The sequence below is a fragment of the Candidatus Villigracilis saccharophilus genome (assembly GCF_016711665.1).
In genome coordinates, this window is record NZ_JADJSO010000005.1 from 1 (window position 1) to 115,343 (window position 115,343).

Here is a 115,343-nt window from a genome sequence, read left to right on the forward strand (position 1 = left end):
GAAACTTCGCCGTAAGAGCCGGTAATTTCACAGGCGTACCCGGCAGATCTGTCCTTGCAGGTTTGCGCTGTCATAACCGCCGGACATTCGCTTAACATATCTATCTCAAGTTTATATAATTTATTGTCGGCGAAGACTTGCGCGGCTGTCATTGCTAAAGTATCGCGGAAGTTGGATTGGCGATCAGGTTGGTTAGCATCTTCGACGATTTCATCCCATGCGGTTCAGGATACAACCGACAATTCAAAATGCGCCGTCCAACGCGGCGACTAGTTTTTCAGAAAGCGGATGTCCAGCCGCCACAGCCAACCACGGCGTAATTTTCCCATCACATATCGCCACCCGCGGCGTCGCTGATCGCTGAGGTGAACGTACCGCTGTCCTTGTCACCTCCGAATTAACGCGCGATCAGCTGTTCATTCTCGACACCGTTCGAGAGGCAAAGCATGGGAGGAAGTTTATCGGCAAAGGGTTTCATCCCGTAATGCGGCAGCGGCTGTCAAAGCTTCAGCACAAATAACGCAGCATCAAAGGGACCAAATTTCTAGGCCTCCTCCGAGTGAAGATACCATTACGAAAGAGCGTGGGAAACGATAAAGGCGTCCTTCGTGTTTCGTCTTTTTCATCAATGGTCACTCGAGACGCGACGCTCACGCCTTAATTCGTCCACGATCTTTTGCTGTTCAACAAAATAACATTATGATTTGGCGAGATAAGAGGACCTGTAAAAATACGTCCCGATGGCGCCGGCGCCAAAGACAAGTACATTTAAACGTTCGGTTGGTTTTAAGTTGGGTATGGATGAGTACAGAAACTGCCTCTGAAAGAGATTTATTCTTTAGTGTGAAATTACCTGTTTACGCTCGGCCTAATCCGTATCTTTCCAATGGGCAGTCATTAATCCCGATCGATCGCCCGGCGATGCGAATGCGATAATCAATCAATCAGCGCGAAGGCGGTGTTTACCGTTGAAAGCGCGTACCGGAGTTATTACGACTGCGGAGCAGCAATAACCGCATGCATGAACCGATTAAAGAGGACGCCGTGCCGACACGGTCAAATAGCGCGAAGGTTCACACAAAGCAGGCTTTGAAATACCTGTCCTGCCCACGCAGGAATAATTCCCAATCGCCTTCCCATCACCGCCAACGGGGTCATAGCGGCGTGCTGGATTGGGGATGGGTGAATTTTGGCGAACTTCATGCGCTGTAAGCCCTGAAAATCCTATTATCACGTTCAAGCCAGAGCCGGATCAAACTCAACCCAGGTACGTTAATTGTGATGCGATAATTTCGGAGGTCTCTTATGTCCTAAAAACTGGACTGGATATCAGCAGATCGAATTTAGTTTTCATTCTTCCGCGTTTCAGCAGAGCCCTTTCCTGCACGGCGATATCCTACCAATTGGATAATCGGGCTGTCCCTGCAAGCGTGCGCCGGCATTCCCGACCGATTCGCCATGACGGACTAAAGTGATAAGAAAAGGCTAGGGTCAATTCTCCATCAAAAGGCTACTCCTTTATCAAGTACGTTGGTAGCGCTTCACTTCTGAAAAATATAGCCTACTATACCGCTCCGATAAAATGACGGAATCAGAATCATACAACGCTTGCACGACAGGCATTGATCGCCATCAACGAACCTCCAACCAACACGATTAGTTCAGTTTGTCCGGTAAGCCATAAAGCTGCCACATAGATCATTTGGGCCGCAGCCAAAACAAGAACCAACGAGATCAACCGATACACAACGGCGCAAGCGAAAAGAAAAAAACAGCACATCTGAGGAATAACCGGGACATTTTCCCAATGAATATTTCGAATTCACCGCCAACGGGCTGGTTCTTGATATGGAAGGAGATGACACTGAATATCCACATCGCGAGATCATACCGCGCAGGAAGCGGTGATACTCGCCCGATGAACGCGGACCATCAAGCGCAGTGCGGGAAAGCGCACGAAAATCTGCGGCACCGCGCAAGACCTGTGTACCACTTACCACGTTGATCAAACGGTAGAAAAGATTGGATGACCACTTCTAAATGATATCGAGCCACCATCATCCATATACGTTGAGTTTGAACAATATCATATCCATTCGGATGAGATCGATCAGTTGCAATATCAATTCCAGGCGGATGTTGACCGTCACCATCCATTGTGATGACAATCTCACCCAACGCAGCGTCTGAGTCCAGCCGTCGGTGCGGCTTGATGTCCAAAATTACGACTCGTTGAAGCACGGAAATACGCCGGGTCGCCCTCCGCAATTTTTCGGAGCGCAGCAACTGTCCCGTCGCTGGAACCGTCATCTACATAGATAAATTGAAAATCGTATGGAAGAGAATCCACAACATCACGGACATGCGTGTGGGTTTGTCCCACGATGACCGCTTCGTTATAAACAGGATAACCAGATCAACTTTGAGCTTATGTTTCGGAGGCACGCAGGAATTTTACCATGCGCATCAAAACCCGACCCCGTGCCTGTCGTCCAATAAACGGAGGGTACGTTCCGCTTCGGCAGTTCTCTGTACCCCATCCCAGCCGAGGGATTCGCCCAAAATATCGGCAAGTTCAAAGATGCTTTCCTTCGTCAACTTACCAAGCATGGCAAGCATGGTACGGCGCAGGACAATATCATCAAGGTGACGAACTTTTCATACTGCACAAGGAACTGCTATCTCACGGCGGGTAACCGGCAGAGACTTTAGCGTTTCATCCGTTCCGCGTTTGATAAAATTAGGCGATGGCCTCGGCAACGTGCCATATCTTTCGAACAAGGGGGCGGAGCACAGTCTGGTCGAGTCAGTCAGGCAGCCAAGCTTTCAAGATGCTTTTCCGATCCTCCTCGCTGCGCGGATAGCCGCGCCCACCGCCAATGGGCAGGTCGGTTGTGTATTTTTGGCGGGATTTTCCAAGGAACGCAAGAACTTTGTCTGTGACTTGTTCACTGAATGCACGGAAGGAGGTCCACTTGCCGCCAACCAAAGAATAGACGGGGAAACTCAGATTTGTCCAATCACCGCTCAACACTTCGATATGATGATCACGGCTGTATTGCCCCGTGGTTTTCCCGCTGCCGCTATTCGCCAATGGACGCACACCAGTAAAGCAAGACGATCTGTTCACGGGTTAATTTGATGGATGGAATACCCGCGAGATCATTTCAATAAAATAATCACCTCTTCTTCAGTACAGCGCGCTTCATCAGGGGTTTCTATCTTTATATCAGATGTACCGATCAAGACACGGTCAAATAATGGGAAGATCAATACAATGCGCCCATCTTTATTCTCAAAGAAAAACTCATTCCCGCCAATTGCAGCGTAACTCGGGATTATCCACAACAAGATGTGAGCCTTTGGTACCGCCAACATATCTGGTTGACAGACCAAAAATTGTGGTTTGTAAAATCGATCCACGGATCGCAGCATTGATCACAAGCTTTGGGTGAACTTCGAAGGTTTCATCGGTCAACTCATCGCGCAGAATGACCGTATTCTTTTCGCCATTGACCATGCTGACATAGTTCAACGCACGCGCATTAGGGGTTTCCGATTCCGCATCCAGGACAATTTCAAGAGCCAGTCTTTCAGGATCTGAGATCAACCCATCATAATATGTCGCGGTATTAACGATCTCAGGATTACTGTGCTTCCATTTACTCAGCGAACTTCCGCGGGATAGCACCGTATGTCTCGGCATAGTTCGATTTTTTCCCATGTAAGCATCATACATTATCAAACCAAGTTTGATAATAATCGAACCACGTTCAGACGGTTTGTCAAGCCAGCCTAAAAATTTAAGCGAGCGTTTAGCATCCCGAAAAATATTTAAATATGGGGATCGTCGTCGGCAACGGGCTGACAATATGCGGCGCGTTCTGATCATGCGGTTACGTTCGCGCACGGCTTCCCGCACCAAACGAAATTCACCGTTCTCCAGATAACGGATACCGCCATGCGCCAGATGTGAGGATGCGGCACTCGCCCCAGAGCAAAATCGCCGCGATCAATAAGCAGCACATCCACACCATTGAGACCCAGGTCGCGGAACGTGCCGATCCCGTTAATCCCTGCGCCAATAATGAGCACAGAACTTTCGGGGTTATCTTTTATTTGAGCTAGAATTTCTTGTCGGTTCATGTCGGTTCATGTTGAACGATTAAAGTTCAACCCTCTTATTTATTCGATCCAATCAAACGTTCGTGTAACGGCTTGTTTCCAACCAGAGTATAAACCCTCACGCCGCTTTGTTGTCATGTTTGGCTTCCACTCTTTATCCCTGCCCCAATTGGCGCGCAATTCATTGTAATCCTTCCAAAAGCCAACCGCCAATCCCGCTGCGTATGCCGCACCGAGCGCAGTGGTCTCTGCAATCTTTGGGCGCACCACAGGCACGTCCAAAATATCTGATTGGAACTGCATCAACAAGTCATTGAAGACCATGCCGCCATCTACTTTTAAGGCGGTCAAAACCACGCCCGAATCCTTCTCCATCGCATCTAACACTTCGCGCGTCTGATATGCGGTGGCTTCCAAAGAAGCGCGCGCAATATGGCCTTTGTTTATGTACCGAGTCATGCCAAGGATCGCGCCGCGCGCATCATATCTCCAATAAGGCGCATACAATCCAGAGAAGGCAGGAACAAAATATATGCCGCCGCTGTCCTCAACTGATTTTGCGAGCGCTTCCACATCTACAGAGGATTGGATCAGTCCCAAATTGTCTCGCAGCCACTGGATCAGCGCCCCCGCGATCGCAATCGAACCTTCCAGAGCGTAAACTGCCTTTTGGTTCCCGATCTTATAGGCGAGCGTTGTGAGCAAGCCTGCCTTGCTTTGAACAGGTTTCTCGCCAGTATTCATCAGCATGAAACAACCTGTTCCGTAGGTATTCTTGGCCTCACCCGCACTGAAACAGGTTTGACCAAAAAGCGCGGCTTGCTGGTCACCCAAATCTCCCGCGACAGGAATCCCCTGTAATCGCCCTGCTTTGACATTTCCATACACTTCAGAAGATGATCTGATCTGTGGAACCATCGCGCGTGGAATCCCCATCAACTTCAGGATCTCGTCATCCCAATCCAGTGTTTTGAGGTTCATCAACAATGTACGTGAGGCATTGGTCACATCGGTAATATGCTCGCCGATCAAATTCCAAATGATCCAGGTGTCAATATTGCCGAACAACAACTCCCCGCTTTTGCCTCTGGCACGCGCCTTTGACATTATCCAATATCCATTTGACTTTTGGCCCTGAAAATATGTGGCTAAAGGCAAGCCAGTCTTTTTTCGGAAACGATCCTGCCCGCCGTTTTTCGCGAGTTTGGCACATATCACATCCGTGCGCGTATCCTGCCAGACGATGGCATTATAAATTGGCTGACCAGTATTCCTGTCCCAGACCAGTGTCGTCTCACGTTGATCCGTAATGCCGATAGCCGCGATCTCACTTATTTTTGTCATATGACCACGGTCCATCTTCTCAAGCGCGCCCCACATTACTTCCTGTACGCGAGTCCATATCTCCATTGGATCATGCTCAACCCAGCCTGGCTTTGGAAAAATTTGGCGGTGTTCCTTCTGGTCAACAGCAGCTACGTTTCCATCATGATCAAAGATCACGGCGGGTACTGGTCGTACCTTGATCTATTGCAGCAACATATTTTGGCATGGAACTTTTCCTTATCTTTTTAAAATTCGAAAAATAACGTTGAAAAAAGAGCCGATCAATTACGAAGCTTTTTGCAATTGTAAAACAAAAAAGATTAAATACTGATTATCACTTAGCCACTGTATTCCTTTCCCCTAATTGTATCTAAAACACAATTCCCGCCTTTCGACGGGAATTATCAAATTCTGTTTCGGAACTAAACCAAAATAAATTTATCCGCTTTCGCACCACAGACCTTGCATGGCTCGGTTGGTTTTCCCAATTCAATATTGCCGCAGACCGGGCAAAGATAGAACTCCACATCGGTCATGTCCTTTCCCGCTTTCCGCTTCCAAAGCAAGCGTATACAATTTGGCATGGACGGCTTCTGCATCCAACGCATATCCAAACATTCGCCTGGCTTTGTGGTCATCAGCTTTTGCCTGTTCGAACATCGGTGGATACATGGTAACGGTCTCGTAAGTCTCACCCTCAATGGCTGCCTGCAAATTATCAGCAGTGGAACCGATCCCCTCCAATGATGCCAAATGCCCCTCCGCGTGGATCCGCTCTGCCTCCGCAGTGGTGCGGAACAAACGCGCAACATTCGGGAAGCCATCCCTTTCTGCCTTCTTTGCAAATGCGCGATATTTCTGGTTAGCCTGACTCTCTCCTGCAAACGACTCTTTCAGGTTTTCAATTGTAGTTGGCATAATATCTCCTATGGACTGACTAGTTTGAGAAATTCTTCACAATTATTATATCCCAGCATCTCACACTATTCAACGTGAGATGAACAAGCCCAAATAGTTATCATGCCAACCACAGGAAATATGTTTCAGCGGCCGTAGGATCGGTCTTGGAAAGAATACTGAGGGGCAAAAAAAACGCCCCTCAGCATGACACATCTTTTTACCCATCATTGAAGCTATTCAACCTGGTGTTCTTTAATACTTCACACGCCTGCATTTGCACTCCCCTCGTGTATCCTAATGCTGGAGAGATAAAAAAAGTAGTTTCCAATTTTCGTGGAAACTACTATCTCATTTTGTGCAATTCAGGCTGATCTATTTAGGCTTCAGCGGGAATTTCTTCAGCATCATCCATTTCGTCTTCATCATCTTCGATTATTTCATCTTCGCTTTTGAAAAAATTATAGACAAGCACCGCAAGCGTTGAACCGATCAATGGACCGAAGAAATAGATCACGTATGTATAAACATTTGAAAAGCTCGGGAGGGCGAAAATCGCTGGGCCGAAAGTCCGCGCAGGATTCATGGATGCGCCTGTAAATGGCAATCCAGCCATGATGGCAAATGCATATGTCATACCGACCGCCAACCCTGCAAATTCGCCGCGCTTGCCTGAAACAACGGTATGCAAAAATGTGTTGACGAGCAGGAAAGTTAAAATGACCTCAACACTCATCGCCATGATCGGGGCCGCATCCGTCAGGGCTCCCACCGTCGCGCCGGGGTCAATGGTGGCGCCAACCACGCCCACAAAAAGCTTAAGCAGATACGCCGCCAATGCCGCGCCTGCAAATTGCGCGATCCAATAAAATGCGGTCTGCGCCCATTTAATGGTACCGTTCAACGCGAGGCCAAACGTTACAGCCGGATTCAGGTGTGCGCCCGAGATATGTCCGTAGGCATAAATAAAGACAGCCAAAACAAAACCCTCCGCAAGCGCAATACCGACCAGTCCAGCATTTACGATCGCCGCTCCCATCCCCACGAACACAAGCGCAAAGGTTCCAATAAACTCCGCAACAAACACTTTCACATTAGACATTATTTTCTCCATAAAAAATGATTTGAGGGATACAACCCTCATGACTTCGATACGCTACGCCAAAACCGTCCATTCACGCGCACCGGCGAGGAACGACCTGCCCGACATGACTTTCTTGCCTGCGGGTTGAATTTCCTCAAGAACCAGTGCGGCATCCGCAGACATGACAGCGGGTCTGCCCTCGACGATGAACCTGCTTCCGCTAGCCAGTCCTTTTTCCACACTGACAACGGATGCGCGCGCCACTTTAAGCGGATTCCCGTTCCATTCAAACCACGCGCCCGGCCACGGATTCATCGCACGTACGCGGCGTTCCAATTCAATGGCTGGCTGTGTGAAATCCAATAAGCCATCTTCTTTCTTCAGCATGGGAGCATAGGTTGCGCCTTCTACGGGCTGAGGTTGTGCCTTTAGTTTTCCGGAAATGATATCTGAAAGATTTTCGTCAAGTAGATCCGCTCCCAGTGTGGATAATATTCCTAAAACCGAACCAGTCGTATCGTCAGGTTTGAGGCGGATTGATCGCTTAACATACATTGGACCTGTATCCAATCCCACATCCATTTTCATGATGGTCACGCCCGTCTCTTCATCTCCTGCCAATATCGCAGCGTTGATCGGAGCCGCCCCCCGCCAGCGTGGAAGTAATGAGGCGTGTACATTGATGCACCCAAACTTTGGAAGTTCAAGAACGTCTTTTTTCAAGATCTGACCAAAAGCAGCAACAACGATCAGGTCAGGCGCCCATGCTCGGAGCTGCTCCATCGGTTCAGGCAGTCGTAATTTTTCAGGCTGGATGACAGGAATGTGTAGATCAAGCGCAAGAGACTTTACAGGTGGCGCCTTCAATTCCCTTCCGCGACCTGAAGCGCGGTCTGGCTGTGTGACGACGCCAACAACTTGAAATGAATTTGCCAATGATGAAAGGGTGGGCAAAGCAAATTCAGGGGAACCCATGAATACGACACGAATTGACATGGGTTTGATTTTAACATATACATAACCCTTGAATAAAATTACCTGCAAGGCATAAAAGGAGAAAAGGATTACCAGTACTCATGGATATTTATGTTGGTTGCATGATAAGGGGATTGGTTGTAAAATAATAAAAATTCAAACCAATCTATTCGGAGGAGTTAATTATGTCTCAAGAACCAATGTCCCCTGAGATCACCAGTGATGACAAGTTGTGGGCAATGCTTTTGGCGTTGGCCAGTCTTTTTGCGGGGTTTTGGTTTCTTTTTGTGTGGTGTTCTTTGTTCTGCATTTGTCTTTCAAGGTGAAGAGGCAGTAACAGTTTTATAAAATCAGTCATCCCTCAAAAGACTCACAGCAAAAAGGAGCTTTTCAAAATTTTCAGAATTATTTATGCTCTACTTTTATGCAAGATAAGCCAAAGAACACCATTTGAATCACTAGTTGGATTGGTATACAAAGGACGCCAATAAAAACAGCAATTAAAAGTGAAATTGTAATTCCTGCTATAAGATCATAGATAATCCACAAAACAAGACGAAGTACGCCATCATTAGTTCGCCCCCAAAGGAAGGCAACATCCTTAGGCTGTGAGTGCGCCCTGTTCAACTAATTTACCTCTCACATATTGGCTTTACAAGTTCAACTGCGGAGTTCTCATTGTGAATATAACAACTCGTTTTCTCCTTATAAAATGTTTTCTATTGCTGAAAAGTCCACCGAGTGCGGCAAGAATTAAGGGCCAGTTAGTATAGTAATAACCATTCCCAACACACGCCCGGTGGTGGGCCTTTCAGGCCATATTTATCAGAGAAAATTAACCAGGCATGTGAATACCCCAAAATTACACTTACACAGCAAGTGAGTTTGTCGGTCTCTGATTTTAAACTGCTTCCCAATCAAGGTTGCGATAAATTTTCAACGAGGGGTGATAATAGCAATTCATTAATTTCATCCTATTAGCTGTTTTTTTAATTCTTTACAAACACTGAATTTCTAAATTGTACTCTCCACCAAACTCTTAAATTATTATAAGACTTAGTTGCAATAAACAAAGTGACATTAATCATTGAAATTAAGTAATTAAACTTTAGTGAAAGATGGGGTGTTTTTCCCCCCCAAACCGAAAGGGGGGGTCCCCCCCCAACTCCGGGGCGCTTATCAAATTTACGGGATATTACCCGCAATATCAGAGCCGACTCTGATCTCAATATCCACGGTGGATGCTGGGTCCGAGACGAATTTGATCTGTTTATCAGTGAACCCAAAAGTGGTTTGCAGGTACTTCACTGTGTAAAGTTTGGAGCCGTACACGATCACAGTGGTTTGAGAGTATGCTTCTGCCGCAGAACCTACTTCCGTTACATTCATGCCCTGAGACTGAAAATATGTGCCGGCACGCTGGTCAAGACCAGGGGTAAAAGTACCGTCTAATACGCGCACTCGAGCCGCTTCCTCACGCATCAAGGCCGGAACATCACCTTGCGCGATCGGGCTGAGCGGACCGGTAGATGTAAAGATCTCATCGCGCAAAACACGGATCTTATCCGCAATCGGTTTCATAATGCTGGCATTCTGTCCACCAAGAGTGACATTATCAAATGTCACCATGGTGGTATCGATCACGCCGGATTTAATACTGTCCCGTGAAATATCTTTAGCAAGCACAGCCAGCTTAAGTGCATCTTCAAAGGGCATGTTGGTATGAATACCATATGACAGTTCCTGATACATTTGCGGCGCTTTGGCGATCAGGGATGGAAATACCTCAGGGTCAAACACCTTTTTCTGCAAGGCAAGAACAACTTCCTGCTGGCGTTTGGCGCGGTCAAAATCACCGCCTGAAGTGTGGCGGTTGCGGGCATAAGCCAGCACCTTCCAGCCCTGGCAAAGTTGTCTTGTACCGCCCCAGGTAAGCTTAAAGTGATCAGTGCCTGAGCCGACCGGATCAAGGATCATATCTTCAGTTGGATTGACTTCGATACATCCAAGCATGTCAACCACGTCTGTGAATACGGCAAAATCAACCTGTAGGAAATAATCGACTGGAACACCGATGAAGTTGGAAACGGTCTTCATGGCAAGCGCAGGACCACCGCCCGGCAACTGTGCACCTTCTCCGCTGGAATAAGCAGTGTTAATACGGCTGTATCCGAAGCCGGGGATATTCACCCACATATCACGCGGAATGGATAACATACCCGCAGTTTTGGTAAGCGGATCGATCGTGATCAGCATCATCGTATCGGAACGCGGAGGACCATCCTGTGCTTCAAGGTCGCGGGCATCCAAGCCAATGAAAAGGATATTGATGCGGCTCGCGCCATCCCAGGCAGGCGGCAGATCAACAACAGGAGCAATAACCGGCGTGGGGGGTAGATCTGCAGGCGCAATGGGCGTGCCCTCAGGATTAAACTGACTGGTTCCATTTGATTGACCACATTGGGCAGGAGCGATCCCAGGCAAATTGGTTAAATTCCAACAAGCGGTCAAATTCCCCACAAAAATATACGCACCTACACTTAGTGCTATTGTAAAGACCCAAAAGACCAACTGTCCAATGGATAATTTTGGAAATTTTATTTTCTTCAAAGAGTCACGATTCATTATTTTGTACAACCTTATGGCTTGCCGTATATCATATCCAATCCGAGTTTTTGCAAGCCTTCCTGTGCCCAATATTGAAGCACAGCGGATTCTTCATTTAGAACTTTCATCATCACAGGGATCGCGCGATGATCTCGTATATCGGATAATGCACGTAACGCCAAAATTTGGACGCCCATCGGCGCCTCTTTCATAACCTCAAGCAGCTTCGGTACCGAAGGGCTTCCGATTTTAATAAGAGCAGTTCCCGCCAGCCCCGCTGTCAGTGCATCCGCATCAAACAGGCTCTGGCTCAATGCATCAACCGCGCTTTCATGAGGGTGATTGCAGAGCGCCAGCGCTGCAGCGGCTCGGACTTCCGGGGCTGAGTCGCTGAGGAGCGGAATCAGTTCCTCGGTCCGCGTGTGAGGCGAGGCAGCCAGAGCACGTACCGCCCACCAGCGAGAATCAGCATCCTCGGCGTGAGTCAATTCCAGTAAAGCTGGAATCGCGGCGATTCCAAAATCAATGATTCCTGGGATGGAATTTTCTGCGCGAACATCGTCTCCACTGGTTAATTCAGCCAGCAGTTCGTGCATTTTTATTTGGAAGGCGGCGGAACTGGGAGCGCGTCTTGCGCGGTGTTAACCCACTTATCCCCTTCGTCTATCAACATGACGGGGATATCGTCCACGATCGGGTACTTGCGGCTGCAATCCTGACAAACGAGCCACGAATCTTTATGCAAGACCAACAGGCCTTGCTTTTCGCGCACGCAATTTGGGCAACGTAATATTTCAAGAAGTTCTGTGCTAACCATAGTTTCTCCTTTTACTAAAAAGATTGTACCATGTGAATTCAGGTCGAATTTTAATTGCTGGGCGAGAGGCATTGATTGTTTTTTCTGGCTTTTTTCTCGGGGTCTTCTGTGTCAGGCCCATACTGGCAGATTGCCTGCCACGGTTGGTAATGAGTTTGGAATTGGTCTGTAAAATAAACCTGTCCATTGATCCAAACCGTACGCGTCACGTTGACATCCGCGCCCTGTGCGGCGTAGTCAATTTGCTTGATCTCGTTCTTTCTTAATTCTGAATTCTCTTCGAAAAGCGGTTCGGGCGGCGGAACGACATTGGAAGGCCCGGTCGTTTCCCATGTGACACTGCGCCCATCAGAAGTGGAGTAAAGTTTCCAGGTAATGGTACGCGCACCAACATTGACGTAGGTTTCCATCAACAACCACGAAGATGTGTCATTCACAAATTTGAAATCCACAAGCGGAAAGTAAACGGTTGCATCCATGCCGGCAAAATTCGTGTCAACTGATCCGCTGGCATCCATTTCATAATATGAAACTCGATACGCATGGGAATATCTCTCAGCAACAGGATAACCTGCAAAGAACACCGTTCTGAAAAGGGTGGTGCTGACCTGACAAACGCCTCCACCCACTCCTTTGATGGTGCGCCCACCATAAATGATCAGCGCTTCGGCAAATCCGTTTTCAAGACTCACGTCACCCAGCACACTGCCCATGGAAAATGTCTCGCCGGGCGCCACCAATAATCCATGATAACGCTCAGCAGCAGCGACAATATTCTGGATGCGCGCATCGCTGGAACCATAGAAATAAGTGGTCTGTTCACCGACCAATTGCACGACGCCTAATTCCGCGCCGGTGGCTGTATCAGCTACTGCGGGTTGTTCTTCTGAAACTGAAAGCGCAATCGTGTGTTCTCCACGCAAGAGCGCATCATTGATGGCGGCGATGCTGGCTTCGACATCCATGGAGCGGCCAATGGTTGAAACAGCGATCGGCTCGATCTGACCGGTGCCATCGTTAAATACAAACCTTGCATTATCAGGTAGTCGGTCTACAAATGTTTTTAATTCTGTCAGGGTATTCCGTAATGCCATGCGATCCAGCCCAACCTTCATCTGGGCTGTGCCGCTGGAATCATCAATCGTCACGCCAAGCATGTTCACCAAAACAGGGACATCGTAGGTCCACGGACCAGGATCCCCCTCACGGAAATTCGGAAGCGTGAGAGTCAACGGCTGGCTGAGGATCTGGCGGGCTGCTTCTGCCTGAGAGGAAACATCCAATAGTCTGGGAGCGGATTCCTGAATGACCAGCGCCACTTCGCCATCGCGGAAAGATTGCAGTTGTGCGCCGAGGTAGATCAGGGTCGCATCAAGATTAAGGAAACGCCCCAATTGACCCGGCTCGGCAATAACATTCGTACCGTCCACGCGCAGGCTGGCCTCAAGAACGGGCTTATCCACCTGAACAGCTATATTTTGCAAATAGGTGTAAGCCACGCGCTGATCAAAGATGATCACAGGCGCAACATCCGAACCCAACCCGCCCGCTCTAACTTGACTGGCGAGAGCGCCAAATAAACCGCCAGAACGTCCGTATTTATAGGCCGCCAGTGAGCTCGCGGATGGATCGAAGACCATCCCCAGTTCCGCAGGAGATGCAACCCATAATTTGTCTGCATCACGGAATAATATTTTGCCGGTAATGGGATAGGACAAGGTTTGGTTTAACTTTAACGCGGCATCATTGGGAGCGAGGCCGGAAAGGTCCACGCCTGCCACAGAGACACCAGGGAAGATGCGTCCGGCATAAAATAGTTGATATCCCAAAGTCCAGGTTAGGACAACGGCAAGAAACAAAAAAAGTCCACCAACCAAGACGGCGATGATTTGCCTCGGCAGGTCGCGCCTGATAACAAATTTGGCATTCATGGAAAGGATTATAACGAAAAAAACGATTTCGTTTGTGATAGGTATATAAGATTTTTATTAGGGAAAATAAAAGAGCCTCGGTAAAAATCCGAGGCTCTTTATCATTGATTATCAAATCTATTTGACTGCTTTCGCAATTGCCGCGATATGTTCGGGAGTATTGCCGCAGCAACCGCCCACAACCTTCGCTCCCAACTCGACATATTTCTTTGCATAATTCCCCATATCTTCGGGAGTCATATCGTAGACGCCCTGCTCGGTCTGAATGTCCATGTGTGGAACGCCCGCATTTGGCTTGACCCACAACGGAAAATTCGGCACTGTTGCCGCATATTCCTTGACAACAGATCCCATATTCTCAAGCGTTGTCCCGCAATTTGCGCCGATCATCACCGCGCCCATTTCGGTGTAACGTTTCATTACGTCCTTCGGCTTGACACCCATCATGGTACGGACGCCGCGATCATAGCTGAAAGAGACAACGATCGGCAGATCGGTCACAGAACGTGCTCCTTCAAACGCCGCGTTGGTTTCTTCAAAGGAGAACATGGTTTCGATCAATAACAAATCCACACCACCTTCGGCTAATGCCTTGGCTTGTTCTGCAAACGTGGCTTTTACATCCTCTGGTTCAAGCGGACCGTAAGGCTTAAGAAGCCCGCCCACGGGTCCCATGGAACCAGCAACCAAGCCATTGTTGAGAGAGGCGGCTTTGCGCGCGATCTCCACCGCCCGCATATTTACCTCAGGCATTCGATCCTGATATTTTGAATCCTTCATTCTCATGCGCGTCCCGCCGAAGGTACAGGTGAGAATAATATCCGAGCCTGCCTGGGCGAAAGAACTTGCCAATTTCAAAAGTGTATCGGGATCGTCAATGATGAGATCCTCTGGCGGCTTGCCGGGCTTGAGTCCCATTTTCTGTAAATTCGAACCCGTTGCCCCATCCGCAACAAGGATCTCCCCGCCGTTCAATCTTTCCAAAAATTTATTCATTGTTCACCTCTGGTAGGGGCGGAGCAATGCTCCGCCCCTACAAAAATTATTTGACCATAAAATTCTTCGCCATCGGATCCGCCACACGGTTCGGAATCAAATGCGCGATATGCGGGAACGGCTCGCTCATGTGCGGAAAACTTGTCGCAAGCATGAACTGATTTTGGAATTCAGGATCGGTCGGCAGTTCAAACCGTTCCACCTTGCGCGCCACCGATTCAATCTCTCGTCGCTTCTCAACATTTAGCAGCGCGATCCGCGCGCCATCGCCCGCGGCATTTCCAACCGCATACACATTTTCCAAAACGCAATCGGGGATCAACCCGATCAGCATGGCTTTTTCCTTGTCAATATAACTGCCAAAGCCGCCCGCGAGGATGATTTTATCAGGAGATTCCAAACCAGAGCGCTTCAATAATGTCCGCGCCGCAGTGAACAAAGCCGCCTTCGCCAGTTGAATTTGACGCACATCCTGTTGGGTCATGGGGATGTCGCGGCCAATGGAAGTTTCCTCAGCCCAGGCAATGACGTACTCCCAGCCGCTCTCTCCCTTTCGGATGCGATTCGAACTTAACCCGGTCTTGAACTTGCCCCGAGAGTCCACGATCCCCGCTCGGAATAATTCTGCCACTCCGTCGATGATGGCTGAGCCGCAGATTCCCTTGACCTTACCTTTGAAGTCAGCGTGATCTATATTCCAGCCATCCACACCGATAACCTTATATTTAGGTTCCAGTGTGTTCTCGTCAATAACAATACGTTCCATTGCGCCCGGCGCGGCTCGCATCCCATACTCCACATGTGCGCCTTCGAGCGCCGGTCCAGTGGGCGTGGATGTACACACCAATCGTTTGCGATTTCCCAAAACAAGTTCCGCATTCGTTCCGACATCGATCAATAACCAATTCTCATCCTGCTTGTGCGGTTCTTCAGCGAGGATCATCGCGCTGGTATCCGCACCGACAAAGGATGCGATCGTTGGCAACACATGAATGTTCCCGGATGGATTGATGTGCAATCCCAACTCGCGCGCCTTCACATCCACCGACCTATGGATCGCAGGCACAAATGGCGCAAGCCCCAAGTCCTTTGGATGCAGGTTTAGCAAAAGATGATGCATGGTCGAGTTGCCAACCAAAACCATCTCTAGAATATCTTCAGTTTTTATCTTGGCAGTCTTCGCGGCTTGCTTGAGCAATTTATTCAACGTGGCAATAATCGCCTTATGCAACTTCTCAAGCCCATCTTTATGCTCGATCGTGTATTGAATACGGGACATCACATCCTCGCCATACACGATCTGTGGATTCATCTCAGATTCTGCGGCAAGCATTTCACCAGTGCGCAAATTACATAAATATAAAGCGACAGTTGTTGAGCCGATATCCACAGCCGCGCCGTAACTATCTTCGTGATAACCAGCCTGCACCTGGACAACTTCCCTGTCCTGCCAGACTGAAACGGTCACATTCCATTTTGCATCACGCAGCGTGGACGATAACGTCCGCAGGCATTGATAATCAATTCCCATCTCATGCCAGCGCGGAAGTTTTTCTTCCGTACCGCGCACCAAAGCCATGGATGTTTCCAATCCCTTGGCGAGGCGTTCCCAATCCGCGATGGGACGTTCCAAATTCGGCGGAGACATCGTAACAAGGTATTTTCGGACGGCAGGTTTGATCTCGATCTCCCGCTGCGTGGCGCTCTTGCGGACGATTTGCTTGTTCCCTCGGCTTTCCTCAGGCACGTTGATCAGCACGTCACCGTGTATCTTGCATTGGCAGGAAAGGCGCACCTGCCCCACTTGCCAGCCTTTATCTTTTAATAACTTGGGTCTGCGGGCAAAGTACGCGGCTTCTTCACTGGTCACAGGGGAAACATTCTCGCGCCGCGAATCCATGTTGTATTTCTCGAAGCGGCCCTCTTCAATTAAAACCATGCACTTGCCGCAAGTGGCATTCTCAGCGCAAATGGACTCGATCTCCACACCCAGATCACGCGCGGCAGAACGAATCGACAGACCTTCTTCCACTTGCCCGCGGGAGCCAGAGGGTTGCAAAATAATAGTATGTTTTTTTGTCATATGTTTTGAACCGCAAAGGTCGCCAAGAAAGTCTTTTGTATTTCTTTGTGTCCCTTCGTGTCCTTTGTGGTTAAGTGGTTTTTGCCTCTCGGCGCGGAATCTCTATTTTCGCAAATTCAACTTCCAGTTCAGAAAGAAGCGCATCTGCAACTTCTTCAGGCGGGCCATCCCGTTCGATCCATGCTCCGCGTTTATACTGCGCCGCATATTCCGTTGTTCCCGTTAAACCTTCAGCCATTGCATAAGAGTCAATCGCGTTTTGGATTTTTTGTGAGAGTTGTTTCTTGACCGTTCTTCCATCGCCTTCAACAACAATTGAAGAGGGGATATGTTTCCAGTAAAAAATTCGATATTTTGCCATGCTAAATCCTCTTTGAAATTATATATAATTTTCGGGGGGGGGGGGGGGGGGGGGGGGGGGGGGGGGGGGGGGAATGAGCGGGATTTATGGTACGGGATGAATTGCTGTGAGGTCAATATAAAAACCCCTGCCCGGGAAAACTTTTTGGGGGGGGGGTTTTTTTTTTTCTTCAAATCGATGCCAGCGCAGTTCCCGCCAGCCAGCCCGTCGTCCACGAAGATTGAAAGTTGAATCCGCCTGTAATTCCGTCAATATCCAAAACTTCACCCGCGAAAAATAAATTTTCAACCACACGGCTTTGCATGGTCTTGAAATTCACTTCATCCAAACGCACGCCGCCGCATGTGACAAATTCCTCTTTGAATTGTCCCTTGCCAATGATCTCAAAGTTTCCCATGGTTAATTCTTCAGCCAGTTTTTTTATCTCTGCTTTTGAAATATCACCCCAATTTTTCTCGCCGACAAAATAAGCAAGCTGCTTCCATAACCGCGCAGGTAATTGCGTAAACGCGGGATCTGCTGAAACTTTTTTACGCGTATTCTCATGCCAGTCTTTGTGCCTTTGTAATACTTCAAGCGCCTTATCGAATGAAGTATCCCCCAGCCAATTCACGATCAATACCGCGCGATATTCCTTTTCAAATAGAGTTCGTGCGCCCCAAGCGGAAAGACGCAAAATCGCCGGCCCGCTGACTCCCCAATGCGTGATCAACAGCGGACCTCGTTGTGTGAGCGAATCCATTTTCACGGTGACCGACTCAACCGACACACCCGCCAATCCCTCCAGGCGTTTATCTGAAATGTTGAAAGTGAATAAAGACGGCACTGGCTCTTCAATGGCATGACCAAGCGATTTGATCATATCGCGCGTTTTTGGATCACTCCCAGTTGCCAGCAATAATTTTTTTGTTTGCAGATGAAACTCCTGCGCGTCATTTCTGACCTCGAGCCTGAATCCGTTTTCTGAAAGTGACTCCACCTTTTGCAGACTCGTCCCCGTCTGCACAGTGATCCCAGCTTTCTTCGCACTCTCGCGCAGACAATCCGCAATTGTCGCCGACGAGTCTGTGACAGGAAACATGCGCCCATCATTTTCTGTTTTTAATCTCACACCGCGTTTTTCAAACCACCGAATCGTATCCTCTGGCTGAAAGCGAGTGAATGCGCCGCGCAGCGCCAATCCTCCGCGCGGATAATAGGTGATCAACTGCGCAGGGTCGAAACAGGCATGTGTCACATTACAACGCCCGCCACCAGAGATGAGCACCTTCCCGAGAGTCTGCTGTGCCTTTTCAATGATCAGCACCTTTAATTCGGGATTTAATTCCGCGCAGCGGATACCCGCAAAAAATCCCGCAGGTCCCCCGCCGACAATGATCACATCCCATTGGATCGAAGATAATTTAGCCATTACGCGATTATACAGGCAGGCCGGGAAAATATCCGAAACAGATTAAACTTGGTAAGGTAAAATCGTGAACAACATCGTACAGGTGAAACATGCGAGAAAAAATTCTAGATCTACTCTCCGGCAAAAAAATCAACGTCCAGCCAGCCTTCAGCGGTTTGATCCACATCACCGCGGAAGGACTGCAAAATGAAGGACTGGCATTTCCTGAAATACATACCGATGCTTATAAAATGGCAAAAGCGGCGGCAAGCACCTTTAAGTTGAGCGGTCTGCCATCTGCGGTTGTGCCATTGGATATGTATGTGGAAGCGGAAGCACTTGGTGCTGAGATCAACTTCCGCGCGGATCGGGAGTTTGAATTCCCACAGGTAAAGAAAGCTGGACTGTTTGGGTCGGCAAAAGAGATTACCGAAGAGGCCGTAAAGGTTTTAAATAAGGGCAGAATTAAATTAGTTTGTGATGCGATCAAGATATTAAAGGATGATGTGGGTAATGATGTGGTTATCGGCGGGATGATCCCTGGGCCGTATACCTTATTGTTACTTGTGGTCGATCTGAAAAATATGTTCATTGCGATGAAGAAGGAACCCCAGGCAGTTACGGACGCTCTCTTTCATCTTTCGTCTTTCCTTGTAGAAATTGGCGGTGCATACAAAAATGCGGGCGCAGACTTTATCACCATTCATGACATGGGCGGCTCCCCTGCTTTCATTGGTCCATCAAAATATGAACAATTCGCTTTTCCCGCCGAAAAAATGCTAATTGAGAAATTACCCAAGCCGCGAGTTTTGTCTGTATGCGGAAATGTGACAAATTCCCTTCACCTGCTGGCGCAAACAGGCGCAGATGCGCTATCGCTGGATCAGACCGTTGATCTCGCAGCGGCACGGCTGATTTTGAAGGATGCCTTGCTGTTTGGAAATCTCGACCCCGTGGAGACTCTCTACCGGGGAGACCCTGTCCAAGTCGCTGAATCAGTGATCAGGGCAAAAGAGGCGGGCGTGGATGCAATCTGGCCGGGCTGTGATCTTGTCATCCGGACTCCGATTCAAAATATCAAGGGACTATTTGTCTAGTCAACTTGTAATTAACGCGGGAGTGTGCTATTAATAATCCAGAACAAATCCATAATATAAGGTTGTCGTATGCATCGTGAACGAGTGTCAGAAAATGTTTTTTGGTTCCAAAGTGAAGTCTATGCGCAAGTGACGGCTGGCGTGATCGTTGGTCCGCAGTGGGCGGTGGTGATCGATACACTGGCCTTGCCCGAAGAAACGCTCGGGATGCGCGAGTTCATCGAACACGAGTTAGGTGTGCAGGTGCGTTACGTGATCAACACCCACTATCACGCCGATCATACCTGGGGAAATTGTTTCTTTCCGGGCGCGACTGTGATCGGCCACGCCAGATGCCGTGAATTGCTGATCGAACATGGCGTGCCTTCTTTAGAAGGAGCCAAAAAGCAAAATCCAAATTTACGACAGGTAAAAATAGTTCCTCCTCACCTGACATTTGACTCCGGCGAATTAACGATGCGCGTCGGGAAGAAAAATCTGGTCTTCTCTCAATCATTCGGACACAGCGAAGACAGTATCTCCGTTTTGGTAGAGGAAGACCGCGTGCTGTTCGCCAGTGACGCTTTCATGCCCCTGCCCTATATTGTGGACGGTGATCTGGATGAGTTGACCGTCTCGATCAAAAAGATAGGAAAGATGGGTTTGGAAAACATTATTCAGGGACACGGTGACATCATCCTGCGCGGCGAGATCGACGCGGCGGTAAAAGAGAACTTAAATTACCTGAACAATATCAAGAAAGCCGTTAAATCTGCGGGAAAACGCAAGAACGTGGAGGAATATCTGGACAGCATCACGATTGAGGATTGCGGAAAAAGCCGCGTTTATCTGGGCGGTCTGGCAGAAACACTTCATCGGAGAAACCTGCGTACGCTTTATCACCAGATGCACGGTGACTGATTTTTTTGAAATTAATGTAAATAGATGTTGCAAGCTCGTTTGGTGAGCCTGCAACATCTTGCATAATGGGGTTATTTTTTTCATAGTGAGGCGCACAGTGAAAACTATTCTTGAAAAATCTCGTTATCTCGCCATCATAGGAGTGATCTCTCTTTTGATCGCGGCTCTGGCAGCTTTTGCTTGGGGAACGCTAAAAACGATTAATGCCGCCTTACTGGTTATCCAATCCATGGGCAGAGATGCGGGCATTACGATCGAACTGATCGAAGTGGTGGACAGCTTCCTGATCGCCACCGCTATTTTGATCTTTGCCGCAAGCCTGTATGAACTATTCATTGGCGAACTTAACCTTCCAGAATGGATGCTTGCGCACAATTTGTATGATCTCAAAGGAAAATTGAGCAGCATGATCGTGCTGGTGATGTCGGTAAAATTTCTTGAGAAATTACTGGAGCTAAAAGATGCACAGGCGCTTTTACAAACAGGAATTGCAACGGCACTGGTATCTGCAATGTTGATTGCATTTGGATATTTTGGAAAGAAGGATTAATTTTTTTTCGGGAAACTTTGATGGCACGCTATTCTCGACCTTTATCCGGACTGCCTCCCTTTCAACAAGGCGGTCTGGATTCACTCTGTGGGCTATACAGCATCATTAATGCTGAGAGAATGATCAACCGCTCTACAGATGAAGAGACTCAACAACTATTCGATGATCTGATCCACTATCTCTCCCGTCGCGGGTTATTACCCAAGTTCCTGATCGGCGGGATCATCCATACAGAAATGCTGGTGATCATAAAAAAAGTAGTGGGAAAAAAACGCATTTCGAATGTTGAAATCCCCTGGCGCGGCGTACCCAACCCAGACCTAACGGCGTTCTGGAAATCCATTCAATATTTTTTGGATGGAACGCCCGGGCGCGCTGTTGTCCTCGGACTGGATGGTTATCATGATCACTGGACTGTGATCGAAAAGATCACCAACCGTTCGATCATTCTTTATGATTCCGCATTGATCAAACGCCTGCCGCGCTCATCCTGTACCACCGCATACGATACATGGAAGCGCAAACACCTGCTCCTGCCTGCGCAAACATACTTTCTCTCTAATGAAGTGCTTAACATTAACGAGTGTGATTATTAACCAAAGATGACTGTCACCTGATTTAGAGGTTTTATGAAAAACAAAATAGATAACCTGCCAGATATTCTTTCCAAACTTTCAAGGGAAGATTATTGTTACCTGACCACAACAGGACGCAAAAGCGGGCTTGCGCGTGAAATCGAGATCTGGTTCGGGATCAATGGAAACTCACTCTATCTTTTATCGGGCGGCGGAGATCAATCACAGTGGGTGAAAAACCTGCTGGCAAATCCAAATGTGACCGTGCGGATTGCAAAGCACAACTTCAACGGCATTGCAAGAATCGTGAGCGAAGAAAAAGAAGAGACAATGGCACGTCACATGCTGGCGGGAAAATATCAAGGATGGAAAGAGGGCAAACCGTTGAGTGATTGGGGAAGGACAGCCCTGGTCATAGGGATTGATTTGAGTGCAGTATGAAACTTTATTTTGTGCGGCACGGGGAAAGCGAAGCAAATACCCGGCATGTGATTTCTAATCGAGAGAGTCCTTTTGGACTTACCGCTCTTGGGAAAAGGCAAGCTGCTAAATTGGCAGAAAGCCTGAAATCCATTCCAATGAATTCCATTTTCTCAAGTCCCATTCTGCGAGCCAGAGAGACAGCGGAGATATTGTCACAGAAACTTCAACTCCCGATCCACATAACTGAGTCATTGCGGGAATACGACTGTGGCATTCTCGAAGACAAATCTGATGAGGCAAGTTGGGAAGCGCATCGCACCACTTACCATGAATGGACGTTGCGACAGAATTTTCAGGAAAAGCCTGAAGGCGGGGAAAGTTTTTTAGATATTCAGAATCGATTCCTTCCATTTATCGAAAAAATAACTCATGATAACTTGCACGCAGACAATCACATCTTGTTGATTGGGCATGGCGGATTGTTCACTTTGATGCTTCCGCTCGTACTGACCGATATTGATAAAGACTTCTTCTCCAACGGATTCGGTCACACGGAATGTGTTACCGCAGAATTGTGTCCAAGCGGTCTGGTTATGATAAGTACTTTTGGCTGACGCCAGAACATTAGCCATTTTTTATTATCACAGTAAAATCCCCTAAATTTATTTCAGGAGAATGACTCATGGGCGTCATGATGCAAACCTTCCATTGGGATTGCCCCAGGGAAGACAAAAAGGAATTCCAATGGTGGAATTACATAAACGAACAAGTCCCTGCGCTGGCAAAAGCGGGATTCACTTCGCTATGGCTTCCGCCAATTCATAAAGCCGCGAATCTTTCAGGTCCATCAATGGGATATGACCCCTATGATTTTTATGACCTCGGTGAATTTGACCAGAAGGGAAGCATCCCAACCTGGTTTGGCACGCGCCAGGAATTAGAGACACTTATTGAAAGCGCACACAGTCACGGGTTAAGTCTGATCGCGGATATTGTCATCAATCACAACTCCGGCGCAGATATGCAGGAAGTGAATCCGATCACAGGGCAGTCACGCTGGACTCTATTCAACCCCAAGAGCGGCAAGTTCCCGCGCAACTGGGAAAGTTTTCACCCGAGCATGTATGAGTCATGGGATGAGATGACCTTTGGAGATATGCCCGACCTTTCGCATCGCAATCCTTATGTATATGCCGAACTGCTCAAACTCACGCGCTGGCTGATCGAAGAGGTCGGCTTCGACGGTTTTCGATATGACTTTGTCAAAGGATATGGCGCGAACACCATCACGGCCATTCAAGAATATCGTTATATGCGCAACGGCAAACCCTTTATTCCCTACGGCGTTGCCGAATATTGGGACTCTGCCAATAACACACTTCACTGGGTGAACGAAGCGAACTTTTCCAACTCCAATCCTGTGGACGCATTTGATTTTCCTTTGCGCGAACTACTCAAAGGCATGTGCGATCAATATGGATTTAGTTTAAAGAACCTGGTGAATGGCGATTCAATATTGCGCGCGCAGACGCAATCCACGGTGACCTTTGTTGAAAATCACGACCTGCGCGACGAAGGCCGCCCGATCACAAACGATAAACTGCTGGCATATTCATATATTCTCACGCATGAAGGCTATCCCTGCGTCTTTTGGAAGGATTATTTCAACTACAAGCTCGCTCTGAAAGATTCACCAAATGGAATTGACGCGCTGGTTCAGGCGCATGAAAAATACGCAGCGGGTTCAACCGATGTTCTCCACCTTGACGACAATCTTTACATCATGCAGCGCGCTGGATATGATGGTCAACGCGGACTGATCTATGTGCTCAACAACAACGGTGATGACTGGCACGGACAATGGGTCAGCACAAAATGGGCAAACGCCTCATTCCGACCGGTGGCATGGTGGGGCAAAAATGACATATCCCGCCCCGCAGACCAATTCACGAACTCCGATGGACGCGGTCAATTTTTTGCGCCAGCGCGCGGATATGCGGTGTATGTGGTTCAATAAAATAAACTTATAAATATCTTACAGGTGAAGCCATGTCCAATTTTGCTAAAGTTGAAAAAGCTGCCAAAGGCATTAATCGGTTACAGACAGGCTGCATGTTTTTATTCGCCAACCTGCTTTTTACTGGCTTCTGCTTATGGGGAGTCTACATGTTGTATGTATCCGTGCAATTGGAAACAAAAGGAAAAATTACTGAAGGCATTGTCGTTGAAATGGATGCATCCACAACGGACGGCTCGACAACCTACTCACCGATCATTGAATTTGAAGCCAACGGAGAAACCCATTCATTTAAAGGAAACATATCATCCAATCCGCCGCAATACAGTATCGGAGATCGCGTGGATGTTCGCTTTGACCCGGACAACCCAAACACCGCGCAAATAGACAAAGGCTCCGAACGCTGGCTCACACCGATCATCCTCATTCCTGCCATGCTTATCGCCGCCATCATCGTTAACTTCTTCCTGATCCGTGCCTGGCGGCGCGGGGATTCAATTGACACTTAAGTTTATTCCTTCGTGATCAACCTGACTTGATTATCGTAAAAGAAATAATCCCATGCCCAGTTGAACATCACAACAATGCGGTTGCGGAATCCGATAATGCGATAGATGTGCAGGAAAACCCAGATCACCCACGCAATAAATCCGCTGAAGGAGATTCCCCCAATGCGTGCGACAGCGGCATTCCGTCCGATGGTGGCCAGTAGGCCGGGGTCTTTATAACGAAATGGGATCAATGGACTGCCGTTGAGCATGCGTCGAATATTCTGCGCGGCAGATTTTCCCTGTTGAATTGCAACCGTGGACAACATAGGCAGGGGCGATCCATTTTCGGTCAGAAAGGCCGCGTCGCCGATAACGAATGTTTCAGGACGCCCGGGTAGCTGCAAGGTCGGTTCGACACACACCCGTCCCCCGCTGGCTTGCTGCACACCAAGTCCATCCACAATTTCTGTGGCTTTGACTCCCGCAGTCCAAATCACAGTAGAGGTTTCGATCTGGATTCCATCTCCCAGGGTTACGCGCTGTCCAGTGAAACTTTCGAGCTTGGTATTCAAACGAACGTCAACGTTTTTGCGGCGCAATAATTTTTCGGTGGCTTTGCGTAATTCATCGGGATAGGGTCCGATCAAATGCGCAGACGCTTCAAGCAGGACCACGCGTGTGTCGTTGACATCCAGTTGCGGAAAATCCTTTACCATCACATGCGAAATTAACTCTCCCAATGCTCCCGCTGTTTCAACACCAGTAGGGCCGCCGCCAACGATCACAAAAGTTAAAAGAGCCTTACTCTTCTCAGCATCGCCTTCAATGCTGGCACGCTCGAACATCGAAAGTAAATGATTTCTTGTTTTGACCGCTGTCTCAAGATCCTTGAGTTGAAACCCATCTTTTTCAATGGCATCGAAGCCAAAGAAATTTGTGCGTCCACCGACTGCCAGCACGAGATAATCATAGGCAATGATGGAACCGTTGAGCTTAATAAATTTTTCATCCAGATCAATTGAGCTCACTTCACCCATTTGGAATGTGAGATTTTTTTGTTTGCGGAAAATCGTGCGGACAGGATACGCTATCTGCGATGGGACCAAACCCGCAATCGCGACTTGATAAAGCAGCGGCTGAAATAAATGATGGTTGTGTTTGTCGATCAAAGTGATGCGTACAGGCGCGTTGGATAATCCGCGCGCGGTTTCAATCCCAGCGAAGCCTGCGCCGATGATGACAATATGTGGAAGGTTGTTTGTGTTCATGGCGGCCTCAATAATTTAATTTCCATTTGTGAAATAATTCACCATTATTATAACCAAGACTGTCTTATTTGTAAAGATTTCAAAGACTTAAATAAAAAGACCGCCCAATGGACGGTCTTTCAAATTAACAGGATTATTCGATATATCCATTTGGATGAGTGGTGTGCCACTCCCAGGCGCTCGAGAGGATTTCCTGCATGTTGGTGTGCATCGGCTTCCAGCCTAATTCGTTGATGATCTTTTGCGGAGAGGCAACCAGCCGCGCAGAATCGCCGGCCCGTCGAGGAGATTCAATCACGGGTATGGCGTGACCGGTGACCTGTCTCGCCGTCTCGATCACCTCCCGCACCGAGAAACCGTTCCCGCTTCCGATGTTATAGATCATCCTGTCCCTGGAATCCAAAGCGCCAAGCGCCAGAATATGCGCGGACACCAGGTCTGCAATATGGATGTAATCGCGGATACAGGTACCGTCGGGGGTGGGATAGTCTGTGCCAAATATGGTCGCGGATTCAGCCTGTCCGAGTGCGATCTGCAGGACGCGCGGAATCAGATGTGATTCGGGCTGGTGCGCCTCCCCGCGGCCAGGCAACGCTCCGCAGGCGTTGAAATAACGCAGGGCGGCGAAATGCAAACCGTGGATCTGACGGTACCATTCAATGGCCTGCTCGGTCATCAACTTGGTATGTCCGTATACATTGGTGGGACCAATGGCAGATTCTTCCGTCAGCGGTTGTTCACTGGATTGATAGACGGCGGCGGTGGACGAAAAAACAAGTTTCTTAATCCCAGCCTGCACAGCGGTTTCAATTAATTGCAAGGAATTCGAAAAATTATTACGAAAGAATTTACCGGGATCCCTCATGCTTTCACCCGCTTCAATAAAAGCGGCGAAGTGCATGATGGCATCAAACTTATTGGATGTGAGCGCTTCCGTCAGCGCGTGGCTGTCTTCGAGACTGCCGTTAATGAAATTCGCGCCAGCCGGCACGGCAGCGCGGTGACCGGTAACGAGCGAGTCATAAACGGTAACGGAATGCCCGGCCTTGATCAATCCCTCAGCAGTGGCGGAACCAATATAGCCCGCACCGCCCGTAACAAAAATATTCATGGTTGCTCCTGTAACAAAATAACTTGGACTTGGTCAACTTAAAAAATTATATCTTATGTATCTGGAAGCTCTTCACGCCATTTTTCCGCATACCAGCGCAGATACTCCTCGGCATGGGCGCCCCAGTAATTTTCAGAATGATCACCGTTGTTTCGATGGAACTCATGCACATAATTATTGACGGTCAGTTGTTGTTCAAAAACAAGCGCGGTCGCCAATTCATTATCCCGATCACCAATATCGATCCAAAGCTGCGGGCGGTCCTGTTCAGGAACCGCTTTAATGAGTCTCCCAAGGTAGGGAGCGATCTCATTTTGTATGGCGGGTGAATGCATACCAAGCGCCCCAAATAATTCGGGGTGAGTGAACCCTAGATCTATTGTCCAGCCCGCGCCGCGCGAAAGTCCGCCAAGGGAGCGGTGATCGCGGTCTGCCAGCGTACGGTAATTTTCATCCACATAAGGAATGACATGATCGATCAGCCGGTCTCCAAACCCCGGCCCAGCCTGAGAATTCCAATACGGATCATCGGGCAGAACGATGATAAACGGGGAGAATTGACCTGACGAAATCAGACGGTCGGCGATCTGCGGCACGCCCAGCCTCACCCACTGCTCCTTGTTATACGTTAATCCATGCAATAAATACAGGACGGGGAAACGCATGTCACCAGAATTTTCATAGCAGGGCGGCAGGTAAATTAAAAATTCCTGCGGCGGATTTGTGACAGAGACCACATCCTTTTCAACAAGCCCCACGTCTCCGCTGCAAACAAACGGAGTTGGCGTAGGAGTAGCCGGGACCGGGCTGGGCGTCAGCGTAACAGGAATGGGACTTGGGGTAAGGGAGACCGCAACCGTTGGGGTATTTGGGGAAATCGTCTGGATCGGAGCGCTTTGCGCTTTAACTCGTGAACATGCTGAAAGCCCAATGAGAAGCACAAGGCAGGTCATCAGGGCATTGGTTTGACGGGTATTCATCCCTCGCATTATACCCGGCCGGTTCAATTCATCGAGATGCGCGCAACTGCATTGGAAACATGAGATCAGCGCAGGTAATCCATATCCCATAATATTGAGTTTATGAACATTCTTAATCATAGATCGTTATTGGTTCGTTGCCTGTTTGGTACTTGTAAGTAATTTTTCTTCCTGAACCTATTTAAAATTGCTTATAATGTTGATCAGACAAGCATAATGCGGCGGATTTTTTTGGAGAAATTTGAATGAGCAAAGACCCCAAACAGAAAAAAGAAAGAAGCCGGGAAATATATACAGCAATCAGGAATTATTGGCGCGATCATAATACGAGCCCCAGCATACGTGAAATTGGGGAATTAGTCGGCATCAGTTCCAGCAGCCATGTAGATTATTGCCTTGTCAAACTTGAAGTGCAAAAGAAGATCATCCGGAAACTGATCGAGCGCAAGGGGAAAAAATCTCATAGAAAGATTTTTCTTCACCCACTAGAACTTGCCAAAAACCCATTACACCCAAAAGAAAAAATAAAAATAAGAACCATCACTGTGAGCGAAGGAATACTTTCCATCCCGAATTATGGAGCTATTGCCGCCGGCTATCAGTTCCATCTTCCTGATGCAAGTTTCATAAAAACAAGTAAACCGGGATTTGATCAGTCGGTTGTGCAAATCCCTGAAAGTTATATTCCGCATGGAGTGAAAGTCAACGATGTTTACGCACTTCACGTTGAAGGTAATTCAATGCGGGATGCCATGTTAACCGATGGCGATATTGTCATTCTTCAGAAAATATCAATCGATAAAGTCAAAAATGACGATATTGTTGCAGCATGGCTTATTGAAAAACAGGAAACTACACTCAAACGTTTCGAATGGGGAAAGCGAACGATAACTCTAAGACCTGAAAACCCAAACTTTGAAACACTCCGCCTCAATTTTGATGAAGTTGAAATCCAAGGAAAATTATTGGCTGTTTTGCGTTTTGTTCAGCCAATCAGGAAATAAATGCTGTATATCCGCTAGTGACAAGCAATATCAAAAACATACTCGGACAATCAATTCACATTCATACACTACCTACGCTTAAAGGCCACGACAAAAATCGTCATCTCACTGTCAATGCAAAGTAGAAATGTCCCCTGTTCTGCAAAGTAGAAATGTCACCCTGACGAAGGGGCATGAGAAAGGGGTGGTAGACTGGTGAAACTCGTGCAGAGGATAGGGCAACGCTGGAAGTCTAATGCACTATTGAAGGGGGGTTAAAATCATTTCGGGTCAAACTGTAAATTGTTTTGGTGGAAAGCTTAATATTGATATTCTGATGGGGGGCTTTTGATGGCGGTAGTAATGGCTTGTTTTGTTTTGGCGCCTGGTGTTTTAGTCGGGTTGGATCCCTTTGTCAAAAGATAGTAAGCAGACTATCCTCACAGCCAACGAACAAGAGCTGGAACAACGAGGAGATAGTTATGCAAACCGACGATCTACAAACCATTTGGAATCAGATGAGTCCCGAACAACGGGCCCGGATCATTGCCATTCTGGTGCAGATGTTCTACATCAATGGATCCGGAAATGGATGCAGCATGAACCGCAGAAAATAAAACAGGAATTCACACACAAGAAAGCGTATGTGTACGTGCGGCAATCCACCATGGCACAGATTCAAGAACACCAGGAAAGCACAAAACGGCAGTATGAGTTGTACCAACGCGCTCTCCAATTGGGATGGACCGATTCACAAATCGAAATCATTGTGCGTCTGGGGCATCGCTGTGTGTCTCGGCGGGTTGGTACCAAAAGTTATAAACAAGTGGTGACTGGAGAAGTGGGGGCATTTTCAGCGTGGAAATATCCTGCCGTAGTGCGGGTCACCGTTGTTGAGTGCGCACTGCAAAACTCTGTTGGTTCGTCGCGTTTATCGGGACCGTTTGTATTAGGACTGAGTACTTCTGTCCAGTAACGAAATTCGATTATGGGCCCGCCGAAATTTCGGGCTCGCGTGGCGCTGTCTGTGCGTCGGGTTGATTCGCTCTGTTGGAATTCATGTGGCGGTCAAGGGCGGTCGGTTGCTTTGACGTTTCGTTGGGGCCGTTTGGTGCGGTGGCGGGTATTTTCGGCGGCTCTTGTTCCCGTCGTAAGGGCGGGCATGGAAACTTTGGGGTCACTTCCGTTCGTGAGCATTGGCCACCACTGTTGCGGGCTTGTCGGTCGTAGCAAGCTACGGTTATTCACTCAGAAAACCACATAGAACGCCCTCTTTTCCCATGGTGGGCTGTTGTGTCTGGATACTTTCAAAGTTCGTCAGAGCGAGCAGACTTTTCTGCAGGCCGCCTGGGCGGGCTCCTGGTGGAATGTGGCGCTGTCGGGTTCAGGGGCTGGTCTGTGTTTTTTGTGTTGCTGGATTCTTGGCGACCGCGGGGGGGTGGGGGGTCGGGCGGGGGCGGGTCACTGAATTGGATCGCGGGCCCGCGGCCGCGGTATAGGGTGGCAGAAATCGCGGTGCGAGGCGGGGGCGGTTTGCAGGAAGCCGGTTCACGGCTTTTGTAAAAATAAGCGCCATCGTTTGCCCAAAACGCGAATCTTTGTTTCGCTATCTACGGATCTCCCAAGATATGGTCTTCCTCGCTCCTGGGGGGCCAAAGATCTGCTAGATTATTTAGCGTGTAACCTTGCGCGTTGTCGGGTCCGTTCTTGCGTTGGTTTCGAATGGTGGAACTACTCGCTGCCATTCCTCTTCTAGGGGTGTGCCCCGCTGTTCTTTTGACGCTTCGGCTTTGCGACGTTCGTGGGATTGCAATATTCTGTCGTGTGGATAAAAACGTCGCGCGGGTCTATTTTCCCGCAAAGCGTTGGTGCTTCGTGGCGCAACAAAATCTCTAAACATAGTGTTCAACCCTAATCTATTTTCCTCGTGGAGAGTTTAATATGTCAGAAGCTTCGGAGAGCGACCTGAGCGCTGACACGAGTGCCATAAGCTGGGCAGAGACCGCAAGGATCTGCCCTTTTTGTTTCTGCCCAGCTTTTTGGCTTGAAAGCGATAAACTCAATCTGCGATCAGGATTAATGTGTGCCATTGGGAAGGATCTCTTGAATGGGATTGCCGTTAAGATGCTTGCCATAGGAACGCCAGGGATGATCAGAGGGCGGAGGCAAAGGGACAAGAAGAACATGGTTGAGGTTTTTTGAATCGACAGCCTCAGCCTGATGAGGGAGCTTTTTGAAGATGGAGTATGGAAGTGATTTGTTTTTATAGAGGATGGTAACAACTCCTTGAGCATTTTCACAGATGGTAACTTGAGCATTGCGCAGGGCATAGCCAGGGCGATCGGACTGGATCTGATAAATGATCTTGTTGAACTGGATAGTCAAGTTCTTGGAAAGCAGCCTGGTATCTTGACGGGTCAAAATGAGATCGAGATTTTCCGTTTTGAGGAGGGGGCGATGGGCATCATGGGTACTACGCGGGGGAACGGCAAAGCGGCGATTGAAATCTTCGCGGAATTCAGGGAGATATTGATTCCCAGCTTCGATGGTGGACAGGTTGCGGAGACGTAATTCCTTCACCAGGCGATCCTGCAAGGTCTGATTGGCCCGTTCCACACGTCCTTTAGCCTGAGGAGAATTGGCGCAAATGATCTGGATATCCAATTCGTGCATGGCTCGTCCAAACTGCGTCATGCCCATGCCCCGGCCTTCGCCAAGGGGCTGTTGAATGTTCACCCGAAAGACCCCATGTTTGTCACTGTAGAAAGCCACTGGTTTTCCATACCGTTCGAAATATTGACGCGATGCTTCGCAGTAGGCAAAGAAGGTTTCAGCATGAACGAACAAGAGTTCCAGCAACTTTCCGGTCGCATCATCGATGAAGACCAACAAGGTGCACCGCTCTCCGCGTGCTTCGAACCACGCATGATCTGACCCATCGATCTGAACCAACTCTCCAAGACAGGCCCGCCGTTCACGCATTTGATGTACTGCACATTTCTTGGCACGTCTGGGTTTCCACAATCCTTCTGCTATCATCAACTTGCGTACACTCTCACGCGAGAGCTGTACTTTATGAATTTCCAACAACTTTTCATGTGCCAGCGTCGGTCCAAAATCGGCATACTTCTTTTTAATTAGGTCTAAGACCTTTTGACTGACACCTGCATCGATCCGATTGTTGCTAGGTTTCCCGCGCCGTTTACTGATCAATCCTTTAGCATCCTGCTTTTGATATTTCTGCCACAGTCGTTTGATCTGCCGGATACTCAGTCCGAGCAGCTTGGCTGCTTCTTTTTGGATCAGTCGTTTGTCTTTCAAGCGTTGCATGACTTCTAGTCTCGAGAGTTCTTTTGTGCTCATGGTTAGTGTTTTGTCCATTTTTGCTCCCTTCAAAAGGGGACATTTTAACTGCACAAAGGGGACTCTACTAGGATCATCCCCAATTTATGTGAAACAAATATCTTTATATTGGGTTAATCCAATATGGACGCAACTACTTTATGTAATAATTTATTGAAAACAGATCTGTTCATAATCATGGGAATTCATCATATTGAAGAAGGACAGATTCAGATCAAACTGGAAAGCCTATCGAATCAAGCCAATTGCCCAATTTGCAAAATGGAAAGTGAGCGGATTCATAGCGCATATACGAGACATCCCTCAGATTTAGCATGGGCAGAGTATCCAGTGCGTCTGGAAATAATAACGAAGAGATATTTTTGCCAGAATACTGACTGCCCGAAAAGAACCTTTGCAGAAAGATTTCCTGATTATTTAGCTTGGTATGCTCGTCAAACTAATCGAGTGATTCAAAAGCAGCAGCGTATTGGAATTAATGTGTGCGCAAAAATAGCAGAAAAACTATTAAGAATGGAACAAATAAGGATTAGCAATACAAGCATAAATCGGCTGATCAGGAATCTTCCCGATCCGGAAGCCTATCCGATTCGAGTCTTGGGAGTGGATGATTGGGCGAAGAGGAAAAGGCTCCGATATGGGACTATCCTTGTAGATCTTGAGCGCGGACAGGTCGTCGACCTCCTGCAAGAAAGAACTGCTGAGCCTTTGGTGAAGTGGTTAGAAAATCACCCAGGGATTGAGATAATCACCCGAGACCGTTCACAAACCTATGCTGGAGCTATAAGTCGTGGAGCTCCAAATGCATGTCAGATAGCGGATCGTTGGCACCTAATAAAAAATACATCAGATGCCCTCGTCAAAATCCTGCAACAGGAACATTCCCTGGTCAAAAAACAACTTGATTCTGAGCCAAAACTTGAAAAAAGAGCTGATATTCAGGTGTCGAATGAAATGCTTGAAGGTAAGTTAACCAAAGCTGAGCAAAATCGAAAGCAGCGTATGGAGATGGTTGTAGATCTGTATCTACAGGGATGGAGTCAAAAGAAAATTGCCAACAAAATCAATATACACCCACGAACGGTGCGTTTCTTTAGGCCCTTACGAAGAGGGTACAACTTGGATTGGTTGTAATCACCCCCCCCGCCATCCACGTTCAATTGATATCGACACTGCAAATAAGGTTTTGAATTGGTTCGGACAAAGCGGGGGTGCAAAATGCCCACGCCCCCCAACCACGCATCAAGCCCATGGCGTCTTTCATTTTGCATGTTTGTGTTCGGCGTTTTTTCTGTGATACACCATCCTGTTATAAATGTACATTTACAGAACGCATGCCTGGAAGCATTGAATCATATGCGCGGCGTACAAACCGCATGTTGAATTCACAACGCGAGGTTGGTTTTGTTGCTGGAGGTGAAGGTGGATCAAATCGTTCAACTGGCGTACCACAGTCCAACACATCTTCGCGATTCCGGAAGCCAACCCCGAAGAAACTGGGGATTGACGATTGGGCATTTGGCGAGGACATTCGTATGGAACATCCTGTCGATCTGGAAACCCACCCCCGTGCTACTGCCGATCGTACTGTGATAAGTCAAGTGGTTGCGGACATCGAAGTCACGGGACCCTCTCCCATTTATAAAGCAATAAATCGCGCCAGTGCTATTAGGTGGCGACCGCTGGCACTTACTTCATAATCTTGTGGAGACAATTGAGCGGACACTAAATCGCAGGTATAAGGACTTACAGGCAGATCAGAAAACAATTGGAAAGGGAACGAACTGAAAAACCCGCAAAGCCTGCCAGTAAGTTCAGAACAGAATATTTGCTGACTGGCTACGAAAAGCAACGTCAACAATGCGTGAAAGGTCAAGGCAATTTGAAGAAATTCATCAATTGAAGCAAGGCTTAGCATACGCGATCAGTTGTTCCTTGCATTGGCAGAGAAAAAGTGAGGAAGAATTTGGCGAATGAGCACCTCAGAATATAAACGAAGACGACAGAAAACTATCTTGACCCCATACTGGGCGCACTTGGAAAAACGCTGGACAAGCGGCTGTCGAAACGGAATGAAGTTATGGAGAGAGATTCAAGGCATGGGATATTCAGGCTCTTATGGGTCAATGGCTCGTCAGGTTGCTTCATTGCGAAAAAGAATGCCTCGGGAGAAGACGCACCCGCCTTCACTAGAACCACCTGTACGCCAGTCAGGAGCGCAAGTTCAGGTTCGTCCTTACTCAGTCAGGCAGACCGCATGGCTCTTTGTGAAAGATCGTGATCAAATCGAAGGGAAAAAATCTCAATATCTGGTGGAACTGCTCGATAGTTCCGAAGATTTCCAACGGCTTTATGGACTCGTGCAAGAATTCTGGAAAATCGTTCGTGAACGAAAACAGGATCAACTTGGTGATTGGTTGATTCGCTCAAAGAATTCAGGAATAATGGAATTGAAGAATTTTGTTCTGGGATTGGAGAAAGATCTGAAAGCCGTTGAGGCCTCCCTGAACTATGAATGGAGTAATGGCCCGGTCGAAGGTCACAACAATCGTTTGAAAATGATTAAAAGGCAAATGTATGGCAGAGCCAATTTTGATTTGCTAAGGCAGCGTTTTAAGGGTGGAATTTTTTTCCAAAAAACATTTTGCCATCCGGCAACTTGGGGCCGCACCGGGGAAGCACGGGGATGGCTTGCGCACGCTTGCGAAGAAGCCGTTGAATGACCATTAATGTCAATTAACATCAATTCTCCTATTCCGAAAAAGAACAGACGGCAAAGGTCTCGTACTGTAGATCCCTTTATCCCTTATTTGCTAAGACGCTGGAACGAAGGATGTCAGAACGGTTCTATATTATTTATAGAGATCCAGAAACAAGGGTTTAGAGGTCAAGCCACAATGGTGCGAAATTTTCTCCACCCCTTTCGAAAGAATTTACTCAACCTTGAAAAAGACGGTAGTCAGTCAGTATCTATCGCCTTCGAAATGCCATCATCACAGACCATTGCATATTGGATTTTGAAGAAGCCTGAAGACCGAAAGGAAGAACATGAAAAAATTATAGAGCAAATAAAATCTGTCCTGCCAAAACTAGATTTGACGATTACTCAGGCGAGAGCATTCGCAGCCATGATTAGGCAACAACATACAGACGAGTTAGATTCTTGGATTAAGGCAGTTGAACAGAGCAGTTATCAAATATGGAAAAACTTTGGGATGGAGCCAAAAAAGGAGGCGGCGGGGGTCTAGGGGGCCCGGAAAAGGGCCACAAGAAGGCCCAAGGTAAGAGTATGAAGTGCCAAAAGAGCCGGAAAGGTTGGACGGGGGGCAGAAGGAGCGGCACCAACGGTATGGGGGGATGAGGGGGTTTACGAAAGTGGGGATGATCCCTCTACTACTTTGCGCTAACAAAAATCGTCATCTCACTTGACGAGAAATGACAATCAGGGCATACTAGGCACTCGTTTCTAGAGCGCTTGGCTGGCCCGAAGAAACAGCGATGATGAGGGTATTTCGGGGCGTGGCGCAGTCCGGCTAGCGCGCTTGCTTTGGGAGCAAGAGGTCGGAGGTTCGAATCCTCTCGCCCCGACACAAAGGCAGGGAGACATGGAAAGAACTTTCCATGTCTCCCTGCCTTTATAATTTAAACCTGTCTGTGCTAAAATTACCCTAGAGGAAATCCGATGAGCAAAAAAATTGATGGTGTCATTGAGGCGGCGCGTTACAAGAATGGACAGATCATAATGGTGCGCGCTTACGAGCGGCGCGGGGCTACTTTTTCAGACCGTGTTCTGGTGGATCGAAAAACATTGCTGGAACGTCTCCAAAAAGGTGAACAATACGTGCTCGGCACGCGTGAAGACCTAAAAGCAAGCACCTTCAAGTTGGGAAAACCTGTGATGATCGTAAAACAAACTGACCGCGAACTGCTCGCCACCCGCGAAAACGCAACCCGTGACGAACTTGGAGAAACACCAACTTTTTAATGGATTTTTATGAAAATCATAGATAAAACCCCGCTGCAAGATGCCCAAGGCCAGATCAGTTTTTTTGCCCGAGTTCAGGGGACATTAAAATACGGGTTCAACTGGCATGCCGAACTGGAAGCCCAAAAAGCTGTCATCGCGCAATTGGAACGCATCCTTGAAAAAGGGTTTGTGGTTATCCGTAACTTCACCCTGCCGAACAGCGAGATCGTCATCCCGCTGATCCTGATCGGTCCCGGCGGTGTTTCAGTGATCTATGTGACGCCCATCAAAGGCTTCTTCGAGGCCAAAGGCGATCAATGGAACACGGTCATAAACGGGCGCGGACTGCCAGCCAGTATAAATTTAATTGACCGCGTCTGGAAATTGACGCGGGCCTTCCAAAAATATCTTGAGATCCAAAAAGTTGACATGTCTGTGCCGGCCGAAGCGGTCTTGATCGCCACCGATCCCGGCGCCCATATTGATTCCTTACGGCCCATGGCACGCGTGGTCATGAGCGATGCCATCAAGCAATTCGGGAGTTCGATCTTACAAGCACGCCCCATCTGGCGAAATGAATATGTTTACGATCTCGCTGACCGTTTGGTTAATCCGCGTCCGATCGACGAAGTCAAACCAGCGACAGCGCTCCCCTCCGCAAGCGAACAACCTGTCTCGCGCGCCAAAGCGATATTCAATGCCGCAGAAACATCCCAACCCTTCAACGCCAGCGAACTTGGTTTCGCGTTTGAAGACGGAGAAGCGCCTCCCACCTCACAACCTGTCGCGCCAAAATTAAAATCATCCCGCCCAACGCCAAAAACGAAAGTTGATGCCAACAAGGGAAAGATCCTTGGCTTGAGCAACCGGCAGCTTATTTTGCTGATCGGCATGTTCCTTGTTGAATGTCTTGTCGTAGTTGGAGCTGGTGTTGTCATTTATCTGACCCAATAACTTGCATTGACCCGTCCTTTTTTATCGATCATCATCCCGGCACATAATGAAGAAACCCGTCTGCCCCGCACGCTGGGGCAGATTTTTGCATACCTAGAATTTCAACCCTACTCCTCCGAAGTCATTATTGTTGAAAATGGTAGTTCAGACCGCACGCTGGAACTGGCACTGGAGTTCACTGCCCAACACCCATCTTTGATAGTTATCCACGAAGAAAAACGCGGAAAAGGCAACGCCATTCAACGCGGTATACTATCGGCGCGCGGCGAATATCATTTTATTTGCGACGCCGACCTTTCCATGCCGATAGAGGAATTGCATAAATTCCTGCCCCCAAGGCTAGAAGGTTTTGATATTGCGATTGGATCGCGGGAGGCGCATGGAGCCATACGTTATCATGAACCTGCCTACCGTCATTGGGGCGGACGCGCCATCAACCTTGCCATTCAAATATTGATCCTGCCCGGATTGAACGACACACAATGCGGTTTCAAATGTTTTCACGCCGACACAACCAGGGACCTTTTTCGACTGCAAACACTGACAGGCTGGTCTTTCGATATAGAACTGTTATATCTTGCGCGCCGAAAAAAACTGCGGATCAAAGAGATCCCGATCCAATGGTATTTTGATCAAGACAGCAAGGTGAATGCGGTCAACGATGCGCTGCGCATGATCAGTGATATTTTCCGCATTCACATCAATGCCCTGCGCGGAAAATATGGACCTACCTCCTGACCTAGTTTACGAAAAAAAACTCTGGCAAGCTTACAAATATATTGCTGGAATGGACGAAGCCGGGCGCGGCGCACTGGCTGGTCCCGTCTGTGTGGGAGCAGTCATCCTGCCGTGCAACGACCCGCGTCTGACTCAAACCCTGAGCGGGGTACGCGACTCCAAACAGTTGAATCCCCGCAAACGCAATCAACTCGCACCGCAGATCAAAGAGACGGCAACGTCATGGGGAATTGGATTTGCATCCGCAGATGAAATTGACACATTGGGAATCGTGCCGGCCACACGCCTCGCCGCAAGCCGCGCAGTGGAAATGCTTCATTATTTTCCCGATTTTTTACTGACAGATTTCCGCCTCGAACTCCCTGAATTGGATGTTCCTCAAGCAGCTCTTGTCAAAGGCGACCAGCATTCCCTCAGCATCGCAGCGGCATCCATCCTCGCAAAGACTGCGCGGGATGACATCATGCGTGAGCTGGATATTGCTCATTTGGAATATGGATTTTCAAAACACAAGGGCTATGGAACATCCATTCATCTAGAAAAGATCCAAGCTCTCGGATACTCCCCCATTCATCGAAAGACATTCAAGATAAAAAAAAGCGGATGTTTATAACATCCGCCTGTCATTTACTTTTTCAATATGCCGCCGCTTAATTTTGTTTCAGGTCTGCCTGAACGCCAAGCATAATATCCCAGTCCAACCCCACCGAGGAGCAGCAATCCTCCAATAATACCGAACAAAGGGGAACTGCCACTTGTAGTTGTAGTGCTTTCAGGTTCCTGATTGCTTGTATCAACAACGATATCCTTTGACTGGATGCCAAAATCCACAAAGGCGCGGTCACCAGCCTTCACATCCAGCACATATTCCAGTTCCATCGTCGGGTTGTAATTATCAGGAGCGGCCATGGAGATGGTATATTTGCCTTCAGGGATGTTTGAAAAACATATTCCCTGATATACCGTAGGGTCGGCGGGAATAACAGTATCCAGTTGGGCGGAATATTCACCATTATTTTCCGTCAAACTGACAGCGCCGCCCGCAACCGCCGGCTCTGTTTCTTCTCGAAGCGCGTTACCGTTTGCATCATTAAAAAGCAAAATGCATACTTCTGTTGTACCAATGAGCGGAGTGGGCGTTGCTGTAAAAGGCGACACCGTCGGCGACACCAAAGCGGTTGGGGTCTCAACAACCGCAATGATCCCGACCAGCAATTCCTGTCCTTCAATCAGCGTGCAATTCTCATCTAATTTTGAATTCAATTGGCGAAGCTGGTCAACAGAAATTCCGTTCAGGAATGCCACACGCGTACAATTATCACCCGCCTGGACAATGTAAATAGTACGGCCATCAGCACCGGGCGTGAGCGTGGGAGGTTGCTGCATCTGGGGCGCAGCGCCCGCCGGAAGCCACAATCCCAGTAAAAATAACCCCGCCAAGATCAACAAAAGAAAGAAACGTTTCGAATTCATCGGCGAAATTATATCAGGATTCAAGGAGCGGCTGATTCGAGCGGATTTCCAAAGTCATAAGAGCATCCGCCAGTTATAATGGCGGAAACATATTACAGTTTTCACGCATCGGAGAGTCCATGCTTCAGTTTGTGCTTCGCCGCATAACTATTTTTCCCATTACATTAGTGATCGCGAACTTTATCGGATTTGCCTTTGCCTTTGCAACCGCACCGATCGTGACAGCCAGCGATCCCTATTCGTTCGGGACGAATAAACTGCCGCCCGTGATGCCTGCCTATTTGGACTATCTGGGCAATATTTTCAAAGGCGATTTTGGTTCAACATTTACGAACGAGCCTGTGCTTGAAGCCATTTCCAGATTTGGCGGAGCCAGTCTTGGTTTGTTGGGAATCGCCATCACGATCAGCGTCATCCTTGGCATCACACTTGGGCGTCTGGCTGTACGCCGCTTCCGCAGCGGAGTCGCTTCGTGGTTGACATTGATATCCACCATCGGACTAGCATTACCGAGTTTCTATATTGCCATTCTTTTGATCGCGTTTTTTATTATCATAACGATCTATGTGACGGCATCCGTAACGCCGCTGATTCCCTTTCAGGGGTTTGGCTGGGACGCGCATTTGATCCTTCCAGTGCTGGCGCTCACCATCCAGCCAACCGTCAAGATTGCGCAAGTGACCGCTGGACTGCTTTCCGAGGAAATGGAAAAACAATACGTGGTCGCGGCAATGAGCTTCGGACATCCCTTCAAAATCATCAAAGAAAAATTTGCCTTCCGCAGCATTCTGGCGACAGTCGTACTGACCATCGCCGCGTCCCTGCGGATCATGATCGCCGAATTGATCATCATCGAAAGATTATTTAACTGGCCCGGCATGGGAAGATTAATTTCAACTTTATTAAGCAGGAATTCGCTTTCAGGCGACCTGCTTGCGCCACCAATGATCGCCGCCGTGTTAACTATCCTCGTCGGAGTATTTCTCCTGATCGATTTTCTGGCAACATTCCTCAGCCGCCTGATCGATCCGCGTTTGCGCGCGGATTCAGAAATGCAATTTCAAGGTGCGCGATCATGATGATACAGCGCAAAAAAATAAATTGGCCTTTACTGATCGGCGCGATTCTGGTTGGTTTCATGCTTTTCCTGGCCGCCTTTGGTCCCTCCTTTGCGCCGCAAAATCCAATGAAGGAGAACTATACCCTTAAAGTGGATGGCAAGATCCGTGTGCCGCCTTACCCTGCCTTTGAAGTACCGGGCTATTACCTTGGAACAGACCGCTATGGGCGCGACCTGTTCAGTCGCATTCTGTGGGCTGTGCGTCCAACCATGATCATGGTTATCTCGGTAGCAGGAGTACGGCTTATTTTGGGGTTAATTCTGGGAATGGTCATTGGCTGGTCAGAGGGACGAAAAAGCCGTTTCCTTGAATCACTGCTTTCGACTGCTTTATCCATCCCAATTTTGATCGCCGCGCTGATCGGCATCTTCATGATCGGTGTGGACCGTGGGCTGTGGGCGTTCATCTTCGGGCTGGGATTAACCGGTTGGGCAGAGACAGCCCGCATGGTCAGCGAACAGACGCGCATGATCAAGACACAAACTTTCGTCGAAGCCGCGCGCGCCCTAGGCGCATCCGACCGCCGCATCCTGTCTTCGCATGTCCTGCGCCAGATCATGTCGTTATTATGGATGCTGCTTGCGTTTGAGATCAGCAGCACCCTGCTGGTTTCTGCGGAACTTGGCTTCCTGGGGTATTACATCGGCGGCGGCATCTGGGTGGAGATTTCCGATTTCAACGCGGTCAATGTTGAAGGCTTGCCTGAACTCGGTCAGATGATCTCATCTTCATTGATCAAAATAACCGACCCATCCACATTGATCATCGTCGGCAGTGTGATCGGAATTGGCGTGCTCGGATTTAATTTACTGGGCGAAGGACTGCGTAGGCGCTTAAGTCAGGAATGGCTGCGCGGCGGTCGTCGTTTTAGATTTTTAACCGAAACCGCGGAAGAATGGCTGGAAGAAAATGTACTGCGCCCGGTTTTGTTCTGGATGGAATCGCACCGCACCGCGCTTGGAATTGCTTCTGTTATCCTGATCATTCTCCTTGGCTCATGGCTGACGTTCAAGTCTCTTTATGTCAAGCCGCTCATCGCTGCTGAGACACCCATTGCAAACAGCGCTCTTAAACATTTATGGGCAGCTGACCGAAGCGACGCCTCCGGCACAATGTGGGTTCCGGTCAGCCTGGACTCTGCTCCACAACTTTTATGGACCGTTCCATTGGCTAACGGCGCCGCAGGCAGACCGTCAGTAAAAGCAGACGGAACGATCATCATTTCATCACGCGATAAAAAATTAATGGCGGTCAAACCAGATGGCACAATTCTGTGGGAAGCCCCGTTAGATGAGATCGCCATCGGTTCGCCAGCATTAGATTCGAATGGCCGCATCATTGTTGCAGATGTAAAGGGCTCAGTCACCGCCTTTGATGAAAACGGGAATCGTTTATGGCGCACACTCGCATCAACCGGGCGTGAAGCCACCTCAGGTCCGATCGTGGATGCGAAAGGCAATATCTATCTTACAGTCGTGGATACCGTCGCGGCCTTATCCCCTGATGGCGTAGTCTTGTGGCGAACCCAGGCCGCGGAAACTTATTTAGAAGAGCCGCCCCGTCTCAGTCCCGATCAAAGCATGATCTTCCTGAAAAACAGCGCGATCGAAGCAAGCACTGGCGCTCTTAAAAAAATTGAACTTGCCCCGCCTCAGGAACTGCTCTTCACCGACCCGTCATTTTTTAGCGGCGCGAATGGCGTGAATTATTACAGACTCGGTCATGAGATCATCGGCTGGCATTTCGAAGGCGCTGAGCTAAAGATCGACTCGCGCCAGACATGGGTTCATGAAGGCACAGTCCTTTTGCTGCCTTATGATCAGGGCGTGACCGCAGGCGGCCTGACCTGGTTCTACTACACCATGTTCGGAGCGGAGACGCGTATGATCTGGCTGGATGCGGAAAGCCGCGTCATCGGCAATTATTCCTTCCGCAACCCCAACCCGAAGGTGATTGCCATTGGAAATAATGGCGAAGCGATTCTATGCGGATCGGTCACAGTGCGTGTGAACTGCATCAACATCCCTCCCGGCGTGGATGATCCGACCTGGGAAATTTCGATAGAATCACCTACACTGCTTCTCGGCGGCGCAATGGTTCCCGATCGCCTTTATCTTTTACTTGAAGATGGGCTGTACGCCCTCGAATCACAGGAGAAACAACCATGAATATTCTGATCAAGAATGGTACGCTCATTACCGCATTTGAAACTTTTCAAGCCGATATTTTGATCGAGGATGAAAAGATCACGCGCATCGGACTTAATCTGGAAGCTGATTTTGCCCAGGTGGTGGATGCTGCGGGCAAGCTGGTCATGCCCGGCGGCGTCGACCCGCACACCCATTTTGACCTGCCCATGTTCGGCACGGTCTCATCCGATGATCATTACACTGGTCACAAAGCCGCCGCATTCGGCGGCACAACCACCGTCATGGATTTTGTTGTGCAGGAGCCGCAAGGTTTCAAACACTCAGTAGATTTGTGGATGCAGAAAGCCGCAAAAGCCGCCATTGATTATTCCTTCCACATGAACCTGACCCATTTCGATGACAATATCGCGAAGGAAATCCCTTCCTTGCGCGAGATGGGGATCACAACGCTAAAAGTATTCACAGCCTATAACGGAAAATTACGACTCGACGATGGCGGGATCTTCAAAGCATTAAGAATAGCAAAAGAGAACGGCATGCTCGTCATGGCGCATTGCGAAAACGGGGATGTGATCGACACCTTGATCTCAGAGGCGTTATCCGCAGGGCACACAACGCCCGAATGGCACGCGTTGACCAGACCAAGCTGGGGCGCAGTTGAATCCACTTTACGAATGGCAGGCATGGCCGCAGAAGTTGATGCGCCGGTGTACATCGTCCACATGAACGCGGGCGGCGAAGTGGATATGCTGAAATATGCCCGCGAGCGCGGAGTCAAAGTCATGGGTGAAACCTGCCCGCAGTATCTATTCTTCACCATAGATCACCTGCGCCGCACCGATGGCTCAAAGTGGATATGCTCACCGCCCATGCGGACAGAAAAAGATAACGCGCGGCTGTGGGTAGGTTTACATGACGGCACAATGCAGACCATTGGCACGGATCATTGCGCGTTCTTCTTCGACGGCACAAAATCGATCACCTATGAAGGCAAACAGATCGCCATCCCCGGTAAGGAATTGGGCAGGGATGATTTCACCAAAATTCCCAACGGATTGCCCGGTGTGGAAGACCGCATGCCGATCATGTGGACTTATGGTGTGCGCGCCGGTCATATTACCGCAAATCAATTCGTGGCATACAACTGTACCAATCCCGCGAAAATATTTGGTTTATATCCGCGCAAGGGTGCACTTACCCCCGGCGCTGATGCGGACATCGTCATATGGGATCCCGAAAAGAAAGTGAATTACGGCGTGGCTAAATCCCATCAGCGCACTGATTACAATTTATATGAAGGCTGGGAATTAACAGGCTATCCCGAAAAAGTTTTCCTGCGCGGAAAGCTCATCGTGGATGGTGAACAATGGCTTGGGAAATCTGGTGATGGTCAATTCTTGAAACGCGGCGAAGGTGAAATTCTTTAGGGTCATGTCAACAAAAAAGCCGATCATCCATTGTGATGCGCTGGTGGTCCATTGCATGGACTACCGTCTGCAAAAATACCTGCAACCGTGGATAACGGTTCGCTTCGGGTACGACAATTTCGATATCATTTCACTGGCGGGTAGTGTGCATGATTATGAAATGGTTCTGAAATACGTGCAGCTTGCAGTGCGTATCCACGGCATCGATACGGTCTGTCTTATCAACCATGAAGATTGTCGCGCCTATGGACGCGAGGGAACTTACAAACGCCACAAACACGATTTGCAAGACTCCCAAAATAAAATCACAGCCTTGTTCTCCGGCTTGAAAGTGGAAACCTTCTATTTGCATCTTGATGGAACATTTGAATCGATTTCGTAACCTAACCATGCCTAAATAAAATCAATGGTGATAAAATTGCCGTAGATAAAACAAAGGACGCCTTGGGGGAGCATCGAGCCTTTGTTAAAAAAACTTGCTTGGAGAATCAAATATGCCACGTCGCTCACTCGCTCGTCTCTACAAAGACGAGTTCTCTGGATATTCATTTACCAAATTTCAACAAGACCTGCTCGCAGGGCTGACGGTTGCCGCAGTTGCGCTTCCGCTCGCCTTGGCATTCGGTGTTGCCTCTGGCTCAACAGCATCCGCCGGGCTGGTGACCGCCATCATCGCCGGGTTCGTGATCGGCGCGCTGGCGGGTGCGCCCTATCAGATATCCGGGCCAACCGGCGCAATGAGCGCGGTATTAATGCTGCTTGTTCAAAAATACGGGTTGACTGGAATATGGGTCGCTGGTTTGATGGCGGGTATTTTTCTGACAATCATTGGCTTGTTGCGGCTCGGACGCTTTATCGCTTTCATCCCATCCCCGGTCATTACCGGCTTTACCTCAGGCATCGCACTGATCATCTTCATCGGTCAAATAGATAATTTCCTCGGCGTCAAAACCACAGGCGCAGACTCAGCGGCGCTTAAATTTATAGGCTACTTCAAAGGCGGATTCACACCTGACTGGCACGCCATCACCCTCGCTGGGATCGTCATCCTGACCATGGTACTGTGGCCGGTCAAATGGAATGCAAAATTCCCCGCTTCACTATTGGGCATCATCCTGGCAACGGTTCTTAACGCCGCTCTGAACTGGCCTGTCAAAATGATCGGTGTCATCCCCCAGACATTGTTTCTCGCTGACCGCATGAACTTCTCCATGATCCCTTGGGCAAATCTTGGTGATTTTGTTGCACCCGCATTAACCATCACCGCGCTCGGCGCGATCGAAAGCCTGCTGTGCGGTGCGGTTGGCTCGAACATGACCGGCATCCGTCTCCAAGCCAATCAGGAATTGATCGCTCAGGGTTTGGGAAATATGCTGATCCCATTCTTTGGCGGTGTCCCAGCCACGGCGGCAATTGCCCGTGCCAGCGTCGGCATAAAATCCGGTGGACAAACCCGCCTCGTCAGCATCATCCACGCGGTGGGATTATTGCTCTCGATGTTCGTGCTCGCCCCGCTGATGGCGCGCATCCCGCTCGCAGGCCTGGCAGGTGTGCTGATGGTCACAGCGTGGCGCATGAATGAATGGGAAGGCATTCGCTTCATTTTTGGCCACCGTTTCAAAACTGCGATGATCACATTCGGCATCACACTAATTGCAACCATCACGCTTGACCTCACTCAAGCCATTCTGGTGGGCGCTTTCCTGTCTGGGGCGATGTTCCTAAATAACATCGCCACGCTTGAAGTGGAAGTCACTGAAGTGGATGCGGAAAAATTGCGTCAAAGAGGAATTGAGAATGCCGGGCAGTGCAAACATGTGCGCGTCGCCTTCCTGACTGGTCCCCTGTTCTTCGCGGCGACAGGACAATTTAACGAAGCATTTACAAAATTGGGCGATACGCACGCATTGATATTGTCAATGCGCGGTGTGCCATTAATTGATGCATCGGGTTTGGAAGTGATCCACCGTTTGTATGAAAAGATGCATAAACAAGGCAGCACATTGATGTTTGCCGGAGTCCATGAAAATGTGCGTACCATGATGGAGCGCGGCGGATTGGTCAAATTGGTCGGGGAGGAAAATTTCTTTTGGTCCAGTGACCAGGCCATTGTCGAGGCAGAGAAGCGCGGGTGCTACTTCTGTTCCAGTTCCCTCACCCTTGGATAATCCTTGTAAAATCCGCGATAGCTTTCTGGAAGTTTTGCCGCGATCTGGCACATGATCTCATCCGTCGCGTTTCGCATCGCTTCTTCGCGTCCCTGGCCTTTGGGAATTTCAATATAAAACAATTCCCCGGCGACAGCTTTGATCTTTGATCGGCGAAAGCGTTTGAGGTTGGATATAATACCGCGGTCTTCGGTGCCGGTCAGCGCGATGGGTAAAACAGGGTAGCCGCTTTTGCCCGCGAGAAATGCCGCGCCCATTTTGCCTTCCTGCAATGACTCTGTTTTTGAACGTGTGCCTTCCGGTGCGATGACCATGAGCCCGCCTTTTTGCATCCTCGCCAAAATCTCACGCAGCGCAGCGAAATCCGCTTCGAAACGATTCAACCAGATCGCGTTCACAGAACGCCCGATCGCGCCAAAGATCGGGTGATCCTTATATTTTTCAGCCACTGCCATGATCAGGTCTTCCCGCTCGAGCGCATAGATCAATACCGCCGTGTCAAGGCGGCCCAGATGATTGGCGGCGAGGATGACATTGCCTTGCGGAAGTTTATCCATACCGACAACTTCGACATCAGCAATGATATTCATGACAAAACGAACCAACGAACGTATGGTTTTATATTTCATATTTTATTCGCTCAACAATTCCTTTAAACGCGGATGCTCCGCATAATAGCCGCGATTCTTCTCGGGCAGCATGACCGCGATACGGCACATGATCTCATCGGTATATTCCTGTAAAACTTCTTCGCGCTTTTCCTTCGGAAAAGGCGGCAGTACAAAAGATTTGCCCGCTGTAAGTTTAATGTGCGTTCGACGAAACCGCTTAAGATTTCCGAGAAAGATGCGATCTTCTGTGCCAGAGACCGCCACAGGCACGATCTGCCAATTCATCTTTGACGCCAGATAAGCAACTCCGGGCTTGCCCCGCGCCATCTTCTCATCGCGCGCGCGCGTGCCTTCCGGAGCGATCACCAGGGTCTGACCTTCGCTCATACGATTTATCATCTCACGCATGGATTTAAGGTCGGGATGGAAACGATCAATAAAAATCAAGTTAAGGTATTTTCCCAGCCATTTAAGAATCGGGATCTCTCCCCATTTTTCGGCGACAGGGATAAAAAGATTCCAGTTGTCCAGCGCGTAGAACGCCATGGGCGTATCCAGTATGCCAAGATGATTGACAGCGATCACAAATCCGCCTTGTTTGGGCAGATTCTCATATCCATCAGCTTCTATTTTTGTGATGATCCTTAGGACTGTATGTATCAACCAGCGCAGGAACTTTTTCATATTTTTAATTTTACACGGTTTTCTCAAACGAAGTTTCAAAGAAAAAGCCCTGTTTTGACAGAGCTTTTGTGACCTTATCCCCAGATATATTCTGAATTACTCCGACGACGGGCTGTACTTTTGGTTCCATAGACATCGAACATTTTCAGGAAAACTTCGTAATCAGAAGGAGGCATGTTCGTGATATTAAAACCAACCTGATAGGTACTGGGGTCAAGATAATCCATCTTGCACCATATGGCGCGCGCAGAAAAGATCAAGAAATGTTTGTCTGAGATATCGCTGGTCTGATCAATACGCAAACGAAAATCCACTCTTAACTGAACAGGCCGTGAACAATCCAACTTAAAACCGTCTGTACTGATATCTGAAAGATGTCCGATCAATTTACCAGTGACTTCATCCAGAACCCGCATGTAATAAGAAAAATTTCGCCGCGATAATTTCCGTCTTTCTGCAACCATCCAGCCTCCTTGCAAATATGAAAGGTGTCTGGAGTATAAGCCCAAATATCATACACGACAATATAACTAATCAGCTTTCAGAGCGCAAAATATGGGTCAAGATCGTAGCGCCCGAGCCGCCAATATTTTGCGCCATGCCGATCTTCGCGCCATCCACTTGGGTGGGACCACACTCGCCGCGTAATTGTTGGACAACTTCCACAAGTTGATACATCCCCGTCGCGCCGACCGGATGACCTCGTGCTTTTAATCCGCCGCGAGTACAAACGGGCACCCTGCCCTGGATGCTGATCTCGTTATCGAGAGCAAGTCGAACACCCCTGCCTCTTTCAGCAAACCCACTGGCTTCCAATGATAATGCCGCCATGATGGAAAAGGCGTCGTGCAATTCAAAAACATTAATATCGCCGGGTGTTACCCCCGCCATCTCATAAGCCCGCTTTGAAGATTGATATGCAGCCTGCAAAAATAAAGGGTCTTTGCGCGAATGTACCGCGATCGTGTCGGTTGCCGCAGCTGAAGCAGAGACAAGGATGCGCGGCTTGCGCAATATCCTCTCAGCAGGAACAATAACCATTGCAGCAGCCCCATCGCCGGTCGGGGAGGCATCCAACAAGTTGATCGGTGTCGCGACCATGGATGATCTTTCAAATTTCTCAACAGAGATTTTTTCGTGCAAGCGGGCATTTGGGTTGTGCATCGCATTCGCATGTGCATTGATGGAGAAAGGCGCAAAATCTTCATGCTTCCAACCAAATTCATGCATGTATCTTCGCATGACCAGGGCGTTGATGCCAACAAATGAAATTCCCTGATCAACCTCATAATCCGCATCAGCGGCGGTTGCCAGTGCGGCAGTGACGTCACGTCCGGCTTTATCTGTCATTTTTTCGACGCCCACCACCAACGCGGACTCTATATCACCAGAGGCAACAGCCATCAGCGCAGCGCGAAATGCAGCAGCGCCTGAGCCGCAGGCAGCTTCTATCTTCACCGCCTCCTGTTTCCACAGCCCAACCCAATCGGCAAAAAATGTTCCAAGTTGATTCTGTCCATTTACCAGCGGGGACAGCATATTGCCCACGAAGAGCGCGTCCACTTTTTCAAGGCCGGCATCCTGCATAGCGGCAAAAGCGGCATCGCCTCCGATCTCGCGCAGGGATTTCTCCCAATGCTCCCCTATTTTTGTTTGACCTATTCCAAGAATGGCTACTTTTCTCATATTCTAAATTCTACCGCAATGCGCTATCAGGAGCTATCATAAATTTGGGGAACAAAATTGTTGCATACCCGTCTATTTCTTGCTATGCTTGTCAAAGGAGATTAATATGTCACGAACCATTTTCTTATACGCACTTCTTGTCAGCCTGCTGGTTGCAGGCTGCTCCCCGTCCGCCGCCCCGGAGTTACTCAATACCCCTACAGCAAAAGCGCCGATAACATCCAAACCACCAGCACTTGAAGGAAGTTGGCGAATCAGAATGAGTTACTCTGGCGGCATTATGGGATTATCGCGTTCGATTGATATCGCATCAGATGGAAAATATACCGTTACAGACGAAAAGACAAACAAAGCAATTATGGGTGAACTTACAGCGGATATATTATCAGAATTAACACAACAGGTTATAGCCCTTAATTCAATCCCAGCGAATAAAATTGATAGAGCGGGCTGCGCTGATTGTTTTTCATACGATCTGGAAATCCAAAGAAATGGAGAGAAATTCACGGTTCAATTAAATGATGCCGGTATGCAAAATTCTGAATTTGAATCAATAATAGCAAATCTGCGAGGTATGATCGATACAGCTTTGAAATAGAGAAAAAAGTCATTCAAGCGAATGGTTAACCTATGCGACTTCTTACAAAACTAATAGGTAATTTTAATGTACCGTGTCTTCTTTTGTAGTATTCTAAAGACAGAAACAAAAAGGAGGTCGCACCAGAACATATACCACCTAATTGACACCAAGGGAAAGATCGTAGACCCTGATCTGATTTGAACCTGTCCTTTAGAAATCAGATATTCTCAAAAAAAATAGAGTTGCTAAAAGGAGGTTGCGATAGATACACCACCTGAACAACATAAAATTGGGAAGGTCGAAACGCACTGACCTGGTCCAAGTCCAAACTTGAGCACCAGACGTTCCCCAAACGATATGAAGGCTGCTGAGTCGTGCCTTTCCTAATATAATGAAATTCTGACGGATGAGTTAACCCTCATCCGTTTTTTTATAAAAGACCCTGAAGGTTATTGAACCCTGAGGGCCTTTTATAATTTATATTGATTTGAGCGCTTTCAATATCCGATCAAGACCCTGTTCAAGCAGTTTGCGCGAAGTCCCAAAATTTAAGCGGACATGACCTTCCCCACTCGCGCCGAACAGCTTCCCATCACTGAAAGCGACTTTGGCGTATTTTAAGAAGAATTCATAAGGCGAACCGATCAATCCAGTCTGAGTGAAATCAAGCCAACCGAGATAGGTAGCATCAGGCACCGTCAAACGGACTTGTGGCATGTATTCGGTCACATATTCCACAAGAAAATCGCGATTGTCTGTCAGATAGCCACGAAGTTCCTTAAGCCATCCATCACACTCACCAGATAAAGCTGACTGGGCAGCAATTAATCCCATACTGCCAACATGCATACGCTGGTGATTGACTTCCTTTTCATAGCGATCGCGCAATTCATTATCGGTAATAATCGCAAAACCACAGAACAACCCAGCGATGTTGAAAGTCTTGGATGGAGCGACCAAAGTGATAGTATGCTTTGCGATCTCAGCAGACAATTTCGCCAACGGGGTAAATTTGTTATCATCCAAGAGCAGTTCGGAATGAATTTCGTCTGAGACGATCAAGACATTATTCTTGATACAGAGTTCTGCCATTTTCCTCAGATCTTTACGAGAAAAGATAAGACCCAATGGATTATGCGGGTTACACAACAAGAACATCCCAGCTTTCTTAACTTGCATTTCAAATACATCCCAGTCAATTTCGTAACTGAGAATATTTCCAACCACACGCTTGATCAATGGAGACTCAAGCTGCGGAATGCCGATGTTATTTTTCACTTCATGAAATTCATTATAGACGGGTGTTTGTATGAGCACACCTTTTTGGGTCGTACAGGCAATCCGCGCTGCAACGCTAAAACCGCTGACAATTCCGGTTACCGTCACAACCGCTTCAGGCTTGACCTTCCAGCCGTATAACTTATCCATGCGGGAGGCGACAGTCTCCTTTAGTGCATTCGATGGGAGTTCATATCCAAGCACACCATGATCCACCGCTTTATGAAGCGCGCGCAAGATCGGTCTAGGCGCGGGAAACTCCATATCCGCGACCCACATAGGGAGCACATCTTTGGGATAATATTGCCACTTAATTGAGTTACTGGATCTGCGACGATTTGGCACCTGATTGAAGTCTGTCATGAGTTTTCCTCTTATTTTTTATAGGCTATTATCATCCCGTCGCGCATGGGCGCAAGCGAAACGATCCAATCCTTATCAGCAGTAATGCGCCGTGTAAATTCACGCACACCTTCCGTCGCGGGTGAAACATCTTTTTCATCGAAAATCCGTCCGCTCCAGAGCATGTTATCAATGATCAACAACCCTCCGCTACGCAGTTTCTCCTTAATCGGTCCCAACGACTCAGGGTAGGCTTCCTTATCAATGTCGTTGAAAATGATATCAAACAGACTCGATTGCTTGCCAAGAGTTTCAACAGCCTCAGCAACATGAAACTGGACAAGGTCAATACATCCCAGCCTTAACATGTAACTGCTGGCCATTTTTGATAGCTCCTCGTCCCAGACTGTGTGATGAACCACGCCTCCGCCATTCTCCTGTAGAGCCTTCGCAAACCACGCGGTTGAGTAGCCATAGCCCGACCCCAACTCAAAGATGGATTTGGCGCCGATCATACGCGCCAAGTGATAACAATAATATCCGCAAGCGGGACCGATAATGGGGAAATCATGCTTTTCAGCATAGCTCTCCATTTCCAACAATACCTGTTCGCGCGGCGGGACTAGGGATGTCAGATAATCCTGCGCTGTTTGATAAGTTAATTCGCCCATGATACCTCCAAAAATTCAACGGAGAATCAATTTTACTGCTCTTTTGCCGCAATTCAGCAGAGGCACTATTTTTGCGCAATGTAACTGAAAAGTGGTCTGGACTATAATAAAGTTGATTAGTTGATTAGTTGATTAAAGGAAACGCTCAGGTTGTAGAACGAATTTTCACATTGGAGTCCTCCATGACTTTAAGAAACAAGTCAATAATTATCATTGTTACCATCTCTCTCCTAATTATCAGCTTGGTAAATGCATCAGCCCGCTTCATTTTATTAAAGAGCTTCTCCAATCTTGAAGAAGAGTATTGTATTAAAAATGTACAACGCGCATTCAATGCAGTCACCACTGAAAAAAACAATTTATTATCTCATGCAAGTGACTATGCCACCTGGGATGATACTTACGCCTTTACAGAGAATTTAAATCCAGCCTTTATTGCTTCGAATATAACCCCTGATACCTTTATCAATCTAAACATAAATTTTTTTATAATCATGGATAAATCCGGTCAAGTGATCACATCCCATGGATACGACTTAATTAAAAATGAAACTTTGGCCATTTCTGCGAATCTTCTTGACCAGATCATCAATCTTCCCAATTCACAAAACTCCAATCTAAAATCTGGGTCTGCTGGATTTGTATTAATAAACGACCAACCAATCCTTATGGCATATCATCCAATATTGACCAGTAGATCTGAGGGACCGCAGCACGGCATATTGGTGATCGGACGATTCCTGGGGGACAGTTTCGCCGCTCAATTATCTAATACCACTCAATTATCCATTCAAATCGAATCTTATATAAATTCAGCATTACGTCTTGAATTTGAAGGAGCCAAGCAGGTGACTGACAGCGGGCCTGCGATATCCATCAACCCACTCAACTCTAAAAATATTGCTGGTTACATGATGGTTGAGGATGTGTTTAATAATCCAGTCATGATCTTAAAGGCTGCAATGGACAGGGATATCTATAATCATGGGTATGATACGATCCTATTTTTTATTTACATTGTATTCTTTGGCAGCCTTTTCTTTATTCTTACAGCCCTTTACTTACTAGACAGTCAAGTCACTTCTCGTATTGTCAGTTTAAGCAGGTCAGTCATCGGGGTGCGTTTAAGCGGGGACTTGGCCGATCGGGTACCTGTCAGGGGTAAAGATGAAATATCATCCCTTGGCAATGCGATTAATGAAATGCTGCAATCTTTGGAAGCCGCCGATTACAGGCTCCGGCACTCACGAGACGAACTGGAAAAGCTTATTGAAGATCGTACTGCAGAACTCGTCCAGGTCAACCTGGACCTAAAACATGAAATCACTGAACACGAGCTAGGGCGGAAAGCACTTTCTGAAGCATACAATGAAATTCACCTGATCATTAGTTCGATCTCCTCTATTATGATCGGAGTAGACAATAATGGAATGGTGACTCTATGGAATGATGTAGCCAGCAAACTATTATCGTTGTCTTCAGATGATGTTGTCGGTTTGGATTTTTTTGACCTGCCGATTAATTGGAATCGGGAAAAAATCGCACAAGAGGCTGCGGAATGCGTGAAGAGCAACAAAAATATCAGAATGGCCGATATTCTCCTACGGAATCAAACAGATGATATACGTATTCTGGGCATCACTCTGACACCCCTGTTTTTAAAAGATAAGGAACATCCCGGTTTTCTATTGATTGGATCCGATATTACGGAACGGCGATTACTGGAAGATCAAGTGGGGCGGTCTAATAAACTGGAAGCCATTGGCCAATTAGCTGCTGGGGTAGCCCATGAAATAAACACACCTACCCAATTGGTAGGCAGCAATTTGCGTTTTTTGGGCCAACAACTGGATACTATTCTTGGATGGCTCGATAAGTTAGATCAGCAAAAAGACGCGGTCAAAACTGGGATCAAAATTCCTTTATTAGCGATTGATTCAGAGAAAGATGTCACCTTTGCACAATTGGAATACTTCAAGCAAGAAGCACCTAAAGCGATAGAACAATCGCTCGAAGGCATCGACCGTATTTCCCACATTGTAACTGCCATGCGTTTTTCACACACCCTGGAAGTGAGAACAAGGAGATCGCCGACCTGAATCAAATCATTCAGAATGCCATTTCCCTTTCCCGCAACGAATGGAAAATTATAGCGGAAATCAAAGCCGACCTCGACCCAAATCTTCCTGGTGTGGAGTGTCTACCCATCGAGTTGAGTCAGGTCGTGCTTAATATAATAATTAATGCCATCCACGCCATTCAAGACTCTGGCGAAGAGAAAGGTCAGATTGTTATTGCCAGCCGTCAAGCGGGAGAATTAATCGAAATGAGTATCACTGACAACGGAACAGGTATCCCAAAAGAAATCCAAAGCAAGATTTTTGATCCTTTTTTTACAACCAAGGATATAGGCCGTGGAACAGGCCAGGGGCTGGCGATTGCATATACTGTGATCGTTAAAAAACATGGCGGCACATTGGAATTCGAGAGCGAGACCGGCAAGGGGACAACGTTTACCATTCGTTTACCTAGAAGAGCAAATTATGACTGATAAAATTCTTCTTGTTGACGATGAAATTCTCCTGCTCAATTCACTCCGGCGCGAGTTGAGTACGCAATACAATATTGATGTCGCTGAAAGTGGCTTTGAAGGATTGGAAAAGATTTCCAGCAGCGGTCCTTATGCCGTGATTGTATCGGATTTCCGCATGCCAAAAATGGATGGAATTAAATTTCTAACTCAGGCAATGGACTTAGCTCCTAACACCGTTCGCATGATCCTGACTGGCAATGCTGACCTGCCAACAGCCATGGATGCCATTAATAAGGGTCAAATATTTCGCTTCCTCTCCAAGCCCTGTTCAGGCAAATTACTCACCCAATCATTAAACGCCGGCTTAAGACAGTACCAATTGATCATGTCTGAAAAAGAGCTTCTTGAAAACACACTAAAAGAATCCATTAGTATGCTTACAGAAGTACTGGCAATCGTTAATCCCAAAGCGTATGGGCGCTCATTACGCACCCAACAACTTGTCGCTCATATTGTTAAAGAAGCTAAAAATTAACAACGGTTGGCAATATGAGATGGCAGCCGCTCTTTCGCAATTAGGCTGGATCACTTTTTCACAACAGATGCTGGATAAAATTGAAGATAACCAGATGTTCAATGCGCCAGAGGCTGTGATATTTTCAAACCACCCCTTTGCAGCCAGTAAACTATTGAAAAACATACCCCGCCTTGAACTGGTTACGAAAGTGATCATCGGTCAAGATCGTTCGATTGATGATCTGTGCCTTGATCCATCTTTCCCGGAAATCTATATGGTTGATCTGGGATCGCATATTCTCAAGATCTGCATAGACTATGATCAACTTCTGTTAAAGGGTTTTATGCATGACGAGATCCTTGCCAAGTTAAAAGCCACTCTAAATCGTTATATGCCAGAAGTCATTCAAGCGCTAACCACCCTGCACAGCTTTCAGCCCATTCCGGAAGAAAACCGAGTCAGGGAGATTACGCTTAAGGAGCTTGAGGTTGGTATGCTTGCAGTCAAACCGATTAAAGATATTAATGGAAGGGTCTTAATTGAAGGAAACGCGTATATTACTCGTTCAAATATAATCAAACTTCTCGGCCTGTCTGCTGAAGCAAACATAATAGTAGAGCCTATCAAAATCGCGCGAAAGGATAATTACGGATAACCAAAGCGTGCGATTTATTCGAGTCTTACACCTACATTATTCCTGACACGGGATAATTACGCCAGGAATTTTTATCAGTTTTGTAAGGATATAGTATTTTCTTCGGAAAGTGATATGATGTAACTATAAAAGAAACGAAAAGGCAAAATCGGTGAAAACCGACGACGCAAAGCCACGGGTCTAAAACCGAGAAATCGGTCACGATCGCCAGGCCGCCGAAGTTGAGACAATTGTTACCTGTCTTGCAGGCCTGGCAAAAAGCCAGGGCGTTTGGATATTATTCGCTCCGTTGGCGCACTGCTTACCGATCAGGCCGCTGCCCGATTACGCCTGGAAAAAGAAATCGTCGCAGTCGTGCCTAATGGAACTATTCAATCCAGCGATGATGATAAACCTGGCGAGGATGACAAGGAAAAGAAGAAAGATAGTAAAGATAGTAATGTTGAAGAAAAGAATAAGGAAAAAGGCGTTACCACCACCGACTATCCGAACGTGATCGGTGCTGATATCGTTTGGGGAGAGGGAGTGATCGGCTCTGGCGTGACCGTGGCAGTACTCGATACAGGTATATTCGGCGAATTGCCGATGTTAGCAAAAGGCGCGAACAATAAATCCAATCGTATTGTTGCATGGAAGGATTTTATTTCCTCAAGCCGCAAACCCATTGATCCCAACGGCCACGGGTCCCACGTCGCCGGTATCATTGCCAACAGCCAGAAGGGCGCAGATGGCGACTGGAATGGAGTAGCTCCAGATGTCAAACTTGCTGGTGTGCGCGTTCTGGATGAAACCGGATACGGCACCTACGAAACAGTGATCATGGGGCTTCAGTGGGTTCTCGAAAATCAAGCACGCTATAATATCCGGATCGTCAATCTCTCCCTAGTCGCTCCGGTTCAATCTCCATATTGGGCTGATCCTCTTAATCAAGCAGTAACCCAGGTTTGGGCAAATGGTTTGACCGTGATTGTTGCCGCGGGCAATAACGGACCAGATCCTATGACCGTCACGGTTCCGGGGAATAACCCATACGTTATCACAGTAGGTGCATTCACTGACAATTTCACCCCCGCAGACTGGAACGACGACTATATTACTCCGTTTTCTGGTACAGGACCTACCCTGGATGGTTTTGTAAAACCCGATCTAATCGCTCCAGGTGGACACATCACCTCAGTGGTACCGGCAAAATCAGTGCTTGTCAAACAATATCCGGATAATTGGATTAAAAAATCCTATTTCAATCTGGCAGGAACCTCGCAAGCGACAGCGGTCGTCTCAGGTGTCGCGGCACTTGTTATTTCAAACAACCCTGCCCTTACTCCTAACGAAGTCAAAATGCGGTTAACAGGCACTGCCCTCCCATGGGTGGATGCGAACACCACCGACGCCTTATACAGCATGTGGCAGCAGGGCGCGGGCATGGTAAATGCTCCTGACGCAGTCTTCGCTGAAGTCAGCGGAACCGCCAATGACGGGATGGATATCCAAGCCGACCTGGCTGGAACGATCCATTACGAAGGCTACTCATACTACGACGAAGCTACCGCTACCTTCCGCTTATATGATCCATACGCAGACTGGGCTGGCGGTTACGGAGTATGGGATGGAGCTCGCGGAACCTGGGCTGGAGCTCGCGGAACCTGGGCCGGTGAATATGGCGCTTGGGCTGGAGCTCGCGGAACCTGGGCTGGTGCGCGCGGAACGTGGGCTGGAGCTCGCGGTACATGGGCCGGTGCACGTGGAACGTGGGCTGGGGCTCGCGGTACATGGGCCGGCGGTTACAGCACGTGGGCTGGCGCACGTGGAACGTGGGCTGGGGCTCGCGGTACATGGGCCGGTACTATTTCAGATCCCACATTCATGGATGGCTTTGCAGCCGGGGAAAGTCCGGATGCTGAAAATTCCAACACAGCTACATCGTTCTTCCTGCTCGACCAATAATACAATAGACATAAAGAACATAAAAGCCCCCGACCTCAAAAGTCGGGGGCTTTTTAAATTAAGCAAAAATATAGAAAAGAACGAGCAATAAAATTATGAATTGTGAGGAAAATGCAACTCCCGTTCCAGGGTATCCAGTTTTTGGATATCCAAACGAGCGCCTAATTGATTGAAGGTTCTTTCTGCATTCTTAAGATAGGATTTGGAAAGTTCGCGGTCTGATTTAAGCGCAGCAAGACGTGCCCGCCGCATCAGTAAACGTCCGTGCTCCAAATGATTGTCAGTCGCTTCAAAGATCTGCTCCGCCTGACGATATTGTCTTTCGGCTTCGTCCGCATTATTCATGGCCAAGGCAACATCGCCCAGCAATCTCAAGGCGGTCCCTTTGACTTCTGTGTCAGTATCGGCGGTAAATTCAGCCAGCAAGGAAACAGCGGATTCTCCACACTGGGCAGCCTTTATAAGGTCATTCATTCCAAGGTAAATACTACCCTTATTCACGAACACATCCACCAAGGTAGCTTTTTCTCCAAGACTCTTGAGCAATGCTTCACTTCGCAAGCTGTGTTCAAGAGCAAGTGACCATTCTCCAAGAGCATTGAAAAGTACGCTCAGATTATGATTAGACAATGCAATATGAAAATTATGACCGATTTGCTCAGCTTGATTCAACGCTTCTTCCAGGTATTGCCGAGCCTCATCTGTATTACCACGGTCAATCTGCAGCAGCCCCAGATTACCATTGAGCATAATAATCCCCTCCATATCGCCCAGCCTCGTCTGTAATTCTGCGCTACGCTTAAAATTATCCAAAGCCTCATCCCAGTCGCCCAGTTTCCAGCCAAGATTGCCAAGATTATTATATGAACGCGCAACACCCAAAATATCGCCGATCTCTTCACGAATGGAGATGCTCTTAGCAACGAAAATACGAGCCTGTTTTAACTGATCCTTTTGATAATGTACCCCGCCAAGGCGGTTGTAAACCGATGAAACAACATCCAAGCGGGCAGCTTTTTCAGCCAGGGTCTGGGCTTGCATCAGGTAATTCTCGGCCTCGTCCAAATTGCTGCGGCGAAAGTAAATCCAACCAGTATCATTCAGGATTTGAGAGAGTTCAGCGGGTGAATCCAGCCCATTCTCCAAAAGTATCTTACGTGCAATCCCAAGGCAGACCAATGCTTGATCATAATCACCCTGACCTTCATGGGTCATTCCGATCTTTCTTTGTATACTACAGGCAATTTCAGGACTGACATTCTTATCCTCGGCAATCAATCGGGCGGCGCGCCCATAAGCCGCCCGTGTATTCGGATAGTCGCCAGCCAATGACAGAGCATCTCCCAATCCGACATGAATCTGAATAGCCTGTTGGGGCAGGTGTTCGACTTTGGGTAATAACGACAACGCGTCTTCAAAATATTTTTGCGCCTGTGCCGTATTGTAGTTGCGCGCAGACTTCTGTCCGGCCAAAATCAAGTAATAAAGGGCACGCTCTTCGTGGTCACTCCAAAAATAATGGCGGGCAAGAACATCAATCTGGTTTTCGAGATTATCCGCAAACAGCTTTTCAATGGTCTCAGCCACCCGGCCATGCAATTCCTTCTGCTCGCGCTTAAGTAAAGTACTATAAATCGTGTCTGCAACCAGAACGTGCTTATACATATACTCGCCGCCAGGCGACAGGTCGGGGAGAATAAACTCACGTTCGAGCAAGACGCGCATGGATTGATTAACTTCCTCGACGGTGAGGGTTGGCAGGCATTCAATAATGATGGCGCGTGTAAATGAGCGGCCGATCACACTTGCAACTTTCAAAATATGGCGCTGAATCAATTCAAGATGATCAAAACGCGTCAGGATCAATCCTTCGATGGTATCGGGAACACCCAATAGGATAAGGTCGACCTTGTCTGCAAGCCGCCAATGCCCATCGACCCGAATCAGCAGGTTTCGATCCATCAACATGCGCAGAATTTCCTCCAGATACAAGGGAATACCGGAGGCCAGTTGAACAATATGAGCACGCATCGCCTCCGGCATGTTCTGGATCGCCAATAGTTGCGAGAAAAGCCGGTCACTTTGATCTGGAGACAGGCTCTTCAGCGATAAATCTGTGAACCGCAACCGGAGAAGTTCACTGGCCCTTTTTGTAATATCAGCGAGTTTTCCATCCCCAAAAGAACGGGATACAGCCACGATCACGATTGGATTTTTAACCAGACTATCCATTAAAAACTCGAGCAATTCCAAAGAACCCGAATCTGCCCAATGCAAATCCTCGAGGATCAACACAACCGGCTTCTGACTTGTTTCTGCGAGGATTAGATCTCGGACAGCCAGAAATATTTGCTGACGAAGCTGTTCAGCCGCCAAATAGTTGATCCGTTTTGCCGTCTCAGGATTTGAGAGCGGCAAGAGAGCATCTGCTCGAGATAGGGCAAAACATCATCGACCCGGTTGGGCAATACACGGATAACACGCTCACGTAATCTGGCCTGGCATTCGCTTCTCGGAGTTTCAGCATCCGCATCCAGCAAGCGCAGGAGCATATCCTGGAAAATCCAATAGGAGATACCCTTTCGATAGATCAGACTATAGCCTTCCAGGACCTGCACCGGTAGTTGTGATAGGAAGAATTTAAATTCTGAAATCAATCGGCTCTTCCCAATACCCGCCTCCCCGCTGACCGCAGAGAAACGCCCCAATTTTTCACTATTCATGGCATTAACAGTCTGGTTCAGACGTGCAAGTTCACCGTCACGACCAACCATCGGAGCGTATAAACCTTCGATCCCACGCACCGAACCCGGCTTGGTTTTCGTCCCAAGTACACGATGAGTAACGACCGGCTGGCTGACACCTTTCAAGTGCAAGGGCGGAACCGCCTCAAAATCAAATAAGGTACGTACCTGTTTATATACAACATCGCTGACAAGAATTGTGCCGGAATCAGCCGCAGTTTCAATGCGGCTGGCCATGTTGACCACATCGCCAATGGCAGTGTAATTCATCATCATGTTCGAGCCAATCCCTCCGACCACGACACTACCCGAATGCAGGCCAATGTGCGCCTTGATGTCCGAACCGAGGCGGTCTTTAAGTTCCGCGCTCAATTTTTCCAGATCAGATTGCATGTCGAGCGCAGCGCGTATGGCAAGTTCGGCACTATTCTCATGTGCTATAGGCGCGCCAAAGAGAGCCATCAATCCATCCCCGGTGAATTTATCCACCATCCCATCATACTTATATACATCATTCGCGAACATTTTAGTACAGCGTTGCACCAATTCGTATACCTGTTCGCTATCATTAAGCTGCTCGGAAAGATGGGTATATCCTGATAAATCTACAAACAGCACTGTTACCTTGCGGTGCTGACCAGTGGCTTCAAGACCTGCCTGTCTGAATCTATCCAACAAATCTGCCCCGACTAATTCGCCCAGCTGGTTGGCACCTTCGTGATCGGGAATAGGTTCAATAACAGGCAGGACGCCCGTCGCCAATAGACGCAGGCCGCAATTCCCACAAAAACGCATGTTTGGAGGATTAACAAAACCGCAATTTCTACATTGAATGGATGACATTGACAGGTTTAATCTTGGATATGTGACAAAGGTTATAAAAATTTGAAAGGAAATCTGGTTGACACAACCATTTTATTTGATACCAACAAGGAGTGTATTCTCGATCGAAATTTCTCAGTGGATAAAATTATTATACTATTCCTTTTTCCTTAGAACCTGCCAAAATACACACAGTTTAAGTGAACATAAAACAATAATTCTTGTCAATATAATTGGCAAGTAAATTTCCAGCGTTATTATCCCGCCTATTATTTGTCAAACCCAAGGCTTAAAATAAAATCAGGAAAGACAGGCTGTCTTTCCCGATTTTTATGTTAGATACAAGCCAGGAAATTATGGGTTACCGATCAAGGCAAAGACACCGATATTGCTTGTTGGACCCACAGCGCTTGAAACGCAGAGGGTGCCATCCGCGACAACTGCGCCGGGAACTTCAATCCAAACAAACGGGGTTGCTTCCTCGTTCAGTTTGTAAATTTTAGCTTCTTTGGAAGCAAGTTCGGTCGGGTAAGCGTAACAGACCTTGACAATGGTATCCGTGGAAGGGGCGGTGACCTTGAATACATCGCCAACAAAGGTTTTCCCTTCCGGAGCTGCGACATAAGCAGTAACAGGGTCTGCCACATTCAAAACGCTGATACAAACAGTCTCATTTGGTGTGAATATCGCGGTCCGCATATCTACCGGCCCGCCGACACAAGCCGGGGCGCCGACAGCAGGAACCAATCCACTTGTGTCCGCCGCTGATCCACCCGTCTCAGGAACAGGCGGGACAGTGCCTGCTAATTTAGGCGCAGCCCATGTTCCGGCTGCGATCAAAACAAGCACCATAGCCAGAGCTACCGCGATTACAAAACGATTTTTTATATTCATTTTTATTCTCCTTTAAAAAATTTATTAATCTAGAGGATTGATATCCAATTAGTCAATGGCTACATTATAATGAATTGGTACAGTAAAATCATTACGGATTTTTTACGGATTTGGAATCCTTCTCATTAGACAATCTGACCCCAAAAATACTCCCATTTATATAAATGAAAAAAACAGACACATCACATATTGAGCTATTGAAAGAAATCCTTTCAAACCTACGCACCCCGGATATGCTGAACGATCATCCCTGGGAAGTTCCAGGAACAAGCAAATCATCCGGGGAACAGCTTGTACAAGTGGTAACGGACGTTTTTCGCAAAATGATGCCGCCCAACCCGCCGCGCAAGGGAAAAAGACTGGATACACGCTGGGGGGTGTTTGGAATCCTTGCGGCGCAGTATTTCGCTCCGTTTTTACGCGGGGAGCCTTTTCCCTCCAGCCTGCGAGATGCCTGGGAAAGCCTTGATAATTCCATTTTATTCTTTGTATATGGCCGCATAGATGGACTCACTGATCTTGAGCGGGCAACATATCGCTTTACAGGCAATGAACCCCAGCCATCCGCGAACAGCACACTCAGCGACTGGCAGCGCAAAGGGATTGAACAACTGGCCGAAATGGTGAATATGGAACAAAAACGCCTGAACACCGATCATGTGCCCCCCCCCGCCAAGCGGAATATCTCAAAGCAGGCAGTCATGGCATTCTCTCTTCTAGTGCTGTTTGCCATAACTTTTCTCGGCTGGAAGGCTTGGAATATTTATCAACACGTACTGGCGATTGAAACGAAAGCAAACACATTGGAAACCTACCTTATCCCGACGCCCGATCTCGAGAAGCTACCGGAAATGGCCAGTAAAGTACATGAGCTGCGAATTAACCTAGATACGCTTGAGACTGAAGTACGACCCTATCTATGGATGGCACCATACCTGGCTTGGATCCCTAAATACGGCGGAACGATCAGTCAGGCAGAGCCGGTTCTTGCTCTGGCGCAGAACCTCGCGAGCGCAGCAGACGAGGGATTGAATGCGATTACACCTGCAATTGAAACCGCATTGTTAAACGACCAGCCATTGGAGGTGATGGACCTGCTTCTGAAATTACAATCTGCAAGCCCGCAGTTGTTGAATGCGCAGATCTCGCTGGCGCAGGCTCAAGAAGCGCGAAAAAAGATCGATGCGGGGATATTGATCCCAAAGATAAAAAATATTGTGGAAGGTAAGATCGATCCGCTTTTCAACTCGCTTTCGGGTGCATTCCCCATGGAAGACGCCTTGAGCATGGTCCGCATTGCTCCACAATTACTGGGAGGCGGCGAAGCTGGTCCCCAGACCTATTTAATTCTCATGCAAAATGAAGATGAACTGCGTCCAACAGGCGGGTACCTAACTGCGGCAGGCTCAGCAGTAGTGATGGATGGGAAGTTGATCAGTATCAATATTGAATCTTCAGAATTAGTGGATGATCTCAGCAAACCCCACCCCATTCCACCCTGGCAATTTGAGGAGTTCATGAATATCGAAATGTTGCTATTCAGAGATTCGAATTGGTTCACGAACTTCCCAACCACCGCTTCTTGGGCAGAATATTTTTACTCTTATTCCAAATCAACTTCCGCAAACGGCGTCATCGCCATGGACACGCATATGATCGTACGCCTGCTGGAAACACTAGGACCAGTGCGTGTTGATAACGTAAGTTTCCCCATCACTCATGAGAACGTGCTGGATTATATGCGCTCCGCCGAGGAAACACGACCCAAAGGCGTAGCCGGCAAGTGGGACCGTAAACAATTCATCAGCAAACTTGCGAAACCTTTACTGGAAAAAATACTGAACGCGCGCGGACAAGTATGGACCAAACTCATGCCTGTGATGCTTGAACTCCTTGATGAAAAGCACCTTCTTTTGCAATTTGACAATGAAGAAGCGGGCAAATTTCTGGAACGCAGGAATTGGGACGGCTCCGTACGCATCCCGCAAAACTCTGATTACCTGATGACAGTGGATACCAATATGGGGTACAACAAATCGAATGCAGTTATGGAGATGGCATTTGAATACAATATTGATTTGACTACCCCAGAAATCCCCATCGGTTTTTTGCAGGTAAAACAAACCAATCTTTCAAAGGCCAGTATTGTTTGTGAACCCTATGGCACCTTGAGATACCTTCTTCCACCAACATCTCCAAGTGTGATACCAGACCCAATTTATAACATTGAAGAATGTCATTGGGGCTACTTGCGAATATACATACCCCAAGGGAACAGAGTTATTACGCTCAAATCCAAAACAGATCGAAGCAGAATCCACGATGTTAGGTCAGACCATCCCTGCCCGCACAGACGACCTTGGCAGCGAGGATATCTCAGGCGCGCAGGTCTTTGGCATGATGGTAATCACGCCAACACGCCAGTCTACAAATACCATATTTGAATATAACCTTCCAGCCAATGTCGTAACATGGGACGATGAAAATCAGTCGTGGACATACCGGCTGAAGGTACAAAAACAACCGGGTATGGTCTCACAGCCTTTTGTCCTGACAGTAAATCTGCCCAGCGGAGTCAGAATCAAAAGCGCCAACATTCCCCTTGACAGAAAATGCTGACGCATGGACAGCGCGATTGGAACTACGCAATGACCCCCCTTGCAAACTGACAATCATTACTGCAACCATTATAGCGTTCCAGACTTTCCACATCAACTGTTAACTTCTCTGCAAGCAATTTAGAGGAGATCAGTTCCTCGTCATTTACCTCATACACAGTAAATGATGGGAGACCGGTCTCGTCTTCTGCGCCTACCGGAACAACGATTGGGTAATCCACCCAGACGGGAGGTGTAATCTTGTAATTGACTGCGATGATAGCCTGGACGGTCGTATTGTAATTGACTGCAATTAGGTCCAGGGTTTCCTGTTCCTTAACGACATGAATAAGATAGGTCTGGTTTCCACCTAAAGGGACACGAGTTACCTCAAAAGCGAGAATGGGGCGAGGTAATTCGGGAGTTGAACTGGGAATGGGCACTACAGCGACAGATTCTGATAAGGTGGGCGTCGGATCTTGAGCGGCAGGCGCAGATATCATAGTTGGTTGAACAACAAGGGGCAGGATTGGCTCTGGGACATCTATCTGTGAACCTTTGGGCCAAAGCAAGGGACGGACCACAAAAAAGGTAATACCCAACAAAACGATAACAAAAATCGGGATGAACTTCAATAAATTCCCGCTGATTGGTAAGGCGGTTCCACGCAAATCCGCCGGCATGGAAACCCGCCCCTGCGCCAGATAAACCGGGCATTCGACATGCGCTCTGCCGAGGCAGTGGCTCTTTTGATGCCCAAGGCTGGGCAGGGTGGGATTCCTGCAATTCAAACAAAAATTGGCAACCGAGGGAAATCCCATGTGGGTTGCATTATCCTGGCGCAACCCTAAATGCGGGCAGACTGTTCTTTGTTGACCTGGCATGCTAACCTCTTAAGCCGATGCCCCTAGGCGCGCTTTTTACTCTTTTTTAAACAGACCTTTTTTCTTGACTGCGCCATTTGCTTCTGTATCATCTTGGGCGTAATAGCTCGAGGAATAGTAGGTATTATAGTAACTGCCCGAATATCCGCCGTAATAACCAGACCGTTTGCCTTGTTTCAAACGATTAAACACAACACCCAAAAGGCGCACGCCGGTATGACTGACCTGTTCTTTAACTGCCGACACAACATCGCGGGGCGTCTTGCCAGGCACCAACACAAGCAAAACACCATCCACCAAACCCAGAAGCACCTGCGGATCAGACACCAGCATTGGTGGGGCATCGATAATAATGTAATCATATGATCCTGAAAGGTCGGCCAGCAGCTGCTTCATTTTTTCAGATCCAAGCAATTCGCTTGGATTGGCAGGAAGCCCGCCACTGGGCAAGAGATGCAAATCCGGCAGGTTTTCAAGGGTTTGCAGATAATCATTAATCTCAATCTTTTGTTCAGCTGCAAGGATATCGCTCAATCCAACGGTATTAGAAACGCCAGTATATTTGTGCACCCGCGGGCGGCGTAAGTCTGCGTCCATCAAAATCACTTTTTTTCCTGAATGAGACAGAATGGCAGCGAGATTGGAGGCAACCGTTGTCTTTCCCTCTCCAGGTCCGCCGCTGGTGACGATCAGACTCTTTATAGGTGTATCTTTGGCGGAGAATTCCAGGTTGGTACGCAAGGCACGGAAAGCTTCTGCTACCGGGGAACGCGGCGCGCGCGCAACATAGATACCTTCCCCATCCACTTCATTTTTATTATCCACCACGTAGCCGACCACCTTGGTGTTGAGCAGACTCTCCACATCCTCGCGGCCTTTAATCGCATCATCCGTCATGTCGCGCAAAAGAACAAAGCTCAAGGCAAGGATCAATCCGGCCACACCACCAAGCAGGGTATTCAAGCTGGTGCGCGGCTTCACAGGTCTTTCCGACGCGGCAGCCGGGCTGACTTGTTCAATGGTGGGAATGTTCTGTAATTTCTGATTTTTGATGTTCTCACGGCTGTTCAAGAGGTCAAGGTAGCGATTCTGGTATAGCTCCAAATTCTGCTTAAGGTTGTCGATCTCATTAGTGGAGCGTTTGATATCCTCCGTGCTGAGCAGGTTTGTATAAACATTCTGGTAGGACGTTAGCAGGGATTGCTGGGTCTTCAGGAAATTTTCCTTTTCCACGACCACGGAGTTAAAGTCACCCTCTGTGATCAACGGCTTGAGGAACTCGATCTCTTTTTGAGTATCTTCAATGCTCAGATGGGTCTTTTCGATCTGTCCTTCCAGATAAGTGATCTGGGTTTGGATGGAAGAAAGCAGGTTGGCATCCGCCTGTACCTGGGGATCGGTTAATTTGGTTTGCTGGTTCGCGAGTTGTGCGTTCAGGCGATCAAATTGCGCTTGTTGTTCCACCAGCAGGGATTCCTTTTCGCGCAGGCCAAAACGAGCGCCATACCAGGTCATGGTTCTGAGACGCTGCAGGTCCAGAGTGACCGCTTTAATGGCGCTGACCGTGGCATCAATATTGGTCTGGGCTTCGGCGATCTGCTTGACAAGCGCATCCGTTTTGGCTTCATCCAATTTGGCCTGCACATCTGCAATGCGCGTCTCCAGGTCTGCAATTTGGATATCCAGGCTTCTTTCCGCTTCGGAGTAGCGCCCGGCTTGCAGGGATTCGTTCTGCTCACCCAATACGATCACCATGGTATCGGCGATCAAGGCGGCGCGGGCCGGGTCGGTATCCTGCACATGCAACTGGATGACCTGGGTATTGGTCAACGCGGCAACTTTCACGTTTCCACTTATGACCGTATAACCCAGTCGTTCGGAGACAATTCCCAAAAATTCATTCAAGGTCAACATGCGTACATAGGTTTCAACCAGTTGGGTAAGATTCAGGGATTGCGAGATATCTCCAATGGTTTGCTGTGAATTGCGCGTTACGAGAATATTTGTGGTGGCTTCATAAACTGGTATTTGCTGACGAGAATAAAAATAAGCGGAAGCAACGCCTAGAACAGTCACCAAGATCAAAAGCCAAGCCCATCTTCGCAGGGCAGCAAAGAGTCTTTTAAAATCAATGGCATCATCAAGGTTTTCTTCAAAATCGTTTGACATACGTCCTCATTATTTAAGAACCAACTGGCAGATTGTTAGACTATATATATACCAAGTATTTGGCGGATTAAACTTCATTTTTTTAGTTGTACCGACTCTCAAGAAAAGAATGCAAGCAGATATTAAGGAAGGAAAAGTATTAACATTAAATTTTCCTAATATGCATTTTTTTCAAACAAAACGCTCTTGAATGTCTTAAAGATAATATATATATCCAACCAAAGCGACCAACGTTCGATATATTCACGGTCAAGGGAGGCGCGGCGTGAAAAAGTTGTTTCGCTGCGGCCAGAGACCTGCCAGAGACCTGTCATACCGGGCAGTACAAGCAGATAGTGGTTAATATATTCACCATAAATTTCGGTTTGGTCAATCATAATCGGCCGGGGACCCACCAAACTCATCTCACCGATGAGCACATTCCAAAGCTGGGGTAATTCATCAATGCTATATTTTCGCAGGAAACGGCCGACCCCGGTAATACGAGGGTCATTTTTCAATTTCTGGTATTTCATCCATTCTTCCTTTAAATGCGCATTCCTTTCCAATGCAGCTTCAAATAATTGGGCAGAATTATGGTGCATGGTACGAAGCTTGAATAAATGAAACTCAACACCGTTCTTGCCCACACGCGGCTGGCTGTAAATAACAGGGCCGGGCGAGACAAGTTTAATCAAGATGGCAGACAGCCCCATGAGCGGAGCAAAGATCACAATTCCCAAAAGGGATCCCAAAATATCCATAATACGTTTGGCGATCTGCGACGAACGACTTAATAGGTCGTTTTTTACCTGCAAGCCGATCACATTCAAAAAATCCAGCGTTTGCAGATTGGTAAGCGCGAAATTATCCGACTGGTCTTTTATGAGAATGACACGGTGAAATAGCATGCGATATTTTTCCGCAAGCTGGTGCGCATCTCCAATATCATTCATCAATACAAGGGCGGTCATGGAGGATAACTGGCGGGTCAATAATTTAATACGACCCGCAGGCTGGGTTTGCGACAGGGGATTAGCACTGCCCGCTTCCAATTGTTCACCGCTTACTATCTCAACGGGACGAATACCAACATGCAGGTTCACCCAAAAATAATCAAGCAATATCCTTCCCTTGTGCAGATCCCCGATGATCAGAGCCGGCTCACCCCAAAGCCTCCAACGGATCAGCAGCCTGCGGATCAGATAACGGCTTAATGCAATCAACCCCATGCTTAATAGCCCGGCTACCATCAGCACAAAACGCGAATCTATATTGGTAGTTTGCAGCAAGAATGTGAAAGCAATTAAGACGAGATAGGCAAGTGTCGTGCCGCTGACAATATGGCGAAGTTCTTCAACATAGTGAAAGCCGACTGCGGGGTACAGCCCTCTGTTATAAAACAAGATTAATAAAGTCAAGACCAACAGGAAAAACAATTCCTTATATTCAATACTTGCCAGCAGGTTATGAAAACCACGGATTTGGGCAGAAATGAAAAAAGCTATGAAAACGCTAAAAATATCCACGGCAAACAAACAGGCGGACATCCACAAACGCGCATGGGAATCAATAATGGAATTTCGAGTCTGAGCCTTTTCGTTTTTCAGAACGGGGGTTATTTTAATTTTCATCATGATAAATCATCTGAGTTTTTTCAATTCACTCCAATACAACAGATAAATTCTAACAGTAAAATTTGCTAAAAGGATATTTTTTCGGGGGTCAATTCCACATCAATTGCGCGAATTATTGAAAATGATCAGAGAGTTCACAGGCATGACATCTCTTTATAAAGAAAATTGAGAAAAGGAGAGTATTTGGATGAGAATAGCAGACTTTTTCAAAAAAAGCCACAAAAATCAGGATAGAAATAGGATGGTTTTTTTAAGTGAGATCCGCAGAGGCTTTTACTTCAAAATTGATAAAGATCACTCATAGGCCGTGCCATTTTTTTCATTCAATAATTTATTGAGATGCTCCAAAAAGCGCGATAAAACCAAGTCAGCAGCCCAATTTTCACACACATATTTACGCCCTTCCGCACCAAGCCGCCTGCGAAGTCCGGGAGAAGCTGCCAGCTTCAGAATCGCATCCATAAAGCCTGAGGCATCCTGCGGGTGAACCAAGTAACCCGCTTGACCAATGATACGCCCAAGTTCAGTGTTTTCAGCTGCGTTGGAAATGATCACTTTGCCGCTTGCCAGCATGCCTAGTAATTTGGAAGGCATAACCAGATCGGCAACATTTGCCTTCTGCGGCATAATGTGAAGGTCGGCTGTATTCAACAAGGAGTTAAGATTTTCAAGGGGTTGAATTGGAAGGCATTTTACGTTCGGCAGATGGTGAGTAGAACGGATCAGTTCGTCTCGAAAGGGGCCGTTACCGCAAAAGATGAAGATAATATCGGGATTCCCCTTAAGTTTATGGGCTGCATATACAAGGTCTTCGAGCCCTTGTTTTGCACCCATCGCGCCAGAATACAACACAACAATCTTATCGCTCGATATATTAAGGTCATTACGCAGCGTATCCTGGGGGTCGGAAATAGGAAATATCCGCCGCGTATCCACCCAATTTGGAAATAGAATAATCCGCTCAGAAAATATGCCTTTTTTCTCGAGGCTCTTAACCATTCCATTGGAAATCGTGGAAATTCGGTCAAAACGAAAATAAATCCATTTCTCCCATTGCGAAGCGAGCTTTATAAAGAACTGAAAAAAAGACAACATTCCCAAATTATTTGCGGCATCCAATTCAAAATCCTGGATATGAAGCCAGCACTTCGAACCACAAAGACGCGCTGTCAACCAGGCAATCGGGGCGCTGAACAGGGTGGGTATAACACAGATCACAAGGTCCGGTTTCCACAGGATTTGCGCCAACATAACCGGCAAACTGGATAATGCGAAAGATATCAAATGCGGAACACGGTTTAAGTTTGTCGGGCGGCGTGGAACCCAAAGAGGACACCGATAAAGGGTCATGTTGCGCGTCGATTCTTTAAAATACGCCCACCAGCGATATCTACCATCAATTTTCCATTCGGGGTAATAAGGCGGGGCAGTCACCACACGCAGATCAAAACCGGCTTGAACAAGGTAATCTGCAAGATCCCCTGTATATTTTCCGATGCCTACGAGCTCGGGGGAAAAGTTGAGCCCTAAAAGCAAAATACGTTTTGACATGCTATTTATTCACAACGCGATCCTTGACAGGAATCGCAGGGCTGCCATAACAAATTTTCCCGGCCGGCAGATCATGAAAAACCGCACTTCTTGATCCCACCACGCAACCATGGCCAATCGTCACGCCTGGGGCGATAAATACATCTGTCGCAACCCAAGCCTGATCGTGAACTGTGATCGGACGGGCATCAATATCAAAAGTCGGCTTGGTTGTATCGTGGCTGCCGGTACAAAGATATGAGCACTGAGATATCACCACATGATCGCCGATCTTGATCTCGCCCAGGGTATACAGTTCAACCCGGTCTCCAATCCACGAGTAATTCCCAATGGTAAGTTTCCATGGATAGGTCACCTGAACCGATGGGCGAATGAGAACTTTCTCCCCAATGTGTGATCCAAATAGGCGCAGTAAAAACCTCCGCCAGGCATACATGAACTGCGGAGACCAGGCGAATAAAGTTGATTGAACCAGCCACCAGAGTTGAACGATAAAAGCAGAACGCCCGCGGAATCCTGGGGGCAAAATAAATTGATCAAGCCTTTGATAATTTATATTTGATCTTTTTAGTAGTACAGAACGATGTTTATTATTTGTATTCAATATATTTCCAATTCTCATTAAATATTTCAAAATTAGTCAAGACAGGAATCAATTATTGTTTTTTACCTATGCTATAATAATTTTAAACTATCAGAATTCCAAATCAAAAAATCATTCATTGGTTTCCACAAATTAATGTCAGTGTATAACCGATAAATAAATTTCCCAAACGCCAAACATTCTTACATGAAAAGGAGTTTTTCGTCAATGCTATTGAAAAAGATAATTAATAGAACCATAAATACAATGCTTAGTATTAGCCCCGCTTTTTTTTTCATGATTAAGCTTCCATATTGGGGATTGGTAAATATTATAATCAGATGGTGGGGAAGTACAGGGTTACATTCGATAAGAGTAGGTGAATTTAAAGGTGGCGCCTCAAAAACCAGAAGTTCTTATCGCGAGGACATGCTATTAAAAACAATGATGCTGCTTCTTGATATTCGAGGGAAGTCTTGTCTAGATCTAGCATGCAATGACGGCTTTTGGAGTTTTCGACTGGCACGGCTGGGAGCGAAAAGTGTGAAGGGAATTGATATGAACAGAGATGTTCTTGTAAAAGCCAATTTTCTTAAGCATGTATATGATTACCCGGGATTTCGATTTGTCAAACAGGATATTTTCAACTTTCTTTCGAACAACAAGCGTGATTCCTTCGATATCATTTTGCTTTTAAGTGTACTTTACCATTTACCTAAAGGATCTAATTGGGAATTTTTTTTTAGCTCTTTATCCAAAATAAATAGTGAATGCCTGATCATTGACTCCAGATGGCATGAAGACATGTCATATTGGCCTGACCCAAAACAGGGGATTTTAAAAACAAAAAAAGGAATAATAAAAAAATGGCAGCCTACCAGAGCCGAGGTTATCAAACACCTTTATAATAGCGGGTATGAACACGTGGTGGAAGTTGACTCCACTGTTTTTATTCAAGATAAAGAAGGTGCATATGGAAATGGAGATCCTTACAGCTTAGAAAACATTTCAGATTATATGACAAACCACCGGTCTTTAATTTTCGCCTACAAGAAAAAGGATTTCATGCCTGCCGCGCTGGAAAAAATAAAAATTGAGAAAGCAGAAAGAGAAAAATGAGCATCCCACTTCTACTCATCCCGCCTCGCAAGAAAATACATCATATCCCCATCCATTTTACTGGTTAGTGTCGACCCAACCCATAATCTATTAATGAGCCTTCTTAGGGCAAACAACCTGTACCCTCCTGACATTTCACTTTTCAATGTCAATTCGAGGTTAAAAGCCTCGGCAGGAGTCTTCCTAATTCGGCGAATCCGATAATACGCATCACGAGCCATGATCTCCCACGGCGTATAAGATTTGGATCTAACCACCGACAGTCCGCCAGCTTCAATGGCTTTTTGGAGGGTCAGCGGAGAAAAATGACTGATATGCGTATGGGGAATCCATTTTGGAAAGCCAGGACCCAGCGACTGTGCCATGCGGCTGCGAAAATTGTCGGTTAGTATCAATACATATCCACCAGGCTTGACGTACTGCGTGATCTCGCGGATGAAACTGATCGGGTCAAGTATATGCTCGATTACCTCAAAGACTGTCACCAAATCGTATGATGCGATCTGTAATCCTGATTGATCGATAGGCAGATTGATAACGTTAAGTCCCAATTTCTTAACTGCATACTCCGCTTCCTGCTGGGATAGTTCGACGCCTGCTGCCTCAACTTTATACCGCTTCGTAAGGGCATCCAATAAAAAGCCATATCCTGTCCCTATATCGAGAACGCGCTTAACTCCCGTCATATCCACAAGCAGCGCTGTCACCCAGGCATTAATGGCAGCATTAACTACCTGCCCCTGCAAATGCCGCATGCTTCCGTAATTGTCTTGGTAATAGGAAAAGAGTTCTGCCGCAGACAGCACCCAGCCCGAATATAAAAAACTGCATTGGCTGCATTGAAGGACAGGGATTTCAGGAAATGCAATGTAAATGGCGCTTTGCAAAGATCCACAAAGGGGGCATTTACCACGGTCTTCTAATTTATTTTTATTCATATTTCAATCCCGTATTGGTCACGCAGAATGGATATTACCTTTTGCGGATCACCGCCGGCCTGTGCCTCCACTTCCATCACCTTAACATCCACCAATAAACGATACCAAAATCCCTGCATGAAATGCCAGATAAAGCCCTTGCTTCCATCCAGGAAACCGAGTTTTATAAAATAGCGATAAAAAAAATATAAAACAGACCTTAATCCCAACGGGAATTTCGAATATATTTTATCCTTCAAAATACGCTTCCAGCGAGCTTGTGGGTCCGCCATCTGCTTCAGCACTTCATCTTTTTTTTCTGAAAAATATTTGTTGATTAAAATATCCACCATCTCACGTGTAGCATAATGATTATGTTTATTAATCCAAAAAGTTATATCTTTAAGACTACTATCTGCGCTGTGTGATTTCAAAACAATTGTTTTTGCCTCAGTAGGAAGCACTATATGCTCATCCATCCAACGTTGTTCGATTCGCCCCTTCCCCGCGCGCCAGATCCTCAGCAAAGTAAGTGGATAAATACCTCCATGTTTGATCCATTTGCCCTTATAAATCACTTTTAATTTGATATATATCCCGCTTACAGTATCAGGCAAAGTCGGAATAACACCTAATATCTCTTCCTGCAAGCTGGACTCCAAATATTCATCTGCGTCAATTCGCATGATCCAACCAGCTTGAACGGCGCAATAGTCAAGCCCCCACTGGAACTGATCTGCATAGTTTTTCCATTTTCTTTGCACTACTTCCGCACCAAGCGACCTCGCAATATCCACTGTTTTATCCGTGGAAAATGAATCCACAACAACGATGCGCGTCGCAACAGGTTGAATTGATCGAATACATCTCTCAATATGAACTTCCTCGTTATTAGTCAATATAATTGCCACAATATGATCAAGGGTATGCGTGTTCATCGAAATTTCTCACTTTCTGTATTTCAATATCTTCGCTGGGACACCACCTACAATGGCCCAGTCTGGAACATTCCTGGTTACCACAGACCCAGCCGCAATAATACTGTGCGACCCCACGCTCACACCGGGGAGAATAATTGCATTCGTGCCAATCCAAACATCGTCTCCAATTTCAATTTTGGAAATCATCTCACCCTGGGAACGAATGGGGCTTGCAGTATCAGAAAAGATGTGATTCACGGTAATAAGTTGAACTCCAGATGCAATCAAAACATCATTTCCAATGATGGTGTCTCTTCTAATTTTGACGTCTTCGTCAATAAAGACGTTGTCACCTATCTCAATATGGGGGGATAAATGAATATTCTGCTGCAATATCACGTTTTTACCACACGACCTGATTGAGTGACGCATGAAAAAATAACGGAGTTTATGTAAACCAAATGAGTAGGGCGCGTAGGATGGGGGTAATTTCCTACCCACCGTCACATATAGAAAATAAAAAAACGATCTTTTGATATTCATCTTATTATGATAATTTGATCAACTGATAAGCTGCCAGCCATTTTTGACCGATCGTATCCCAACCATACCTATTCTTCACAAATTGACGAGCTTGTTCACCATATCGCAAGCGTTCAGACAATGACCAAGAAGCTGTTTTAGCAAGCGCCTGCGACAGTTGATCTTCATTTGAATCTACACGCAAACCGCCGCCTTGCTCCCAATCATGAAGACCAGTTGCATATGTTGTAATAGTCGGGGTGAAGAGCGCAGATGCCTCTAAATTCACCATCGAAATTACCTCGGAGAATGAGGGAACAACGACAACCCAGGCATTCTGCAATAAAGAATACTTTTCACTCCCATAAACCGGTCCAATGAATTGGACTCTGTCGCCAAGCTCGAGGTTTCTTGCCTGTTGACGCAGCTGCCTCCCATATTCCGGATCGTAGTCAGGTCCAGCAATGACTAAACGCCAATCATTCTGTAAATTCGCCCGATAAAAGGCGTTGATCAACAAGTCCACCCCCTTAACAGGGTGCAATCTGCCCAAAAACAAAAAGACTTTTTGAGGTTGTCCACCTAATTTGGGTAAATTAAAAAAATCTATGGCGTTAGGAATAAGAATCTGGGGGATTTTCGGCAATTCATAAGTTGCGACCTCAGATTCCATTTTTGTAATCACGTGAATATAAGCTACCTTTTTAAAAACGGGGAACATTAGGGTGTACCAATAAACACGTTTAACCATAGCATAAAGCAATCCCTTCTGTTTCCAGATCCAATCATCCAGCATCCCGTGCAAGCTTAATAAAACGGGAATACCAATTGTTTGCGCAGCTTTCACAGCCATACGCTGCACAAAAGTAAAAACGCCATGAACATGAACCACATCCGGCTCGAATCCAACCATTTCGTTGACAAAAAATCGATATAAACCAGGGTGCCACTGAAAGGGATTCCTAAAACTATTGACGGGTATTTTTTTTATATCCACTTCGATGTCAGAAATATCACCTACATTAACAACTAATATCCTACAGACAACATCGTGCGAACGAAGCCATTCATTTAGTTTTAAGATGACATGAGAAACGCCATAAAGTTCCTTACCAAATCCTTCGGAAATGATCAGGATTCGTATCTTGTTATTCATAAAAATATCCAAACCGGTCGAGTATTTTTATATCTTTTAGTGCGTCATGGACAGATTGTTTCAAGTGCCAATCCATTTGGTCCTTCCAGGCATGGATATGGCCTTTTCTAAAAGTAACCGTGCCCCCGTACAATTGCGACTGAATATTGCTCACCTTCTCATCATTATACGAAATACCAATATGCAACAAAACCGCTTCAATGGTTTCTCTTTGATATTCATCATCCCCGCCTCCCCGAGATCCAACCAAGTCTTCGTAGCGCACGACAAGCACGTCATCGCGCATTTCATACCAGCCTTGTGCGCGTAAAAAAATATCCCGCAGTCCGGTAACGTAAAGATCATTCAAATAACCGCCTGAAATCATTAAATTCAATCTTTTTTCAAAACTTAAACCACTCATATTTTTTTGAACAGCATTCCAATAATAGCCGGGTTCCACAATATAACTTGCCCACGAAGATAATAACGCGCATGGATGACGGATTACTTGAATTGTCTTAAAGTTTTCGAGCTTTAATATTTCATGGAAATGCCCTGAATATGCTGCGTGACCGGAAACATACCCCTTTGAATTTCTTAAATATCTTCTAAGCCATTTTTCTGACACAGTCACCGGTACATCCAAACCAAGAAAAACCGGAACATCCCCAATCGCAGTCCTGCGAAGAAAGTTTTTGACATATTTGTATCTTCCAAAATTGGCGGATGCACCAAGACTGTGCCCGGACCAATTCAGCCCGGCAAGTTCGACACATTTTTGCATTAAGTTCGTGCCTGATTTGGGAAGAGAATTTACCAAGATATTCATATGAAAATTCCTAAACTGGATAAGATAAAACCCTATTTACTATTATTCATTAAATAATTACCGCCAGAAATGGATCGCAATCAAAAATATGGTTTTAAAGAAAATCGCGGGGGTGGTAATTCCGAAAGTAGTCCAGATCTTTCGCCAAAATAAGAACATATCACCGTTTTTTCCAAGCCTCCCCATTCGGATTATTTTGAAGGTTTTTAAAACCCTTGCACAGAAATCGCGGTATATATTCACATTAGTCAATTCATGCTTTCTTAAGAGGTCTTGCATTGTGGACACGCAATTCCGATCATGTTCGACGCTGGTTAATCGAGAAACGCGTCTGGCCAACCAAATCGTGCCACTTCCAATACCAGATTCTAATCCAATATTTAAGTCCACCAAATAAGACTCAAGAATCGCATCGAGGTTTACCCAAATCTGGTTCATTGCCCTGCCCAGCCAGCGAAATGCATCGAATATACCCACATTCAAACCGCCAAGAGCAACACCCCGCCGTCTCAGTTTTTTTCTAGGCACCCCTTCCACACGCGCCACAATATGCAGGACCGGATCATCCAACAAGCCATGTAAGGCAGCCCAGGTATCGTATTGATGCACGGTAAAGTTACATTGCCAGTTAACGATCTTCATTGTATAAATTCGATAACCTCTTGCGCAGTTTTTGACCTTGAAAACCGATATGCCATATCCGTTTGATTTCGAGCCGCCATTTCCGCGGCAACATGGCGGTTTTGAGCCACCCAAATAAGCTTCTCGACCAGCGAGCCTGCCAGATCCTCCATATCATCCAGGAGCAGTATATTTTCCAAATTAAATATTTTCATTACATCGCTCGCGCTGGTGGATATGAGGAGCTGCCCATAACTAGTTATGTCCAATACCTTGGAAGGAAATGAGACATGAGCCAGAAGAAAGGCGCGGTCACGGATATTCAAGCCGATATGCACGCCCTGCATCATGTCATGGAAATCAGCCACAGACATATTTCCTTTGAATTCAACATACGCCCTGTCGAATTGTTCTGAAAAAGTCTTCAAGGATTCGGCCTGCGCCCCAAATCCTGTTATAAAAAATACATACTGACTGGCGATGAGCGGATAATCAGTATGAAGCCTAAAAACCGCCTCCATTATCGCAGCTGTCCCAGCCCCCTGCACCAAGGTGCCCCCAAACATCACCCGACGTTTACCCTCTTGCCAGTCTCTAAACGCGGTATTTATTTTTCTCAATGTGCCATAATAAGGCATTACTTTCTTGATGCGGGTCTCGCGGCGCAAATATTCACTGGCTATGAACGCGCCAGATGAGCAGGCATGATCAAAGACCTTGACCAATATCTGGTCTGATATTTTTTGGATCAGCCCGGGTTTACGGAACTCGCTACCGCCGTCTTCCAAGTCCAGGTAACATCTGGAACGTAACATAAGAATAGTAAAAAGCGCAAGTAAATATACCGGCCGCCGGTTGTAAATGATATAGACCGCGCGAGGATACCTTCGATACAGCCTGAGGACCCAACAGGCAAGGGAGAATGCAGAAAGCAGGTACCCAACCCAGGGAAAATAGTAAAAGGCCGCATAATAGACAGCTATACCGGATGATCTTACAACTTCAGGCCGGTGAAAAGAATGACTTTCCGCGTTCCCGTTTCTGCCGGCGCTCAAAATGGCCACGTTCTTCCAAGGTTTCAGGGAAAGGGAAAAATTCAATACCTTTTTGTTCGCCGCATAACTATATTCTTTTATGCCCCTTCGGGACGCGGTCTGAGAATCCAAATAATTAGACAGGTAAATAATTTCAATGCTCATGATCAACCGCTTTTCTCAACCTTACCCCGGAGAGAATAATCACCACCCCGATCATCACCGTCTTATCAAAACTAAAAATGGCGCCATTAAACATCGCCACCAAAAAGAAATATAACACCAGCAATGGATCACGCCGCAAACTGCGGACCAGGAGGAAAATGATAATAACGGCAGTCAGCCCAAAGGCAATAAATAAATTCATCAGTCCATTATCCAGCCCGGAAATATACGTCGATGAATCAATGCGAAAGAAAGTCCTCAATTCCGTAAGAGGGATCCCAAACAGGTTGATGCTGATCGCATCCTGAAGCAGCTTGAAAGGAGCCACCAGTCTGCCATAGGCGGAGTTATCGTTGAATATATTAACAATGCGGGAAAAGAATGAGACTCCGCCAGTGCGATAAATGCTAAAAACATCGAATACATCCAGGAAGATAAACAATAACGCCAGGCCGAAATTGGCAGCCAGAACCGCCCTAGTTATCCGCCGGCCGCCGCGGGTTGCCAAAAAATAATGGAGATAAAAAAGAACGCTGCCAGGCCAGCGACAGTCTGAGCCAGTAGGATGACCACAAAAGACAAAACAATCAGGAACCACTTGAGGCGGTTTTCTCGAAATCTTGTCAAGATCACAACATATAAGGACATCATGAAAAAACCAAGATAGGAAGGTTCGGCAAAGGTACCGACCGGTCTTACATTTGAATATCGAAAATCCAGAGCGTCGGGAAGGGTATTTTGACCTGCAATATAGTAGTCAGCGGGGATGTAATACATCGAACGACTCGGATAGCCGAGAAATTGCAACACGACCAGGACTGTGATCAACAACACCTCGGCAATGATCACCCGCTGTACCCACTTGTTGTAATAATCGGCCATGCGCGGTATCTTATTTATAAGCAAATAAAGCAGGAAAAACAGAATAAACTGGCGGCCGACATTCAAAAATGGGCGCAACACATCGTTAATCGGCAATAAAAAGACCGATAACTCCATCAACAGGAGCAAAAATAATCCCGGAAGAATTTTTTTTAGAAAAGTATTTATACCAACAAACTGGAACAACAGAATTAACGACAACACCTGCCAGGAAATATAATAGGTATAGCCTAGCTGTATGGCCGGCATCAACAAAAGAATAATGATCAGCGAAATTTTATGACGCGCTGGGTTTTTATGCAAAGAGCGGACCACTAATACTCCAATGATAAAATATTTTTGAGATCGGGGATTTTTTGAATATTGTAATAAATGGAACGCAAAGATAATACGCAACGGACTTCGCCAAACGCCATCCTGCCAAGATCTGCCACCCCCCCCTGCCATGGTCCGTGCAAAGAATCGATCTGCCTGGTCAGATCATCCAATGAATACCCGATCGCAGACAATCTATTCTCGCCAATCCAGCGGAGATAGTTTTTGCTCCATTTTTTTCTGACCGGATTCGATAAAATTGTCTTCCATTTTTGCAAAGGGGCAGTTGAGATGGTATGGTATTCCCTCGTTCCAGATTGATCACCTGCAGTACCTTTCAGCCGCACGTCAGAAAAGTTTGACAGAAAAGATGGTGAAAAATCCACGCCAATATAATTGAACATCTTTTTCGATTCCGCACCTGCATGTTCACCGACCAGGTTTTCATAATTGACCGCAATAACATTTGACTGGCTATTCTGATATGTCCTGATGAGATTATCAAGCCCGTGATAAATGTCCACTTTGTATTGCGATAAATTCCAACGGCCGCCGCCTGTCTCAATCATAGACGCAATAATCGAAAGGGGGTTTCTCCATAAAAAAATATAACGGGCATCGTCTCCAAAAATACTCATGATCTCATGGGCAAAGTTATGGTAACGAGGGGTTTTGTCGAGAAAATATTCCGCGCCCGGTACCGCAACCTGACCGTAAAGATTAAGGATAAAGCGCCTCACCTCCGCCCGATAGGTGGTTTCCTGATCGGGCAGTTTATTTATGAAATCACCAATGGCGTAAAATGCTGATAAGTGACTGTAATCGGCAAAAGTACCCTGGAGGCGGCGCGCAGCCAGCAATGGCAGCAAGATCCAGGGCTCTGAGACGGTGGAAATTTGTGCGCTGGAAGCCAGGATACGCTGAACCAGGGTTGACCCGCTGCGCGGAAGCGAAAATAAAAATATGGGTTTTATTTCTGAGACCATACAGTTCCCTGCCAAGTTAACCTAGTAATGAATACACGCTCATATGTGTCCAAATACCGACTTTCCTTTTTACCAAAGCAAGCATGAAAAAGTTCTGCACAATCATACCAGATGCAGCTGCCAATGCCGGACCGGTGGCACCCAGGTATCGCACCAATAAAAAAGAGCCGACCACAGTCACCCCGCCGCCAAGAAATGTGGCTGCCATTAATAATCGTTGATGACCGGTCAAGATCAATACCAGGCCGCTGGAACCAGCCCAGACATTAAAAAACTGCCCGACACATAAGATGGCAAGGATCCGCGCCCCGGCGCGGTAATATTCCCCATAAATCAATCCGAGAATATCCCCGCTCCAGAAAAAAACGGCAATAAAGATAAAAAGGGACGGCACGCCAACCATGGTAATTATTTTCCTGAGCCTGCGTTCCAATCCGTGGATATCCCCGAGTGTATACATTTCAACGATCATGGGCGGGACGATGGCATTTACGAGCATAAGCGGAGCAACCACGATAACTAGAAGCCGCGAAGCCGCGCCATATATGGCAACATCTGCCTGGGAGGAATAGCCCCCCACGATCCAAAGATCTGCCTGAGTCAGGAAGAAAAGTATTATATTGGTCACCCACAATGGCCAGGAGGTCATCAGGATGTGTTTCAAATCCAAGCCACTATTTTCCAGAGGAATATCTTTCATTGGAAGGATTTTTCGTAAAAGCAGGAATAGCCCCAAAACTGTGCTGGCTCCGCCCGCCAGTATAGTTGCTTTAACGATCAGCTGATAGCCGCTGTGCATCCCTGACACCCAGATAACCACAAGGATCGCAAGCATGAAAAGTTTCGGGCTTAAACTACCCAAAATGGTCGCGAGTTTAATATCATTAAACCCGCGGAAGATCTCACCCAGAAGACGCTGAAAAACATTAAAAGCTATCCAAAAAGGGAAGAGCCAAATAACCGAATTGATCAGTTCCGAATGGAATACCTGTGCCGCGTTCCACTTCCACCCTGTCAATATTAATATGACACAGGAGACGATACCTGTACTGGCCGCGGCTATCTTTAGAACCCATAAGGCCGCGAAGCGGACCCTGCCCCACTGTTTTCTAGCAAGAGCCTCGCCAATCAATTGGATGACAACCTGAGGCAAACCAAACAATGCAAATATTGACGCAAATGAAACCAAGCTGAGAGCCAGAAAATAAGTACCCAATTCATCAGGCGTGGTCAGGCGGGCCAATAGCATATTTACAGAAATGCTGGAGAAAAAAAGAATGACCTGTCCTGCAGCTGCCCATGCCCCCCCACTTAACATCCTGCGCTTTGTATCAGAATTCCCAAGGAATACTTCCACCTGATCGAATATCTTCAAGATTAATGGGCGCAACGCCATTATAGCACCACCCCAATGGTCAATGTTTGGCTGTCAGTGAAGTTCCGCTTTATCATTTTTAAATTATCCAGGAGTGAATGGAAAAGCGCGGCGCTTTTGCAATACGCTCCATGACCAAACCCATCCTAAAAAATGGACTGAATCCGAACGCTCCAAGTTGTTTCACCAAACCCAAGTTTATAAACCCATCCCTTAAATACAAAAAAAATATAACCAACCACCTGTTTCGATCCAATGGATAATTAAAAATAAATTCTATACTGTTAAAAAATCGCATCGCATCCTGCCGCGGAAAATATCCATCTTCAATAAGAAGGATCCCAAACCCATTCCGGCCGAAATAAAATTAAAACTGCGCCGGCTGATTAAGTTTAAATTATATCAGGTGACGGATATGAAAAGGTCTGTCAGGGATAACCCTGACAGACCTTTTTTCATACTCCCGAATAGTTCCGGGAAAACCATATTTCTTTTCTATGGCAGTGTTGTAAATCTCCAGAAAGTAGTTGCTGAGTTATTGGCGTAAGTAAAACCGCCTGCGTAGACCGCGCGAACATGCCAGTAGTAGATGGTATTACCTGTCAAGGTCGGTAAGGTAACGTTTCTGGTGGTGCCAGTACTCGTCCAGGTACCATTACAGGCATTATTGTTGCTCGTATCGTAGCAGTATTGATAGGTTACCGTGCCTGCATTTGCACCGGAACTGATACTCCACGTCAGAGTGGGAGTTCTCGATACACCAGTTGCTTCGTTGGCCGGTGCCGACCTTGTGAAGTTACCGGGGACTGTCGAGAATGACCACCAGGTACCGCCATTCGCCTCTGTAGTTCCATAGGCGTTGGTGGTGCGCACCTGCCAGTAGTAGGTCTGGCCGTTGACCAACCCAGCGGGCGAGTAGGTCAGAACGTTGGCAAGCGGGGTCCAGGCGGTATCGCAGGTCGTGTTGTTGACCGTGTCAATACAAACATCGTAAGCGGTTGCGCCGAGGCTCGCCGACCAGGTAAGCGCCTGATTCAAGGGCCGTCCAGTTGAGGCATTGGTCGGGCCGGACTTGTTGAAGGCAGCCGGGAAGCCGTTGGAAGTCGTAAAACGGTACCAAGCGCTGAGGCCATTGGCATAAGTAAAGCCGCCATCGTAGACCGCGCGAACCTGCCAGTAATAGGTCGTGGTGGGATTCAAAGTGAGCGCCACATTCCTGACCGTGCCTGTGCTGTACCAGCCACCGCCAACATCGGTTGTGCCCGGAATTGTGAGGGCATTGGCCGGGGTACAGGTATTGTCATTACTGGTATCTACACAAACCTGATAGGTCACTGTTCCGGCATTCGCACCGGAGCTGGTGCTCCAGGACAAGATCTGTGCCAGGGCTCGGTTTGTCGCAGCGTTGGCGGGCGATGACTTAGTAAAGTTACCAGAGGCCGTTGAGAAGGACCACCAGGTATCTGCATCGGCGGGAGTCGTACCATCCGTGTTGATTGCGCGTACCTGCCAGTAGTAGGTCTGTCCGGTCACTAATCCGGCCGGGGCGGCGGTCAAAGCGGTTCCAACATTCGTCCATCCACCGGGGGCATCACAGGTTGTATTGGCGCCGTTCGTGTCTACACAATATTCGTAGGAATCTGCGCCAACGCTTGCCTCCCAAGAGAGGGTCTGATTGGTGGGTCGAGCTGTTGACAGGGTAGCAGGGGCGGACTTGCTGAATTCAGCAGGTGAAGTCAAGCCCACTTTGAGCGGTATTGAAGTGGTATCCCCGGAAGCGTTATAGGCAACCACCTTATAGCTGTATGCACCCAAGGCTGAAGTCGTATTATCCACAAAACTGGTCTGGTTTGCAACTCCACTTCCAAGTAAAGTGTATGGTCCAGGAACGCCGGCCGTATAGACTGCACGATAGATCTGATAACCGATCTCGCTCTTGGGAAGACCCCAAGTTGTGGGCCAAGTCGCGGGGAGGGTATAGTCCACGGGCGTGCCGTCGGTCCAATTAATGGTGATATTACCGCCAAGCGAACCCGTAAAGCTTAATACAGGCGCATCCGGCAGGGTGGTCGGGACAATGACCTTGACCGGGCGCATCATGTCCATTTCTTCATGGCTCAAGATGTGGCAGTGGAAAACGTATTCCCAGCCGAAGTTGAACACTTCATTGGAAACCAGACCGCCGTTGGTAGGCCAGTTAAGATAATTTACCGCCGGTATTGCATTTCCATTCACCCAGATATTGCTGAAACCTGCTTCCAGACCCAAATTCGTATTTGGATCTCCTTGGGCGTGCAGAGGCATCATGGGATTCAGGACGCGCTTGCTCTCGGGCAGGCCGAAGGGCAGCTTGGGTATGATCGGGCGCACAGCCACGATGGTGTCCTGGAGCGGGTTAATGCGTAGAGTGTCTTTCCAGCCGAGCTCATTTCCAGCCGGCGGTTGGACAATATTGTCCCAGGAGACGCGGTTAAGCACCTGAACATCGTAAAGATGGAAATGGATCGGGTGGGTATCCACGCCGTTATGCGTGATCTTCCAGATCTGAGTGCCATCCGCGGCGGAAGAAATGGGGGTCACATCAAAGCTATTTGAATTGGTAGCGCTGAGAACCTCGGTAGGCGGACTGACATAGGGATACAAAATAATATTCTGCAGGAGCGGCGTGGCGCCGGGAGCTTCAAGACCGAGGTTGGCGGTCATGCGTCCAAACTCATCGAAGCTGGCAGAGTTCATTTCATCGTGAATGGACTTCGGTTCAAAACCGATCTCCAATTGAGGACCATTCCCATCTTTCAATGAGCCAAGCGTATCAAACTTGAAGGGCGTGCCAAATGTATCCGCGGGTCTGCCAATTGACAGATCCTCGGCCCGTCCGTTCTGTTCCATAATACGCGCGTACCCATCGCATTTGGCAGTTGGGTTGGGGCTGGCGTCACTGCACCAACCGCTGCTCACAAAGCTGGTGCCATAGGCGGAGTTATAGGAAGATTGACCCACGATGATCGGGTTCTGACCAGACTCGAACACACCAGAGCCATCAGGTTGATGCTTGAAGGCGTTCTGAAGGACGGCTAATCTGTCCGTTGTGGTGTTGGTCGGAGAATCGAACTGTACTGCGGCGGTCGCGGTCGAGATCTTGACCTGCATGATGGTGCGGGTGTTGGGACCGTAGCCGGGCAGCACGCTGGGAACGCCAACAGGAGAGAGGTCAGGAGCGCCGGTATAGTAATCATAGCTGGGCACGCGGGCCGGGAAGGCAGCCGGGGCATCGTTATAAAGGATGAGGGTCTTGCCGCGGAATCTTGAGAAGTCCACGATCACGTCAGCGCGTTCAGCCGGCGCGAGGATCAAAGAACCGTAATCCACATTACCAACATCGAAACGGGTCGGGTCAGTGACCCAGACGGTCGGGCTGGCGGGAATGACCACAGGAGCGGGCAGGAAGCCGCCTTCAGAACCGATCTGGATCCAGTTCGGGCCCTTCGGGCTCCAGGTGGTATCGGGGGTCGGGAAGATAACCGGGTCGTTCTGCGCGGCGGCGAGCTCGGCGGGGTTCAAAGCAACTTCGCTAAGGGTGCCAGTGCGCGGATCGGCAACATACCAGGAGAGATTCCAGAAGCGGTCATTGGCAGCGTTCAAGATGCGGAAGCGGTAGGCTTTCGGCTGCAAGGTAGTGGTCGGGTAGACGGTGCCATTAACGAGGGGTGTATCGTTGAAGGCTTCCATACCGACCGAGACGTTCGGGGTTCCAGGAATCTGGGCCGGTTCACAGAACGGATCGGATTTGTACTGCCAGGTGTTTGGATCGTCAATGGTACAAGGAACCGCTAGATCAGTATCCCAGTCATCAGCATTACCCGAAATGTTATCTACACCATCCGGATCCTTGCCATAATATGGGTTGGGGATCGGGGCGTACTTGGCATCTCCGGCGGGAGGCCAGAACCACGGACCGTACATCCAGCGTCCAAAACCGCTCATACCAGAGACGTCACCCGGGTTTTGAGCCGGCATATAAACATGCGGAGCCCAAAGACTGCCGGTGCCGCCCCAGCGCTCAGATTGCCAGGTGGGATCCTGTTCCAGGATCTTGTCTGAAACAAAGGTCTTGTCCTGAATGATCAACGGGGTACCAATGCCCAGATCTTTAAAGAGGGCTGTATTGGTAAGTGGATCAAGAGGAGTATCGTCAACAAACAACTTCTGCTCGGTGTCATCGGTGATGACATAACCAGCGGCTTCACCAGCATAGACGTTCAGGCGGGTGATACCCCAGGCATGGTCATGATAGAACATCAAGCGCGCGCTCTGCTGGTTGGTGTAGAAGAAGGTCTGGCAACCGTCGTCAGCGGGGCTGCACAGGTTCATATCCGGCACATTCTTAACGCTCACACCTTCAGGATAGTCGGTGGCTTCGTCGGCAGGAGTGATCCACTGGTGCGGAGTGCCATCGCTGATCCATGGAGTGATGCCGCCGTGCAAATGAAGGGTGGCGCGGTTCTCTGCGAAGCAGTCATTCGGCTTAATGCCGGGTTCTCCGCAAAGTGGATTGCGAACAAGGTCGGTCACGGATTCCTGGTTTTCAAGGGGGTCCATTTCGACCACATTATTGGCATCGAGGGTCATCGCGTTCGGCCCTTCGCCGGCGCCCATCAGGGTGCTGTCAACCGGCAGGAAGAGGTTGCCAGCTTCACCGGTCGGGAGCAGGTTGCGGAACACGATACGCACCGGCCTGTCCTTGGTGGCGATGATCGTGGGTCCCAGATAATGCGGGTTGGTGACGCCCGTGTACCCAACGATGGGAGCACTGGCAGCGAGCGGATCGACGTTCGCATTGGATAAAGCGACCTGTCCGCCCTGAACGGAGCCAGACGAGAGCTGGACGTAACCACGCAGAAGGGTGGCGGGCAGTTGGGAGCTGAACTTCATGCGATACTGCACCAGCCCGATCTCATAATAGTCGGTACCGGGGTAGGTATTTATATCGGGAACACCAACAGGGATCTGCTTGGAGGTAGGACTAGAAGAACAAGTACCCCATTGGCCTGCTGTGGCACTGGGGGTGCAAAGTCCGGGAAGGGGATCGATGAACTTCTTAAGGCCCGGGGTGAGGTAACCGGCGCCCTTGGAGTGACAGTGATCTTTGTGACACTACCGAGGTCGGAGAGATTCGCAGTGGCGCTCGCGTCTGCTCCGAAACCGGTCGGGTCGGTGATTTCCACCAACGGGGCGGTGTCGTAGCCCGCGCTGCCGCAGGTGACATCAATGCGGTCAACGCTGATGGTCGAAGTCACAACGGCGGGGAGGCCTCCAACAGGAGGATTGTTCCCATCGTCAATTCTGACGGTCGGGGCAGTCTTATAACCGGAGCCTGGGTTGACCACAAACACGCCGGTGATAGACCCGTTGGCCATATCCGCAACGCCTTGCGCCTGAATACCATTGGGGTCGTCCGGCAAGCCAAACACAACGATCGGCTCGATCACATAACCATCGCCAGGATCAGCAAGGAAAACAGAGTCAACGCCGCCATATGCCTCGGCTGTGGCATCAACACAAATGCCACCATTCGGGGTGCCGCCGCTGATGGTCACAACCGGGGCGGTATAACCAAAACCAACACTGTCGACGGTGATGCTGCTAAGCACGCCGAGTGAGATCTCGGCATTCGCAACCGCCGGGGTTGTGGGCATTCCGGGTGTTGTAGAAGTGATGGCAACGCTCGGAGCCAGGGTATAGCCAGTGCCGGGGCTGGTGATGGTAACGCCAGAAATCACGCCGGTCCTTGGGTCAACGCTGGCGGTAGCTTCCGCGTCCACAATCGCGCCGGGATCCGGTTCACCCAAGTTTGGTGTGATCGTAACGACCGCGTCAGCCAAAACCTGGGGGCTATTGGCCCAGTTCGGGTAGGGTCCGAAGTAGTGCGGGACCAAGGTCTCGTCCACCGGGTCAATGGGGGCCGCAGCGGGCGCTTCGGGAATGGTAATTTCCTCGATCGCCTTTTCAACTGGAGCCGGGGCTTGTTCAAGCGCCTGAACGGGGAAAAAGCCGCCCAGCACCAGGGAGGTGATCACAAGGATCGCAAGAACAAGGTTTGAAAATTTTTGTCTAGCCATTGTATTCTCCTTTTTTAATCTTTTGATATTACTTGGATGAAAAAAAATAAAACCAGATGACGCTGAGCTAATGAACCGGATGATATTGGCCTTCCACGACCGAAATAAGATCGGAGACCCGTTCGACCAGGATCTGCTTTTTGTTATACACTTCCATGGTGTTATCCTGCGGGTCCACGGTGATCATGGTCAATTCCGGGCGGGTATAGAACAATTGCATGAGCATGCGCGCGCTATTGACACATTTCGTCTGATAAACCACCACCACATCGGGCTTCAAATCTTCGACCTGTCGTATTAAAAAGTCAATGCCCAGGTCGCAGGAAAAGCTGAGTACCTCCCAGTCTTTTCTGGCAGTGAGAAAGAAATTCACCGCCCAAGACAAGAGATCATCCTGTCCCCAAACGATGACCTTCCTTGATTTCATTATGGCTTCATCCTCAAAAATGTTGTTCAACGCATCATCATCCATGTTTTATCTACCTCACCATTACAGGATAGCAGGGATCGAAGAATAGCGCTTCTATCTTGGGCGCTTTTAAGGATTAAAAAAATACCATCCTAAGGATGGTATTTTTTTATCGGGGATTAATCCATGGGTTAATCCCTGTTACAGATCGTGGATTTCAGGGAAAAATTCATTATTTCGCTGAAGCAGAGGTAAAAAGCCCCATTTTTCAGTATTCCAAGAAAATGCCCCAGGGATCCAATTTGTAAAGAGGTCTGTCAGGGTTGATTCTGACAGACCTCTCACTAACTCCCCAAAAGATGCGGGGATCCCTCTACTTCTATCCTACGGAACCGTCGTGAACGACCAATACCCTGTGGCAGAATTATTTGCATAGGTATTCCCCAATGCATATACCGCCCGCACATGCCAGTAGTACGTCGTCGATCCACTCAAGCTCAACGTCACATTCCGTACCGATCCAGTGCTCACCCAGCCTCCATCACAGGCATTATTGTTGCTCGTGTCTATGCAGTACTCGTACGAGGTCGCTCCACTACTCGTGCTCCATGTCAGTGTCCGCGTCTTCGCTATTCCCGTTGACCCGTTCGCTGGCGACACCCTCGTGAAGTTACCCGGTGCGGTCGCATACGACCACCACGTGCCGCCATTGGCATTCGTCGTCCCCGCTCCATTGACTGCCTGTACCTGCCAATAGTAGGTCTGGCCATTCACGATCCCGGCTGGCACAGCCGTCAGGTTGGTTCCCACATTGACCCAGGATGTATCACAGGTCGTATTGTTCACTGTATCAACACAGTACTGGTACGATACCGCTCCGCTGCTCGCTGCCCACGTTAGCGCCTGATTTATTGCACGCCCGGTTGTGGCATTCGTTGGACCTGACTTGTTGAACGCAGCAGGCGCAACTGGCACACTAGCCACTGTTGTGAACCTGTACCAAGAATTCACAGCGTTTGCATAATTGAACCCGCCCGCGTACACCGCACGCACCTGCCAATAATAGGTGGTGTTCCCGGACAAGCCGCTCAACGCCGCATTCCTTACCGTTCCTGTGCTGGTCCATATGCCGCTGTCACAGGTGTTGTTATTTGTACTATCTACGCAGTACTGGTACGATGTCGCTCCAGTGCTGGTGCTCCAGGTCAAGGTCGGGGTCTGCGATACGCCTGTCGCGGCATTCGCAGGAGCCACTTTGGTGAAAGCGCCAGAGCGGGTCGAATAAGACCACCAGACACCGCCATTGGCATCCGTCGCTCCGAATGTGTTCACTGCCTGTACCTGCCAATAGTAGGTTTGACCGACGGCAAGCCCGGCCGGTGTGGCACTTCGGGTTGTCCCGGTGTTGACCCAACTCGTTTCACAGGTCGAGTTATTGACAGTGTCAATACAGTATTGATAGGAGACTGCCCCGACGCTGGCTCCCCAGCTGATGACCTGGTTGGTCGCAAGCCCGCTCGACAAGGTTGCCGGCGCCGACTTTACGAATGCAGATGGCCGCTTGTCAACTGTGTAACTCTCACCAGTTGTATAGTTTTGCAGCCCTGCCCCGCCAAGGGGATTATTCACATTATCCAGAATGGTGCCATCGTCAATTACATTCAAACGCAATGTGCCATTGGCTGTACCAGTGTTCACAGTAACGGTGCGGGTGGTACCGCTTCCGGTCAAGCCTGTGATAGAAGCACCGCTGACGGTGGGGTTCAAGTTGAAGTCTGTAGTATCTACGCCTGTCACCACTTCAGAGAAGGTGACAATAAAGCTCACGGAGCCAAGCGCTGTTGGGTTTCCATTCACACGTACACTCGAAACCACCTCTGGTGAAGCATCCACATAGGCGACAGATACGCTGTGGTTGATGGTGGGCATGGTGAACGTATTGCTTGCCGCAGTGCTGGCATCGTTGTCTGTGCCAGTCCAGCCGCTGACCTGGAAGCCCGCAACAGGTACGGCGCCGCTCAGTGTGATATTCTCACCGGGCATGTATTGACCGATCGGGCAGCCAAATGAATTGACTGGAGCCGCTATCGGGTCGCTGCCTGAGCCAGTGTGGCTGATGGTCAACAGTTTACAGAGGGAAACTGGTGAGGGGAAGGTGCCGTCAGTGAACGCAAGCAGTTCAATATTCCAGAGCGTATCAATGCCGTCATTTGCACCACCGCCCCCGCCGCCGCCAATTGCAGCGGTATGATCGACTGTCACGCTGCCATCAAGGTTGGCTGTAATGGTGTAGTCAGAACTGGGTCCGGAGAAGAGCGCGGTATCAATATCGCCCGGGTCGGGGTTGGAGAGGATCTCGCGTACGATAACAATGTTGCCAGCGTCAACAAGACCAGCAAAGACGGCCTGCTGCAGGTTCATACCAGCGGTGCCAGGTCCAAAATTGCCTGAAAGCGCAGCATGTTCCATGAGGTCAGTGCTGCCGATCTCAACGCCCAAATTATCGCGGACACTAAGGCGGACATTAACATACTTGTCGCCATCAATGATGTCATTCGCGCCGCGGCCTTCGAGCAGGTCGCTGCCGGAGCCGCCGAGCAGGATGTTGCCTTCGCCCCAGACATTGCCGGTCAGCATACAGAAGTGTGTGGTGGAGGCGGCAATAATGGGCGCCGGGTCACGGGTAAGCAGGGAGGACGGAATGAGCGAGTCAAACCCGCTGATGCGCGCCACGCCGTCAGCATCCAGCGCATCGCAGCCAATAAAGCCCGCCACACCCGCGCCGGTAACATCGGCCGGAACAAAATCATCGCCGCGTAAAATATCATTCAAATTCCAACCAGAGAGGGCTTCCACTTCATTGAAGCGTTCTATGATCTCATTCACTGGCTGCGGGCCCGGGAGAATGCGGATGCGAAGATCCATATTCTGCGGCTGGGGATCGCCAAGGCCAATGGCCCAGTCCCAACCGGAGGCGCCGGCGTTCTTTTCGAGGCCGGGGCCGGCCACCATGATATCGTCGCCGCCTTCGGCATCGTAGTCATCATCGCCGCCCTGACCGATCATCACATCATGACCTGGCACATTATGGTCATCAAAGAAGAAGGTCGAGCTGTCACCAATCAACAGGTCGAGCATGGGGCCGCCTTGCAGCCAATCGTCGCCAGCGTCACCGACGAGAGCGTCACTTCCATCCCCGCCGAGGCCGAAGTCATTGCCTTCGCCGGCAAGCAATTCGTCGTCGTTTTCGCCGCCATTCATGAAGTCATTGCCGCTGGCACCCATGGCGATATCCAAGCCGGGTCCGGTATCGATCGCATCATTACCGGGTCCGCCTTTGTGAATATCATCGCCATGCGAGTCGGTGATGATGTCGTTGCCTTCTCCGCCGAGGGCAATATCGCCGCCGTCATTGCCTTCGATGATGTCATTGCCTTCGCCGCCCCAGAAGGTATCGTTGTCCACACCGCCCCAAATGCGATCAACAACATTACCGTTTTTACCGTTGTAGACAGCCTGTCCATTGATACCGGCCGGGTCCACGGAGTTGGCGGTGCGGTAACGGATCGTGCCGTTTGCCATACGGATCAAGAGCGCGTTCTCATTGCACTCTGAAAGCGGGTCGTCATTAACCGAGCCGGCAGCGCCAAAGGTCAGGCGTTGTAATTCAAACTTGCAGTCCGCTGTTGCGAACGGGTCCGCCTTTAAGGTGTGCGCGTTGGTATTGCGCATCACCAATTCGGAGAAGGAATTGCCTTCAAGCTGGGTGCGCAGGTTCATGCCCAATGTGCGGGCAAGATAGTAGAGCCGGTCGCCATTTTGCAGATCGGTCAACTGCTTTTCGAACACGTAATTGAAAGTGCTGCCCAACAGACCGCCGAACAAGTTCGTGCGTTCCGCCAGACCGCCCATCCACAGGTCAATATCGTCAACGCCGGTGATGGATGTGGAGCCGGCATTCGCCCACGCGCCGCTGCTGAACATGAAGTCAGCGCTGTCTGCGGGCGGGAAGATATCATCAGCACATTCCGGGGTCGCGGTAACCAGGCCGCAGTCAATACCAAAAGTAAGATCCGGCCCGGGCAAAACTGTGCCGTTCACGATCTGGTCAGCCGCGGTTCGTTTACCTTCAATGCTGGTCTCAACTGTAATTGTGGGATGCTGGCCGTACGCAGCCACAAAGTTAACCAAAGACTCGGGGTGCTTCAATGAAAGTCCAAAATCCACCCAGTCTGTATAAGGCGTCAACTGGCTGTCATTGGTTGCCGCAAATACCTGCTTGCGGAAGTTGTTCAGAGAGGGAACACCTTCACTGCGGGCGCGGGTCATATTGATGGCGGCCAAATCGAGAGGCAGACCCACCAGATGATTGCGAAGCACATCGGTGACGAACTCGTCGATCTCATTACCAACCTGGTCAGACATGCCCATGAAGATGGAGCCAGCCGCTTGCTGTGAATTCAGCGGACCGGCGGTTCCGCCGTCGTAATATTCCGCGGGATTAAGGAACCCGTCAAATAGCGCGATGTCGTTTCTCGAACCGTCCGCGTTAATGCGGGCAATATCCTCGGTCAGCATGGAGTGACCAAAGCGATAGACCGCGTGGGCAAACTCAGCTGTGATGGCCGGATCAACATCCGTTTGATTGAATGCAAATATTGGGAAGGGGGTTGATGCCTGGCTGAACTTTGCGCGCAAATTCTTCGAACACCAAGTGCTGGTATTGCATTTCGGTGATGAAGCGGGCGGCCTGGAAGAGGCGTTCGCCGTTCCACGCCATTTGCGCCAAGCGCGAGCTGCCAATCGGTAATGTTTGTGATACCGCTTGTATCATTAATCAGGATGTTCTCAATGTCATCGACCAGCCGGTCATGCTCAGAGTGGAAGACCTGATGCACAGCGCTTAAGGCGATATTTTCGTTACAACGGCCATCGCCGCAAATGAAGTGCAGGTCGAGCAGTTCATCATCATAGGAACCCGCGGGGACAGGGGTGTCCAAGCTTCCGCCGGCAACGCCATCGGCATCGGGTCCGCCAGCTGTGGGGGCGGCGCTATGAGCGATGTCATTCAAGAAGGCGGTATTGATAAAGAACGCATCTGCCGGGATAAGCACCGGGCTGGCGGTATCACCTTCAACCAGACCACTGGCGGTCACATACTGCGGCAGACCACGCGCAGGACCTGGGATGAAATTGCCATAAGGATCGGAGGCGATCATCGGGATGTTACCAACGTTCGAGTCCACGAGCTGAAGCCCGAGCAAGGTCGCAGCCTGATTCTTGATCATGGCCCAATTGGCCAGACCGCCATCCGCCGAACTGAGGAACTTGCCTGTTGAAACAGGATTGCCCGCAGTGTTATTAATATATTCGCGCAGAAGGATCTGATGTGAAGAGTGAGATGTATAGGTCTGACTCTGGTCAATAAAGGGCGTATCGGTGTTGGGGGAATTACGGAAACCATCCTCGCCAGTCACAATGGAGCCGCGCGTCAAAACCATGAAACGCAGGTTCGCCGGCAGGTCATCCGCATTGCCAAAAATATGGTCATCGCCGGCAACCAGGGGGTCATCCGACTTAAGCGGGATGAATACAACGCCATTACCACCATTGGTGATCTTGTCCAAACCGTGATCAAAGAACTGACCAAAGATCGTGAACAGACCATTGAATGGGGGGGAGAGGCCAACGTCCGTGGTCACGTTCGGGATAAACAAGGTTTCATATTGCGGCACACAACCAAGAGGAGAGGGTCCGCCTGGTTCCGACGGTTGAATTGTACAAGGAACGACACCCTCATTGCCCTGGGATCTAACAGGGAAACCCGCTGCCGAAACAGCAGCCGGATTAGCGGAAGTCTGATCCACGATCAGGTTGCTGACCATGCGGGGCTCGGAATCGACAACCGAACCGGATGTTTGCGCGTATGAGGTCTGTCCGGGAGGACCGACTGGTCCAATACCGGGGACATTGGAATCCTCCGCCGCTCCGAATTCAGGAGTAGCCAGGCGCGGGAAGGTCTGATCAGCCGCGCCAAAGGCAGCCTGACCGGGCTGGAGGTTATTACACATACCATCCACTGTGCGGAGGCCAAAAGCGAGCAGAGGACTCGCGATCTGATCCTCGCCTAAACCGATCATGGATTGGCAGTAGACTGGATCCGTTGAAGGATTCGGATTCGCGGGCACACCCGGCTCGATGCCTGCCAGCACACGGGAGTGCCGTTCAGCGATCTTGATCTGTTTAAGAATGAAAGCCAGGTCTGAGGGTGTGATCGTGAAACCCTGCCCGACTACATTGGCGGCGGAAACCTGGGCAGTGCCCACACCGACGCTGGACATGAGGATGGACAACATCACCATGACGAACATGGATGTGCGTAATCCTGTTTTGATCTTTCCGTACGAGACACGGAATATGCGATTAAAGATTCTTGTTTTCATTTTTTATCCTTTTTTATCTGAAAGACAGTTTGGGTAGATTGAAATAATTAAGGAATTCATTATTTTTTTATGGGCAGACTCCTTTTTCTGAAATTGAATTGACCTTATATTTAAAAAATTAATAACAACATAAACCGACAGGCCTTATTTTGGACAATTCATGTCTTGTTTGAGATATGTTATCTGCAAACCCCCATACGCAATACGGGCAAAGGGAGTAACTCCCCGCCCAACTTTGGTCTTTTAGTTATCAGACCTTGGTCGGAAGGCCTGGTCAAGCCCTAACATTCTTGATCAGAATTTATTCATTACGTCTCTGTGCTCATGAAGTCTTACTAAAAAATAAGAGGTCTGTCAGGGTTGATTCTGACAGACCTCTCACTAACTCCCCAAAAGATGCGGGGATCCCTCTACTTCTATCCTATGGAACCGTCGTGAACGACCAATACCCTGTGGCAGAATTATTTGCATAGGTATTCCCCAATGCATATACCGCGCGCACATGCCAGTAGTACGTCGTCGATCCGCTCAAACTCAGCGTCACATTCCGTACCAATCCAGTGCTCACCCAGCCACCATCACAGGCATTGTTGTTGCTCGTGTCTATGCAGTACTCGTATGAAGTCGCTCCACTACTCGTGCTCCATGTCAGCATCCGCGTCTTCGCTATTCCCGTTGACCCGTTCGCAGGCGACACCCTCGTGAAGTTACCCGGTACGGTTGAATACGACCACCACGTGCCGCCATTCGCATCCGTTGTTCCCACTCCATTGACTGCCTGTACCTGCCAATAGTAGGTCTGTCCATTCACGATCCCAGCTGGCACAGCCGTCAGGTTGGTCCCCACGTTGACCCAGGACGTATCACAGGTCGTATTGTTCACTGTATCAACACAGTACTGGTACGATACCGCTCCGTTGCTCGCTGCCCACGTTAGCGCCTGATTTACAGCACGCCCTGTTGTCGCATTCGTTGGACCTGACTTGTTGAACGCAGCAGGCACAACTGGCACGCTAGTCACTGTTGTGAACCTATACCAGGAATTTACAGCATTTGCATAATTGAACCCGCCCGCGTACACTGCCCGCACCTGCCAATAATAGGTGGTGTTTCCAGACAAGCCGCTCAACGCCGCGTTCCTTACCGTTCCTGTGCTGGTCCACGTGCCGCTGTCACAGGTGTTGTTATTCGTGCTATCTACGCAGTACTGGTACGATGTCGCTCCAGTGCTGGCGCTCCAGGTCAAGGTCGGGGTCAGCGATACGCCTGTCGCGGCATTCGCAGGAGCCGATTTGGTAAAAGCGCCAGAGCGGGTCGAATAAGACCACCAGACACCGCCATTGGCATCCGTCGCTCCGAATGTGTTCACTGCCTGTACCTGCCAATAGTAGGTTTGACCGACGGCAAGCCCGGGCCAAGGTGGCACTTCGGGTTGTCCGTGTTGACCCAACTCGTTTCACAGGTCGAGTTATTGACAGTGTCAATACAGTATTGATAGGAGACTGCCCCGACGCTGGCTCCCCAGCTGATGACCTGGTTGGTCGCAAGCCCGCTCGACAAGGTTGCCGGCGCCGACTTTACGAATGCAGATGGCCGCTTGTCAACTGTGTAACTCTCACCAGTTGTATAGTTACCGTTACCGACATTTGTCCCACCCAACGGATTACCACCCGAGTCAAGAATGCTATCATCATCCGTTACGTCCAAACGCAGTGTACCGCTGCCTGTGCCGGTATCCACAGTAACAGTGCGGGTGGTACCGCTTCCGGTTACGCTGGTGACCGAGGCGCCGATTACGGTGGGATCCAAGTTGAAGTCCAATTCATCAACACCATTCACCACTTCAGAGAAGGTGACAATAAAGCTGACCGAGCCAAGCGCTGTTGGGTCAGCGTTAAGGCGGGTACTCGAGACTACAGTTGGCGGTGTTGTGTCCAGATAAGTGAACTTATCAGCCGCACTCGCAGTGCTGGATTGACCAGCGACAGTTACGATCACATCCACAATACCGACAGAAGCGGGTGGAGTTTCGGCGGAACAAAGTGTGAGGCTGCTGCAAGATACATTTGTAGCGGCATCGCCGCCGAATGTAATCGTGGTTGCCCCGGGTGTTATATCAAAATTTGTACCGGAGATCGCAACGACTGTGCCGCCATTTGTGGAGCCGGAGTTGGGGGTAATTCCGGTCACTGAAGGTGCAGGGGACACATAAGTGAATCTATCATTGCTATTGACAGCGCTGACCTGCCCATAAACATTCACAGTCACATCAACCATACCCGTTCCAGCCGGGCTGGTGGCGACACATCTTGTAGTGCTGCTGCAGGAAACATTCGTCGCGGCATTCGCACCAAACTTAATGACCGTGCCAGTCGTGCTGAAATTGAATCCATTGATGGTGACCGCTGTACCGCCGGCAACCGGTCCAGTGGACGGGCTGATGCTGGTCACGCTCGGGGGCGGAGTCTGAATAAGACACCTCGTTCCCGCCACCCCGCCCGTGGAACATGTGTTGGGCAATACCCTGAAGATGCCCCACATGCCGGCCTGGGTAAATGGGCGGCGAATATCGCCGTAGAAGTAGTCACCCGGCGCTTGCGATACGCCGCCGGCGCCACCGGACACTTTAATATCGATCTTTTCCCATGGACCGACCGCGCGACTCTGCCACTGACTCGAGTTGTAGATGTACATATCGCCGGGCCAGGACATACCGCCCAAGTTGAAGACATGCAACTGCTCACTGCCTGGCGCGCCAAGAACATGCACCTTGACCGGGTCGCCGGCATAAGCCTTCAAGATGGGGGTGGTTGGGTCTCCATTCACTAACGAGCTGAACATATCCGCGTTATCAACACGGCCCAGGACCTGACGATAGTTGATCAGCGCAGGTCCGCTCACATCTTCCGGATAAGGCATCTCATTCTGGCCAATGACCGGGTCCTGATCTGCCAGGATGAGGGTAAAGTCGCGGTAGGGAGGCTGACCGGGCACGAAGACGTCAACTAGCGCGCCCTTATCCGTCAGGAAGCCGTTGGAATTCTTAAAGGTGGCGCCGGCCGGAGCGACAACCATGGCGCCATACAGGCCGTCAAAACCGGAATTATCGCCGCCAAAATCAGAGATCATGACACTTTCAAGTTTATGCGTATCGGCATAATAAGTGTAGGTGCGGGTTTGTCCCGGGGCAATGGTTTGATCGGAGTTAAAGCCAATGTTAATACCGCTGGAATTCATATCCCGCAGTAAGCCGCCAAGGTGGAATGATGCCCTGGCTGTGGCGCGTTGATTGGTAAGGGTTACGTTCACGCACTCCCCGGCAGCCACATGCAGGACCAGAGGTTCAGGGAACTTGGTCTTGTTCAACACAGCAGCGACGTCGGTTGTTGGGACAAAGGCAGCCAAGCGACCCTTGTCACCGCCGCCAGCCGCCGTGCTGGGCAAATCAACCGCGCTGATATTAAAGTTATGGACCGGCGCACCAATGGGGCAGATCGCTTTTGGAGCGGGAATACTGCCAAGACCTGGTAATGGCTGGAGGTTCCCCACCGCGCTGGGTAGCACGCGGAGAATGCCCCATGCTCCGCTCTGAAAGCGGCGGTTCTCCCCGTCATGATAGATGTAATCGCCGGGAATATGATTCGGTCCGCCTGCGCCGCCTTCCAGAACCAATGTGTATTTTTCAGACACAGTCGAATGGATTGCATCGATCGGGCTGGAAGAGATACCCAGGGCATTGGTAAAGCGCGGCTCCCAGAAGGTACGATGTCCTTCAATTCGCAAGACATTGGTGCCCTGCCCAACATTGATATTTCGGATCACAACCGGGTCGCCGGCGTAGGCGCGGAATATCGGCGTGAACGGATCTCCCTGCGGACTATTGGAACTAAACCTTAAGGCTGGGTCGAGACTGCGATCCGCCCAGGGCTCGGCGCGCAGGTTAAGAGTTGCCTCAACAGGTGTGTGATCGTTGATCGTCCACAGCACGAACTCACGGAAACTGCCGTCAATCACGCCCGGGATCAAAGGATTATTTGTATGAATATCCGCGATCGCGCCAGATTTGATCTGCTCACCAGTGACTGGATCATGGTACGTGGAGCCTTCAGGCTCGATCACCAACTGTCCAACCATGCCGTGACTCCAGCCATGAACACCGTTGACATGGTCGTGGAAGAATACATTATCGAGTTCGACATCCGGAAACCAGCGATATTGAACGAACTCTGTGCCAGCCCATTCATTAATGGAATGAGAATTATTAACCGGCTGACTAATTGTCACGGTTGAGGCCAGCGTATTGATCGAAGTGATCTGACGGATCTCAATCCCATCCGTGCCCAGACCTATACCGATCCAAACACCGGGCTGGAACTTGGTCACATTGGTTAGCGCCAAAACAGTATCACCAGGATTTACCGCAGCGGTCAACTGGGGGTCAACAATCTTATACGGGCGGACGGACTGCTCAAACGAAAAACCCGAGATCACACCATCAGACCCTTGCGTGTCAAACTGGACATGATGGATATGAATGTTGGATTTGGAGAACGGAACTTCATTGCCGCCATCGGTGAGCTCGCTTACATAGGTTACCGCAAGACAGTCGCCGATATTCCCGCGAATGGCAAGCAATTCACGCAGGTCCATATCCGCATACATGTTATCTTTATCTTCAGCCAGAGCAAAGAGAGCCCCGCCCAAGTCAGTTTGGCCGGCCTTGGTGATCTGGATCGGCACTCCTATTCCGACAATGTTAAAGGTTTGCAACGCCGCGCCGACCGGACAGATCGCATCAGAGCGATTCGCCCACGGATCAATGGGTTCTGTACTGGTCGAGCCAAACGGGATGACAGGTACGGGAGCTGCATTCCCGGACTCACCAAGATATGGCGCTCCAGAGTGACCGTTCGGAGAGAAAGGCGGGCGTTTGCCAATGTGCGGACGCAGGAGCGGGAAGGCGGGACGTCCCGTTTCCGGATTGAACAGGATCTTTGGCCTGTTGCCAATATAACCGCCGCTATTAAAGTCAACTCCATTCATGGATATCTGCTGATCAACGATCAAGGCAGAGGGACGGCCGGGCACGACATTGGCATAATCCGGCCAGGGGTCACCCAGCAGTGGTCCGCTTGGAATGGTATATAAACTATCCGGTTCGCCAAGATACAGCCCGGTCCCGGGATCAACCGTCCAATCCCAGACGGAGGCGTCATGATCGGCCGTATCTCCCGTAAGAACATTAATATCCTTGGTCACACCCTGTGTCGGGAGCTGCGGGCGGATCCAGGCATCGAGATTTTGAGCATTGATCGTTTGACCGTTAATGGTCCTGCCGATCAGGCCTGAAGAATCAACAGCCACAGGCATCGGAGTTCGGTCAGGTAATGGCATAAGGTCAGGCTGCAGGGTATCGAACACGCGCCAGTAGCCCCACATCCCGCCAAAATAGTGATGGGCAATATGGCAGTGGAAGAGGAATTCGCCTGCGCCTAATTGTCCGCCGCCCGCGCCGTTTTCGATCTCCAGATTGAACGCTTCGCCGGGTCCCATGGATTGCGAATCAAGCCGCGCCGATTGAGATTCGATATCAACCGGCCACTTATTGATGCCTGTATGACCATAATCATAAGCAGGGTCTGCCAGAGGATTGAAACGCCAGCGGACACTGCCGCCATGCAGATGGAACACATGGAATACTTCGCTGCCGCCATGTACCAGGCGGATCTTGGTCGGGTCGCCCAAATATCCACGCGGGATGACGTTGGTCGTATCGCCAAAAGTATAGGAACCATACACGACAGATTTTTGTTCGGGAGCATACTCAAGACGATCCATGAAAGGTTCGGAGCGATAGTTGATGGCGCGGGAACCAGGACGGTAGGCATGTGTAAGAGGATCAATGACCGGCAGCGTCGCGCCAGTAATATCGACCGGGACGTTGGTTTCATTTTCATTGCCGATCTCGTGATAGACCTGAACATTCTCACGGAAGGCTGCCCTGCCGTTCCCCGGAATAATGTCCGCTTCCCAACCGGATAGCTGAGGCTGCCCGGTGGTCGGGTTGAGATAGATGGAACCGGGCGGTTCTACATTTAATGTGCCGAATAATCCGTGCGCTACAGCCTGGCGATTGCCGGGTCCTGGATGAATATAGTGCGCTCCCTCGAGGGTGGGGTCATTGGGAATCCAATAGGTATAGGTGATGGTTCCGCCATTTGCAACAGCCGACGAAGGGTTGTTGCCGATGGCATCGCCTGAAGAGTCAGTCTGAAAAGCCAGACCATCAATGTGCATGCCATATATATTGGTCGTGGTTGCAGAACCGACCGCGGCGCTGGCATTATTGGTGAAATTAATGACCACACAATCACCCATATTGGCGCGGATCGCCAGCGGCTGAATCGGGTCATCACGCAAGCCGATCGAAAGTCCATTTGGTCCCAAAGCTTCCTGGGCACGCACCGCAGGGATGACGCTGTCGAGCACATACATGTGCGCGTTCGGATCGTGAACTCCAAAACGATCAAGCCACATGGTGACATCAATTGCCGAGACATCGAAGGTTTTTACTGGAGCACTCCCGGGACAGGTGCCTGGACCGGCAGCGAAAACCGAAGCGCCATTTGCCAACCCGAGAAGTGACGGGATCATAATAACAGCAAGGCTGAGAGAGGTGAATTGACGCCCCAACTTTGCGTATGGAACCTGCCATGGCAGAGGCTGCATGGGCTGAACTGTCCACAGGCTGCCTTTTAAAAGAAAATAAACGAATGCAGCAAGCGCAAGATTTATGGGCAATGAAAGCAACGATTGGTATCCCCAATGACCGAGCTGGGATAATTCCCTGCCGCCGATCTGATGATGCGTACCCGACCAGATATTTAAGATCGTGTCGCTCAGGCCTAAAGCAACACTGCCGATCAAAGCCACCAATGAGATAACAAGCGCGCTTCCCAATAATTTGGAAGCAGTTTCGTCATAATGATCAAGCAACAGCCGGGAAGTACGCAGCGCGATAACAACAGCCAAAATGACCAGAGGCAGGTTCATACCCGCAGACTGCAGCCAGCCGGCACCGCTTGCGGCATTGAATATGGTTAACCATAAATTTCCGCCAAAAACAATGATGATGGAAAATATAACAACAGCGGAAGGAAGAATTCTGGCATTTTTTATGGAAGCGGAAGCCGGCACCTTGATAGTTTTCACTTCCAGATTGGTCTCAAATATTTTTTCGATCTCGCTCGAAGTGAGGATCATCAAAACCGTGATCCCCATAGCGGCGGCAAACAGGCTGACGCCATCTTTCAGCATTACATAAAAACGGGCAACTTGAAAATCTGAAAAATTGCGGAACAATGAATCCACTATTTGAAAGCTGGTGGAGTTAATGGTTCGGCAAATGCTGACCTCAAGCGCGAAATCATTTCCAAGGCCGGTCCGCAGGCTGGGATTGCTTTCGATCATAACCATAGCCAGTGCGGACAAAACGCCCACAAACACAACCGAGAGCGAGGTTTGTGCCAGCGGCGGCATCCTGCCGTTGGACAACCTGCCCAACCATTGCGCGGCGGCAGTGCCGATCAAGACCGCCAACAAGACTGGAAGCAGGACAATAACGGAGTCACGCAGCCATGACAGCATGGGTTCAGAGCCCATCATTCCATAGCTGTGCCCGATCCGATGCCATACGTTAAGCCACAAAACGCCACCGTAGGCGATCAAAAAAGCGAGTAGAAATTTTTTGGAAGTAGAATTAATTTTCATATTTTCTCCAACAAGTCATCAAAAAAAATAATTTAACCCGATCGATCAATGTACGTCTTTCATTTCTTCTTCAGATACAACGTCCACGCCGCCCAGATCTATCTGTACGATCTGCTCGCTTTTAGGGTCCAGATATTGCAGGGTGTAGCTTGCGCCATCGCGCGGCACAACAAAACTCAAAGTGACATGAATATTCGAGCGCGGCCTCAATTCACCGCTACGAATGGTTGCGCCGGAGAGCAGGATCGCATCCTTGCTTTGGGGAGAAACTAAACGAAACTGGTCATCTGGTGCGATGGTCACTGGAGCGGTACTCCGATTGATCAACGCCACGGTGAGCTGGATCTGGACACTATCAGCCATTACCAGGTTTTGGATACCATGGGTCACGCCAGCCAGATCTTCGGAGGTCAGACCGATCAGGTCGTCTGCCGCCGAAACGATGATCGTTCCAAAGCTGGTAGACGCGGGCTGATTGATGGAATAAATCTCACTAAAGGCTGAAGTCTCAGTGGTCAAGGATTGGTAACCCAACACAACTCCCAATCCGGCCAGGACAATAATCGAACCTATCAATAAGCCCAACGGCTGGAATTTGCGAACCGGGCCATCTTTTTGAGCAGGCAGATGGGTTTTATCGCTTGCAAAAACTGTTTTACTTATATTCATTGTGAAGTCCTTTTATGAAAAAAAAAAAAATAGAAACAACCAAATCAGCACACCCTTTACTTATTCAATTCCATTCATTACAAAGACCAGCAACGCAGCGATCCCGGTATTGACCAGCGCGGCCAAGGAACCATCCTTCAACATATCAGCGACCAGCGCAGCGCCTTCTTCAAGATGAGCTCCAAAAATGTAAGCATGGACCGGGATGCCTAATGCAAAAGCCGCACCGCTAAACACCCCCACACAAACAATAATCAAGGTCAATCGAGCGCGACGAGTCAATCGTCCGTTTGTACGCTGAATCAACCATCGTGAAAAAGCCACAGCCATCAGAACGCCGAAAAAAATAAAGATCAAGGCCAACGTTGAGTCACGCAGCCAATGCAGAATGGGCGCCAGCTGATGGGATTCGCGCACACCCTCCAGTTCGTGCTGGACATTGACCCACAATCCACCGCCATATGAAATTGCGATGACAAGGGCAATTATTTTGGAAAAGCTGATCGTCAGGCTGGGCGTAAACTCGCCCGCCGTATTCAAATTTAATTCATAACTTTTTGTCATGGTTTGGCCTCAATTCAACAAGGGTCGGAATCTCAAAGATTATATTAATTGAGAATGCATCTCCCCATAACGGGCATTGGTATTCATTAATACCCAACTTTGGTCTATAGCTTTCCGACCTTGGTCGGAAGGCTTTTTTTGGAAGGGATTAATCCCCCTGCTTCAATTAAATTCCAGCCCTCACGCAGTGAATCAGCAAATCATCCCTATTTGTGACGATGAATTGCCGCCGCTTATGCAACCTTCTCAGGTTACCCTTGTATGGAAAGTCATACACATCGATCGTATTATTGGTAAGCCGCACAATAATTACACGCCGCCCAGGCAGCGGTGGTATCGAAAAAAGCATATCAAATATGCGCGCAGGGTTCAAAGGGCCGGCCTCATTTAAGAGAATCACATCAGGTTGGTTTTGCGTTATATCTTCCAGAAACACATTGTCATTTATATATTTCGCGCCAGAAACCTGCAGATCAGTTCCAATCTTAAGCAAGTTCGCAATCCCTTCTTCGAATAGTGATGCCCCTAAAATAAAGATCCGATGTACTGTTGTTACATGGGAGGGGAACATAAGAATAAACTCCAGTATTTTTGGGACATGATTAAGCTGTTTCAAATAGCTGTATTTTGCGAACGAGTTTTTTTGAGTTTTTTCTTTTCACCATTGACCAGTGATAAATTTACATCTCTCAACTGGATCATACTAAAATACTGATGCCGTCCAAACGGGCAAAGGTCACCTATTTATGTAAGACGTTAGTCTAAAGGTTTCTGACTTTGGTCGGACGATTCCACTCACCCCGGCTTCAAAAAACATTAGCAAATCGTTTTAATCAAATTTCCCTGTTAATAAAAGAACAGCGACCGGGTTATCCAGTCGCTGTTCTTGTGAGAGATATTCAGTTCAATATTCTTATGAGCACAAGCCGTCAATTTTAGCGCTTGCCTCAAATAAAGCACACATCATCCTACTCCCTATTTACAAGGCCGTGTTCCTTGGCAAAACTTGCCGCTTCTTTTCTATCTGACAGATTCAATTTGGCGAGCAGGGAATGCACGTGAAATTTGACCGTATTTTCGGAAATGAAGAGGTGACTCCCGATTTCCTGATTTGACATCCCGGAAGCGATCGCGCGCAACACATCCAACTCTCGAAGCGTAAGGGTATTCTCGGCCGGGCGCCCAATGCTTTTTTTAGTGCGGCTTAATTCATCCATCAGGCGCAGCGTCATCGCCCGGGATAAGGCACTTTCTCCCTGTTGCACGGATCGTAAAGCGGCCACCAATTCCGGGGGATGCATGTTCTTCAACATATATCCTTTCGCGCCGACACGGATGGCAGCAAATAGATCTTCATCCTGCTCAGACATCGTCAAAAATACAACCTTGCAAGTCGGCTGTTCTTCAAGGATTCTACGGGTGGCATCCACACCGCTGCCATCCGGCAGATTAAAATCCATCAGGATAATATCCGGTTTGGCGGAGCGGGCCATGTCAACAGCCTCCCGAACCGTGCCTGCCATCCCGACGATCTCAATATCAGATTGCGGTCGAATGATGGCGGCCAGACCTTCACGAAAAAGAACATGGTCATCAACGATAAGTATTTTCATGGTTTAACCCTGTAACAAAAAAGAAAAAATCGTAAGCCTTATTTTTCATAAGGGATGGAGATCTTAATGTTCGTGCCGGAACCGATCTGGGTATCCAGGGAAAACGTCCCGTTCAAACGCTCAATTCGATCACGCATGAATTTTAATCCATAATGGTCACCGGATTGAACACTGTTTATATCAAAACCCTGACCATTGTCTGATATTGCCAAGGACAGGTCAATGTCTGTCCAGGTAAATTCAACAGAAGCCCGGCAAGGCTTTGCATATTTTTCAATATTGCTCAATGCCTCGCGAAACACATAGAATAACTGGCGCATTTGATAGGAAGCCAACTGTCTGGAATTCCCATGACTTAACACACTCATCTCAAAAGAGGACCGTTCCGCAACATGCCCGGCATATCTGATGAAAAAACTCAATGGATCGACCGAATTTCCAGACTGAAGCATTGCCAGCATGCCCCGTATCAGATCATAGGTCTCATCGGCCACTTTGCCCATATTCTGGATTTCCATCTGCAGATCCGCATGCTTACGGGATTCAGCATCCGATAAACGGTCAAGGGTCATTCGCAAAAAACCAATATTCTGTCCGATCGAATCATGTAAGTCGCGTGCAATATCTATTTGCATGGAATGGATCGTTTCAACCAGCACCTTCTCCTTGGCATTTCGTTCAGCGATATCCTGTTCAATGCGCTTCCGTTCAGTAATGTCACGATTGCTCACACGGCGGCCCAAGTATTGATTATCAACTCCAAAAATAGGGCGGCAGGTATGATCGATCCAGCGTTCATTTCCATCGCGGGTCAGGATACGGTATTCAATTGTGATCGAGTCTGATAGATCATCATGGGTCTTTTGGACATGCGCCTCGAAAAGATCCCGGTCCTCGGGGTGAACGATCTTTAAAAGCAGTCCCGAGTCCGCAATAAATTCATCGGGATGATATCCTGTGATCCGCTCGCAGGAGGGAGAGTTATACATCACCTGGTCCTGCAGGTTGGTCCATATTTCCCAATCATATGTCCAATCAAGCAGGGTACGGAATTTTTTCTCACTTGCCCGCAAAGCGGTTTCCGCCTGCCTGCGTTCCGTCACGTCCTGTTGAATGGCAATAAAGTTTTCAATTTCACCCGAAGAATTAAAGACCGGCGTAATGGTTTGTTCACCGACATAGAGCTGGCCATCTTTACGCCTGTTGACCATCTCTCCATGCCAGATATTACCCGCAAGCAGGGTCTCCCATAATTTCTTATAAAAATCAGAATCATGTTTTCCGGAATTCAGGATATTCGGTGATTTACCCAAAGCTTCTTCAACAGAATATCCGCTCATTTGCGCGAAAGCCTGATTCGCCCAAAGGATATTTCCATCCTTGTTCGTGATAATGATCCCATTGGCTGCTGTTTCAACTGCCGTGGTCTGAATGCGCAGTTGTCTCTCCACTTCCCGGCGCTGAACGATCTCGGCTTCACGTTCAGAAATTACGGTCAAGGTGGGCCGCAGGGAAAAATAATAGAGCAGGGGCGTGGCAAACGTAATCAACAAGGTTGCGTCAATGATCGAAAGGATGAGATATGAAATATTTGGAATAAAAGCAATAATCCCCATGGAAGCTACTTCAGAAATAAAGAGTCCAATGGTGATCAGAAGGATAAACTTTAAAGAAGTTGAATGTTTTATCATTTTTCAGATCCAATACTAATAATGTCTGGCTAAACTTCAAGCAAGAGATTGATCTTATTGTTAAAATACATCATCCATCTATGTAAAAATCACGCTGCTTTTCAATGAATATTGGAGATTCATTACGCTGCCACATCCTATACCCAACTCACCCCCGAATTTTACCCTAAACCCTGCTTCGTTTTCTCTTTTCCCCGGGAACGCATCACATCCAGCACGCGCGGCATGATCTCGGCGTACAATTTATACCAAAGTTTGTTTGGGGCAAAATCATAAGCGCCAAGCGTCCGCACCACTTCCCCGCCCAACCCCTCCTTGAAACGGTAAACGCCCCACATTGAATCGCTTTCATCGAATACATCCGGCGCGCCCCATAGATCATAGGCGGCGCAACCATTTGCACCCGCAATTTTCATGGCTTCCCATTGCAAAAGATAAGCCGGCATCTTTTCACGATGAATATTGCGCGACATGCCATACACATAATAAGCGCGGCCGGCAAACATGAACAGGAAGATGGCAGCGACAGGTTCGTTGTTTACTTCTGCAATTAAGGGGAGAGTGGACGGTTGACCATGGATCGTGGATTGCATGAATAATTGCCAAACGGTCATGTAGTAATTTTCGTCGCGGATCACGAAACCATCACGCACGGAAGTCTCCGCGTACATTTTATAAAGCATGGATAGATCACCGACGCCGCCTACGCGAAAACCGACACCCTTCTTTTCGGCCAGGCGGATGTTATAACGAGTCTTGGGTTTCATGCGCGCCAGCATTTCATCCACAGGTACAGACAGATCAATGAGGACGGTATTTTGGAATTGGATTTGATCCGATGAATAATCCCAGCCCCTGCGCATCAATTCCGACCTCGCGGCCTGCCCGGCGTTATCAGGGACATCGTCAGCGTTATTTGGGACTCCCCTTCCCAACACAATATCAGGATCGATCTTCAGAAAGATCGCGCCTTGTTTTTTTGCAACCGTTTGCAGGTCATTCAAAACACGATCTCTTAGGTTTTCATTTTTCCAATCCAACAGCGGACCTTTTGGCGCATAGAGAATGGATAAACGCGCTGCAAAGCCTTGAGAGAGGACCTGCTTCTTTAATATCAATGCCGCGGCAACACACTGACCAGTTATCAGCGACAAGCTATCAGTAGTTTGGGAAAAATGAAATTTTCCGTCATCCGTCCAGACAGCGTAGTAGGGAATCCAGCCATACTTCGCCTTCACCTGTCCCCATTCATAAGTTTGGAGAAAGTGCGGGTTGGGAAGTTTTGAGATCAGGTCGTTCCAGAGATTAGCCATTAGGTAAGAGCATCTTTTTGCCGAGCCTGTGACTGCCACTCGGAAATAATTTGATCATGCCCGCCTTTCGTAAGATATAACGGGATCTCCTGCCATAAAAAATATTGCGCGGCACTTGACTCATCGTTGAGTTGGATTTCACCTGAAATCCGATTTGCCTTATATACAAAAGCAACCCCATTCCCGCGCGGATCATCGGAAAAATAATAAACCTGAGTAAATTCACTTGACTCTACGATGAGCCCGGTTTCCTCACGGACTTCCCGCAGCGCAGCATGCTTTGGATCTTCATCAGCTTCAACATAACCTGCGGGCAACATCCAGCTTCCTTTCCAGGGTTCATGGTTCCGCCGCAAAAGTAATAATCGATTTTCACTTTCGATCAGCATCGCCGCGCCTACTTTTAATTGTGGATAATAAACCCACGAGCAGACGGGACACACTTCACGATCTCGATGATCGATCCTCTGAACTTCAAGCAGGCGGCCACATTGAAAGCAATAATGTTCTGCCATTATTTATTTCCGATAAAATGCAAATATGCCCAATACAACAGCGGATTATAAACTCGATCCAATGCCTGCGCGGCGCGTTTAACCTCACCGCCAAATCCGCGCTTGAAGCGATAGACTCCCCACAAGCCATCGTGACGGGATTCGAAATTAGATTCGAGTGTTTCTTCATTTTCGTCAGGGACACCCCATAGATCGTATTCTTCACAGCCTCGCGCCTTTGCCCAGCGGATGGCGTCCCATTGCAGGAGATATGCTGGCATACGATTGCGTTCACGGTCATTGGATGCGCCGTATACATACCACGCGCGTTTCCCGCTTGCAAAGACCATTAATGAAGCAAGCGGTTTGCCTTCATATTCGGCAACCAATAATTCACAAGTTCCCCTTGGGTGAAATAGTTCATACGCGCGTTGATAATACTCTTTTGAATGTACGCCAAAGTTATCACGCCCGCCTGTGACAGTCATCATTTCATGAAAAGCTTGAATATCATCCCATGCGCGGACTGTCACGCCTTTTTTCTCAGCAAGGCGGATGTTGTATCTGCATTTTGGTTTCATTTTCGCCAAGATGGTCTCTTCATTTTCTTTAATTGAGATCACAATAGTGCGGGGAGGTTGGATGTTGTGAGAAGAAAGGCGGAAGGCGGAAGGCGGAAGATGGAATTCTTCAGCCCAAACATCAGGTTCAACCTTTAAGAAGATAGCGTGATTCTTTTTGCAAATAGAATCAACCTCCACCCAAAACTGTTCACCGTCCACTGCCCACTGTCCACCATCCACTGGCTTTGGCATATAGCCGAGAGTCAACCCCAAAGGCAGGCGGCGGAAAAGGATCTGCGCACCAGTTTTATTGTTAAGAATGAAGCGCAGCGGTTTCCAGCCAAAGTCCTTCTTTAATTCGCCCCATTCGCCCATTTGAAGCAGATGCGCGTTGGGATGATTTTCCAAGAATTTATTCCATTCGGAAAAGTTGACAATATCCATTTAGATCAACGAAGTCATGTCTGGTATTGCAGTGATACGGACAGATGCCGAAGGAATTGATTCGTCCAAAAGCCGAATCAATTGATCGGTTTTGGAATGATGCGCGAGTTCGATCAGTTCATCAATGACCGGCGCAAGCTGCGTGCCGTCCACCTTCTCTTCATCTGCCGCGCGATAAATTTCGGAGTGATGGGTTGGCTCGAACTGCACGCCATCCTCCCAAAGATCTTCGCGCAATTTTTCGCCGGGACGAATCCCTGAAAATGTAATCTCAATATCACGATGCGGCTCAAGGCCGGAAAGCCGAATGAGGTCTTCAGCAAGATCAAGAATGCGAACCTGCTGCCCCATGTTGAGCATGAACACTTCACCACCCGCGCCCATGGCCGCGGCCTGTAAAACCAAATGCACCGCTTCCGGGATGGTCATAAAATAACGATGCATGTCCGGGTGTGTCACTGTTACGGGACCGCCGCGCGCGATCTGATTTTTGAATAGCGGGACAACACTGCCGCGACTGCCAAGAACATTTCCAAACCGGACTACCGAATATGCGCGCTTATTGCGGTGCGCGGCATCGAGCACGATCATCTCCGCCAGACGTTTTGTGGCGCCCATGATGCTGACCGGGCGAACAGCCTTGTCTGTGGAAATGAGGACGAGTCTCTCGACCTTGTGCCTGTCCGCTGCTGCGACGACATTGCGCGTACCGAGCACATTGTTCGTGACCGCCTCTTCAACATTCGCCTCCATCAACGGGACATGCTTGTGCGCCGCCGCATGAAAGACAACCTGCGGGCGATGCACCTTGAACATTTCCTGAATCCGTTCCGCGTCGCGCACATCTGCTATGACGGGACGAATGGGCAGCGTTGAAAAATTTTCAGTGAGCTCAAGCAGTGATTCAAAAATGCTGTTCTCACCATGACCAAGCAAGATCAATTCTGACGGCTCCCAGCGCGCAACCTGACGACAGATCTCGCGCCCAATGGAACCGCCCGCGCCGGTAACCAGCACACGCCTGCCTTTGATGATCGCGCCGATCAATTGATCGTCTATTTTTATTGGGTCGCGGCGCAAAAGGTCGGTAATATCCACTTCGCGCAAACGGTTAACACTGACCTTGCCGCCGATCAATTCATAGATACCTGGGATTGTGCGCGAGGAAATCCCTTTTTGTCTGCACGCGTCATTGACCAGACGAATAATTTTCCCGGGCGCGGAGGGAATCGCAATAATAACCTCGTCTATTTGCTTGCTGTCCAAAACCCCCGCAATCTTATTGATCTTGCCGATCACGGAAATGCCATAAATTTGATGGTTTTGTTTGGCTGGATCATCATCCAGAAAACCTATGGGGACGAGGTTGAGTTGTGACGATTTCTGCAGTTCACGCGCCACAAGCGCACCGGCATCCCCTGCCCCAATAATGAGGATGCGCTTGGATTCGCGCAGCGCGTTACGCGGAGCAGCGGACTGCTCGGCAAGAATTCGGAGGGCAAAGCGCGAGCCGCCGATCAACACGAGCGAGAGCAGCCAGTCAATGCCAAGCGCAGAGCGCGGCATACCGGGCTGGATGAGGTCAAGGCTGATCAAAAGGAGCATCACGCCTGAGGTCAGGACAGAGGCGGCCGTCACCGCAACCGTGATCAGGCGTAATTCACTTGTGCTGGCGTAGATCCACAGGCGGCGATATAAGCCAAAATAAAAATAAACGGGGAGTTTGATGATCAACCCGACCGCGCACATGACCAATGCAGCCGGGAAATAAAATGGGAGTTCGCTCACGTCCAGCCGCAATGCAAAACTGCCCAACACCGAGATAATGATAAGGGCAATATCGCCAATTAAGACGAACCGATTACGGATTTTAGGACGTGAGGAGGGCATGGTTGGAAAGGATGAGGGATGAAGGTTGAAAATAGTCCAAGGTCAAAAGTCAAAGGTCGTGTCTACTTGTGTACCTGACTACCTTTTTACTCTTTCAAGCTCCGCGCATTTCTTCAACGGCTTCCCGTAAACCTTCAGCCAGGGAAATTTTTGGATCAAAGCCAAGAGTGTCCATGATCTTCTTCGGAGTACCGATGGAACGATAGATGTCACCCGCGCGCGGTTCAGCATGGACATGTTTGGGGGCGTCCGGGAAAACTTCGTACAGAATATCCAGCAAATCAAGCAGGCGGGTCTCCACGCCGGTACACACATTGAAAATTTGACCGGGCGCGGCGGGGTGCTGGGAGGCGAGCAGGTTGGCCTGCACCACATCGCGCACATTGATCAGGTCACGCGTCTGGCCGCCATCGCCAAAGACGGTGATGGGTTTGTTATCCAACATGCGGCGGATGAAGATCGGAACGGCGGCGGCGTACATGGAATCAGGCCGCTGGCGGGGACCATACACATTGAAATAGCGCAGCGCGGCAACTTCCAAGCCGAATTGATTTGTAAATAATTCAGCATACATTTCATCGACTCGTTTGGAAACCGCGTAGGGAGATAGTTGTTTAAGCGGAGTATCCTCAACCAGCGGCATGGCGGTTGAGTCACCGTATACCGCCGCGCTGGAAGCGATGACAACGCGTTGGACGCCCGCTTTGCGCGCCGCATCAAACAGAATTGATGTGCCTGTTATATTCACATCAAAACATTCCTGCGGCTTCTCCATGGATTCAGGCACAGAGACAAAGGCCGCTTCGTGGAAAATGATATTAACGCCGCGCACAGCCTGAGCTATTGTTGAAGCGTCACGCAGATCGCCTTCCAAAACTTCAATTTCCAAGCCGTGTAAGTTCTCACGCTTGCCCGAGGAAAAATTATCAAGTACGCGCACATCCGCGCCTTGGGCCAATAAGCCGCGCGCGATATGCGAGCCAATAAAGCCCGCGCCGCCTGTGATCAAATATTTCATTTATCTGCCCGTCCTTCTTAATACCGTGCCAATGGTCCGCAGGACAATGTTAAAGTCCATGCCGATCGTGCGGTGTTTAATATAATAAAGATCATATTCAAGTTTAACGATCGTCTCTCTGACGCTCGCCACGTAACCATAATTAATTTGCGCCCACCCGGTGAGACCGGGTTTTACCAGCAGGCGTGCGCGATAAAAGGGGATCTTTTTTTGGAACTCTGCCACAAGTTCAGAACGTTCTGCGCGCGGACCCACGAGACTGATCTCACCGGTCAGCACACTCAAAAATTGCGGGATCTCATCAATGCGCGTGCGTCTTAGAAAATTCCCAACACGTGTGATGCGCGGGTCATTTTCAACAGTAGCTTTCACCTCGCCTTCGGCTTCGGCATTCTGGAACATGGAGCGATACTTTAGGATCGTAAAGGAACGCCCGCCTTTCCCCAATCTTTCCTGTGTGTAAAAGATTGGCAAACCGCTTTCCAGCGCAATGGCAATGGCAATGATCGGAAAGCTGATCACAAAGATCAACACACCGACCAAACCACCGACGATGTCCATTAAACGCTTGAATAATTCATACAAACCGCTTACACGCACCTGGTCCACGAACGAACGAATAACCCAATCCGATTCGAGGTGCTCAACAGGCACACGCTGGGTCAATTCTTCGTACATGATCGGCATGCGGATCACTTCAACACCCTGTTCCTGCGCATCCAAAATGGCCTGGAATGTTTCGCCTTTAATCTCCCCGTTGATCGCGACCACCAGATCTGAAACATGATGGTCTTCGATAATATTAAGCAATTTATCGCTTTTCCCCAACACCGCAAAGCCATGATATGACTTGCCCTGTTTGCGGGCATCATCATCCACAAAACCGACCAGCAGAAACGGCGGCGGATTGAGTTTGGAGTAAATATCCGCAAGTGAATGACCCGCCTTGCCAGCGCCCACCATCAGCACACGTCGCATGAGACCTGATGAAGTGTAGAGTCGGATATAGACGGCGCGCCAGACCAAGGTTAATATCGAAGCGAGGATCAGGAAAGCGCCCACTCCAATACGCGGCAGGGATTGGTCCTGGCTGAATGTGAAAAGCAGGGAATATCCCAGCAGACCCACGATCGGCGCAACCGCAATCGCCCGCAAGGTTTTTTTCCAGCTCGCGGCGGTATGCGTCTCGTAGGATTCGACCATCAACAACAGCCAGATCAACGGGAGCAGATAGAACCAGCCCGGCACCTTTTGCAAAAACAAGCCGTCCGAATCAAGGAAACGAATGGCGCGTTCCATGGCGCGCGCGGCAGTGATCTCCGGCTGTTTCAATACCAGTTCTTGAATATAGATATACAGGGAATAACGATACCAGGCATAGATCGCGCCAAAGACCGCCACAAAGGAGGTGAGCAGGTCGCCAAGCAGTAATAACCAGCGCTGCTCGCTGGGACGAAATCGCAGGGATGGTTGATAAATATCAGTCATGTTTTACAAAAAGATCAGAAATACCGCTCCACAAAAAACCCGCGCCCCAGAAAATGTGCATGGTCATGATCGCAAGCGGCAAACCTATCAAAATAAATCCTTTTCCTTTTTCAATTGCCAGTTTTAAGCCAGCCGATCCAAGCGCAATGAAGTAGAACAATAACTGTGCGGCAAGTATATAACGCGCAAGCCCAACGAACAAGGATAACACAATAAGGACAAACAGAATGAACACAAAGACGGGCGGCAAAGCCTGACGCCAGCGCAGGGTATGCGGATAACGCCTGAGCATTTTCAACTTCCAAAAGCCATAGCGCCAGTAT

The 115,343-nt window shown here is 48.5% G+C and carries 95 protein-coding genes, 1 tRNA gene, 3 pseudogenes and 1 riboswitch (1 of these 100 running past the window's edge); of the genes and pseudogenes, 32 read left to right on the top strand and 67 right to left on the bottom strand.

The window, feature by feature from the left end; all coding sequences use genetic code 11:
- Positions 1–1,017 precede the first annotated feature (1,017 nt).
- A complete protein-coding gene (locus IPL17_RS02155; RefSeq protein ID WP_345305435.1) occupies positions 1,018–1,212 on the top strand; it encodes a hypothetical protein in 195 nt (64 codons plus the stop codon).
- 958 nt (positions 1,213–2,170) lie between these two features.
- On the opposite strand, the pseudogene IPL17_RS02160 reads toward IPL17_RS02155, so the two are convergent.
- The 17 genes and pseudogenes from IPL17_RS02160 to IPL17_RS02240 all read right to left on the bottom strand — a co-directional run.
- A pseudogene (locus tag IPL17_RS02160) lies at positions 2,171–2,395 on the bottom strand (glycosyltransferase); the annotation flags it as partial.
- A 71-nt stretch (positions 2,396–2,466) separates the two neighbouring features.
- Complete coding sequence (locus IPL17_RS02165; RefSeq protein WP_345305436.1) at positions 2,467–2,619, bottom strand: hypothetical protein; 153 nt, start codon at positions 2,617–2,619, stop codon at positions 2,467–2,469.
- Between the two features lie 187 nt (positions 2,620–2,806).
- On the bottom strand, positions 2,807–3,130 hold the full coding sequence (locus IPL17_RS02170; protein WP_345305437.1) for a hypothetical protein: 324 nt from the start codon (positions 3,128–3,130) through the stop codon (positions 2,807–2,809).
- Positions 3,131–3,307: 177 nt separating this feature from the next.
- Complete coding sequence (locus IPL17_RS02175) at positions 3,308–3,970, bottom strand: hypothetical protein (RefSeq protein ID WP_345305587.1); 663 nt, start codon at positions 3,968–3,970, stop codon at positions 3,308–3,310.
- Complete coding sequence (locus IPL17_RS02180) at positions 3,889–4,146, bottom strand: hypothetical protein (RefSeq protein WP_345305438.1); 258 nt, start codon at positions 4,144–4,146, stop codon at positions 3,889–3,891. Before IPL17_RS02180 ends, IPL17_RS02175 begins: the two co-directional genes overlap by 82 nt.
- A gap of 39 nt (positions 4,147–4,185) precedes the next feature.
- Positions 4,186–5,677 (bottom strand): annotated as a pseudogene (gene glpK / locus IPL17_RS02185) (glycerol kinase GlpK).
- 196 nt (positions 5,678–5,873) lie between these two features.
- Positions 5,874–6,369, bottom strand: a pseudogene (locus tag IPL17_RS02190) (rubrerythrin family protein).
- Between the two features lie 358 nt (positions 6,370–6,727).
- Positions 6,728–7,450 (bottom strand): aquaporin, encoded by a 723-nt coding sequence (locus tag IPL17_RS02195; RefSeq protein ID WP_345305439.1) that lies wholly within the window; start codon positions 7,448–7,450, stop codon positions 6,728–6,730.
- A gap of 54 nt (positions 7,451–7,504) precedes the next feature.
- Positions 7,505–8,428, bottom strand: coding sequence for a methionyl-tRNA formyltransferase (gene fmt / locus IPL17_RS02200; RefSeq protein WP_345305440.1), 924 nt, complete (start codon positions 8,426–8,428; stop codon positions 7,505–7,507).
- Between the two features lie 1,164 nt (positions 8,429–9,592).
- Entirely contained in the window at positions 9,593–11,032 is a 1,440-nt protein-coding gene (locus tag IPL17_RS02205; RefSeq protein ID WP_345305441.1) for an LCP family protein, read from the bottom strand.
- A 14-nt stretch (positions 11,033–11,046) separates the two neighbouring features.
- Positions 11,047–11,610, bottom strand: a complete 564-nt coding sequence (locus IPL17_RS02210) for a HEAT repeat domain-containing protein (protein WP_345305442.1) — start codon at positions 11,608–11,610, stop codon at positions 11,047–11,049.
- 2 nt (positions 11,611–11,612) lie between these two features.
- Positions 11,613–11,831: a Trm112 family protein gene (locus tag IPL17_RS02215; protein ID WP_345305443.1), complete on the bottom strand. Its 219-nt coding sequence runs from the start codon at positions 11,829–11,831 to the stop codon at positions 11,613–11,615.
- Positions 11,832–11,881: 50 nt separating this feature from the next.
- Positions 11,882–13,762 carry a VanW family protein gene (locus IPL17_RS02220; protein ID WP_345305444.1) on the bottom strand — a complete coding sequence of 627 codons (1,881 nt, stop codon included), beginning with the start codon at positions 13,760–13,762 and terminating at the stop codon, positions 11,882–11,884.
- Positions 13,763–13,879: 117 nt separating this feature from the next.
- Positions 13,880–14,758: a homocysteine S-methyltransferase family protein gene (locus tag IPL17_RS02225; RefSeq protein ID WP_345305445.1), complete on the bottom strand. Its 879-nt coding sequence runs from the start codon at positions 14,756–14,758 to the stop codon at positions 13,880–13,882.
- A 46-nt stretch (positions 14,759–14,804) separates the two neighbouring features.
- The gene (locus tag IPL17_RS02230) at positions 14,805–16,841 is read right to left on the bottom strand and encodes an ASKHA domain-containing protein (protein WP_345305446.1); all 2,037 of its coding nucleotides are present in this window, start codon (positions 16,839–16,841) and stop codon (positions 14,805–14,807) included.
- Between the two features lie 70 nt (positions 16,842–16,911).
- The gene (locus IPL17_RS02235) at positions 16,912–17,202 is read right to left on the bottom strand and encodes a virulence factor (protein WP_345305447.1); all 291 of its coding nucleotides are present in this window, start codon (positions 17,200–17,202) and stop codon (positions 16,912–16,914) included.
- A 169-nt stretch (positions 17,203–17,371) separates the two neighbouring features.
- Positions 17,372–18,613 carry an NAD(P)/FAD-dependent oxidoreductase gene (locus tag IPL17_RS02240; protein WP_345305448.1) on the bottom strand — a complete coding sequence of 414 codons (1,242 nt, stop codon included), beginning with the start codon at positions 18,611–18,613 and terminating at the stop codon, positions 17,372–17,374.
- Between the two features lie 89 nt (positions 18,614–18,702).
- On the opposite strand from IPL17_RS02240, the gene IPL17_RS02245 reads away from it, so the two are divergent.
- From IPL17_RS02245 to IPL17_RS02280, 8 genes are all read left to right on the top strand, one after another.
- A complete protein-coding gene (locus IPL17_RS02245) occupies positions 18,703–19,689 on the top strand; it encodes a uroporphyrinogen decarboxylase family protein (RefSeq protein WP_345305449.1) in 987 nt (328 codons plus the stop codon).
- A 69-nt stretch (positions 19,690–19,758) separates the two neighbouring features.
- Positions 19,759–20,589: an MBL fold metallo-hydrolase gene (locus tag IPL17_RS02250; RefSeq protein WP_345305450.1), complete on the top strand. Its 831-nt coding sequence runs from the start codon at positions 19,759–19,761 to the stop codon at positions 20,587–20,589.
- 97 nt (positions 20,590–20,686) lie between these two features.
- On the top strand, positions 20,687–21,139 hold the full coding sequence (locus tag IPL17_RS02255; protein WP_345305451.1) for a YqhA family protein: 453 nt from the start codon (positions 20,687–20,689) through the stop codon (positions 21,137–21,139).
- 20 nt (positions 21,140–21,159) lie between these two features.
- Positions 21,160–21,735 carry a hypothetical protein gene (locus IPL17_RS02260; protein WP_345305452.1) on the top strand — a complete coding sequence of 192 codons (576 nt, stop codon included), beginning with the start codon at positions 21,160–21,162 and terminating at the stop codon, positions 21,733–21,735.
- Between the two features lie 33 nt (positions 21,736–21,768).
- Positions 21,769–22,155, top strand: coding sequence for a nitroreductase family deazaflavin-dependent oxidoreductase (locus IPL17_RS02265; RefSeq protein WP_345305453.1), 387 nt, complete (start codon positions 21,769–21,771; stop codon positions 22,153–22,155).
- Positions 22,152–22,751 carry a histidine phosphatase family protein gene (locus IPL17_RS02270; protein WP_345305454.1) on the top strand — a complete coding sequence of 200 codons (600 nt, stop codon included), beginning with the start codon at positions 22,152–22,154 and terminating at the stop codon, positions 22,749–22,751. The genes IPL17_RS02265 and IPL17_RS02270 overlap by 4 nt, the downstream gene beginning before the upstream one ends.
- Before the next feature lie 68 nt (positions 22,752–22,819).
- Positions 22,820–24,154, top strand: coding sequence for an alpha-amylase domain-containing protein (locus IPL17_RS02275; protein ID WP_345305455.1), 1,335 nt, complete (start codon positions 22,820–22,822; stop codon positions 24,152–24,154).
- Positions 24,155–24,186: 32 nt separating this feature from the next.
- Positions 24,187–24,663, top strand: a complete 477-nt coding sequence (locus IPL17_RS02280; protein ID WP_345305456.1) for a DUF3592 domain-containing protein — start codon at positions 24,187–24,189, stop codon at positions 24,661–24,663.
- Positions 24,664–24,665: 2 nt separating this feature from the next.
- Here the strand turns inward: IPL17_RS02280 and IPL17_RS02285 are convergent, their stop codons facing one another.
- The 3 genes from IPL17_RS02285 to IPL17_RS02295 all read right to left on the bottom strand — a co-directional run bounded on the left by IPL17_RS02285 (position 24,666) and on the right by IPL17_RS02295 (position 28,004).
- Positions 24,666–25,913, bottom strand: coding sequence for an NAD(P)/FAD-dependent oxidoreductase (locus tag IPL17_RS02285; RefSeq protein ID WP_345305457.1), 1,248 nt, complete (start codon positions 25,911–25,913; stop codon positions 24,666–24,668).
- Positions 25,914–26,046: 133 nt separating this feature from the next.
- Positions 26,047–27,024 (bottom strand): UDP-glucose 4-epimerase GalE, encoded by a 978-nt coding sequence (galE, locus tag IPL17_RS02290; RefSeq protein ID WP_345305458.1) that lies wholly within the window; start codon positions 27,022–27,024, stop codon positions 26,047–26,049.
- 53 nt (positions 27,025–27,077) lie between these two features.
- Positions 27,078–28,004, bottom strand: coding sequence for an alpha/beta hydrolase-fold protein (locus tag IPL17_RS02295; protein WP_345305459.1), 927 nt, complete (start codon positions 28,002–28,004; stop codon positions 27,078–27,080).
- Positions 28,005–28,249: 245 nt separating this feature from the next.
- Between IPL17_RS02295 and IPL17_RS02300 the strand changes: the two genes are divergently transcribed.
- Both IPL17_RS02300 and IPL17_RS02305 read left to right on the top strand, forming a co-directional pair.
- Positions 28,250–29,008, top strand: a complete 759-nt coding sequence (locus IPL17_RS02300; RefSeq protein ID WP_345305460.1) for a S24 family peptidase — start codon at positions 28,250–28,252, stop codon at positions 29,006–29,008.
- 571 nt (positions 29,009–29,579) lie between these two features.
- Complete coding sequence (locus IPL17_RS02305) at positions 29,580–29,963, top strand: hypothetical protein (RefSeq protein WP_345305461.1); 384 nt, start codon at positions 29,580–29,582, stop codon at positions 29,961–29,963.
- 1,100 nt (positions 29,964–31,063) lie between these two features.
- Here IPL17_RS02305 and IPL17_RS02310 read toward each other — a convergent pair.
- Positions 31,064–32,368 carry an ISNCY family transposase gene (locus tag IPL17_RS02310; protein ID WP_345305462.1) on the bottom strand — a complete coding sequence of 435 codons (1,305 nt, stop codon included), beginning with the start codon at positions 32,366–32,368 and terminating at the stop codon, positions 31,064–31,066.
- Positions 32,369–32,473: 105 nt separating this feature from the next.
- On the opposite strand from IPL17_RS02310, the gene IPL17_RS02315 reads away from it, so the two are divergent.
- The gene (locus tag IPL17_RS02315) at positions 32,474–33,484 is read left to right on the top strand and encodes an ISL3 family transposase (RefSeq protein ID WP_345305463.1); all 1,011 of its coding nucleotides are present in this window, start codon (positions 32,474–32,476) and stop codon (positions 33,482–33,484) included.
- A gap of 505 nt (positions 33,485–33,989) precedes the next feature.
- Here the strand turns inward: IPL17_RS02315 and IPL17_RS02320 are convergent.
- Positions 33,990–34,268 (bottom strand): hypothetical protein, encoded by a 279-nt coding sequence (locus tag IPL17_RS02320; RefSeq protein ID WP_345305464.1) that lies wholly within the window; start codon positions 34,266–34,268, stop codon positions 33,990–33,992.
- Positions 34,269–34,323: 55 nt separating this feature from the next.
- Between IPL17_RS02320 and IPL17_RS02325 the strand changes: the two genes are divergently transcribed.
- The 7 genes from IPL17_RS02325 to IPL17_RS02355 all read left to right on the top strand — a co-directional run bounded on the left by IPL17_RS02325 (position 34,324) and on the right by IPL17_RS02355 (position 38,622).
- Positions 34,324–35,073 (top strand): transposase, encoded by a 750-nt coding sequence (locus tag IPL17_RS02325; RefSeq protein WP_345305465.1) that lies wholly within the window; start codon positions 34,324–34,326, stop codon positions 35,071–35,073.
- Positions 35,074–35,079: 6 nt separating this feature from the next.
- A complete protein-coding gene (locus IPL17_RS02330) occupies positions 35,080–35,598 on the top strand; it encodes a hypothetical protein (protein ID WP_345305466.1) in 519 nt (172 codons plus the stop codon).
- A 265-nt stretch (positions 35,599–35,863) separates the two neighbouring features.
- Positions 35,864–35,938: transfer RNA gene (locus IPL17_RS02335), tRNA-Pro, on the top strand.
- Positions 35,939–36,032: 94 nt separating this feature from the next.
- Positions 36,033–36,335, top strand: a complete 303-nt coding sequence (locus IPL17_RS02340; protein WP_345305467.1) for a hypothetical protein — start codon at positions 36,033–36,035, stop codon at positions 36,333–36,335.
- Between the two features lie 9 nt (positions 36,336–36,344).
- Positions 36,345–37,271: an NERD domain-containing protein gene (locus IPL17_RS02345; RefSeq protein WP_345305468.1), complete on the top strand. Its 927-nt coding sequence runs from the start codon at positions 36,345–36,347 to the stop codon at positions 37,269–37,271.
- A gap of 6 nt (positions 37,272–37,277) precedes the next feature.
- Positions 37,278–38,009 carry a dolichyl-phosphate beta-glucosyltransferase gene (locus IPL17_RS02350; RefSeq protein WP_345305469.1) on the top strand — a complete coding sequence of 244 codons (732 nt, stop codon included), beginning with the start codon at positions 37,278–37,280 and terminating at the stop codon, positions 38,007–38,009.
- The gene (locus tag IPL17_RS02355) at positions 37,993–38,622 is read left to right on the top strand and encodes a ribonuclease HII (protein WP_345305470.1); all 630 of its coding nucleotides are present in this window, start codon (positions 37,993–37,995) and stop codon (positions 38,620–38,622) included. Before IPL17_RS02350 ends, IPL17_RS02355 begins: the two co-directional genes overlap by 17 nt.
- A gap of 14 nt (positions 38,623–38,636) precedes the next feature.
- Here IPL17_RS02355 and IPL17_RS02360 read toward each other — a convergent pair whose 3' ends face one another.
- Positions 38,637–39,482, bottom strand: a complete 846-nt coding sequence (locus IPL17_RS02360; protein ID WP_345305471.1) for a LysM peptidoglycan-binding domain-containing protein — start codon at positions 39,480–39,482, stop codon at positions 38,637–38,639.
- Positions 39,483–39,601: 119 nt separating this feature from the next.
- Between IPL17_RS02360 and IPL17_RS02365 the strand changes: the two genes are divergently transcribed.
- From IPL17_RS02365 to IPL17_RS02385, 5 genes are all read left to right on the top strand, one after another.
- On the top strand, positions 39,602–40,561 hold the full coding sequence (locus IPL17_RS02365) for an ABC transporter permease (RefSeq protein ID WP_345305472.1): 960 nt from the start codon (positions 39,602–39,604) through the stop codon (positions 40,559–40,561).
- Positions 40,558–42,771: a PQQ-binding-like beta-propeller repeat protein gene (locus IPL17_RS02370; protein ID WP_345305473.1), complete on the top strand. Its 2,214-nt coding sequence runs from the start codon at positions 40,558–40,560 to the stop codon at positions 42,769–42,771. The genes IPL17_RS02365 and IPL17_RS02370 overlap by 4 nt, the downstream gene beginning before the upstream one ends.
- Positions 42,768–44,180, top strand: coding sequence for a dihydropyrimidinase (hydA, locus tag IPL17_RS02375; RefSeq protein ID WP_345305474.1), 1,413 nt, complete (start codon positions 42,768–42,770; stop codon positions 44,178–44,180). Before IPL17_RS02370 ends, hydA begins: the two co-directional genes overlap by 4 nt.
- 4 nt (positions 44,181–44,184) lie before the next feature.
- Positions 44,185–44,562 carry a carbonic anhydrase gene (locus IPL17_RS02380; RefSeq protein ID WP_345305475.1) on the top strand — a complete coding sequence of 126 codons (378 nt, stop codon included), beginning with the start codon at positions 44,185–44,187 and terminating at the stop codon, positions 44,560–44,562.
- Positions 44,563–44,674: 112 nt separating this feature from the next.
- Positions 44,675–46,348 (top strand): SulP family inorganic anion transporter, encoded by a 1,674-nt coding sequence (locus IPL17_RS02385; protein ID WP_345305476.1) that lies wholly within the window; start codon positions 44,675–44,677, stop codon positions 46,346–46,348.
- Here IPL17_RS02385 and IPL17_RS02390 read toward each other — a convergent pair.
- From IPL17_RS02390 to IPL17_RS02405, 4 genes are all read right to left on the bottom strand, one after another.
- Positions 46,315–46,977, bottom strand: coding sequence for a lysophospholipid acyltransferase family protein (locus IPL17_RS02390; RefSeq protein WP_345305477.1), 663 nt, complete (start codon positions 46,975–46,977; stop codon positions 46,315–46,317). The genes IPL17_RS02385 and IPL17_RS02390 overlap by 34 nt on opposite strands.
- Before the next feature lie 3 nt (positions 46,978–46,980).
- Entirely contained in the window at positions 46,981–47,643 is a 663-nt protein-coding gene (locus IPL17_RS02395) for a lysophospholipid acyltransferase family protein (RefSeq protein ID WP_345305478.1), read from the bottom strand.
- Between the two features lie 74 nt (positions 47,644–47,717).
- Positions 47,718–48,107: a PilZ domain-containing protein gene (locus IPL17_RS02400; protein ID WP_345305479.1), complete on the bottom strand. Its 390-nt coding sequence runs from the start codon at positions 48,105–48,107 to the stop codon at positions 47,718–47,720.
- 70 nt (positions 48,108–48,177) lie between these two features.
- Entirely contained in the window at positions 48,178–49,329 is a 1,152-nt protein-coding gene (locus tag IPL17_RS02405; protein WP_345305480.1) for a thiolase domain-containing protein, read from the bottom strand.
- Between the two features lie 106 nt (positions 49,330–49,435).
- Between IPL17_RS02405 and IPL17_RS02410 the strand changes: the two genes are divergently transcribed.
- Entirely contained in the window at positions 49,436–49,927 is a 492-nt protein-coding gene (locus tag IPL17_RS02410) for a hypothetical protein (protein WP_345305481.1), read from the top strand.
- Between the two features lie 459 nt (positions 49,928–50,386).
- Here the strand turns inward: IPL17_RS02410 and IPL17_RS02415 are convergent, their stop codons facing one another.
- The gene (locus tag IPL17_RS02415) at positions 50,387–51,550 is read right to left on the bottom strand and encodes a MalY/PatB family protein (protein ID WP_345305482.1); all 1,164 of its coding nucleotides are present in this window, start codon (positions 51,548–51,550) and stop codon (positions 50,387–50,389) included.
- Positions 51,551–51,561: 11 nt separating this feature from the next.
- Complete coding sequence (locus IPL17_RS02420) at positions 51,562–52,200, bottom strand: O-methyltransferase (RefSeq protein ID WP_345305483.1); 639 nt, start codon at positions 52,198–52,200, stop codon at positions 51,562–51,564.
- Between the two features lie 182 nt (positions 52,201–52,382).
- On the opposite strand from IPL17_RS02420, the gene IPL17_RS02425 reads away from it, so the two are divergent.
- The 5 genes from IPL17_RS02425 (at position 52,383) to IPL17_RS02445 (ending at position 57,849) form a co-directional block, all read left to right on the top strand.
- Complete coding sequence (locus IPL17_RS02425; RefSeq protein WP_345305484.1) at positions 52,383–54,299, top strand: CHASE4 domain-containing protein; 1,917 nt, start codon at positions 52,383–52,385, stop codon at positions 54,297–54,299.
- Between the two features lie 92 nt (positions 54,300–54,391).
- The gene (locus IPL17_RS02430; RefSeq protein ID WP_345305485.1) at positions 54,392–54,751 is read left to right on the top strand and encodes an ATP-binding protein; all 360 of its coding nucleotides are present in this window, start codon (positions 54,392–54,394) and stop codon (positions 54,749–54,751) included.
- The gene (locus tag IPL17_RS02435) at positions 54,744–55,268 is read left to right on the top strand and encodes a response regulator (RefSeq protein WP_345305486.1); all 525 of its coding nucleotides are present in this window, start codon (positions 54,744–54,746) and stop codon (positions 55,266–55,268) included. Before IPL17_RS02430 ends, IPL17_RS02435 begins: the two co-directional genes overlap by 8 nt.
- A 19-nt stretch (positions 55,269–55,287) precedes the next feature.
- A complete protein-coding gene (locus IPL17_RS02440; RefSeq protein ID WP_345305487.1) occupies positions 55,288–55,905 on the top strand; it encodes an HD domain-containing phosphohydrolase in 618 nt (205 codons plus the stop codon).
- A gap of 131 nt (positions 55,906–56,036) precedes the next feature.
- Positions 56,037–56,125, top strand: a riboswitch (cyclic di-GMP riboswitch).
- Positions 56,126–56,175: 50 nt separating this feature from the next.
- Positions 56,176–57,849 carry a S8 family peptidase gene (locus IPL17_RS02445; RefSeq protein WP_345305488.1) on the top strand — a complete coding sequence of 558 codons (1,674 nt, stop codon included), beginning with the start codon at positions 56,176–56,178 and terminating at the stop codon, positions 57,847–57,849.
- A 93-nt stretch (positions 57,850–57,942) separates the two neighbouring features.
- Here IPL17_RS02445 and IPL17_RS02450 read toward each other — a convergent pair whose 3' ends face one another.
- From IPL17_RS02450 to IPL17_RS02460, 3 genes are all read right to left on the bottom strand, one after another.
- A complete protein-coding gene (locus tag IPL17_RS02450) occupies positions 57,943–60,267 on the bottom strand; it encodes a tetratricopeptide repeat protein (protein ID WP_345305489.1) in 2,325 nt (774 codons plus the stop codon).
- Positions 60,174–61,388, bottom strand: coding sequence for an adenylate/guanylate cyclase domain-containing protein (locus IPL17_RS02455; protein WP_345305490.1), 1,215 nt, complete (start codon positions 61,386–61,388; stop codon positions 60,174–60,176). The genes IPL17_RS02450 and IPL17_RS02455 overlap by 94 nt, the downstream gene beginning before the upstream one ends.
- Positions 61,389–61,769: 381 nt before the next feature.
- Positions 61,770–62,309 carry a hypothetical protein gene (locus tag IPL17_RS02460; RefSeq protein WP_345305491.1) on the bottom strand — a complete coding sequence of 180 codons (540 nt, stop codon included), beginning with the start codon at positions 62,307–62,309 and terminating at the stop codon, positions 61,770–61,772.
- A 164-nt stretch (positions 62,310–62,473) separates the two neighbouring features.
- Between IPL17_RS02460 and IPL17_RS02465 the strand changes: the two genes are divergently transcribed.
- On the top strand, positions 62,474–64,753 hold the full coding sequence (locus IPL17_RS02465; protein WP_345305492.1) for a DUF4012 domain-containing protein: 2,280 nt from the start codon (positions 62,474–62,476) through the stop codon (positions 64,751–64,753).
- A gap of 197 nt (positions 64,754–64,950) precedes the next feature.
- Here IPL17_RS02465 and IPL17_RS02470 read toward each other — a convergent pair whose 3' ends face one another.
- The 5 genes from IPL17_RS02470 to IPL17_RS02490 form a co-directional block, all read right to left on the bottom strand.
- On the bottom strand, positions 64,951–65,790 hold the full coding sequence (locus IPL17_RS02470) for a LysM domain-containing protein (RefSeq protein WP_345305493.1): 840 nt from the start codon (positions 65,788–65,790) through the stop codon (positions 64,951–64,953).
- A gap of 36 nt (positions 65,791–65,826) precedes the next feature.
- Positions 65,827–67,959, bottom strand: coding sequence for a polysaccharide biosynthesis tyrosine autokinase (locus IPL17_RS02475; protein WP_345305494.1), 2,133 nt, complete (start codon positions 67,957–67,959; stop codon positions 65,827–65,829).
- A gap of 155 nt (positions 67,960–68,114) precedes the next feature.
- Positions 68,115–69,572, bottom strand: a complete 1,458-nt coding sequence (gene wbaP, locus IPL17_RS02480; protein WP_345305495.1) for an undecaprenyl-phosphate galactose phosphotransferase WbaP — start codon at positions 69,570–69,572, stop codon at positions 68,115–68,117.
- Between the two features lie 297 nt (positions 69,573–69,869).
- Positions 69,870–71,126: a glycosyltransferase WbuB gene (locus IPL17_RS02485; protein ID WP_345305496.1), complete on the bottom strand. Its 1,257-nt coding sequence runs from the start codon at positions 71,124–71,126 to the stop codon at positions 69,870–69,872.
- A 1-nt stretch (position 71,127) separates the two neighbouring features.
- Positions 71,128–71,682 (bottom strand): putative colanic acid biosynthesis acetyltransferase, encoded by a 555-nt coding sequence (locus tag IPL17_RS02490; RefSeq protein WP_345305588.1) that lies wholly within the window; start codon positions 71,680–71,682, stop codon positions 71,128–71,130.
- A gap of 255 nt (positions 71,683–71,937) precedes the next feature.
- On the opposite strand from IPL17_RS02490, the gene IPL17_RS02495 reads away from it, so the two are divergent.
- A complete protein-coding gene (locus tag IPL17_RS02495; RefSeq protein WP_345305497.1) occupies positions 71,938–72,828 on the top strand; it encodes a methyltransferase domain-containing protein in 891 nt (296 codons plus the stop codon).
- A gap of 11 nt (positions 72,829–72,839) precedes the next feature.
- On the opposite strand, the gene IPL17_RS02500 is transcribed toward IPL17_RS02495, so the two are convergent.
- From IPL17_RS02500 to IPL17_RS02645, 30 genes are all read right to left on the bottom strand, one after another.
- Positions 72,840–73,766 (bottom strand): class I SAM-dependent methyltransferase, encoded by a 927-nt coding sequence (locus IPL17_RS02500; RefSeq protein ID WP_345305498.1) that lies wholly within the window; start codon positions 73,764–73,766, stop codon positions 72,840–72,842.
- On the bottom strand, positions 73,763–74,683 hold the full coding sequence (locus IPL17_RS02505) for a glycosyltransferase family 2 protein (protein WP_345305499.1): 921 nt from the start codon (positions 74,681–74,683) through the stop codon (positions 73,763–73,765). The genes IPL17_RS02500 and IPL17_RS02505 overlap by 4 nt, the downstream gene beginning before the upstream one ends.
- A gap of 9 nt (positions 74,684–74,692) precedes the next feature.
- Positions 74,693–75,058 carry an acyltransferase gene (locus IPL17_RS02510; protein ID WP_345305500.1) on the bottom strand — a complete coding sequence of 122 codons (366 nt, stop codon included), beginning with the start codon at positions 75,056–75,058 and terminating at the stop codon, positions 74,693–74,695.
- A gap of 154 nt (positions 75,059–75,212) precedes the next feature.
- Complete coding sequence (locus tag IPL17_RS02515) at positions 75,213–76,343, bottom strand: glycosyltransferase (protein WP_345305501.1); 1,131 nt, start codon at positions 76,341–76,343, stop codon at positions 75,213–75,215.
- On the bottom strand, positions 76,336–77,154 hold the full coding sequence (locus IPL17_RS02520; RefSeq protein ID WP_345305502.1) for a sulfotransferase domain-containing protein: 819 nt from the start codon (positions 77,152–77,154) through the stop codon (positions 76,336–76,338). Before IPL17_RS02520 ends, IPL17_RS02515 begins: the two co-directional genes overlap by 8 nt.
- Before the next feature lie 57 nt (positions 77,155–77,211).
- Positions 77,212–77,796, bottom strand: coding sequence for a hypothetical protein (locus IPL17_RS02525; protein WP_345305503.1), 585 nt, complete (start codon positions 77,794–77,796; stop codon positions 77,212–77,214).
- Positions 77,793–78,590: a hypothetical protein gene (locus IPL17_RS02530; RefSeq protein ID WP_345305504.1), complete on the bottom strand. Its 798-nt coding sequence runs from the start codon at positions 78,588–78,590 to the stop codon at positions 77,793–77,795. Before IPL17_RS02530 ends, IPL17_RS02525 begins: the two co-directional genes overlap by 4 nt.
- A 373-nt stretch (positions 78,591–78,963) precedes the next feature.
- On the bottom strand, positions 78,964–79,482 hold the full coding sequence (locus tag IPL17_RS02535) for a hypothetical protein (protein WP_345305505.1): 519 nt from the start codon (positions 79,480–79,482) through the stop codon (positions 78,964–78,966).
- Positions 79,455–80,171 carry a hypothetical protein gene (locus IPL17_RS02540; protein WP_345305506.1) on the bottom strand — a complete coding sequence of 239 codons (717 nt, stop codon included), beginning with the start codon at positions 80,169–80,171 and terminating at the stop codon, positions 79,455–79,457. The genes IPL17_RS02535 and IPL17_RS02540 overlap by 28 nt, the downstream gene beginning before the upstream one ends.
- Positions 80,171–81,157, bottom strand: a complete 987-nt coding sequence (locus IPL17_RS02545) for a sulfotransferase (RefSeq protein ID WP_345305507.1) — start codon at positions 81,155–81,157, stop codon at positions 80,171–80,173. The genes IPL17_RS02540 and IPL17_RS02545 overlap by 1 nt, the downstream gene beginning before the upstream one ends.
- 16 nt (positions 81,158–81,173) lie before the next feature.
- Positions 81,174–82,532 (bottom strand): oligosaccharide flippase family protein, encoded by a 1,359-nt coding sequence (locus IPL17_RS02550; RefSeq protein WP_345305508.1) that lies wholly within the window; start codon positions 82,530–82,532, stop codon positions 81,174–81,176.
- Positions 82,533–83,027: 495 nt separating this feature from the next.
- Positions 83,028–87,464 carry a multicopper oxidase domain-containing protein gene (locus tag IPL17_RS02555; protein WP_345305509.1) on the bottom strand — a complete coding sequence of 1,479 codons (4,437 nt, stop codon included), beginning with the start codon at positions 87,462–87,464 and terminating at the stop codon, positions 83,028–83,030.
- A 50-nt stretch (positions 87,465–87,514) separates the two neighbouring features.
- Complete coding sequence (locus IPL17_RS02560; RefSeq protein WP_345305510.1) at positions 87,515–88,651, bottom strand: hypothetical protein; 1,137 nt, start codon at positions 88,649–88,651, stop codon at positions 87,515–87,517.
- A gap of 67 nt (positions 88,652–88,718) precedes the next feature.
- Positions 88,719–89,123 carry a hypothetical protein gene (locus IPL17_RS02565; RefSeq protein ID WP_345305511.1) on the bottom strand — a complete coding sequence of 135 codons (405 nt, stop codon included), beginning with the start codon at positions 89,121–89,123 and terminating at the stop codon, positions 88,719–88,721.
- 321 nt (positions 89,124–89,444) lie between these two features.
- Positions 89,445–93,719: a peroxidase family protein gene (locus tag IPL17_RS02570; protein WP_345305589.1), complete on the bottom strand. Its 4,275-nt coding sequence runs from the start codon at positions 93,717–93,719 to the stop codon at positions 89,445–89,447.
- A complete protein-coding gene (locus IPL17_RS02575; RefSeq protein WP_345305512.1) occupies positions 93,632–95,503 on the bottom strand; it encodes a hypothetical protein in 1,872 nt (623 codons plus the stop codon). The genes IPL17_RS02570 and IPL17_RS02575 overlap by 88 nt, the downstream gene beginning before the upstream one ends.
- A gap of 421 nt (positions 95,504–95,924) precedes the next feature.
- Positions 95,925–96,929 carry a hypothetical protein gene (locus IPL17_RS02580; RefSeq protein WP_345305513.1) on the bottom strand — a complete coding sequence of 335 codons (1,005 nt, stop codon included), beginning with the start codon at positions 96,927–96,929 and terminating at the stop codon, positions 95,925–95,927.
- Positions 96,869–103,273 (bottom strand): IPT/TIG domain-containing protein, encoded by a 6,405-nt coding sequence (locus IPL17_RS02585; protein WP_345305514.1) that lies wholly within the window; start codon positions 103,271–103,273, stop codon positions 96,869–96,871. The genes IPL17_RS02580 and IPL17_RS02585 overlap by 61 nt, the downstream gene beginning before the upstream one ends.
- 45 nt (positions 103,274–103,318) lie before the next feature.
- Entirely contained in the window at positions 103,319–103,942 is a 624-nt protein-coding gene (locus tag IPL17_RS02590) for a hypothetical protein (protein WP_345305515.1), read from the bottom strand.
- Between the two features lie 60 nt (positions 103,943–104,002).
- Positions 104,003–104,506, bottom strand: a complete 504-nt coding sequence (locus IPL17_RS02595; protein WP_345305516.1) for a hypothetical protein — start codon at positions 104,504–104,506, stop codon at positions 104,003–104,005.
- Positions 104,507–104,672: 166 nt separating this feature from the next.
- Positions 104,673–105,122, bottom strand: coding sequence for a hypothetical protein (locus tag IPL17_RS02600; RefSeq protein WP_345305517.1), 450 nt, complete (start codon positions 105,120–105,122; stop codon positions 104,673–104,675).
- A gap of 352 nt (positions 105,123–105,474) precedes the next feature.
- Entirely contained in the window at positions 105,475–106,119 is a 645-nt protein-coding gene (locus IPL17_RS02605; RefSeq protein WP_345305518.1) for a response regulator transcription factor, read from the bottom strand.
- 38 nt (positions 106,120–106,157) lie between these two features.
- The gene (locus IPL17_RS02610) at positions 106,158–107,810 is read right to left on the bottom strand and encodes a PAS domain S-box protein (RefSeq protein WP_345305519.1); all 1,653 of its coding nucleotides are present in this window, start codon (positions 107,808–107,810) and stop codon (positions 106,158–106,160) included.
- Positions 107,811–107,971: 161 nt separating this feature from the next.
- Positions 107,972–109,123, bottom strand: coding sequence for a peptidoglycan bridge formation glycyltransferase FemA/FemB family protein (locus IPL17_RS02615; protein WP_345305520.1), 1,152 nt, complete (start codon positions 109,121–109,123; stop codon positions 107,972–107,974).
- Positions 109,123–109,638 (bottom strand): NUDIX hydrolase, encoded by a 516-nt coding sequence (locus tag IPL17_RS02620; RefSeq protein ID WP_345305521.1) that lies wholly within the window; start codon positions 109,636–109,638, stop codon positions 109,123–109,125. Before IPL17_RS02620 ends, IPL17_RS02615 begins: the two co-directional genes overlap by 1 nt.
- On the bottom strand, positions 109,638–110,588 hold the full coding sequence (locus tag IPL17_RS02625; protein WP_345305522.1) for a peptidoglycan bridge formation glycyltransferase FemA/FemB family protein: 951 nt from the start codon (positions 110,586–110,588) through the stop codon (positions 109,638–109,640). Before IPL17_RS02625 ends, IPL17_RS02620 begins: the two co-directional genes overlap by 1 nt.
- 36 nt (positions 110,589–110,624) lie before the next feature.
- The gene (locus IPL17_RS02630) at positions 110,625–112,514 is read right to left on the bottom strand and encodes a nucleoside-diphosphate sugar epimerase/dehydratase (RefSeq protein WP_345305523.1); all 1,890 of its coding nucleotides are present in this window, start codon (positions 112,512–112,514) and stop codon (positions 110,625–110,627) included.
- Positions 112,515–112,608: 94 nt separating this feature from the next.
- Complete coding sequence (locus IPL17_RS02635) at positions 112,609–113,532, bottom strand: NAD-dependent epimerase/dehydratase family protein (RefSeq protein WP_345305524.1); 924 nt, start codon at positions 113,530–113,532, stop codon at positions 112,609–112,611.
- The gene (locus tag IPL17_RS02640; RefSeq protein WP_345305525.1) at positions 113,533–115,020 is read right to left on the bottom strand and encodes a sugar transferase; all 1,488 of its coding nucleotides are present in this window, start codon (positions 115,018–115,020) and stop codon (positions 113,533–113,535) included.
- On the bottom strand, positions 115,013–115,343 hold the end of the coding sequence (locus IPL17_RS02645) for a glycosyltransferase family 2 protein (protein WP_345305526.1). The gene runs 674 nt beyond the window's last position; the window shows 331 of its 1,005 coding nt (coding positions 675–1,005); its start codon lies beyond the right edge, outside the window; its stop codon occupies positions 115,013–115,015. Before IPL17_RS02645 ends, IPL17_RS02640 begins: the two co-directional genes overlap by 8 nt.

What these genes read in the sequence shown, in the direction of transcription:
- IPL17_RS02520 (WP_345305502.1), bottom strand. Translation starts at nt 77,154, where the DNA reads ATGAATATCTTGGTAAATTCTCTTCCCAAATCAGGCACGAACTTAATG.
- IPL17_RS02505 (WP_345305499.1), bottom strand. Translation starts at nt 74,683, where the DNA reads ATGAACACGCATACCCTTGATCATATTGTGGCAATTATATTGACTAAT.
- IPL17_RS02385 (WP_345305476.1), top strand. Translation starts at nt 44,675, where the DNA reads ATGCCACGTCGCTCACTCGCTCGTCTCTACAAAGACGAGTTCTCTGGA.
- IPL17_RS02575 (WP_345305512.1), bottom strand. Translation starts at nt 95,503, where the DNA reads ATGAAAACAAGAATCTTTAATCGCATATTCCGTGTCTCGTACGGAAAG.
- IPL17_RS02635 (WP_345305524.1), bottom strand. Translation starts at nt 113,532, where the DNA reads ATGAAATATTTGATCACAGGCGGCGCGGGCTTTATTGGCTCGCATATC.
- IPL17_RS02260 (WP_345305452.1), top strand. Translation starts at nt 21,160, where the DNA reads ATGGCACGCTATTCTCGACCTTTATCCGGACTGCCTCCCTTTCAACAA.
- IPL17_RS02565 (WP_345305511.1), bottom strand. Translation starts at nt 89,123, where the DNA reads ATGGATGATGATGCGTTGAACAACATTTTTGAGGATGAAGCCATAATG.
- IPL17_RS02280 (WP_345305456.1), top strand. Translation starts at nt 24,187, where the DNA reads ATGTCCAATTTTGCTAAAGTTGAAAAAGCTGCCAAAGGCATTAATCGG.
- galE (WP_345305458.1), bottom strand. Translation starts at nt 27,024, where the DNA reads ATGAATATTTTTGTTACGGGCGGTGCGGGCTATATTGGTTCCGCCACT.
- IPL17_RS02560 (WP_345305510.1), bottom strand. Translation starts at nt 88,651, where the DNA reads ATGGCTAGACAAAAATTTTCAAACCTTGTTCTTGCGATCCTTGTGATC.
- IPL17_RS02320 (WP_345305464.1), bottom strand. Translation starts at nt 34,268, where the DNA reads ATGCTAAGCCTTGCTTCAATTGATGAATTTCTTCAAATTGCCTTGACC.
- IPL17_RS02355 (WP_345305470.1), top strand. Translation starts at nt 37,993, where the DNA reads ATGGACCTACCTCCTGACCTAGTTTACGAAAAAAAACTCTGGCAAGCT.
- IPL17_RS02245 (WP_345305449.1), top strand. Translation starts at nt 18,703, where the DNA reads ATGCGAGAAAAAATTCTAGATCTACTCTCCGGCAAAAAAATCAACGTC.
- IPL17_RS02405 (WP_345305480.1), bottom strand. Translation starts at nt 49,329, where the DNA reads ATGAGAAAAGTAGCCATTCTTGGAATAGGTCAAACAAAAATAGGGGAG.
- IPL17_RS02585 (WP_345305514.1), bottom strand. Translation starts at nt 103,273, where the DNA reads ATGAAAATTAATTCTACTTCCAAAAAATTTCTACTCGCTTTTTTGATC.
- IPL17_RS02485 (WP_345305496.1), bottom strand. Translation starts at nt 71,126, where the DNA reads ATGTCAAAACGTATTTTGCTTTTAGGGCTCAACTTTTCCCCCGAGCTC.
- fmt (WP_345305440.1), bottom strand. Translation starts at nt 8,428, where the DNA reads ATGTCAATTCGTGTCGTATTCATGGGTTCCCCTGAATTTGCTTTGCCC.
- IPL17_RS02325 (WP_345305465.1), top strand. Translation starts at nt 34,324, where the DNA reads ATGAGCACCTCAGAATATAAACGAAGACGACAGAAAACTATCTTGACC.
- IPL17_RS02195 (WP_345305439.1), bottom strand. Translation starts at nt 7,450, where the DNA reads ATGTCTAATGTGAAAGTGTTTGTTGCGGAGTTTATTGGAACCTTTGCG.
- IPL17_RS02340 (WP_345305467.1), top strand. Translation starts at nt 36,033, where the DNA reads ATGAGCAAAAAAATTGATGGTGTCATTGAGGCGGCGCGTTACAAGAAT.
- IPL17_RS02440 (WP_345305487.1), top strand. Translation starts at nt 55,288, where the DNA reads ATGGCAGCCGCTCTTTCGCAATTAGGCTGGATCACTTTTTCACAACAG.
- IPL17_RS02165 (WP_345305436.1), bottom strand. Translation starts at nt 2,619, where the DNA reads ATGCTTGCCATGCTTGGTAAGTTGACGAAGGAAAGCATCTTTGAACTT.
- IPL17_RS02365 (WP_345305472.1), top strand. Translation starts at nt 39,602, where the DNA reads ATGCTTCAGTTTGTGCTTCGCCGCATAACTATTTTTCCCATTACATTA.
- IPL17_RS02180 (WP_345305438.1), bottom strand. Translation starts at nt 4,146, where the DNA reads ATGAACCGACAAGAAATTCTAGCTCAAATAAAAGATAACCCCGAAAGT.
- IPL17_RS02380 (WP_345305475.1), top strand. Translation starts at nt 44,185, where the DNA reads ATGTCAACAAAAAAGCCGATCATCCATTGTGATGCGCTGGTGGTCCAT.
- IPL17_RS02605 (WP_345305518.1), bottom strand. Translation starts at nt 106,119, where the DNA reads ATGAAAATACTTATCGTTGATGACCATGTTCTTTTTCGTGAAGGTCTG.
- IPL17_RS02475 (WP_345305494.1), bottom strand. Translation starts at nt 67,959, where the DNA reads ATGTCAAACGATTTTGAAGAAAACCTTGATGATGCCATTGATTTTAAA.
- IPL17_RS02305 (WP_345305461.1), top strand. Translation starts at nt 29,580, where the DNA reads ATGCAGCATGAACCGCAGAAAATAAAACAGGAATTCACACACAAGAAA.
- hydA (WP_345305474.1), top strand. Translation starts at nt 42,768, where the DNA reads ATGAATATTCTGATCAAGAATGGTACGCTCATTACCGCATTTGAAACT.
- IPL17_RS02230 (WP_345305446.1), bottom strand. Translation starts at nt 16,841, where the DNA reads ATGACAAAAAAACATACTATTATTTTGCAACCCTCTGGCTCCCGCGGG.
- IPL17_RS02155 (WP_345305435.1), top strand. Translation starts at nt 1,018, where the DNA reads ATGCATGAACCGATTAAAGAGGACGCCGTGCCGACACGGTCAAATAGC.
- IPL17_RS02545 (WP_345305507.1), bottom strand. Translation starts at nt 81,157, where the DNA reads ATGGTCTCAGAAATAAAACCCATATTTTTATTTTCGCTTCCGCGCAGC.
- IPL17_RS02555 (WP_345305509.1), bottom strand. Translation starts at nt 87,464, where the DNA reads ATGAAGTTCAGCTCCCAACTGCCCGCCACCCTTCTGCGTGGTTACGTC.
- IPL17_RS02205 (WP_345305441.1), bottom strand. Translation starts at nt 11,032, where the DNA reads ATGAATCGTGACTCTTTGAAGAAAATAAAATTTCCAAAATTATCCATT.
- IPL17_RS02400 (WP_345305479.1), bottom strand. Translation starts at nt 48,107, where the DNA reads ATGGTTGCAGAAAGACGGAAATTATCGCGGCGAAATTTTTCTTATTAC.
- IPL17_RS02270 (WP_345305454.1), top strand. Translation starts at nt 22,152, where the DNA reads ATGAAACTTTATTTTGTGCGGCACGGGGAAAGCGAAGCAAATACCCGG.
- IPL17_RS02515 (WP_345305501.1), bottom strand. Translation starts at nt 76,343, where the DNA reads ATGAATAACAAGATACGAATCCTGATCATTTCCGAAGGATTTGGTAAG.
- IPL17_RS02285 (WP_345305457.1), bottom strand. Translation starts at nt 25,913, where the DNA reads ATGAACACAAACAACCTTCCACATATTGTCATCATCGGCGCAGGCTTC.
- IPL17_RS02250 (WP_345305450.1), top strand. Translation starts at nt 19,759, where the DNA reads ATGCATCGTGAACGAGTGTCAGAAAATGTTTTTTGGTTCCAAAGTGAA.
- IPL17_RS02415 (WP_345305482.1), bottom strand. Translation starts at nt 51,550, where the DNA reads ATGACAGACTTCAATCAGGTGCCAAATCGTCGCAGATCCAGTAACTCA.
- IPL17_RS02530 (WP_345305504.1), bottom strand. Translation starts at nt 78,590, where the DNA reads ATGTTACGTTCCAGATGTTACCTGGACTTGGAAGACGGCGGTAGCGAG.
- IPL17_RS02300 (WP_345305460.1), top strand. Translation starts at nt 28,250, where the DNA reads ATGAGCAAAGACCCCAAACAGAAAAAAGAAAGAAGCCGGGAAATATAT.
- IPL17_RS02225 (WP_345305445.1), bottom strand. Translation starts at nt 14,758, where the DNA reads ATGAATAAATTTTTGGAAAGATTGAACGGCGGGGAGATCCTTGTTGCG.
- IPL17_RS02235 (WP_345305447.1), bottom strand. Translation starts at nt 17,202, where the DNA reads ATGGCAAAATATCGAATTTTTTACTGGAAACATATCCCCTCTTCAATT.
- IPL17_RS02395 (WP_345305478.1), bottom strand. Translation starts at nt 47,643, where the DNA reads ATGAAAAAGTTCCTGCGCTGGTTGATACATACAGTCCTAAGGATCATC.
- IPL17_RS02590 (WP_345305515.1), bottom strand. Translation starts at nt 103,942, where the DNA reads ATGAATATAAGTAAAACAGTTTTTGCAAGCGATAAAACCCATCTGCCT.
- IPL17_RS02595 (WP_345305516.1), bottom strand. Translation starts at nt 104,506, where the DNA reads ATGACAAAAAGTTATGAATTAAATTTGAATACGGCGGGCGAGTTTACG.
- IPL17_RS02615 (WP_345305520.1), bottom strand. Translation starts at nt 109,123, where the DNA reads ATGGCTAATCTCTGGAACGACCTGATCTCAAAACTTCCCAACCCGCAC.
- IPL17_RS02330 (WP_345305466.1), top strand. Translation starts at nt 35,080, where the DNA reads ATGTCAATTAACATCAATTCTCCTATTCCGAAAAAGAACAGACGGCAA.
- IPL17_RS02295 (WP_345305459.1), bottom strand. Translation starts at nt 28,004, where the DNA reads ATGAATACCCGTCAAACCAATGCCCTGATGACCTGCCTTGTGCTTCTC.
- IPL17_RS02310 (WP_345305462.1), bottom strand. Translation starts at nt 32,368, where the DNA reads ATGGACAAAACACTAACCATGAGCACAAAAGAACTCTCGAGACTAGAA.
- IPL17_RS02425 (WP_345305484.1), top strand. Translation starts at nt 52,383, where the DNA reads ATGACTTTAAGAAACAAGTCAATAATTATCATTGTTACCATCTCTCTC.
- IPL17_RS02460 (WP_345305491.1), bottom strand. Translation starts at nt 62,309, where the DNA reads ATGAATATAAAAAATCGTTTTGTAATCGCGGTAGCTCTGGCTATGGTG.
- IPL17_RS02265 (WP_345305453.1), top strand. Translation starts at nt 21,769, where the DNA reads ATGAAAAACAAAATAGATAACCTGCCAGATATTCTTTCCAAACTTTCA.
- IPL17_RS02345 (WP_345305468.1), top strand. Translation starts at nt 36,345, where the DNA reads ATGAAAATCATAGATAAAACCCCGCTGCAAGATGCCCAAGGCCAGATC.
- IPL17_RS02500 (WP_345305498.1), bottom strand. Translation starts at nt 73,766, where the DNA reads ATGAATAAAAATAAATTAGAAGACCGTGGTAAATGCCCCCTTTGTGGA.
- IPL17_RS02470 (WP_345305493.1), bottom strand. Translation starts at nt 65,790, where the DNA reads ATGCCAGGTCAACAAAGAACAGTCTGCCCGCATTTAGGGTTGCGCCAG.
- IPL17_RS02420 (WP_345305483.1), bottom strand. Translation starts at nt 52,200, where the DNA reads ATGGGCGAATTAACTTATCAAACAGCGCAGGATTATCTGACATCCCTA.
- IPL17_RS02410 (WP_345305481.1), top strand. Translation starts at nt 49,436, where the DNA reads ATGTCACGAACCATTTTCTTATACGCACTTCTTGTCAGCCTGCTGGTT.
- IPL17_RS02240 (WP_345305448.1), bottom strand. Translation starts at nt 18,613, where the DNA reads ATGGCTAAATTATCTTCGATCCAATGGGATGTGATCATTGTCGGCGGG.
- IPL17_RS02630 (WP_345305523.1), bottom strand. Translation starts at nt 112,514, where the DNA reads ATGCCCTCCTCACGTCCTAAAATCCGTAATCGGTTCGTCTTAATTGGC.
- IPL17_RS02275 (WP_345305455.1), top strand. Translation starts at nt 22,820, where the DNA reads ATGGGCGTCATGATGCAAACCTTCCATTGGGATTGCCCCAGGGAAGAC.
- IPL17_RS02525 (WP_345305503.1), bottom strand. Translation starts at nt 77,796, where the DNA reads ATGAAGATCGTTAACTGGCAATGTAACTTTACCGTGCATCAATACGAT.
- IPL17_RS02210 (WP_345305442.1), bottom strand. Translation starts at nt 11,610, where the DNA reads ATGCACGAACTGCTGGCTGAATTAACCAGTGGAGACGATGTTCGCGCA.
- IPL17_RS02610 (WP_345305519.1), bottom strand. Translation starts at nt 107,810, where the DNA reads ATGATAAAACATTCAACTTCTTTAAAGTTTATCCTTCTGATCACCATT.
- IPL17_RS02360 (WP_345305471.1), bottom strand. Translation starts at nt 39,482, where the DNA reads ATGAATTCGAAACGTTTCTTTCTTTTGTTGATCTTGGCGGGGTTATTT.
- IPL17_RS02390 (WP_345305477.1), bottom strand. Translation starts at nt 46,977, where the DNA reads ATGAAATATAAAACCATACGTTCGTTGGTTCGTTTTGTCATGAATATC.
- IPL17_RS02370 (WP_345305473.1), top strand. Translation starts at nt 40,558, where the DNA reads ATGATGATACAGCGCAAAAAAATAAATTGGCCTTTACTGATCGGCGCG.
- IPL17_RS02435 (WP_345305486.1), top strand. Translation starts at nt 54,744, where the DNA reads ATGACTGATAAAATTCTTCTTGTTGACGATGAAATTCTCCTGCTCAAT.
- wbaP (WP_345305495.1), bottom strand. Translation starts at nt 69,572, where the DNA reads ATGAAAATTAAAATAACCCCCGTTCTGAAAAACGAAAAGGCTCAGACT.
- IPL17_RS02495 (WP_345305497.1), top strand. Translation starts at nt 71,938, where the DNA reads ATGCTATTGAAAAAGATAATTAATAGAACCATAAATACAATGCTTAGT.
- IPL17_RS02465 (WP_345305492.1), top strand. Translation starts at nt 62,474, where the DNA reads ATGAAAAAAACAGACACATCACATATTGAGCTATTGAAAGAAATCCTT.
- IPL17_RS02315 (WP_345305463.1), top strand. Translation starts at nt 32,474, where the DNA reads ATGGACGCAACTACTTTATGTAATAATTTATTGAAAACAGATCTGTTC.
- IPL17_RS02620 (WP_345305521.1), bottom strand. Translation starts at nt 109,638, where the DNA reads ATGGCAGAACATTATTGCTTTCAATGTGGCCGCCTGCTTGAAGTTCAG.
- IPL17_RS02455 (WP_345305490.1), bottom strand. Translation starts at nt 61,388, where the DNA reads ATGCGTTTTTGTGGGAATTGCGGCCTGCGTCTATTGGCGACGGGCGTC.
- IPL17_RS02220 (WP_345305444.1), bottom strand. Translation starts at nt 13,762, where the DNA reads ATGAATGCCAAATTTGTTATCAGGCGCGACCTGCCGAGGCAAATCATC.
- IPL17_RS02215 (WP_345305443.1), bottom strand. Translation starts at nt 11,831, where the DNA reads ATGGTTAGCACAGAACTTCTTGAAATATTACGTTGCCCAAATTGCGTG.
- IPL17_RS02640 (WP_345305525.1), bottom strand. Translation starts at nt 115,020, where the DNA reads ATGACTGATATTTATCAACCATCCCTGCGATTTCGTCCCAGCGAGCAG.